General features: G+C 48.7%; 73 protein-coding genes and 1 riboswitch. Of the genes, 63 read left to right on the top strand and 10 right to left on the bottom strand.

Annotation, left to right across the window (positions count from 1 at the left end):
- The first annotated feature begins 448 nt into the window (after positions 1-448).
- Positions 449-551, top strand: a riboswitch (purine riboswitch).
- A 161-nt stretch (positions 552-712) separates the two neighbouring features.
- The 12 genes from purE to purD all read left to right on the top strand — a co-directional run bounded on the left by purE (position 713) and on the right by purD (position 14606).
- A complete protein-coding gene (gene purE / locus PCH01S_RS26320) occupies positions 713-1198 on the top strand; it encodes a 5-(carboxyamino)imidazole ribonucleotide mutase (RefSeq protein ID WP_042234851.1) in 486 nt (161 codons plus the stop codon).
- Positions 1199-1311: 113 nt separating this feature from the next.
- Positions 1312-2511, top strand: a complete 1200-nt coding sequence (gene purK, locus PCH01S_RS26315; protein WP_042234863.1) for a 5-(carboxyamino)imidazole ribonucleotide synthase — start codon at positions 1312-1314, stop codon at positions 2509-2511.
- A 162-nt stretch (positions 2512-2673) separates the two neighbouring features.
- A complete protein-coding gene (gene purB, locus PCH01S_RS26310) occupies positions 2674-3969 on the top strand; it encodes an adenylosuccinate lyase (RefSeq protein ID WP_042234849.1) in 1296 nt (431 codons plus the stop codon).
- A 30-nt stretch (positions 3970-3999) separates the two neighbouring features.
- On the top strand, positions 4000-4893 hold the full coding sequence (locus tag PCH01S_RS26305) for a phosphoribosylaminoimidazolesuccinocarboxamide synthase (RefSeq protein ID WP_009675271.1): 894 nt from the start codon (positions 4000-4002) through the stop codon (positions 4891-4893).
- Positions 4894-5239: 346 nt separating this feature from the next.
- Positions 5240-5479 carry a phosphoribosylformylglycinamidine synthase subunit PurS gene (purS, locus tag PCH01S_RS26300; protein WP_009675257.1) on the top strand — a complete coding sequence of 80 codons (240 nt, stop codon included), beginning with the start codon at positions 5240-5242 and terminating at the stop codon, positions 5477-5479.
- A gap of 20 nt (positions 5480-5499) precedes the next feature.
- A complete protein-coding gene (gene purQ / locus PCH01S_RS26295) occupies positions 5500-6195 on the top strand; it encodes a phosphoribosylformylglycinamidine synthase subunit PurQ (protein WP_042234845.1) in 696 nt (231 codons plus the stop codon).
- Positions 6173-8416, top strand: coding sequence for a phosphoribosylformylglycinamidine synthase subunit PurL (gene purL / locus PCH01S_RS26290; RefSeq protein WP_042234843.1), 2244 nt, complete (start codon positions 6173-6175; stop codon positions 8414-8416). The genes purQ and purL overlap by 23 nt, the downstream gene beginning before the upstream one ends.
- Positions 8401-9882, top strand: coding sequence for an amidophosphoribosyltransferase (gene purF / locus PCH01S_RS26285; RefSeq protein WP_042234861.1), 1482 nt, complete (start codon positions 8401-8403; stop codon positions 9880-9882). The genes purL and purF overlap by 16 nt, the downstream gene beginning before the upstream one ends.
- A gap of 123 nt (positions 9883-10005) precedes the next feature.
- On the top strand, positions 10006-11046 hold the full coding sequence (gene purM / locus PCH01S_RS26280) for a phosphoribosylformylglycinamidine cyclo-ligase (protein ID WP_042234840.1): 1041 nt from the start codon (positions 10006-10008) through the stop codon (positions 11044-11046).
- Position 11047: 1 nt separating this feature from the next.
- Positions 11048-11683, top strand: a complete 636-nt coding sequence (gene purN, locus PCH01S_RS26275) for a phosphoribosylglycinamide formyltransferase (RefSeq protein ID WP_042234838.1) — start codon at positions 11048-11050, stop codon at positions 11681-11683.
- A gap of 90 nt (positions 11684-11773) precedes the next feature.
- Entirely contained in the window at positions 11774-13318 is a 1545-nt protein-coding gene (gene purH, locus PCH01S_RS26270) for a bifunctional phosphoribosylaminoimidazolecarboxamide formyltransferase/IMP cyclohydrolase (protein WP_042234836.1), read from the top strand.
- Positions 13319-13337: 19 nt separating this feature from the next.
- Positions 13338-14606, top strand: a complete 1269-nt coding sequence (gene purD / locus PCH01S_RS26265; protein ID WP_042234834.1) for a phosphoribosylamine--glycine ligase — start codon at positions 13338-13340, stop codon at positions 14604-14606.
- A gap of 201 nt (positions 14607-14807) precedes the next feature.
- Here purD and PCH01S_RS30995 read toward each other — a convergent pair whose 3' ends face one another.
- Positions 14808-14960, bottom strand: a complete 153-nt coding sequence (locus PCH01S_RS30995) for a hypothetical protein (protein WP_164977159.1) — start codon at positions 14958-14960, stop codon at positions 14808-14810.
- Positions 14961-15269: 309 nt separating this feature from the next.
- Between PCH01S_RS30995 and PCH01S_RS26260 the strand changes: the two genes are divergently transcribed.
- A complete protein-coding gene (locus PCH01S_RS26260) occupies positions 15270-16496 on the top strand; it encodes a stalk domain-containing protein (RefSeq protein ID WP_042234832.1) in 1227 nt (408 codons plus the stop codon).
- 71 nt (positions 16497-16567) lie between these two features.
- Here PCH01S_RS26260 and PCH01S_RS26255 read toward each other — a convergent pair whose 3' ends face one another.
- On the bottom strand, positions 16568-16996 hold the full coding sequence (locus tag PCH01S_RS26255; RefSeq protein ID WP_042234829.1) for a thiol-disulfide oxidoreductase DCC family protein: 429 nt from the start codon (positions 16994-16996) through the stop codon (positions 16568-16570).
- 67 nt (positions 16997-17063) lie between these two features.
- Between PCH01S_RS26255 and PCH01S_RS26250 the strand changes: the two genes are divergently transcribed.
- Positions 17064-17246: a hypothetical protein gene (locus PCH01S_RS26250; RefSeq protein WP_042234827.1), complete on the top strand. Its 183-nt coding sequence runs from the start codon at positions 17064-17066 to the stop codon at positions 17244-17246.
- Positions 17247-17550: 304 nt separating this feature from the next.
- Here the strand turns inward: PCH01S_RS26250 and PCH01S_RS26245 are convergent, their stop codons facing one another.
- The gene (locus PCH01S_RS26245; RefSeq protein ID WP_042234824.1) at positions 17551-18177 is read right to left on the bottom strand and encodes a hypothetical protein; all 627 of its coding nucleotides are present in this window, start codon (positions 18175-18177) and stop codon (positions 17551-17553) included.
- Positions 18178-18463: 286 nt separating this feature from the next.
- Here PCH01S_RS26245 and PCH01S_RS26240 point away from each other — a divergent pair, with 286 nt between their 5' ends.
- The 11 genes from PCH01S_RS26240 (at position 18464) to PCH01S_RS30705 (ending at position 35929) form a co-directional block, all read left to right on the top strand.
- Complete coding sequence (locus PCH01S_RS26240; RefSeq protein WP_009675256.1) at positions 18464-18754, top strand: YerC/YecD family TrpR-related protein; 291 nt, start codon at positions 18464-18466, stop codon at positions 18752-18754.
- A 783-nt stretch (positions 18755-19537) separates the two neighbouring features.
- Positions 19538-20326, top strand: a complete 789-nt coding sequence (locus PCH01S_RS26235) for a sirohydrochlorin chelatase (RefSeq protein ID WP_042234858.1) — start codon at positions 19538-19540, stop codon at positions 20324-20326.
- A 9-nt stretch (positions 20327-20335) separates the two neighbouring features.
- On the top strand, positions 20336-21265 hold the full coding sequence (locus PCH01S_RS26230; protein ID WP_042234821.1) for a diacylglycerol kinase: 930 nt from the start codon (positions 20336-20338) through the stop codon (positions 21263-21265).
- 5 nt (positions 21266-21270) lie between these two features.
- Positions 21271-23661 carry a 23S rRNA (uracil(1939)-C(5))-methyltransferase RlmD gene (gene rlmD, locus PCH01S_RS26225; protein ID WP_241688747.1) on the top strand — a complete coding sequence of 797 codons (2391 nt, stop codon included), beginning with the start codon at positions 21271-21273 and terminating at the stop codon, positions 23659-23661.
- Positions 23662-24248: 587 nt separating this feature from the next.
- On the top strand, positions 24249-24797 hold the full coding sequence (locus tag PCH01S_RS31535) for a DUF5655 domain-containing protein (protein ID WP_241688746.1): 549 nt from the start codon (positions 24249-24251) through the stop codon (positions 24795-24797).
- 61 nt (positions 24798-24858) lie between these two features.
- Positions 24859-26451 (top strand): type I restriction-modification system subunit M, encoded by a 1593-nt coding sequence (locus PCH01S_RS26215; protein ID WP_042234819.1) that lies wholly within the window; start codon positions 24859-24861, stop codon positions 26449-26451.
- On the top strand, positions 26441-27664 hold the full coding sequence (locus PCH01S_RS31530; protein WP_042234816.1) for a restriction endonuclease subunit S: 1224 nt from the start codon (positions 26441-26443) through the stop codon (positions 27662-27664). Before PCH01S_RS26215 ends, PCH01S_RS31530 begins: the two co-directional genes overlap by 11 nt.
- Positions 27665-27687: 23 nt before the next feature.
- Positions 27688-30849, top strand: a complete 3162-nt coding sequence (locus PCH01S_RS26205; RefSeq protein ID WP_042234806.1) for a type I restriction endonuclease subunit R — start codon at positions 27688-27690, stop codon at positions 30847-30849.
- Between the two features lie 52 nt (positions 30850-30901).
- Entirely contained in the window at positions 30902-33652 is a 2751-nt protein-coding gene (locus tag PCH01S_RS26200; RefSeq protein WP_042234804.1) for an AbiH family protein, read from the top strand.
- Between the two features lie 774 nt (positions 33653-34426).
- Positions 34427-35533 carry a hypothetical protein gene (locus tag PCH01S_RS26195; protein WP_042234801.1) on the top strand — a complete coding sequence of 369 codons (1107 nt, stop codon included), beginning with the start codon at positions 34427-34429 and terminating at the stop codon, positions 35531-35533.
- 306 nt (positions 35534-35839) lie between these two features.
- Positions 35840-35929 (top strand): DUF4256 domain-containing protein, encoded by a 90-nt coding sequence (locus PCH01S_RS30705; protein ID WP_129112582.1) that lies wholly within the window; start codon positions 35840-35842, stop codon positions 35927-35929.
- A 73-nt stretch (positions 35930-36002) separates the two neighbouring features.
- Here the strand turns inward: PCH01S_RS30705 and PCH01S_RS31790 are convergent, their stop codons facing one another.
- Positions 36003-36083, bottom strand: coding sequence for a hypothetical protein (locus tag PCH01S_RS31790; protein WP_372011959.1), 81 nt, complete (start codon positions 36081-36083; stop codon positions 36003-36005).
- Positions 36084-36094: 11 nt separating this feature from the next.
- Complete coding sequence (locus PCH01S_RS31785) at positions 36095-36196, bottom strand: flagellin (protein WP_372011957.1); 102 nt, start codon at positions 36194-36196, stop codon at positions 36095-36097.
- 353 nt (positions 36197-36549) lie between these two features.
- On the opposite strand from PCH01S_RS31785, the gene PCH01S_RS26190 reads away from it, so the two are divergent.
- Positions 36550-37827, top strand: a complete 1278-nt coding sequence (locus PCH01S_RS26190) for a hypothetical protein (protein WP_042234799.1) — start codon at positions 36550-36552, stop codon at positions 37825-37827.
- A gap of 13 nt (positions 37828-37840) precedes the next feature.
- Here PCH01S_RS26190 and PCH01S_RS26185 read toward each other — a convergent pair whose 3' ends face one another.
- Positions 37841-38128 carry a hypothetical protein gene (locus PCH01S_RS26185; RefSeq protein WP_042234796.1) on the bottom strand — a complete coding sequence of 96 codons (288 nt, stop codon included), beginning with the start codon at positions 38126-38128 and terminating at the stop codon, positions 37841-37843.
- Between the two features lie 171 nt (positions 38129-38299).
- Between PCH01S_RS26185 and PCH01S_RS26180 the strand changes: the two genes are divergently transcribed.
- From PCH01S_RS26180 to PCH01S_RS26070, 23 genes are all read left to right on the top strand, one after another.
- Complete coding sequence (locus PCH01S_RS26180; RefSeq protein WP_042234794.1) at positions 38300-39016, top strand: MBL fold metallo-hydrolase; 717 nt, start codon at positions 38300-38302, stop codon at positions 39014-39016.
- 117 nt (positions 39017-39133) lie between these two features.
- Complete coding sequence (locus PCH01S_RS26175) at positions 39134-39847, top strand: DUF7832 domain-containing protein (protein WP_042234792.1); 714 nt, start codon at positions 39134-39136, stop codon at positions 39845-39847.
- Positions 39848-39965: 118 nt separating this feature from the next.
- Positions 39966-40529 carry a hypothetical protein gene (locus tag PCH01S_RS26170; RefSeq protein ID WP_042234790.1) on the top strand — a complete coding sequence of 188 codons (564 nt, stop codon included), beginning with the start codon at positions 39966-39968 and terminating at the stop codon, positions 40527-40529.
- A gap of 477 nt (positions 40530-41006) precedes the next feature.
- Positions 41007-41330, top strand: a complete 324-nt coding sequence (locus PCH01S_RS26165; protein WP_042234788.1) for a hypothetical protein — start codon at positions 41007-41009, stop codon at positions 41328-41330.
- A 3-nt stretch (positions 41331-41333) separates the two neighbouring features.
- Complete coding sequence (locus PCH01S_RS26160; RefSeq protein WP_042234786.1) at positions 41334-42839, top strand: TROVE domain-containing protein; 1506 nt, start codon at positions 41334-41336, stop codon at positions 42837-42839.
- 398 nt (positions 42840-43237) lie between these two features.
- Complete coding sequence (locus tag PCH01S_RS26155; protein WP_042234784.1) at positions 43238-44188, top strand: iron-hydroxamate ABC transporter substrate-binding protein; 951 nt, start codon at positions 43238-43240, stop codon at positions 44186-44188.
- A 339-nt stretch (positions 44189-44527) separates the two neighbouring features.
- Positions 44528-45907, top strand: coding sequence for an amino acid permease (locus tag PCH01S_RS26150; RefSeq protein ID WP_042234782.1), 1380 nt, complete (start codon positions 44528-44530; stop codon positions 45905-45907).
- Between the two features lie 208 nt (positions 45908-46115).
- On the top strand, positions 46116-46556 hold the full coding sequence (locus PCH01S_RS26145; protein ID WP_042234780.1) for a hypothetical protein: 441 nt from the start codon (positions 46116-46118) through the stop codon (positions 46554-46556).
- A 287-nt stretch (positions 46557-46843) separates the two neighbouring features.
- Positions 46844-47506, top strand: a complete 663-nt coding sequence (locus tag PCH01S_RS26140) for a TetR family transcriptional regulator (RefSeq protein WP_042234778.1) — start codon at positions 46844-46846, stop codon at positions 47504-47506.
- Positions 47496-48032 carry a GNAT family N-acetyltransferase gene (locus PCH01S_RS26135; RefSeq protein WP_042234776.1) on the top strand — a complete coding sequence of 179 codons (537 nt, stop codon included), beginning with the start codon at positions 47496-47498 and terminating at the stop codon, positions 48030-48032. Before PCH01S_RS26140 ends, PCH01S_RS26135 begins: the two co-directional genes overlap by 11 nt.
- Positions 48033-48150: 118 nt before the next feature.
- Entirely contained in the window at positions 48151-48483 is a 333-nt protein-coding gene (locus PCH01S_RS26130) for a YxiJ family protein (RefSeq protein WP_164977158.1), read from the top strand.
- 50 nt (positions 48484-48533) lie between these two features.
- Complete coding sequence (locus tag PCH01S_RS26125; protein WP_042234772.1) at positions 48534-49085, top strand: shikimate kinase; 552 nt, start codon at positions 48534-48536, stop codon at positions 49083-49085.
- A gap of 42 nt (positions 49086-49127) precedes the next feature.
- The gene (locus tag PCH01S_RS26120; RefSeq protein WP_042234770.1) at positions 49128-49493 is read left to right on the top strand and encodes a DUF4180 domain-containing protein; all 366 of its coding nucleotides are present in this window, start codon (positions 49128-49130) and stop codon (positions 49491-49493) included.
- Complete coding sequence (locus PCH01S_RS26115; protein WP_042234768.1) at positions 49490-50008, top strand: hypothetical protein; 519 nt, start codon at positions 49490-49492, stop codon at positions 50006-50008. The genes PCH01S_RS26120 and PCH01S_RS26115 overlap by 4 nt, the downstream gene beginning before the upstream one ends.
- Positions 50009-50625: 617 nt before the next feature.
- On the top strand, positions 50626-51336 hold the full coding sequence (locus PCH01S_RS26110) for a MarR family winged helix-turn-helix transcriptional regulator (protein ID WP_042234766.1): 711 nt from the start codon (positions 50626-50628) through the stop codon (positions 51334-51336).
- A 71-nt stretch (positions 51337-51407) separates the two neighbouring features.
- Positions 51408-52856 (top strand): aryl-sulfate sulfotransferase, encoded by a 1449-nt coding sequence (locus PCH01S_RS26105; RefSeq protein WP_042234763.1) that lies wholly within the window; start codon positions 51408-51410, stop codon positions 52854-52856.
- A complete protein-coding gene (locus tag PCH01S_RS26100) occupies positions 52857-53945 on the top strand; it encodes an ABC transporter substrate-binding protein (protein ID WP_042234762.1) in 1089 nt (362 codons plus the stop codon).
- A gap of 221 nt (positions 53946-54166) precedes the next feature.
- The gene (locus PCH01S_RS26095) at positions 54167-54949 is read left to right on the top strand and encodes an ABC transporter ATP-binding protein (protein ID WP_042234759.1); all 783 of its coding nucleotides are present in this window, start codon (positions 54167-54169) and stop codon (positions 54947-54949) included.
- 15 nt (positions 54950-54964) lie between these two features.
- Complete coding sequence (locus PCH01S_RS26090; protein ID WP_042234757.1) at positions 54965-55825, top strand: ABC transporter permease; 861 nt, start codon at positions 54965-54967, stop codon at positions 55823-55825.
- A 225-nt stretch (positions 55826-56050) separates the two neighbouring features.
- Positions 56051-56539 carry a hypothetical protein gene (locus tag PCH01S_RS26085; RefSeq protein ID WP_042234755.1) on the top strand — a complete coding sequence of 163 codons (489 nt, stop codon included), beginning with the start codon at positions 56051-56053 and terminating at the stop codon, positions 56537-56539.
- Between the two features lie 30 nt (positions 56540-56569).
- Positions 56570-57964, top strand: coding sequence for a hypothetical protein (locus tag PCH01S_RS26080; RefSeq protein WP_042234753.1), 1395 nt, complete (start codon positions 56570-56572; stop codon positions 57962-57964).
- On the top strand, positions 57948-59048 hold the full coding sequence (locus tag PCH01S_RS26075) for a hypothetical protein (RefSeq protein WP_042234751.1): 1101 nt from the start codon (positions 57948-57950) through the stop codon (positions 59046-59048). The genes PCH01S_RS26080 and PCH01S_RS26075 overlap by 17 nt, the downstream gene beginning before the upstream one ends.
- A gap of 90 nt (positions 59049-59138) precedes the next feature.
- On the top strand, positions 59139-61007 hold the full coding sequence (locus PCH01S_RS26070) for a DUF2075 domain-containing protein (protein ID WP_042234748.1): 1869 nt from the start codon (positions 59139-59141) through the stop codon (positions 61005-61007).
- Between the two features lie 44 nt (positions 61008-61051).
- On the opposite strand, the gene PCH01S_RS26065 is transcribed toward PCH01S_RS26070, so the two are convergent.
- On the bottom strand, positions 61052-61276 hold the full coding sequence (locus tag PCH01S_RS26065) for a helix-turn-helix domain-containing protein (protein ID WP_042234746.1): 225 nt from the start codon (positions 61274-61276) through the stop codon (positions 61052-61054).
- 107 nt (positions 61277-61383) lie between these two features.
- Here PCH01S_RS26065 and PCH01S_RS26060 point away from each other — a divergent pair, with 107 nt between their 5' ends.
- Positions 61384-61656: a hypothetical protein gene (locus PCH01S_RS26060; RefSeq protein WP_042234743.1), complete on the top strand. Its 273-nt coding sequence runs from the start codon at positions 61384-61386 to the stop codon at positions 61654-61656.
- Between the two features lie 9 nt (positions 61657-61665).
- Here PCH01S_RS26060 and PCH01S_RS26055 read toward each other — a convergent pair whose 3' ends face one another.
- Positions 61666-61893 (bottom strand): helix-turn-helix domain-containing protein, encoded by a 228-nt coding sequence (locus PCH01S_RS26055; RefSeq protein ID WP_042234741.1) that lies wholly within the window; start codon positions 61891-61893, stop codon positions 61666-61668.
- A 406-nt stretch (positions 61894-62299) separates the two neighbouring features.
- Here PCH01S_RS26055 and PCH01S_RS26050 point away from each other — a divergent pair, with 406 nt between their 5' ends.
- From PCH01S_RS26050 to PCH01S_RS26015, 8 genes are all read left to right on the top strand, one after another.
- Positions 62300-63286, top strand: a complete 987-nt coding sequence (locus PCH01S_RS26050) for a restriction endonuclease (RefSeq protein ID WP_042234739.1) — start codon at positions 62300-62302, stop codon at positions 63284-63286.
- A 45-nt stretch (positions 63287-63331) separates the two neighbouring features.
- On the top strand, positions 63332-64129 hold the full coding sequence (locus PCH01S_RS26045) for a hypothetical protein (RefSeq protein ID WP_042234737.1): 798 nt from the start codon (positions 63332-63334) through the stop codon (positions 64127-64129).
- Positions 64130-64156: 27 nt separating this feature from the next.
- Positions 64157-66376: an MrcB family domain-containing protein gene (locus PCH01S_RS26040; protein WP_042234735.1), complete on the top strand. Its 2220-nt coding sequence runs from the start codon at positions 64157-64159 to the stop codon at positions 66374-66376.
- Positions 66348-68765 carry a restriction endonuclease-like protein gene (locus PCH01S_RS26035; protein ID WP_042234733.1) on the top strand — a complete coding sequence of 806 codons (2418 nt, stop codon included), beginning with the start codon at positions 66348-66350 and terminating at the stop codon, positions 68763-68765. The genes PCH01S_RS26040 and PCH01S_RS26035 overlap by 29 nt, the downstream gene beginning before the upstream one ends.
- Positions 68766-68991: 226 nt before the next feature.
- Complete coding sequence (locus PCH01S_RS26030) at positions 68992-69417, top strand: hypothetical protein (protein WP_241688745.1); 426 nt, start codon at positions 68992-68994, stop codon at positions 69415-69417.
- 170 nt (positions 69418-69587) lie between these two features.
- A complete protein-coding gene (locus PCH01S_RS26025) occupies positions 69588-70418 on the top strand; it encodes a hypothetical protein (protein ID WP_241688744.1) in 831 nt (276 codons plus the stop codon).
- 2 nt (positions 70419-70420) lie between these two features.
- Positions 70421-71683 carry an ABC transporter ATP-binding protein gene (locus PCH01S_RS26020; protein ID WP_241688922.1) on the top strand — a complete coding sequence of 421 codons (1263 nt, stop codon included), beginning with the start codon at positions 70421-70423 and terminating at the stop codon, positions 71681-71683.
- A 6-nt stretch (positions 71684-71689) separates the two neighbouring features.
- Positions 71690-72361, top strand: a complete 672-nt coding sequence (locus tag PCH01S_RS26015) for an ABC transporter ATP-binding protein (RefSeq protein WP_042234726.1) — start codon at positions 71690-71692, stop codon at positions 72359-72361.
- Positions 72362-72645: 284 nt separating this feature from the next.
- Here PCH01S_RS26015 and PCH01S_RS26010 read toward each other — a convergent pair whose 3' ends face one another.
- Together PCH01S_RS26010 and PCH01S_RS26005 are read right to left on the bottom strand one after the other, a co-directional pair.
- Complete coding sequence (locus tag PCH01S_RS26010) at positions 72646-73143, bottom strand: DinB family protein (RefSeq protein WP_042234722.1); 498 nt, start codon at positions 73141-73143, stop codon at positions 72646-72648.
- A 158-nt stretch (positions 73144-73301) separates the two neighbouring features.
- The gene (locus tag PCH01S_RS26005) at positions 73302-74540 is read right to left on the bottom strand and encodes a YbfB/YjiJ family MFS transporter (protein ID WP_042234721.1); all 1239 of its coding nucleotides are present in this window, start codon (positions 74538-74540) and stop codon (positions 73302-73304) included.
- A gap of 110 nt (positions 74541-74650) precedes the next feature.
- Here PCH01S_RS26005 and PCH01S_RS26000 point away from each other — a divergent pair, with 110 nt between their 5' ends.
- The 5 genes from PCH01S_RS26000 to PCH01S_RS25980 all read left to right on the top strand — a co-directional run.
- A complete protein-coding gene (locus PCH01S_RS26000) occupies positions 74651-75559 on the top strand; it encodes a LysR family transcriptional regulator (protein WP_322786841.1) in 909 nt (302 codons plus the stop codon).
- Positions 75560-75581: 22 nt separating this feature from the next.
- Entirely contained in the window at positions 75582-75791 is a 210-nt protein-coding gene (locus tag PCH01S_RS25995) for a hypothetical protein (protein WP_129112542.1), read from the top strand.
- Positions 75792-75984: 193 nt separating this feature from the next.
- Positions 75985-76806 (top strand): helix-turn-helix domain-containing protein, encoded by an 822-nt coding sequence (locus PCH01S_RS25990; protein WP_042234713.1) that lies wholly within the window; start codon positions 75985-75987, stop codon positions 76804-76806.
- A 186-nt stretch (positions 76807-76992) separates the two neighbouring features.
- A complete protein-coding gene (locus tag PCH01S_RS25985; RefSeq protein ID WP_042234711.1) occupies positions 76993-77427 on the top strand; it encodes a VOC family protein in 435 nt (144 codons plus the stop codon).
- Positions 77428-78000: 573 nt separating this feature from the next.
- The coding region (locus PCH01S_RS25980) for a non-ribosomal peptide synthetase (RefSeq protein ID WP_042234709.1) at positions 78001-89400 on the top strand (11400 nt) is incomplete at its 3' end.

Raw genomic sequence — 89400 nt, 5'->3', positions numbered from 1 at the left:
GCAAATGAGAGTCCTTTTGAACGTAACCGTTCAAAAGGACTCTTTTTGTTGTACCCGACTTTTTACTAATTAAAGGTCCCTTTTCTTACTAAGATCTCTACCTAATGAATGCGTGATGAGCTTTAGTTAAAACGGACGTTCTTGTAAACAGAGAGTTTAAGCCATTTGTTGAATGAAGTCGAATGAAATAAGAAATTGTTTTCGCAAGATCAAGGTCTTATAAAAAAAGCGTATATTAAAGAGCAGTATCCTGTGAATTTAAGGATAAACAAGCATGCTTTTTCACTAAACTGTTTAAGGAAAACGGTTTTGAACAGCCTTTCGGAAGGCATTTAAGAACAGAAAGCGAACTTTACTTCTTTTTTACGAATTGAATGTTCGTATTTCGTTTGACAGTCAAAAAGGTAACTGGTACACTAGAGGAGCGACAATACCTGACAAAGCACGTGAATATAGATGTTTACAATCTCGTATAATCATCGGGGATATGGCCCGAAAGTTTCTACCCAAAAGCCGTAAAGTTTTGGACTACGAGAGCGAAGCGAGGGGATCCCAGAAGGGGGGTTCCTTATGTTTGTGTCTCTTGCAGTCCGGCAGATAGAAGGAAGTAATCTATCTCTGGGCTTTTTTTGCGTCGGGAGATGAAAAGCTGAGGCTTGGGACTTTCTATTTAAAGTGGTTACCAATATGATAGTAAAGGCGGGTTACGGAGATGTCAGCACGAGTTGGAGTCATTATGGGAAGTAAATCGGATTGGGAAACGATGAAGCATGCTTGCGATGTGCTGGACGAATTCGGCATCCCTTATGAGAAGAAAGTCGTGTCGGCACACCGTACACCGGACTTGATGTTCCAATATGCCGAGCAGGCTGCTGAACGCGGACTGCGGATCATTATCGCGGGAGCAGGAGGCGCCGCTCACCTGCCGGGCATGGTGGCAGCGAAGACGGAGCTGCCCGTTATCGGGGTTCCCGTTAAAAGCAGAGCGCTGAACGGGCTGGATTCCCTTCTCTCGATCGTACAGATGCCGGCGGGTATTCCCGTGGCTACCGTAGCGATCGGAGAGGCAGGAGCTGCGAATGCCGGACTGCTGGCGGCGCAAATTCTTGGAGCATTCGAGCCCGAGCTTCAAAATAAAGTGCGTGAGCGCCGCGAACGCATCAAAGCACAAGTGTTGGAAGCGAGTGAGCTTGAATGACGGCGAAGAACAGCGGAGAAGAAACAGCAAAGGATAAGCTGAATGTAGGATCAGGCTCTGCGCAAGCACGAGAGACTAAGCCTCAGCAGGAAAGCAATGCCGCGGTTATGGCAATGTCCATGGAGAAGGCCGCCGCGCATGCGACACCGGAGCAGCACAAAGTCATCCCGCCCGGAAGCACCATCGGTGTTCTGGGCGGAGGCCAGCTCGGCCGCATGCTGGCGCTTGCGGGCCGAAACATGGGCTACCGGTTCGTTACACTTGAACCGGGTGCAGATTCGCCGTGCGGACAAGTGGCCGACCGGCAGATCCAGGCTTCGTACGGAGACGTGGACGCGGCGCGCGAGCTTGCGAGAGTGTCCGACGTAATCACGTACGAATTTGAGAACGTCGACGCCGCCGTGACGAAGTTGCTGACGCAGGAAGCCCACGTCCCGCAGGGCAGCGCCCTCCTGTACACGACGCAGCACAGGCTTCGCGAGAAGCGTGCGATCGAGGCAGCCGGCGTGAGGGTGGCCCCATATGCCGAGATTACAAGCGAAGAGGATCTTCGCGCGGCTGTCGGCAAATTCGGAACCCCCTGCGTGCTGAAGACCGCAACCGGCGGATACGACGGCAAAGGCCAGTGGGTCATCCGCTCGGCGGATGAGATTCCCGACGCTTTTGCCGAACTTAGCCGGGCCGGAACGGATCTGGTGCTCGAACAGTTTATCCGGTTCGAGAAGGAGATCTCGGTAATCGCGGCGCGGAGTCCCCGCGGAGAGGTGAAAGCTTTTCCGGCAGCGGAAAATATTCATGTCGAGAATATTTTGCATATGTCGATCGTGCCGGCCCGGATCAGCGCCTCCGTTCAAGAAGAGGCCGAACGTCTGGCGATTCGCATCGCGGAGTCGATGAAAGCGGTCGGGTTGATCGCCGTAGAGATGTTTTTGACAAAGGACGGGGAGCTGTTCGTGAATGAGCTCGCACCAAGGCCGCATAACTCGGGGCATTATACTATGGAAGCCTGCCTGACTTCGCAGTTTGAGCAGCACGTACGGGCTGTCTGCAATCTGCCTCTCGGTCCTACGGAACTGCTGACACCGGTAGTGATGGTGAATGTGCTCGGAGAGCATATGGAACCTCTGCTGAAATGGTTCTGTTCCGAGGAAAGCGAGGCCTCCGATTCGGGGGTAACGCCCAAGCTTCATTTGTATGGAAAAGACGAAGCGAAGACGAAGCGCAAGATGGGGCACATTAACCTTCTAACGAGCGATACGGCGAAAGCCGCCGAATGGATGGAACGTACCGGTATCTGGGATTCTATAAGTTAGGTCAAAGAGTTTTGAGACCGGTAAGGCGACAAGATGCGGGCAATTCCAGCGGAGATGCAGTACAATCACGGATGAGCCGGTCCATTGAACATGAGCAACAACAGAAGTTCGAGGCACATAAAAGGGTTCCAACTCAATCGAAACACAGATGGAGGGTTAACGATGATCGAAAGATACAGCCGGCCAGAAATGGTCAACATTTGGACGGAAGAAAACAAATTCAAGGCATGGCTTGAAGTTGAAATTCTCTCCTGCGAGGCTTGGTCAGAGCTTGGCGTCATTCCTAAGGAAGACGTGAAAGAACTGCGCGCCAAAGCGGATTTTGATATGGACCGCATTTATGAAATCGAGCAGGAAACCCGTCATGACGTGATTGCCTTCACGCGCGCGGTATCCGAGAAGCTTGGTCCCGAGCGCAAATGGGTGCACTATGGCCTGACTTCCACGGACGTTGTGGATACGGCTCTGGGCTATCTTTTGAAGCAGGCGAACGAAATTCTTGAAAAAGATCTTCTCAACTTCATCGGAATTCTTAAAAACAAAGCGATCGAGCACAAACATACCGCTATGATGGGACGCACGCACGGCGTTCATGCCGAGCCGACTACCTTCGGTCTGAAAATGGCCCTGTGGTATGAAGAAATGAAACGGAACCTGGAGCGTTTCCGTTTTGCGGCGGACGGTGTGCAGTACGGTAAGATTTCCGGCGCTGTGGGCACTTACGCGAACATCGATCCTTTCGTGGAGCGCTACGTGTGTGAGCGTTTGGGTACGAACCCGGCTCCGATTTCGACACAGACCCTTCAGCGCGACCGTCATGCGGAATATATGGCCACTCTCGCCCTGATCGCCACGTCTTTGGACAAGTTCGCGACAGAGGTACGCGCTCTTCAGAAGAGTGAGTTCCGCGAAGTGGAAGAAGCTTTTGCCAAAGGACAAAAAGGTTCGTCGGCAATGCCTCACAAACGGAATCCGATCGGATCGGAGAATATTTCCGGTTTGTCCCGCGTCATCCGCGGTCACATGGTTTCCGCTTATGAGAACGTCACGCTGTGGCACGAGCGCGATATTTCGCACTCCTCCGTCGAGCGCATTATTTTGCCGGATGCGACGATCCTGCTCAACTATATGCTCAATCGTTTCGGCAACATCGTAAAGAACTTGACGGTGTTCCCTGAAAATATGAAGCGCAACATGCAGAGCACGTACGGCGTACCTTTCTCCGGCCGTGTTATGACGAAGCTGATCGACAAGGGTTTCAGCCGCGAGCAGGCCTACGATACGGTACAGCCTCGCGCCATGCAGGCCTGGGAAGAGCAGCGTTCGTTCCGCGAAATCGTGGAAAACACCGCTGCCATCACCGAGCTGTTGAGTGCGGAGGAAATCGAAGACTGCTTCAACCCAAGCTGGCACCTGAAGCATGTGGATACGATTTTTGACCGTCTGGGCTTAAAATAATTCAGAACTACTGCTTGGGAGGACGCAAACATGGGCGCATCCGTCGCATTGTCGACCGCCGAACATCTCATTAAAGCCCCTTTGGTATACAAAGGCAAAGTCCGTGAATTGTACGACTTGGGCGAGCATTTCCTGATCGTCGTCACGGACCGCATCTCCGCTTTCGACTATGTGCTGGACCCGGCTGTGCCGGATAAGGGCAACGTGCTCAACACGCTGAGCAAGTTCTGGTTTGAGCTGACGACGCCTTTTATGGAAAATCACGTGGTGCACTGCGACGTCGAGCTCCTGGGGGATCTTGTAACGGAGCCGGCGCTTTTGAAAGACCGTGTAATGGTCACCAAAAAAGCGACCCGCATTCCGGTTGAATGCGTCGTACGCGGCTATATTACGGGCGGAGGCTGGCGCCAGTACCAGGAAACCGGTATGATCAACGGCATCAGGCTTCCGGAGGGGCTGCGCAAGAACCAGGTGCTGGAGCACCCGATCTTCACTCCGGCCGCGAAGAACGATGTCGGTCACGACGAGGACATCACCTACGATCAAATGTGCGAGCTGGTCGGCGAGAAGGTAACGGAGCAGTTGATGACCAAGAGCGTCATGCTTTATACCCTCGCTCATACGTATTGCGAGCACCGCGGAATCATTTTGGCGGATACAAAGTTCGAATTCGGATTTATCGGCAACGAGCTGATTCTGATCGACGAAATTTTCACGCCGGATTCTTCGCGCTACTGGGCCAAGGATAAGTACGAGCTGGATACGGAAATCGATTCGATGGACAAAGAACCTGTCCGCACGTATCTGGCGAACTCCGGCTGGGATAAGAACAGCGCACCGGACCCGCTTCCGGATTCCGTGGTGGAGGAAACTTCCCGCAGATACCGCGAGATTCTACAGCGTTTAACGGAAGAAACCGAGTAAGAGAGAAGCTGCACCGGGTTTGGCCGCGTAAGGCAGAGCCCGGTCCAAGCTTTCGGAGCACGGTCCGTTATCCGGGAGAGATGTGCATGCGCCGCCTAGCCGACAGGGCGGGTTGGGTGTAAATGTATCGGTTCGTTAACTATCCTTGTCATGAAAGATAGACGGAACAGACGGTTAACCGCCTTTACAGCACAGCGATTATAAGAATAAAACGGTCTAATTTTTCAGGAGATTAACTTTTCCAAGGGTAAAGAGTCAGAAGATTGAAAAAACAAGATGCCAAGAACGGTCAGACAGCCGCATGGAAGCACACGGCGATCGTGATACCAAGGGAGGACAAACCGTAATGAAAGCAACCGTCTATGTGACGATTAAGCAAAGTGTATTGGATCCGCAGGGAAATGCCGTTCAAGGCGCACTGCACTCGATGGGATTTGAAGAAGTCGGCAAAGTACGCGTCGGCAAGTATTTGGAGCTGGAACTGGATACGACGGACCGCGCGGAAGCGGAAGAGCGTTTGAAAGCAATGTGCGAGAAACTGCTGGCGAATACGGTCATTGAAGACTACCGCTTCGAGCTGAACTAACGGATCAGGAGGACATTCCCATGAAATTTGCGGTACTGGTATATCCCGGTTCGAACTGTGACATCGATTGCTACAAGGCGGTCGAGGACACGGTAGGCGAACCCGTCGATTACGTGTGGCATACGGCCACGGACTTGTCCGAATACGACTGCATTCTCGTACCGGGCGGCTTTTCTTACGGCGACTATCTGCGCTGCGGCGCGATTGCCCGTTTTGCTTCGGTAACTCAGGCTCTGGTGAAAGCGGCGGAGCAGGGCAAATATATTCTTGGCATTTGCAACGGTTTTCAAGTCCTGACGGAAGCGGGCCTGCTGCCCGGCGCGCTGCTGCGCAACCGCTCGCTTAAATTCCGTTGTCATTCCACTTTGCTTAAAGTGGTGAATAACGCGACTCCGTTCACTTCCGATTATGCGGAAGGCGAAGTGATCAACATCCCGATCGCGCACGGGGAAGGCAATTACTACTGCGACGAAGAGACGCTGCGCGAGCTTCAGCAGAACAATCAGATTGTTTTCCGTTATGAAACGGACACGAACCCGAACGGTTCGGTTGACGATATCGCGGGAATTTGCAGCAAAGAAGGCAACATCGTGGGCATGATGCCCCATCCGGAACGGGCCGTGGACGAGCTTCTCGGTTCGGTTGATGGCAAACGGATGTTTACGTCGATTTTAAACGCTTGGAGGGAACAACATGGCACAGCAGTTAGCCGCTAAGGAACCGAACGCGGAGCAGATCGCCGAGCAGAAAATCTATAAGCAGATGGGCGTAACCGATGCGGAATACGATCAAATCTGCGGATTTCTCGGACGCAAGCCGAACTACGTGGAAATCGGCGTCTTCAGTGTAATGTGGTCGGAGCACTGCTCCTACAAAAATTCCAAGCCGCTTCTCCGCCGTTTTCCTACGACCGGCGAACGCGTATTGATGGGTCCCGGCGAGGGCGCGGGTATCGTGGATATCGGCGACAACCAGGCTGTCGTGTTCAAAATCGAAAGTCATAACCATCCGTCTGCGATAGAGCCGTACCAGGGCGCGGCAACGGGAGTCGGCGGCATTATCCGTGATATTTTCTCGATGGGTGCACGGCCGGTGGCGCTTCTGAACTCCTTGCGTTTCGGACGTCTCCAGAACGACCGCGTTAAATATTTGTTCGAGCACGTTGTTTCCGGTATTGCCGGCTACGGCAACTGTATCGGAATCCCGACGGTGGGCGGCGAAGTTACCTTTGACGAAAGCTATGAAGGCAACCCGCTCGTCAACGCCATGTGCGTCGGTCTGATCGACCATGACAAAATCCAGCGCGGCGTAGCCAAAGGCGTGGGCAACCCGGTTTATTACGTCGGCCCGGCAACAGGCCGCGACGGTATTCACGGCGCGACTTTCGCGTCCGAAGAGCTGACGAGCGAATCCGAAGCGAAACGTCCTGCCGTACAGGTGGGCGATCCGTTCATGGAGAAGCTCGTGATGGAGTCCTGTCTGGAACTGATCGACACGGGCATCGTGCTCGGCATTCAAGACATGGGCGCCGCAGGTCTTACTTGCTCCAGTGCGGAAATGGCGAGCAAGGCGGGCAACGGTCTGGAGCTGTATCTGGACGAAGTGCCGCAGCGCGAGGAAGGCATGACGCCTTACGAAATGATGCTGTCGGAATCCCAGGAGCGTATGCTGTTCGTTATCGATCCGAAGGATGAAGCGCAGGCTCTCGAAATTTTCGAGCGCTGGGGCGTCATTTGCGCCAAAGTCGGCAAAGTGACCGACGACGGCCGTCTGAAGCTTTTCCATCAAGGTCAAATCGTGGGCGATATGCCGGTAACGGCACTTGTCGACGAGTGCCCGGTTTACAACAAGCCGTCCGCTGTTCCCGCTTACTACAACGAGCAGGCTAACACGGATACAACCCGTTACAATGAAGTGACCGATCTGAACGGGGCGCTGAAAAGCATCCTGGGCTCTCCTACTGTGGCGAGCAAAGAGTGGGTCTATAACCAATACGATTACATGGTACGCACAAGCACGGCCGTACAGCCGGGCTCGGATGCGGCGGTTGTCACGATCCGCGGCACCCGCAAAGCGCTTGCCATGACAACGGACTGCAACAGCCGTTACGTGTATCTCGATCCGGAAGTAGGCGGACGTATCGCGGTCAGCGAAGCGGCTCGCAACATTGTCTGCTCGGGCGGAGAGCCTCTGGCCGTGACGGACAACCTGAACTTCGGAAGCCCGGAGAAGCCGGAAATTTTCTGGCAGCTTGAAAAAGCGGTCGACGGCATGGCGGAAGCCTGCCGCGAGCTGAGCACGCCGGTTATCGGCGGAAACGTGTCGCTGTATAACGAGAACGCGAAGGGCGCGATTTACCCGACGCCGGTTGTCGGTATGGTCGGTCTGATCCAGGACACGGATCATATTACGACCCAAGGCTTCAAGAACGAAGGCGACGTTATCGTTCTGCTGGGCGAAACGAAAGCCGAGCTCGGCGGAAGCGAGTTCCAGAAGGTCGTGCACGGCGTGGTCGAAGGCCGTCCGCCGCAGTTGGACCTGGAGACCGAGAAACGCCTGCACGCAGGCGTACTGACCGCGATCCGCGAAGGTCTGGTCGCTTCGGCGCATGACCTCTCCGAAGGCGGCCTGGCGGCTGCCGTAGCGGAAAGCAGCATCTCCGGCGGACTTGGCGCCGACGTGGACTTCCGCACGGAGCTGCGCGCGGATCATGCGCTCTTCAGCGAGAGCCAGTCCCGCATCCTGCTCAGCTGCCGTCCGGAGAAGCGCGAAGCGCTGATCGCCTTGCTCCAAGAGAAGAACGTACAGGCGGAAGTTATCGGAACGGTAACCGGAACGAACGTGAAGGTCGACATAAACGGAAAACCTGCCGTTCAAGCCTCTATATCGGAGCTGCGGCAGGTATGGAAGGACGCGATACCATGTCTGATGCAGTAACGTCGGGTAAGGGGCTGTGGACCGGTTCTTACTATAATGAAGGTCACGGCGGACATGACGGTCTGTTCGACAAGCTAAAAGAGGAATGCGGCGTGTTCGGTGTCTTCGGACATCCGGACGCGGCTTCCTTGTCCTATTACGGGCTGCACGCGCTGCAGCACCGGGGACAGGAGAGCGCCGGCATTTGTACGGCGGACGCCGATAATTTTCACTACTTCCGGGGCATGGGCCTTGTTAAGGAAGTGTTCGACCAGTCGAACCTGCCTACACTCGTCGGCACGTCGGCCATCGCCCACGTGCGTTACTCGACGGCAGGGGAGAGCAAACTGGCGAACGCTCAGCCTTTGGTGTTCAAATACCGCGAAGGCGATCTCGCCGTTGCGACGAACGGCAACCTGGTGAACGCCGGCGAAATCCGCCAGCAGCTCGAAAAGCAGGGCTCGATCTTCCAGACGACGAGCGACACCGAAGTGGTCGCGCACCTTATCGCGCGCTCCAAGCACGATGACATTGTCGACGCGGTCAAAGACGCCCTGCAGCAGGTGATCGGCGCCTACGCGTTCCTCATCCTGACGAAGGACAAGCTGATCGCGGCGCTCGACCCGAACGGGCTGCGGCCTTTTGCGATGGGCAAGCTCGGCGACGCGTATCTGTTCGCGTCGGAGTCCTGCGCCTTCGACATCGTCGGCGGCACATACATGCGTGATCTTCTGCCGGGCGAGCTGCTGGTCCTGGACCGCAACGGGCTCACGGAAGACCGTTTCACGGAAAGTCAGACACGCGCTACATGCGCGATGGAATATATCTATTTCGCCCGTCCCGACAGCGACATCGATGCGATTAACGTCCACTCCGCCCGCAAGCGGATGGGCAAACGCCTCGCGTCGGAAGCGTTCGTGGACGCGGATCTGGTGACCGGCGTGCCGGATTCCAGCACGTCGGCCGCCATCGGTTTTGCCGAGCAGACCGGGATTCCTTACGAGCTTGGACTGATCAAAAACCGCTACACGGGCCGGACTTTCATCCAGCCGAGCCAGGAGCTGCGGGAGCAGGGCGTGAAGATGAAACTGAGCGCCGTGCGCAAGGTTGTGGAAGGCAAGCGCGTCGTCATGATCGACGATTCGATTGTCCGGGGTACGACTTCGCTGCGCATCGTGAACCTGCTCCGGGAAGCGGGAGCGACGGAAGTGCACGTGCGCATCTCTTCGCCGCCGTTCCAGAACCCGTGCTTCTACGGAATCGATACGCCGAGCCGCAAAGACCTGATCGCGGCGCAGAAGACGATCGAAGAGATCCGCCAGGCGATCAATGCGGACTCGCTGTACTTCCTCACCCAAGAAGGGCTGATCGACTCCATCGGCCGCAAGGACGGCGTGGAGAACGGCGGCTTCTGCACGGGCTGTTTCGATAATCGTTATGTGACTTACGTGAACGATAGCGAAAATGCGGTGGGCTGCGGCTGTTAAACCGCGGTGCTGCCGATACGTTTAACGATAGATTCAACATGTACGAATCAAAAGACAATCAAGCATGGAAGGTATCACCGTGTTTTAGCGGTGTGCTTTTCAAACCATTAGGGAGTGAGACAAGTGTCGGAGGCATATAAAAAAGCGGGCGTCGACATCGCGGCCGGTAACGAAGCCGTTGAACGGATGAAGAAACATGTGCAGAGAACATTCCGTCCGGAAGTGCTGACGGGACTCGGCGGATTCGGCTCGTTGTTCAGCCTGAACAAGGACAAATACGAAGAGCCGGTACTCGTATCGGGCACCGACGGCGTCGGAACGAAGCTCAAAATCGCGTTTGCGATGGACAAGCACGATACGATCGGGATCGATGCGGTGGCGATGTGCGTCAACGATATCGTGGTGCAGGGTGCGGAGCCGCTCTTTTTCCTGGACTATCTGGCCTGCGACCGTGTCATTCCCGAGAAGATCGAAGCGATTGTAAAAGGAATTGCCGACGGCTGCGCGGAGTCCGGCTGTTCGCTGATCGGCGGAGAAACGGCGGAAATGCCGGGGATGTATACCGAAGGGGAGTATGACATTGCCGGTTTTACCGTAGGAATCGTGGATAAGAAAAAAATCATCGACGGCTCCACCGTCCGCCCCGGCGACGCCGTGATCGGTCTTGCTTCGAGCGGCGTGCACAGCAACGGCTTCTCGCTGGTGCGCAAACTGCTTCTGGAAGAGAAGGGACACAACCTGACGGACACGATCGACGAGCTTGGCGGAGTCCTCGGCGACGTGCTGCTGGAGCCGACGAAGCTGTATGTGAAGCCGGTTCTCGGCATTCTGGAGCAGGTGGGCATCAAAGGCGCTGCGCACATTACGGGCGGAGGCTTCCTGGAAAACATCCCGCGTACACTGCCGGAAGGCGTGAACGTGAACATTCAGTACGGTTCTTGGCCGATTCTGCCGATCTTCTCTCTCATGCAGCGCGAAGGAAACATCACGAACAATGATATGTTCCGTACGTTCAACATGGGAATCGGCATGGTTATTATCGTGGCTCAGGAAGATGCGGAGAAGGCGCTGGAGATTGCCGCATCGTACGGTCATGACGCATACCGGATCGGGGAAGTGACGGAAGGCGGCAAAATCGTGACGTTCGAAGGCGCGGAGGTCTAGAATGGGACAACTGCGGATCGCCGTGTTTGCCTCGGGAAGCGGGTCGAATTTTCAAGCGGTCGCGGACGCCGTGCGCGGCGGCAGACTTGAAGCAGAGCTCGCGCTGCTCGTCAGCGACCGGCCGCAGTCGAAAGTGGTGGAACGGGCAAAACAGGCGGAAGTGCCTGTTTTCGCTTTTTCTCCCAAAGCGTACGACAGCCGGGAAGCTTACGAGACCGAAATCCTGCAGCTTCTGCGGGAGAAGGAAATTGATCTGATCGTGCTCGCCGGTTACATGCGTATCTTGACGCCGGTGCTGGTGGAGCCGTTTTACGGCCGGATGATTAATGTGCATCCGTCTCTGCTTCCGGCTTTTCCGGGAATCAAAGGGATTGCCCAGGCGCTGGAATACGGCGTTAAAGTGACCGGCGTTACGGTGCATTATGTTGACGGCGGGCTCGATTCGGGACCGATTATCGCCCAGCGTGCTCTTGAAATCCGGGAGGACGATACGGTCGAGAGCTTGACGGAGCGCGTGCATGCGGCGGAGCATGAGCTGCTTCCTCTTGCGATCGGCTGGATCGCGGAAGACCGCGTGACGCTGGAAGGCCGGCTTGTGCGTATTTCGGAACCGCAGACCGCCAAGGCAGCGGAGTAATAGAACAAGCTTTTTGTACAGGGCGAGATTTAATCGCATTTAGTATACAAAGGTTCAAATTAGACTTTCCAACCCATAGGAGGAGAAATCGTGGCAATCAAAAGAGCGTTAATCAGCGTATCGGACAAAACGGGCATTGTGGAATTCGCGTCGGAGCTGGCAAAGCTGGGCGTCGAGCTTATTTCGACGGGGGGAACGAAGACCCTTCTGGAAAAAGAGGGAGTGCCGGTCATCGGAATTTCCGACGTGACGGGATTTCCGGAAATTCTCGACGGGCGCGTAAAAACACTGCATCCCGCCGTACACAGCGGTCTTCTGGCCATCCGTGACGATGCGGAGCACCGCAAAGTGATGGAAGAGCTGGGCCTCGGGTATATCGACCTTGTGATCGTCAACCTGTACCCGTTCGCGCAAACGATCGCAAAGCCGGATGTGGAGTATGCGGATGCGGTGGAAAACATCGACATCGGCGGACCTACGATGCTGCGCTCGGCAGCGAAGAACCATGCTTTCGTCTCGGTCGTGGTGGATGCGGCCGATTATGACACGGTACTTACCGAAGTCCGTGAAAATGCCGATACGACACTCGAAACGCGCAAACGCCTGGCGGCGAAAGTTTTCCGTCATACGGCGGCTTACGATTCCCTGATCTCCGAATATTTGTCCGGACAAGTGGGCGAAGAATTCCCGGAACGCTATACGGTTACGTATGAGAAGGTCCAGGACCTGCGCTACGGGGAAAATCCCCATCAGAAAGCGGCGTTCTACCGCAAACCGCTTGCCGGTGAAGGAAGCATCGCGACAGCGGAGCAGATCCACGGCAAAGAGCTTTCTTATAATAACATCAACGATGCGAACGCAGCCCTGCAAATCGTGAAAGAATTTACAGAGCCCGCTGTCGTCGCCGTGAAGCATATGAACCCTTGCGGCGTCGGAATCGGCACGTCGGTGAAGGAAGCGTACGAGAAAGCATACGCGGCCGACCCTACGTCCATTTTCGGCGGAATTATCGCGGCCAACCGTCCGATCGACGGGGAAACGGCGCAACTGCTGCACGAAATCTTCCTGGAAATCGTCATCGCGCCTGACTTTACGGCGGAAGCATTGGAAATTCTTCAGAAGAAGAAAAACATCCGTTTGCTGAAACTGGGCAACTTTACCGAAGGACAGCGCAAGGCGCTGCATCTGGTCACTTCCGTAGAAGGCGGCATGCTCGTACAAGAGAGCGATGTTCACGCGATTTCCGAGGGCGATCTTAAGACGGCTACCGACCGCGAGCCGACGGAAGCCGAACTGAAGCAATTGCTGCTGGCCTGGAAAGTCGTCAAGCATGTAAAATCCAACGCGATCGTACTGGTGACCGAGGACATGACGATCGGAATCGGCGCGGGCCAGATGAACCGTGTAGGCGCCGCCAAGATTGCCATCGAGCAGGCGGGCGAGAAAGCCAAGGGTGCGGTACTCGCCTCCGACGCGTTCTTCCCGATGGGCGATACGCTGGAAATTGCCGCTGCAGCGGGGATTACGGCGGTCATTCAGCCGGGCGGTTCGATTAAAGACGAAGAATCGATTAAAGTGGCAAACGACAAAGGCATCGCCATGGTGATGACCGGCGTTCGTCATTTCAAACACTAGAAGCGGGAGGCGGGACACTATGCGCATATTGGTTATCGGCCGGGGAGGCCGGGAGCATGCGATCGTCTGGTCGCTTCGCAAAAGCCCGAAGGTGACGGCTCTGTTCTGCGCACCGGGCAACGGAGGCATTGCCGAATTGGCGGAATGTGTGCCGATTACGGAGTTCCAGTTTGCCGAGATCGCGGAATTCGTCCGTCAGAACGCCATTGATCTGGTCGTCGTGGGACCGGACGATCCGCTCTACGAAGGCATCGTGGATTACCTGGAAGAACACGGCATCCGCGCATACGGGCCGAACCGGGCGGCGGCGGAGATTGAAGGAAGCAAAGTATTTATGAAGCATTTGCTGAAAAAATACGAGATTCCTACGGCCGCTTATGAAGCGTTCGAGGACTATGAGGCTGCGCTGGCTTACCTGCGCAAGCTCGGAGCGCCGATCGTCATCAAAGCGGACGGACTGGCCGCGGGCAAAGGCGTGATCGTGGCGTCGACGCTGGAGGAAGCGGAGAAGGCGTTGAAGGAAATTATGGTCGAGAAGCAGTTCGGCGCTTCCGGCAACCGCGTCGTCATCGAAGAATTCCTGCAAGGACAGGAAATGTCCCTGCTCGCGTTCGTTGACGGCAATGTCGTGAAGCCGATGGTGCCTTCCCAGGACCATAAGCCGGTTTTCGACGGGGACAAGGGACCCAACACCGGCGGCATGGGCACTTATTCGCCGGTGCCGCACATCCCGCAGGAGATCGTGCAGCAGGCGCTGGACACCATCGTGAAGCCGGCGGCAGAAGCGATGGTGAAGGAAGGGCGCCCGTTCCGCGGCGTACTCTACGCGGGACTGATGATCACCGCGGACGGACCGAAGACGATCGAGTTCAACGCTCGCTTCGGCGATCCGGAGACGCAGGTCATTCTGCCCCGGCTGAAAACCGACCTGCTGGAGATCATTCTGGCGACACTCGAAGGCCGCCTTGCGGACCTTGCCATCGAGTGGAGCGAAGAAGCGGCCGTATGCGTGATCCTCGCATCCGGCGGCTATCCCGGCTCGTACCCGAAAGGACTGCCCATCGAGGGCCTGGACGCCGTAGGCGGCGCCCTCGTGTTCCATGCGGGTACGGCGCTTGAAGACGGCCGGCTGGTCACCAGCGGCGGCCGTGTGCTTGGCGTCACGGCGCTGGGCCGTGACATTGCCGATGCGCGCGAGAAGGCGTACGCCGCCGCGGACCGCATCTCCTTCGAAGGGAAGCAGAACCGGACGGATATCGCGTTGAAGGCACTGAACGCGATGAAGTAAGGGCAGGCGGATGCGGGCATCCGCCGCGTCGGTGGGGTTGCTTCTACTATAAGGTAAGTTTGCTTTGAAGTTCAGGGTTAACCGAAAAAACGCACGTGGCTTCCTTACCAGGAAGTTCCGTGCGTTTTTTTGTGATTTTGGCCGACTACAAAGGCAGTGTGCTCCATGTCGTAAGCAGAGTCGCCGCAGAGAGCGCATCATTTACGATCTGCGCTTTCTCGCTTCCCTTTTGTTCAACCAGTAGAGCTGAAGCTCGTTTCTTTTGCTATATACCACGTAAATGGCGATCAGGCAGCCCAAAATCATCACGATCGAAATCCAGTGCCCGCATATAAATGTCCAGATAGTGCCCATATACGAAACCCTCCAATATGCCGTAATACTTTGAAAAATTGTTTCTTATTATTTAAATAAAAGAACACAACCGCCCGGTATTTTGATCACGGAAAATGCTAGAATACTGGTTTTCAAAGACGCAAGAGCAGAGCTATCCGGCTTAGTATGGCCTTAAACGGCAAGGATATTCACAAGGTGGATAGGCCAAGCAGGGGTGCTAATCTACTTTAGAAACATTTTGTATCAATAATTCAAATAACCTATTTACAAGTTACATTATGTATCGTAAAGTAGAACAGAAAAGATTTGTATCTGGGAGGGTGAGAAATGAGAAAGTTAGTTTACGGATTGACTATGATGCTGGCTTTGTTCCTGCTTCCGCTTGCGGCTTCCGCAGCCTCTGGAACGCAGTTACAAGTCAACGACAAGGCAATCGGACTGTCGGCAGAACCGCAAATTTCCGGTGATACGGCTTATGTAGATTTGGCACCGGTTCTTGGCAGTCTCGGCTACACTGTGCAGCAAAGCGTGTACGGTACAGGCTGGACCGTGTCCAAAGACGGTTCCAAAATCGAGCTGGTGTCCGGCTCAAGCTCTTTTGTAGTGAATGGGGAAAGTGTAAAAGCAGGGGCCGCCGTTATTCAAGGCGGGAACAAGCTTAACCTGCAAGCCTTCGCAGACCTGACAGGACGCAAGCTGAAGGTGGACGGGGAAAAAGGACTTATTTCATTAAACGATACACTTCAAACGAGTGTGCTGGAGACCCTTTACACAGGTAAGCTGACGAGTTCCGCACAAGCTCCAAAAGCGCTGACTCAAGGTAACCAAGGTTATACCGGTTACATCAAGATCTTTTATCCGAACGGCAAAGTGTTCTACGACGGGTATATGGTGAACAGCAAGTTTGAGGGCAAAGGAAAGTATTACGACTCGAACGGTGTGCTCCGCTATGACGGAAACTGGAAAGATAACAAATTCCACGGACAAGGCAAATCGTATTACGCCGATAAGCACCTGGAGTACGACGGTATGTGGAAAGCGGGCCTGAAGCAGGGATACGGCACCTACTACTGGGCGTGGGAACCTTGCGGCGAACCGCCGGGCAGCATAACGGGTTATAACAAGTATGTCGGTTTCTTCGATAAAGACGAGTTCGATGGCGTCGGCAAAATCGACTGGGCTGACGGAAGCAAGTTCGAAGGCTTTTTCTCCAAAGGTCAAATTAAATGTGCCGGAGTTTTCTACTGGACGGACGGCTGGAAATATGTCGGCATGTACAAAGACGGCAAGCGTGACGGCTTCGGAACGGAATACAACGAGAAGGGAACCGTCATCTATGAGGGCGGATTCCGCCAAAACTGTGCTGAAGGCTACGGACGTCTGTACGATGCCAACGGAAACCTTTTGTTCGAAGGTGAATTCGTAAACGGACATCCGAAGAGCGAAGCTACAGCGCGTACGCTGACGGGCTTCCAAGCCCAGTCCAATCAAAAATCTTCGGAAGCTCAGCTTCAAACGCATGAACAAAACCAAATGGAAGCTACGTTCCAATAAGGCTGTAAAAGAAAATAACCGGCGTCTCGCGATGAGATGCCGGTTATTTGTTTTTGCGGGGAGCGGGGCGGTTAGTCCAGAAACCGCCGGCGCAGCTCCGGCGTGGGGACCATGCACACGTCCCGCTGCCCGAACCAGCGGTAGCGGTTGCGCGCGATCCAGCGGTACACCGCATCGCGGATCGGCTTCGGCACCGCCACGAAGCCGTACAGCAGCGGCCACGGGTACCGCAGCCGGCGCAGCACACGCAGTCCGGCGGACGACTGCGTGTAGACGCGGCCTCCTTCGATGAGCACGAAGGAATCGAAGGAGGCCGCAGGCAGGCCGTGCCGGGCAAGCAGCCGCTGCCCGGCTTCCGACTGCAGCGCCGCGAACCGGACTTGTCCGGCCGGGTCGCGGCGCACGGTGAACCGGACGGCGGCATTGCACAGGTTGCAGACGCCGTCGAACAAGACCACAGGCCCGGAGATGGCTTCCGGGCCGCCGGTTGGAGCCTTCATAGGGATCACCCGCCCGTCCTAGTGAGTATACGTCAAGTATATCACAGGGGAGGGGCGGGAGGCGGGGATGAAGGCGGCTGTGGCTGAGGGCCTTGGCCCGCTGAAACGCTTAAAAGAGGCGCTGTGGCTTGCCTCACAGTCAACAGCTCCGTACCATGCGAAAGTAGTGAGCGGTGCCCGATGTTTTTTAGACGGGAAATCTAAAGCGGATCGGATGTTGTTCAAATATTTTTCTGTTTATTTTATGTAAATGGAGGAGAATTCTATATATTTTTTGTACCGAAACCGATATAGTTCATGATTGTGGAAGAAACGCTGGGTTGTGGCTCATGCTGTGCGGCGGCTCAAAAGGAAACGTTGTTTGCAGAACATGTGTCAGTGCGAAGGCAGGCCGGTTGTCTGACAACGGGAAACTGTCGGCCGCGAACTGCGGACTGGGGACTGCCAACTCAACTGACTGCCAAATGCGGATTGTTCCAATCAGCGCGTTTCGCCGTTATGTTAATGGCCCGGCATAAAAAACCGGGTCCTGCTGGGGACCCGGTCTTACTCAGCTACTTGCGCGAGGACTGTTTACGGCTCTTGGTTGTTTTGACTTTGCGCTTGGTCTGCGTGGATTTTCTTTTCTTTTTGCGTTTGGCGGAAGGTTTGGTATTAGCGCGCTTGGTGGCGGCCTTGGCTCCGAAGCCGCTGAACATCAACTTGAGCATGGGAGCAAACTGCTGGACGGAGCCGACGATTTTCTGCACTTTGCCCATGGTCCCGATGACGCCTTCAATTCCGCCCATGCGGTCAATGAAGCCTTTGATCTGATTGATGTTCATGCCGCCTAAAAGGCCGCCGGCTCCTCCCCCTCCTGAACTCCCGGCTGCAGCGGCCGGTGCGGCGGATGGTGCGGCGGAATTAACGGGTACGGGCAGATTCTGGCCGAATCCGGAAAATCCCGGGCCGCCCTGAGGGAAGCCTCCACCTCCGGGGAACCCGCCTCCCGAAAAGCCTCCCCCCGGGAACCCGCCGCCTGAAAAGCCTCCTCCGGGGAACCCGCCGTCAGAAAAACCCCCGCCGGGAACTCCGCCGCCCTGGAAAGGAACTCCGCCCTGACCTCCTGCCGGACCCGGCGAGAATAAGCTTCTGGTTTGCACCTCCGGCTGTCGGCCGTGTTTTGGATAACGATAGCTCACTTGAATTCACGATCCTTTGCAAAGGATTTACTGCTCCATCCTATGTGATAGGCAATCGTTTGGACTGGACGGATATCACGGGCATGTGGAAAATGTCACGGGAACCGGAACGGCTCAAATGTACACTACCAGGAGAAGGTTGCGATTTAGAGCGGTAACGCTTAAAAATTTTACTGTTTTGCAATTGTAAAGGAAGGAGATTATAATAAACCTGTCGAAATAGAAATTATTGTTCTACCGATTGTCCAGAAATACAAGATGAAATGGAATGCTAGGGGTTGAAGATATGCAGTTGAAAAAACTAAATGATAAAGCGATTGACCAGCTTTTCGAGGCGATTCTTACATTGAACAGCTTAGAGGAATGCTATACATTTTTTGACGATCTTTGTACAGTGAACGAGATCCAGTCGCTATCCCAGCGTCTGGAAGTGGCGCGCATGCTGCGCAAAGGCTGCACGTACAATCAGATCGAAGCCGAGACGGGCGCGAGCACGGCGACGATTTCGCGCGTAAAACGCTGCCTGAACTACGGAAACGACGGCTACGTGCTGACTCTGGATCGTCTGAACCGCTAGATCGTCAGGGACGGCGTCACCGGATATTGCTTTCTGATCGGGAAGCGGAACGGGCAAACGCGAAGCCGTTATATACGGCAAGAGGCAGATAGGCGGGGAACTTGGAAAAGGATCGTTGCGAGTTCGTAAAGGGTGTTCTTGGCCGCTTTCTTGTCGCTTCGATACAGATTCCGAAGGGCTGAATCAGACGCCTGGAGAGATCCGTTGATAGGGCAGCTTGCCGGTATGGCTGTGATGTCCACTGACAGCGTAATCCAAGGTTGTCCACTGGCAGTGTACATTTGATCTTTCATACGGAACACAGATGCTACTCGGTTGACTCCTTTTCTGTCATAAAGAACCAGTTAGCAGAAGTTGATTCGGCCGTTACTGTGCCGCGTCAAGGCGCCGATCATTTCTGGCCGATACCCCGCAGGCATGAGGGCTGACCGTCAGGGATGCAGCTTTTCCTTTTCGGGTCTGGCCAGTAGAAGGCGCCCACGGCAAGCTTCGGAAAGGAAGATGGCTAGATCGTCTGTCCGGACTGTGGGGCCCTGAGTTTCTTTGCGCAGCAGGTTCGGTAAGATGGATCGGGCTATCAGGCTATTAAAATGCTGCGGAGCCTCTTTTATAATGGTAGGATTATTCGCAGGCTTACAAACGATCGTTCCTCACAACAGCAGACCGCGTAAGGCTTAAAATCCCCCTCTTTACACCCGTAAATGGGGATTTTTCCTGTTTATTGACATAAGGGGCTAGTTTAGATAGCATGAAAGCAGGATGAACGGAAGCGGAGTGAAAGCCATGCGTACGTATGGGATTTTGGTGATCAGCCACGGCTCGCGGAGCCGGGAATGGGTGCAGCTGGTGGATGAGGCCGTTGAGGGGATGCGTGTCCCGGACGGCGTTCCGGTGTTCGGTTCGTTCCTGGAGCTTGTGGACGGACGGCTGATTCAAGACGGGATTACCTGGTTAGAAAACCGTGGTGTGACTGATCTGATCGTCATCCCGCTTTTTGTTTCCAAAGGAAGCACGCATCTCGACGAGATCGCGTACGCGCTGGGCCTGAAGCCCGAACCGCTTTTGCCGACGGATCTGGAACCGTTCGAAATCAAAGCGAGCGTGCATATGACACCGCCTATGGATGAAGATGCCGAGCTGCTGGCCGAAATGGTCTACGAGAAAATCCGCAATCTTTCGAAGGACCCGGAGCGGGAGATCGTGCTGCTTGTGGGACACGGCAGCGTCGAGCAGTTGTTCCATCTGGCGTGGCGAGGCAGTCTGGAGCGGATTGCCCAGGCTTTGAAAAAGACCGGCGGATTCGGAACGACGGACGTGGCGATGCTGTTGCCGGATCAGACGAAGCGGAAGCTGGAGTGGTGGCAGGAGCGGAAGCCCGGACATGCAGTTATCATTGCGCCGCTTTTTTTAAGCGAGGGCTATTTTACAAGAGAAGTGATCCCTTCCAGGCTGGAAGGGTTTGACTACCGATATAACGGGCAATCTATACTGCCGAGTCCGAAGGTCAGCGAGTGGCTGGAGCGGCAGGTTGCCTCTTTTTTTAACCGGGACCATTATGAGCAAAAAAGGTGATAAAGAGAAATGGCCAAACGTGCTAGATTGATCTATAACCCGACTTCGGGGCGGGAAGAAATGCGCAAGCGCCTGCCGGAAGTTCTGCAGCGTCTGGAGAGGGGCGGTTATGAAACGTCCACCCATGCGACAATCGGCGAGGGAGACGCGATGTTGGCGGCCTCTCAGGCCGTTGACCGCGGGTTCGACCTTATCATTGCGGCGGGCGGAGACGGAACGCTGTACGAAGTCGTAAACGGGATGGGCGAGAAGCCGAACCGGCCTCCGGTGGGCATTTTGCCGCTCGGAACGACCAACGATTTTGCCCGTGCCCTGAACATTCCGCGCGACTGGGAAGACGCCGTGGATCTTATCGTCCGCGGGTATACGAGACCGATCGATGTCGGTAAAGTGAACCAGAAATATTTTATCAACATTGCGGGCGGGGGCTCCATGACGGAGCTGACGTACGAAGTGCCCAGCAAGCTCAAAACCATGATCGGGCAGCTTGCCTACTATGTAAAAGGACTCGAAATGCTGCCGCGCCTGCGGCCGATTCACATGCATTTAAAGTCCGATGAAATGGAAATGAACGAGGAAGTTATGCTGTTCCTCATTACGAATAGTAATTCCGTCGGAGGCTTTGAAAAGCTGGCCGTCGACGCGAGCCTGAATGATGGGCTTTTTGACGTCATCGTGCTCAAGAAGTGCAACCTGCCGGAGTTTATCAAAATCGCCACCATGGCGCTCAAAGGCGAGCACACGAACGATCCGAACGTCGTCTATTTCCAGACGAGAAAGCTTGAAATTTCGTCCCCGGACTACGTGCAGATCAACCTGGACGGCGAACTCGGCGGCACATTGCCGGCGGTTTTCACCAACCTGCAGTCTCACATCGAGATCATTGTGGACGAATCCGGTCTATCCACATATAAACATCAACGCAGATTAGGGAGTTAAATGATATGAGTAAAAATAAACGGCGGGGCGGCGCGTCCGCGGGGAAGCCGCAGGGCGGGGCTCTGTCGGGGCAAAAGCGTGGCGGAATGTCGGCGGGGAGGCGGCAGGGTGAGGCTTCGCGGGGGCAAAACCTTGGTGAATCCGAACGACAAGGTGCAGCATCGCTGGGACAGAACCGGGACGGTACATCCATGGGGAAAACGCAGGGCGGGCCGGGTGACCGCCGTGGCACGCTCCGAGATGAGAACGCCACTAAAGCAGGCTTTACGGCTGACGGACGGAGCGAAGTGAATAGAACGCACACTGGGCAGGGCCGTGGAGGCGCTGCTCAGCGGGCGTTTGGCGGGCGCGGCGAAGCTGGCCGTGTGAAGCCTTACGGCGAGGCTGAGGCGGCGCGTGGCGAGAGAGCTGGCAGCCGTGAAAGCGGCGGCAGAGCTCGGGCCGAGAGGACATCCGCGCCTCAAGCCGGGAGCAAACGCTCCGCTGCACTGGCTGCTTTGCCCGTGGAGAAGAACGGCGAGTATACCGCCGAGATCATCGGAATCGGACATGACGGAGAAGGTGTGGGTCGCGTCGAAGGCTTCACCCTTTTTGTTCCCGGTGCCCTGCCGGGTGAGCGGGTACGCCTTAAGGTGCTCAAACTCAAAAAGCAGTACGGCTACGCCAAACTGCTTGAGGTGCTGGAATCAAGCCCGGACCGTGTTGGCGCGCCATGTCCGATCTATGATAAGTGCGGCGGCTGCCAGCTCCAGCATTTGGACTATGCGGCCCAACTGAAGGTAAAGCGCCAGCTCGTCGTGGACAACCTGGAGCGGATCGGGAAGCTTAGGGTGGCTAAAGAAGCGGATGCCGAAGCAGGAAATGCTGTCGGAGATGCCTCTGTATTAAGAGCCGATACGGTTGGTGGCAATACGACTCGACCGAGTGAGGGTTTTAAGCCGGCAGATGAAGAAATCACTGTTCCCGAAGATAAAGTGATCAACGACGAAGCGTTGGAATCAAAAGAAGACGCAGACGATACTATAAGCGGAAGCGGGCTCCAGCCTTTGATGGATACGGAGTTTGTGGACGCTTCTGATTTGTTGGAAGATGAGAGTGATGGAAATTTAGCAGGTGACTCGTCTGCACAGGCGCAAACTAATGATAGCGAGAACATCACGTGGGACAACACGACTGGAGATAACACCATTGGGGGGAACGCTGCTCTTGGAATAGGTGCCGCTACAGGAACAAGCCCCATCTATGATGTCAGTGAAGATATCGGTGAAAGTACTCTTGCAGCCGGTGTAAAGAGCACAAACCTGCGCCGCGGCGAATCGACGGAGCCGCTGAAGCAAGAGAGAGTGTGTGCTTCCGAGGCGGACGGCATCGTCGTGTATCCGACCATTGGCATGAGCGATCCGTGGAGATATCGGAACAAAGCTCAGGTTCCTTTTGGAGAGGAGCAGGGCGGGCTCGTCGGTGGTTTTTACGCGCAGGGCAGTCACCGGATTATCGACATGGAAACCTGTCTGATCCAGCATGCGAATAACGATGAAGTCATCGCTAAGGTCAAAGAAATCGGCCGCGGACTGGGCATTCGCGCTTACCAGGAAGAAACACACGAAGGGCTGCTTCGGCATGTCGTCGTAAAAGTTGGCTTCCGCACGGGCGAGATCATGGTTGTACTCGTTACAAATGGCAAAGAAGTCCCGCATGTCGCGGAATGGATAGAACAGATCCGCGCCGCGATACCGGGCGTGGCAAGCATTTGCCAGAACGTCAACACCGGACGGACCAACGTCATCTTCGGAGCGACGACGCGCGTTCTCTGGGGCCGGGAAGTCATCTACGATTACATCGGCGACGTTAAGTTTGCCATCTCGGCCCGCTCGTTCTTCCAGGTCAATCCGGTTCAAACCGAGGCGCTTTACGGTAAAGCGCTCGAATACGCCGGGCTGACGGGCAGCGAAACCGTGGTCGATGCGTACTGCGGCATCGGCACCATTTCGCTCTTTTTGGCGAAGCACGCCAAGAAGGTTTATGGCGTCGAGATCGTGCCGGAGGCGATCGAAGACGCGAAGCGCAACGCGGAGCTGAACGGCATCCGCAACGCGGAATTCGCCGTGGGAGGAGCGGAGGACGTCCTCCCCGAGTGGCAGCGCGCGGGCATCCGTCCCGACGTGATCGTCGTCGATCCGCCCCGCAAGGGTTGCGACGAACGGCTGCTCGACACGATCCTCCAGCTCCGTCCGGAGCGGGTTGTCTACGTGTCGTGCAACGCCTCGACCCTCGCGCGCGATTTGCGCGTGCTCGAGAATGGCGGGTACCGCACCGTCTGCGTTCAGCCGGTGGATATGTTCCCGCATACGGTACATGTGGAGAGTGTAGCTTTGATGTCCAGGGTTGAGAAATAAAAACTACTTAAAACTAGGATGATGTATATATAGGATTTTCGATTGGGTTTTCCTCGGAAATCCTTATTTTTATTGTCCAAGGTATACATCCACTCCTCCTTACAGATAAAATGAAAATGAACCACAGGTGAAAGGTGAGAGCATACATAAGGAATGATCCCCTATGTCTGCATGTGGTTTGCTTTAATAGTTTTAGTGTCACATCTATGGTTATCAAGTTTTGGAAAGGGAGCTATAAAAGTCCGATATTAAGCTGTTCTATATAACGGGAGAAGTTAAAGAATTACCAGCCAGTTCTGTTATACTCGAGAGAGAATTGCAATTATTAATTGAAAAGAATATGCCTATTTTTTTGGAATAACTTTTCTGAAAAGCGAATATATCACATCAAACGGTGGTAGAATAGACAGCTTAGGATTGGATGAAAACAACTGTCCTGTTATATTTGAATATAAAAGAACCAGTAACGAGAACGTCATCAACCAAGGGTTATTTTATCTCGACTGGCTACTTGATCATACACAGAATTTGAGTTGTTAGTGATGAAGACTCTAGGGAAAGAATGTTCGGAAAAGTTAGATTGGAGCATGCCCAGACTTATTTGTGTAGCAGGAGATTTTACAAAATATGATGAATATGCAGTTAAACAGATCAATAGAAACATTGATCTTATACGTTATAAAAAGTTTGGGGCAGATTTACTTATGCTGGAACTTGTGAATTCAAGTACGGTGAAATCCTTCAATATCCAAGAACAGGGGGATAAATGGATTAAGCCATCCTCAGACAAGACTTTTCAAGAACGGCTCCAGTCAACAACGCCCATGCTTAGAGAACTGTATTATTCATTTAGAGACTATATTCTTGCATACGGTGATGACGTTACAGAAAATCAGCTCAAGTTGTACACAGCGTTCAAAAAAAATAAAACCATAATTTGCGTAGAAGTTTACCAGAAACAAATACTATGGCATATAAGACTATATCCTGATGATATTGAACTTGAGGAAGGATTTACTAGAGATATGCGTAATGTAGGGCATTTTGGAACGGGTGATTTGCAAATTATAATTAAATCCCCTGAAGATATTGAAAAGGCAAAACCTTTAATCGATAAAGCCTATAATTCAAACTAGATCATAAGATGAATAGCCTAGCGCTTGAGCCCAACAATAGAAAAAGTGAGGAACGTGTATAATGGCAGATTTAAACACTAGATTATTTAGTGCGGCAGACAACTTGCGAAGTAAAATGGATGCATCCGAATATAAAAACTACTTATTAGGCTTGATCTTCTACAAGTACTTATCCGATAAGTTGTTAGAAAAGGTAGTTGAAATAGCTGATGAGTCTTTAGAGGAATATTCTACACAAGAGAATCAAACTCAATTGTATAGAAACTTATTAGCCGACGAAGAGATCAAGAGTGACTTAATCGAGACTTTAGTAGATACACTCGGTTATGATATTGAACCAGATTATTTATTCAGTGTATTAGCCAATCAAGCGAAACAAAACACATTTCAGTTAAATGATCTAAGTGCAGCCTTTACTAATTTGTCTTCAAAATATGATCAATTTAATGGCTTGTTTGATGATGTCGATTTGAGATCAAAGAAGTTGGGATCAGACGATCAACAGCGCAACATTACGATTACAGAAGTTCTGAAAAAACTAAATGATATAGATGTGATTAGACATGATGGCGATGTCATTGGCGATGCATATGAGTTCTTGATTAGCCAATTTGCTTCAGAAGCGGGTAAGAAAGCCGGAGAGTTTTATACGCCTCATCAAGTATCCGTTATGATGGCTCGTATTGTCGCAATGGGGCAAGAAGATAAAAAACTGTTCAGTGTATATGATCCAACGATGGGTTCTGGTTCCTTGATGCTAAATGTTCGAAACTATATTAACCATCCAGACAGTGTAAAGTATCATGGACAAGAACTAAACACAACGACCTTTAACTTAGCTAAAATGAATTTGATCCTGCACGGTGTTGATAAAGAAGATATGCGTTTACGTAACGGGGATACATTGAACAAAGACTGGCCGACAGATGAGCCTTATACCTTTGATTCAGTTCTAATGAATCCACCTTACTCTGCAAAATGGTCTTCAGATGATACATTTTTAGATGATTCTCGGTTTAATCGTTATGGGAAATTAGCGCCGAAATCTAAAGCGGATTTTGCCTTTCTTTTACACGGGTTTTATCACTTGAAAGAGACGGGAACCATGGCCATCGTCTTACCGCATGGGGTGCTGTTCCGTGGAGCAGCGGAAGGTGTGATTCGTAAGAAGCTACTGGAAGATGGCAGTATTTATGCCGTGATTGGCATGCCAGCTAACTTATTCTTTGGGACGTCAATTCCGACAACGGTCATAATCCTGAAGAAAAATCGCAATATGCGTGATGTGTTGTTCATTGATGCCAGTAAAGAGTTTGTTAAAGGGAAAAACCAAAACAAACTATCAGATGAAAACATTGATAAGATTGTCGAAACGTATATGAAGCGTGAAAATGTAGGGCAATATGCTTATTTGGCTTCATTCGATGACATTAAAGAAAATGATTTTAATTTGAACATCCCTCGTTACGTAGATACTTTTGAGGAAGAAGAGTCTGTGGATATGGCTATAATTGGCTCAACGATTAAAAATATTAGAAAACAAAAAGCAGAACTAGAATCCAGTCTTTATGACATTATTTCTTCGCTGCAATATGATGAAGAAAATGCAGAATGGATCCAGGGTGCGTTAGAGGTGTTTAATCGTGGGAAATAAAAGTAAACCGGAGATTCAGTTTCCAGGATTTATAGAAGAATGGGAAAAGCGTGAGTTGAGAGGGTTCGTGCAAGATTATATTGAGAGAACCGTAGTTCAAAATCAATACCCTGTATTAACTTCTTCTCAAAAGCGAGGGATAATATACCAGGAAGAGTATTTCGCAGACAGACAAATAACAACTCAAGAAAATATAGGGTATTTTGTTTTGCCAAGAGGATACTTTACTTTTAGGTCAAGAAGTGATAATGGTGTATTTAAGTTTAACCGAAATGATCTTGTTGATAAAGGGATTATTAGTTACTTTTATCCTGTATTTAAAATAATTAATGGTAACAGTGATTTCTTTTTGAATATGCTCAATTCGACTATAAAAAAACAAGTTGCCTTAGAAGCCGAAGGAACAGGGCAAAAAGTTCTATCATTGAATAAATTCAAGAATATTAATGTGGTTATCCCAGAAATTCAAGAACAAACCCAAATTGGAAACTTTTTTAAACAGTTAGATGACACTATCACTTTTTATGAGCAAGAACTCACCACCCTCCAACAAACAAAACAAGGATTCTTGCAAAAAATGTTTCCAAAAGAAGGGGAGTCCGTGCCGGAAGTTCGATTCCCAGGATTTGCTGGAGATTGGGAACAACGTAGTCTTAAAGAAGTGACAAAAAAAATAGGCAGTGGTAAAACTCCTAAGGGCGGAAGTTCAAATTATAAATTACAGGGAATTCCACTGTTGCGATCCCAAAATATTTTTAACGATAAAGTCAATTTATTAGATGTTGTTTATATATCTGAAGAAGTTGATGAAGATATGGCTAATAGTCGAGTACAACAAAATGATGTGTTATTAAATATTACTGGTGCATCTATTGGAAGAAGTGCTGTGTATGAATTTGAAACATCTGCAAATGTTAATCAACATGTTTCTATAATTAGACCATATGAAAATGTAAATCCATATTTCATTCAATTAAATCTTACATCGGGGAATGGTCAGAACCAAATTGAACTTAACCAAGCAGGAGGAGGCAGAGAAGGATTGAATTTTCAACAAATTTCAAAGATGAAATTTTATTTTCCGAATTTAAAGGAGCAAGTGAGAATTGCGGGGTTTTTCAAAAAACTTGACCAGGTCATTTCCATTCATCAACGTGAACTAGAACTCTTAAAACAAACCCAAAAAGCATTCCTACAAAAGATGTTTGTCTAAACATACAGAAGAGAGGAAGACACATGACGAAGGTAAAACATAACACTGAAGCGGAAGTGGAACGTCGCTTAATTGAAGTATTAGGCCAAGGACATAACCAGTGGCAATATCGTCCGGATTTAAAATCAGAAGACGATCTATGGAAGAACTTACGTCAGAAAATAACACAAAACAACTTATCCGAAATTGGGGATCACCCCATTTCTGATAAAGAGTTTGATACGATTAAAACAGAGCTACTGTTGAAAACACAGACTCCTTTTGATGCAGCAAAATGGCTCAAAGGAGAGAATGGAATTGCTCGCATTACAATTGATCGAGAAGATGTATTTTTAGGTTCAATGTCCCTGGTGTTATATTCAAATCAAAGCATTGGTGGCGGAATTTCTACATATGAAGTAGTTCATCAGATTGCGAAACAAAAGGCAAACCTGAACGATCGGGATCGTCGCTTCGACGTGACCCTTTTAATCAACGGATTGCCCATCGTTCAGATTGAATTAAAGCAAGTAAGTGCCAAAGATGGTGTATTCCAAGCCTTTAATCAAATTAAAAAATACGCAGAAGAAGGCATGTTTAGAAATAATATCTTCTCAACTCTTCAGCTATTTGTCATTTCCAACGAACAAACCACTCGTTATTTTGCCAATGCGATGCCTAAAGACATGCATAAAAAGTTGATCTTTAGTTGGCGCACCACGGAAAATCGTAAAGTAGAAAATCTCTATGAATTCGTAAAACAAGTCTTAAATATTCCAGACGTTCATCGCCTGATTGCCAACTATACTATTGTAAGCGAGGATCAAGACAATAAAGCTTTAATTGTATTAAAACCGTATCAAGTTCATGCCATTCAGGCCTTGTTTAAATCTGCAATGAAACATGAATCTGGATATGTGTGGCATGCGACCGGTTCAGGAAAAACGTTGACTAGCTTTGTTGCGACAAAATTATTAGCTCGCAAAACAGGCGTTGATCGTACCATCATGCTTATTGACCGTAAAGACTTAGATAATCAAACGACGGCCGAATTCACTAAATTTGCTTCTGAATTTAATACAGGTATTTCATCTGGTAACGCGAAGTCAAATAGTTTGATTGTCGGAACAGGGAGTGCAAAAGAGCTAAGTCAAACTCTACTCTCTGATGCTAATTCGAATACAGTAATCATTACAACTCGTCAAAAGTTAGAAGCTGCTTTACGCTATACCAAAAAACAAGAGGACCCCAAAGCCAAGCAGCGTTTTGATAAACTTCTGGGACAACACATTGTATTTGTGGTGGATGAATGTCACCGCGCACTTAGTTCTGAAGGAATGAAAGAGATCAAGAACTTCTTTCCAAATTCTACGTGGTTCGGATTTACAGGTACCCCGATATTTGAAGAGAATAAGAAGCAAGCCAAGGGCGAATTAGCTCGTACGACTCGAGATCAATATGGGGAGCGCTTGCATACGTATACGATAAAAAATGCGTTAGATGACGGGGCTGTTTTAGGATTTCAAGTTGAGCATGAAAATACAATCGAATCAATATCGTTAAATAACACTATTTTCAAACAACTTCGTGCTAGTGAAAAATACACCGCCCTTAGTAATGACGAAATTAATGCTATGATTGATGAGATGGATGAGATCGAAAAGGAAGATTATCTTGAGCTATCTACTTTCGAACAGGATGATCATATTCAAAAGGTTATTCATAAGATATTCAAGCCGGATAATGCTTATATCAAATTTGATTTTCAAAATGGTCGCCCGCAAAAATCGGCTATATTAACAACAAGTTCTATTGGTATGGCGAAGCGGTATTACAACGCAATTAAGGAAATGACTAATGATCCTGAATGGCTAAAAAATGAATTTGCTGGTCATCCCATTCGAGCGGGAAGAACGATAGATGATCCAGATTTTCCTCGGATTGCAATCACTTATTCCATACAAGAGAACGAAGAAAATTCTAAACAAGTTCATGAAGAAATGAAAGACGTTATCAAGGAGTATAACGAATACTATCACACAGCTTGGTCAATTGAAGATATCGAGCGTTATAACGGAGATATTAACAATCGTTTAGCTCGTAAGAAAGCAGAATTTAAACAATACGGGAATCATATTGACCTTGTTATTGTTGTAGATCGCTTATTGACTGGTTTCGATGCACCAACCATTCAAACGTTATTTGTCGATCGAAATTTAAGTTATGCCAATTTGATTCAGGCCTTTTCTCGGACGAACCGTACGTATTCTGGGAAGAAAAAAGGATTAATTGTAACGTTCCGTAAACCTGCGACAATGGAACGAAATGTACAAGTTGCGACGAAGTTATATTCCCATGAACAGGAAGAAACAAATCTAGTTTATCCAACCTATAAAGAGACGAAGAAACGTTTTACAAAAGCCCATAATAAATTGACAACATTAGTGCCAGATCCAATCGAAATTAACGAGCACTCTCCGCTTGAGACTAGAATCGAATTTGTAAAAGCTTTTCAAGAGCTGAATAATGCTTACGAAGCGTTAGCTACGTATGATGATTACAACGATGAAATGGGAAAATCTAAAAATCTGCAAGAACAGGTTAAAGCTTTAGAAGAATACATTGGCGTGTATAACACCATTAAAGGATCACTAATAGAACCAAAGGATCCAGATAATGAGCCAGAACCTGACTTCTCAGACATTGAGTTTTATGGAGAAAATGCAGTAAAGATCTATGATATTGATTCAACATATATTGATAGACTATTAGAAACGTACTCAGCCAATAACCAGAATACCCGTGAAGAGATAGAAAAAGCCCTTCAAAAACTGAAGAAATCAGAAAATGTCAAAGACGTATACCGGGCAATGCTAAACGCAATTGATACCGGAGAGGTCGACTCATGGGAAGATATTCTAGTAGTCAAACGACGTTTCTTTACAGAAACTGTGAATGAAGCCGTTCAAAAGTTTGCAGATACTTGGTTTGTAGACGAGAGTGAGCTGCATTCATCTGCTATTCAGTATGTGATTGGAGCAGACCCAATTCCGAACATTGGGAATATTATCAATAGCAAAGATTTTGATAAGTATAAAGCCGCGAATCCAGGTGCAAAACCATTGAAATACGGACCCGAAATGAAACGCCAGTGGAGAAAGACACTAGATGAAGTCATTGTGCCTTTGAATGATGAATTACGTTAGAGGTTATAGATGAAATCAATGGATCATCAAGTTAGTATTGGGGGAATGATTTATGATCAAAGAGGAGGGTCAAGAAAAGGTTAATAGAAAGAATATAGTTATTGTTGGAAACGGATTCGATATTAGCCTTGGTCTCAAGAGTTCATATCAGAATTTTGTTGAATATATTCAGAGTAGAAAAAAAATCACTAAAGATTATGAATTATACAACTACAATAGGCTTTTTTTAAGAAAGTATGCAAATTTCCATTTGAATTGGTCTGATTTTGAAAGCTTATATGAAGAAACGGTAAGAAAAATAAATAATCGATCTCTAAAAAATGAAGAACCACAAGACATTTTTGACATAGTGTCCGTAAACGATTCTATTAAAAGATTAGAAGAAGATTTTCATGAATATCTTTCTGATGAATATCCGAAGTGGATTGAACAAAAGACGATTTTGAATGCTGCTGGTTTTAAAGGATTCACAGAAAAAGTAAACCCTTTTTTTGGAAAATTGGTCAAAGATGAAAACACATACTTTATTAATTTTAATTACACAAATTCCATCGAGGACTTATGTGAAAGTGTACTTTATGATGCTAATAATATATCCAAATCTAGTTTAGAAGTGAAGAAAGCGAAAGAAAGAGTTTTCCATATACATGGAAGTTTAGAAGAAGGAAACATTTTATTCGGAGGCGGATTTACTGATAGTGAAGATATTAAAAAGATTCATTATTCTCAATCACTAATTAACGATAAAATTTTTAGAATTAAAGAAAACGAGTCATTGAATGCAACAAGAATAAAAATGATGTCCGATATTGATTTGGATAATAACAATACGAATATTGATTTGTTTATTATAGGGCACTCCCTTCAAGGAAGTGACTTTCTATTCTTATCAAAATTTATTCAAAAAGCAAACAAGATTTATATATTTTATTATGAAGATGATTATATTCTGAAAATGGAAGAAGTATTGAGAAAACTTGGATCTTCGGTTGCCGAGAAAATTGTCCTGGTTCCTTTTTTAGAAATATTATTACAGGATAAATTGTTCATATCTAGTTATGAGGAATACCAGACTATAGATCCTTTTTTGAAAAATAAATTTCCAAGAGAGGATATATTATCTGAATTATCATTAACTATAAATCATTTTACTTTTCGTAATATTAATGAATTGAGAATAACCACGAGTAATCTAGAGAAAGTGCTTCAATTGTCGAGGAATTTTGTAGTCAATAAAAATGCTTCTAGAATCTCTCGTGTTTATTTTGATGAAAAGATGGATGCAGTTGAATTTACTAAGCTTAGTAATTCTAGAGATTTTCTGATGGTGCTTAAATTGGTTGAAAAAGTTATCTTTTCTGATACAGAAATAGAAAGTGTATTTTTTAATCAACTTTTGAAATATGGTAATAGTCTGATATATGTTAAAATGGAAAAATGTACATTTATGGTGAAGGAAGGAAATGACTCACATGCAAATATATCTGCATGTGAGTCATTGAGAAGGTTTGAGCTGATTGATTGTTCTTGCAATTATTATAAATCTAATTCATCGGAAATAAGAGAAGGCATTTTCTGTTTTAAGTCTGATACACAAAATAATATAGAAAAATTAAAAGTATTAAAAAACACAAATCTTGTAATTGAGAATAATGTTTTTGAAAAATCAACAAATTTAATAGATCTTGATATTTCAATAACCGAAGATGTTTATCAAGAAGAGATTCACTTGAAAAATTTAGAGTCATTACAAATCGAAAATTTTGTTGGTTTTGTTCCTAACATAACAGTAGGAAACAAAATTAAGGAGATTATTTTAATAGGGTATTCAGTAGAATTTATTAAGCTCTCATCGATTATGAGAAGTAATGAAGAGTCGATAGGTTTCCCTAATTTTAGACTTTTTCATATGAAATCCCCAGATCAAATGACTTCATGTCAAAATCTCATTGTTGATGTTATTTTAGATTTTTTTTCAAATAATACTAAATTTATTGTAGATGAAGATATTAAATCGATTAAAGAATATTATTTGGAATGTAGAGAGTCCTATCTTGAGTTTTTTAATCCTTTCGAGGGATTAGCAGATAAAAGTATCTTATTAAAAATTAAAAACTTGTTTGAAAAATCAAAAGTAACAGATCAATCAATTATTGAAGAAGTTTTAGAAGAAGTGAGTAGTAAACTAGAGTTTAAAATTCAAACTATCAAGCAGATGGGACAGGATGTAGAACAAAAGGATGCAAATGGTTCAAATGGTTCAAATCAAAACAATGAAAATGATTTAGAGAGAAAATTTAATAATAATGATTATATATATACAACAATTGATGGTTTGTTGAATGATTACGCAACAAGAAATATAACATTGCAAGAACTTTCAGATGCCTTACAGCAAGAAAGTAAAGCCGAAATCCTTAAGGAAATCTATAGTGGAATATTGAATGATATTAAGCATTTAAAATTTGATTCAAAAAAAGATGTGCTAAATCTGAAACATAAATTTTTTACACAAGCTCGAGATAAAGTCATTCGCGATTTTTCTGAAAAATGGTTTGTTTCGAAGGATGAGCTTTATCTATCGGCTATACAGTATTATGTAGGTATTGATAGAATTCCGAATATTAGTGGGATTATTGATAGCAAAGATTATGAGAGCTACAAAGTTAAACATTCGGAAACCAACCCACTTAAGTATGCCCAAGCAATGAAAAAGGATTGGAAAAGAGAGTTGGATGAAAAAGTAATGTGGTTGAATAATGAGTTGCATAATAGTGAGGTTTTAGCTAATAATAAAATTTAAAGTTAGTTGGACAGAAAAATAAGGGCTAGTGGAATGAAACAATAGTAATTGAAGCGGGTCACTACTATGTCAAGTAAACAGACGTGTATTACAGCAGAATTCAAGAAATAGATGATTCAGACATATGAAAATGGAAATCCAAAAAAGTCCATTGTGAAAGGGTATGAACTTAGCGCGTTCGCAGACGACAAGATCATCCTGTTATTAGGCGAAGAGCGCAGTAGCGGCAATTGAGAAGATTGGCATTACAGAAGGTGTAGGAGCAAATCTATTCAAACCCGATGCAAAAACGAACAGAGCGGGAGCAGTAACCGTTCTATTGAGGATGTTGGAGCAACAGACTAAGTAGGTTAACAAATAGAGGGTAGCCCTGAAGCTGGTTAAACAAACGGCTGTAGGGTTACCCTTTCTCCTTTTCAATGAGTGTACGGCAACTAGGGTTAGGCATCCCCAAAGTTGTATTATGATTTATGTTGACTCTACTTACCCGACACAAAGACGTATCAGATCTTATTTCAAGAAAAATAAAAGCGCCTAAAGGCGCTCAGCATACTTGATACAATATTGGTAAATGTGGCTCAAATAAGCTATTTCCTGATAATCAGCGCGCAGCACTCCACATGCCAGGAGAAATCGGATCGACAGGGCTATTTAGCCATTGTGTGTATAGACAGTAACAGTAGGGAGACTCAAGTAGACGTGCGCTACAATTGACGTTGACAGCCGTAAATATAAAATGTACCCTGTAATTAAACAATTAAAAGGAAGGTTATGGTGATATTTATGGAGGGGAACCCGTTTAAAAGATTTTTGGCGAGGAATGTGTTATTAACCCATGAAGTTGCTGAAAAATTAAATGTATCACGTCAGCGAATTTCCATTTTACATAAAGAGGGTGAGTTGGTACCCATTAAAAGCACGGCGAATGGTTCAGTATATCTTTTGCAGGATGTTTTACGATTCATGGAGAAGAAGGGGATGCTCCCTCGCTATGAAAATCCGACTCCTCCAAAGTATGCTTGTGAGACTTCGGGTACCCATGAAAACATAGCATATGCTAATAAACATATTGGTCAATTAAACTCAATTGAACGGGTATCAATTTTTTTCGAGCAAATTGATGCTGCTGTTGAAAATTACTTTCTCCCACTTGAGAAATATAGATACGGTGACCTGATCAGCTTATCAATTCCACACATGGTTATTCGTGATTCCGATGGTAACGAGATGTGGCTACCAGGGTGTAATTGTGGTTATGGCGGAACCGGACCTCATGGAAGTGAAAAGGTACTTCAACTTATAGGTGTACCGAAAGCTTTAAGGGAAAACGTATTTTACCACCCTGTAGTAAAGTACGTGAAAAATGAAAATGGTAATTGGGAAGTTAATGTTAGGAAGAGCGAATTTGATTTTCGCTCAATATCCAGTATTGATGATTTAGAGGCTGCTCAAGCCAATATGTATTGGCACCAAGGGAGATTAACTTTGTTGCAAGATAAGCGATATAGTAGAAGCAAGCCCCAACATGTACTAGAGAAATATTGGGCGTTCATTCCCCACCCAATTGAATACATTTTGTTTTCTGAAGATGAGCAAGCAATTGATAATGGCTTTTTTGATCCATCCAATCAGTATGGCCATAAGCATGGCGCATATAGGCTGATCATTCGGGACTACTCTGGAAGGCAGCTATGGTTAGACCCTTATATTGCGAAGAACAAGTCACTGGTAAAACAACCTGAGTTGAAAGACATTCTTGAGGTGTGTGGTTTTGATATTGGGAAGGAAAAATCAGATCAAAAACTCTCTCGCTGGTTAGAACTTCTTTTGAAGAAGGTAGAGCCAAGTGAGCCAATTGTGGGTCGAAGACATCCTTTTTAAAACAATATAAGGTATTTGTACTCTAACCTAAAATCTTTAGCATCAGGTGGGGATGGATCTCAAAAATACAAACTTAGTTAGTTTTCCTTTTTCGAGGAGGCAGGCCATGTCTATGTTTAATTTTTTCAAAAAGAAGCGTGTAGTTGAAAGCAAACCAACTGCTTAATCTGTACAGGATGTTCCCTTAAAATATTTCAAAACGAAGGTTGTATTGTGTCAAATGAGATCATTCATTGGAAGCAGGTTACATCGTACTAGAAACAGCAAGGGCAAAAACAGCGATTTCGAGTATACAAAGGCGGAACCATACTTTGTGATCGACATGACGACACTGTTTTTGTGCAACACAATGGAGCGGGTTCATACTATGCCTCAAGGGGATTCACGGCTCTCTAAATAGAGGAGTGGAAAACTCCTCTTTTTCGTATACAACAAGAGAACCTACCTGACAGGTAGGTTCTCTTAACTATCATGGCTTAAGTAATTGTAACACGGCTTGTGGATTCTGATTTGCTTGGGCCAATATCGTTTGGGCCGCTTGCGTTAGCATATTGGATGTTATCAAATTCGAAATTCCTTGGCCATGTCTGCATCACGAATACGTGATTCGCCTGTCATTTTATTTTTAGCTGGATTATTCACGTTGTTTAATGTGTGTTCCATACGGTTTTGCAATGCACCATACATCGCTCGATAGTGCATAACTTTTCAATGGTTCCATCTGCTTTGGCTAATGCTTGCTCAGGTATGGAGGGTGGGAGCAGCCCTAAATCCTTAATGCCCAATCCCTGTATGCCCACATTGAACAGGGGGATAACAATGGTCTCGCCTTTGTTAGCTCCTGCTTGAATGGTAAGATGATATTGAATTGTTTTGCAAATAGTCACAGGTTTAGATCTTCATCTCCCATTATAACTAAACATTCTCTAACGTTTGATTCATTATACTAGCTATAATTGTTATAACCGCAGCCCGTAGGTGACCAGTATAAAAATAAGTGTGGCGGGAGGAGATAAATGCACATTCAAAAGTTTCGCTACGAATTAACCCGCGGGTTAGGAAGCATTATTCTCTATCTGAAGGAGAACCCCGCGCTTACTTATCGGCATCTTGACGCTATAGCGGATGCTTGTATTCGGAATACTGCGTATGATCCTCAATGTGATGGAAGCAGAGAGGCCTATCTATGGGAGGTCATTCAGCTCTCCAAGGCTTCCCCTATTTTGCAGGAACTAATTCTCAATGCTTTGGGAGGCACAGTGAACGGGTGGGACCTTCTGCAAGTGTACCGATTAGCGAAAATCTTTGCTTCTCACGGCAATCCGACAGCGGTAGATGCTATGAAAAGGGGATTCCGTTACGATGAAGAATGGAATTGTTTCATAGGCGGGGAAGAGATTATTGAGGCCGCGGGAGCAAACGGTTTTTTGTTTGTGGCAAAGGAGATCGGCAAGCGGATAATGTCTTCCGGCTATGAAGGGGATACTTTCGTATGGGAATCTGCCAAGGAGTTTCTAGGCGAGGAAAAGGTAGCGGCTCTCTTGGAAGAGTCCGTGAAGGACGAAAAGATTCAGGCTTTTTATCAATCAGTGCTCGGGAACGAGGATGATTACTCTTTGTTAAACGGCCGAAAGGCTCTTTCCTATGAGGAATTTAAATCTTCCATTGAAACGGGTGAAAAAGCCCGGTACCCTTACATTGTTTGGGGCATGCGCGCGTCTAAGGAAGACTTGTTTAAAGCTGCCGATGACTTATTGAAAGAAGAGAATCCCAAGAAGCTGGAAGCTTATTTGTCTATATTCGTTAAACCGTCTTTTCCACTTGATCCGCAAAAAATTATAGAGCTGGCACAATCCCAAAATAAACGTCTTCGTTCAGCGGCCATTCGTGCGCTTCGCAATTTGAAGGACGAGCGTGTCCATCGGCTAGCAGTCCAACTGATCTGTCAACGGGAGACAGAGGTAGAGGCACTGGAACTATTCACTTTTAATTATGAGGAAAATGATCTGCCTTTATTGGAACGTGTCGCTTTTAAGAAGCATAACAAGCACTCGTTTCATAACATGGAGTTGGATATGGTCAACATTTTTGAAAAACATCCTACAGCATCGTGCCAAAAGATTATGATCGAACTGTACCACAAAGGGCTTTGCTCCCCTTGCAGACGGCGGGCTGTAGAAATTATGTTGGCCAATGATATTCTGCCTGCCTCTTTGCGGGATGAAATCCGGTATGACTGCAATCCGGATATCCGTGAACTTTGGATGAAAAGCGCAAGCGCCGGGCTTCCCTAGCCGACGCCTGCGCTTATTTTCTTCTATAGAACTTTTCCCAATCGTTTATAACTTCCGCGTGAGTCAATAATTGTTCTCTCAGCCACTGGAATGTTTTCCATTCATGTACCGCCTGCTGTTTTGTTTTGTAAAAGCGATAGTCGCAAATATTCCAGGGGCAGTATAATTTCCGGTACCATTTCCCGTTTTGAACGTCGCCTTTGAAGCGGCGTACCGCTTTGCCGGCCTGCCGTTTGGTCCAGCCGGTGCTTAGGTGCTGTTGGTCTTTAAATACCGGCGACTTTTTTACACTTCTGCTCATTTGGTTCTCTAGTCCCTCCTTTTGGGAAGCTAGAGACCGTCTAATATTTTCATAGTTCACCCCGTCGTTTGAGTTATTCAATCCGTAGATATAAACGGAATCCATACAGAAAAAGTTACTTTTAAAGGAAAAGTAATAATAAATACGTATATAATTAGGAGGATTTATAATATGGAGTTAAGACGACTAACGGATCGTGTTTTTTATACGATGTTCAGCAAAGAGTCCGATAGGCCGGTTCTCGGTTATATAAATGGGCAAACGCGTTCTTTAATGGTGGACTCGGGCAATTCCAAATTTCATGCAGCATTGTTTAATGAAGCTTTACGTAAGGAAGGATTAAGAAAACCGGAAATCGTTGCGATTACGCATTGGCACTGGGATCATACTTTTGGGATGCATGCGGTGGAGGGGATTACCATTGCCCATGAAAAAACGAATGATAAACTAGCGGAACAAGCTAAGTGGGAATGGACAGATATTGAAATGAAAAAGAGATTAGCGGCAGGAGTTGAGATTGAATTTGCGGATACCTGCATTCGGAATGAGTACCCTTCGCTATCGGAGATACAAGTGGTGACTTCTGATATCTCTTTCAGCGGAACTATGGAAATCGATCTGGGAGGTATTACGGTAGAATTACATCATGTAACCTCTCCGCATAGTGACGATTCCGTCTGCATATTTGTGCCTCAAGAAAGAGTATTATTTATTGGCGATGCTGTTGGAGTGGATTATTACAATGATTGCCACTTAGATAAAGATAAATTGCGTTCTTTACTTACAGCGATTGAAGGATTTGATTTTGATATGTGTGTAGTAGGACATGCTGAACCGGTAAGTAAACTAAAAACTGTTGCTGTCATGAATTCTCTTCTGGAACGTTAAAAAGTTTAAGGGGAGCGGCAAACTTATTGGAATGTAGGCACTTTTGCCGGATTTCTCCATGCTAACCTAAACACATCCCGGTACTTTTCAATAAACCTTATAAACCGAGGTGACAAATTGGACAAAATCGAAACCGTACTCACTAAACAGGGAAAAACCTTTAAAACCTATTACCATTTGATGCTTACGGAAACAACACAGGTTTGTATCGTTAATATCGTTAAGGGCCGGTTATATGCCGACAAGAAAACGGCGAATCCTAAATATGAGCCATATCCCACTAAGGGGGAAGCAATCAAGCGGATGGAGGAGCTGGCCGGTGAACTGAAAAGCAAAGGGTTCGTCGAGGAGCCGAGGGACGTTTTATTTCAAATTCCGGAAAAAGAAATCGTCGTGTTCGATAAAGCGAAGTGGCATTATGAGGGCGATTTTCCGTCCGAGCTGGATGTCATTCAGGCCTACGTGCCGACGGGGATGTTCATTGCCTGGCTGATTAAAAACGATCTCACCAACAAAAGAAGCCGCAAAGAAGATGCGCCGGAGATCGAGCTAGTCAAACGGGATGAGATGACGGGCGCCGAGTTTTATCGTACCAACTGGGACGGTGTGCTCAGCTCGAAAGAATTGTCGGAGGAAGCGGAGGCGTTTGCCCGCGAATACCTCGATATCCAAAACGATGTTTATACGGCCGTGGATTTCACAAACGTTCTGGCCGCAGGCTTGCCGACGATTTACCATGTGGAGGACTCGCTTGAGAACTACCGGATCATCGAGCCGATTATTTCGGAGCGTTACCGGGACTGGAAGTCCCGTCAGGGAAACCTTGCTTGAAGCGGGACGATTGTGTGATTTACTTTTACCGTGTTACTTTTTCTCAGCCAAATCCTTCAAAACCTGTGCCGCAAAACCGATATAAAAGGAGCACTTGTAAAAAAAGGAGAGTACTGGGATGTCTAAACGCAGCAAAATTGGTTTTTTGATCGGAATGGCCGTTGTCCTGCTGTTTGTAATGTCGGGGTGTGGAAGCAAGGAAAAGACCGCAGATGTAAAGCCGACGGAGACGGCTAAGAGTTCGCCTGCAAGCACTGCCAATCCGGCGAATGCTTCAGCTAAGCCGAAAGAGCCGGCCCCTGAGTCTAAACTAAGTGAGATCAGCAACTTTATGATTTCGTCTTTTTGGAACGAAGGATTTGTGGACATCACTTGGTACGTCAGCAATGGAACGGGCAACACAGGGAAGAAGCTGGACATTGATTTCACAATGGAGCGCCTGGGCAAAGCCATGGAGAAAAAGGCGGAATACGATATGTACATTCAGGGTCTGGATGCGAAGTATGATAATGTGAAGCAAGTATGGACCAAGCTTTCGAAAGAAACCGACAATCTGTATAAGCAGCTTAAGGAAAATACACCGAAGGCCAACGACAAGAGTTATAAGTTCGATACGGGATTATTCGAGCAGTACAGCGATGCTTTTAGAGATGATGTACGGGCTTTGAATAAGAAGCAATAAGCGTGTGAAGTCACCAACTACGAAACCTGACCGCTGAAAAGGCGTGGAGTACGGCTCCAGGCCTTTTTTTGTTGCTGGCTATCCAATCCGTTAAATAAGTTTTCTCATTGCCCTGATACTCTCCGCCAGTTCACCATCTATCAAATTTCCGTCAACCGCTCCTAATAAATCCCGTAGTTCTCCTACTTTACCCCTCATGATACGTCAACGAACGTATTTCCCACAATAAATCCCGGACACCTCCGCGTAAGCGGAAATCAGAATCTTTTTCGCACAAAAAAAGGTAAACTTTTCTCCGGTCGTAATACTTTCGCCATGTTCGCGGAACCGAAAATGAGCGAAGATAGGTACAGAAGGCAGGCACGTTAAACGGTCGGCCCAATAAAATCACCGAGGCGCCTGGACGGGTTACTTCGACTTTTAATCGGCTGGTCGTTGGTTCGAGTCCAACTTCCTCCATGGGGAGGAATAGCTCAGATGGTAGAGCAGCATGTACCTGTCCGACCTATTTCCTCGGTGGTTTCTACAAATGAAAATGCGGAGCGAGGCGCCAGAAAGGGTTTCTTCGACTTATTAGGGTTAAGTATGACGGTGTCCGACGGATGCCGTGAACCTTTTCAACCACTTTCCTCGCTCCGCTTCTATCCCAAAAAAATGAATATCCGGCGAGGCGCAGGAACGGGTTCCTTCGAGCTTATCGACCAATGGCAATACCCCGGGCAGTACGGCAGGTTCGACTCCTGCAGCAGACCTGTTCCGCTTTTTCTTCGCCGGAGTTTTTTTGAAAAAAGGAGTGTGTGAATCATGAGTATGGCGAAAAAGTTGTTCGGCGCTCTCAGACCGGACGCCTACAATAAAGACAATTATCCCGCGTACACGCGGTCTGCGGAGGAGCGGTATGTGCAGACGCTGATGACGAATACGATGGGGAACACGTACTACGCGGATCAGCAGGAGCTGGTCGGCGATGCGGCACAGCTTCATCACGAGATGGCCGAAGCCAATCCGCATTTCATGGCACGGGCGATTGTGTTTGCCCGAAACGCGGGTTTTATGCGGCTTCAGCCCTTGTTCGGGCTCGCGATCCTTTCCATGTACCGTCCGGATCTGTTTGCGAAGGTTTTCCGGCAGGTGGTGCGGATTCCTTCGGATTTGTCCGATTTTCTGACCATTCTGAACGGGCTCGGACGCGGAGAGGGCGGCCGTGCCGTGAAACGGCAGGTGAACCGATTCTTGTCCGAGGTGTCCGAATACTGGGCGATGAAGTACAACGGTCGCGGTCGCGGATACAGCCTGGGCGACGCCATAGCGACGGCGCATCCGAAGCCGAAGGATCTACAGCAGCAAGCGTTGTTCCGCTACTTGCGGGGAATGGAGGCCAATCTGGCGCTGCTGCCGCAGGTCGAGGCGTTGGAGAACTTGAAGCTGGCCGCAACCGAGGAAGAGCAGATTCGCTGGATCGAACGCGGCAAGCTGCCTTACGAAACGGTAACGGGAGCGATCAAGCCGTCGAAGGCGGTCTGGGAGGCACTGCTGTACCAGATGCCGACGTTTGCGCTGCTCCGTCATTTGAACGCGATGCAGCGGGCGGGTGTGCTCGAAGATGCGCGGCACGTGGAGTACATCGTACAGCGGTTGACCGATCCCCAGGCGCTGAGCAAAGCCAAGATCCTTCCGTTCCGGCTGGCGACGGCTTTCCGGCAGGTGGAGCATCCGGAGCTTAGAGACGCTTTGCGAGAAGCGGCGGAGCTTACGTTCGACAACCTGCCGGAGCTGGGCGATCAAACGGCGATTTTCCTCGATATCTCGGGCTCGATGAACGGGCAGTACCTGGAGATCGGCTCCGTTTTTGCCCTCGCGCTGTATAAAAAGACCCGCGGCAGCTCCCTGTTCTGGCTGTTCGACACGGAGGTTGCGGATGCGAAGCCTTCCCGTAAAGACAGCATTTTGACCCAGGCGGCGCAGATTCATGCTCGTGGAGGCACGGATACGGGGGCGCCCGTCCGCAAGCTTATCCGGGAGCGGAAGAAGGTGGACCAGATCGTGATAATCACGGATGAGCAGCAGAACAGCGGCAGTCCGTTCTACGAGGAGCTGAAACGGTACCGTTCCAAGGTGAACCGCGACGTAAAGGCGTTCATCATCGACATTGCGCCTTACCGCCATGCGATGGTTCCCGTCCAGGACCCTCATACCTACTACATTTACGGCTGGAGCGACACGGTGCTGTCCTACATTGCCCAGACCGTGCAAGGGTATTCTGGCTTGACCGAACAGGTAGCCACGCTGGATTTGGATCATTTGCAATAAGACGGCGGTAAACGAAAAACGTGCGGAGGCAGCCGGTTGACGAACCGTATTACTTGCGCTACAGCGTGTGGATTCTTCTCTTGCCTAATGGCGGGAAGAGGCCCGGACGCTGTATTTTTTTATGCACGCGTGGACTTTGCGGGTCGGCGCGTTGCGTTCCCGGTAGAGATAACCCTGGCTGATGACGATGTTTTTTCGAATTGTTGTAGCTTCAAAGCAGAAGAATGCTGAAAGCAGCTCCATCCTATTTAGGTATTGACAGCAACCCGGCCTGCCTATAGAATGGTTAACATATTGATAATGATTATCATTATCGTTAAAATGAATGTCCTCTCAACTCACTCGCGATTGGATTATTCATAGATACATAGCAAATTGATGAGGGAGAGAATCGTTTTATGAAAAAGTTTATTCCGTTATCCCTGTTCCTTATCCTTCTTCTGAGCGCCTGCGGCGGTAACCAAACAGGCACCAAGAGCGGGAACAGTGCCTCCACTGAGCCTGCCGGGACGGCATCGGCAGCCACGAAATCAGGGACGTTTACCTACCAATCCGAGACCGGGCCGGTCGAGGTTCCTTCGAATCCGCAGCGCGTCGTTGTGCTTACGCGAACTTTAACGGGGAATGTGATGGCACTCGGGGTGCCTCTGGTCGGTGTGGACGAGATGTCCAAGGAAAACCCGAATTTCGAAGAGAAGCTGAAAAACGTAGAGTCGGTTTCGGACGAGAGCTTGGAGAAGATCATCGAGCTGAAGCCGGATCTTATTATCGGGCCTTCCGAAATCAAGAACATCGATAAGTTCAAGAAAATCGCTCCGACGGTCACTTATACGTACGGGAAAGTCGATTACTTAAAGCAGCAGCTGGAAGTCGGCAAATTGCTGAACAAAGAAAAGGAAGCGCAAGCTTGGGTTGACGATTTCACAGCCCGCACCAAAAAAGCCGGAGATGAAATTAAGGCGAAGATCGGTGCAGACGCAACGGTCTCCGTTATCGAGACGTTCAACAAGCAGCTCTATGTCTATGGCGATAACTTCGGACGCGGCACCGAAATTCTCTACCAGGCGTTCGGACTGCGCATGCCGGATAAAGTCAAAGAAGCGACAAAGAAAGAAGGTTACTTGGCCCTGTCCACGGAAGTGTTAAAGGATTACATGGGCGACTATGTCATTTTCAGTAAGAACGCGGAGGAAGACAACTCTTTCCAGAAAACCGAAACCTACAAGAGTATCCCCGCTGTCCAAAATAATCGAGTCTTCGAGGCTAACGCGAAGGCGTTCTATTTTAACGATCCGCTGAGCATGGAATATCAATTGAAATTTTTCACGGAACACTTTCTCGGCAAATAAGCGCATTTAGCGGGAGATATCGTATCGCTGTAAGGGAACTGTCAATCGGGTGCGCGTGAGAATAAAAACGGCCAGGGGCTTAGGTCCATGGCTGTTTTTTTGATTGAAAGAAATGGAGTGAACCCTTCCAACAAATGCCTGCATTTCCGCAGTTGTATTTGCCAATATTCTGTCATACAATTTTTTGTAACGTTGAGGAAGCAGTTGCAGAATTACAAGGCTGTGCTGCCGTTTTAACCAGATTGCATCACACTAAGTTGGGGGGAACGGTGTTACGAACTGAAGATGGGCAGTAAAGTATGAAAAGCAGATCACGTATATACGAAGGGGAGCGTTCTTTTGGAAGCCAAATCATTATCCAGAGGACTGAAGCCCCGGCATATTGAGCTGATTGCGCTCGGGGGGACGATTGGCGTCGGGCTGTTTATGGGATCGGCCAGTACGATCAAATGGGCCGGCCCTTCCGTGCTGCTGGCTTATCTTTTGGCCGGGGTTATTATGTTTTTTGTCATGCGGATTATGGGAGAAATGCTGCTGCTCGAGCCGGTTACGGGTTCCTTCGCCACGTTTGCCCACCGATACATCGGCCCGCTCGCCGGTTATGTGACCGCCTGGAGCTATTGGTTCCTATGGGTGACGGTCGGCATGGCGGAGGTTACCGCAATCGGGATTTACGTGGGCTACTGGTTCCCGGACATTCCCCAGTGGATTCCGGCCTTGATCGGCGTGGGAATCATTGCGGCGGCCAACCTGGCGGCGGTGAAATTTTACGGGGAGTTCGAGTTCTGGTTTGCCATGATTAAGGTTGTCGCTATCGTGTTTATGCTGGTGATCGGCACGGCCATGATTTTCTTCGGGCTCGGCAACGGCGGGGAGCCTATCGGGCTCTCTCATCTGTACAGCCACGGCGGCTTTTTTGCGGGAGGGTTAAAAGGATTCCTGTTTGCGCTCTGCATTGTAACGGCTGCTTATCAGGGGATCGAAATGGTCGGAATTACGGCGGGGGAAGCGGAGAATCCGAAGCATACGCTGCGCAAAGCGATTAAAAACATCATCTGGCGCATTCTGATTTTTTATGTAGGCGCTATATTCGTGATCGTTACGCTTTATCCGTGGAACCAGGTCGGCGAAATCGGCAGTCCCTTCGTGATGACCTTTGCCAAAGTGGGCATTGTCGCCGCAGCGGGCATTATCAATTTCGTCGTGCTTACAGCGGCGATGTCGGGCTGCAATAGTGGGATTTACAGTGCGGGCAGAATGCTGTACACGCTGGCGCAGAACGGGCAGGCCCCCAAATTTTTCGGGAAGGTGTCCAAAAGCGGTGTCCCGAGAAACAGCATCATCACCACGATTTCTTTGCTGCTGATCGGCGTGCTTTTCAATTACTTGGCGCCGGATTCGAAGCTGTTCCTGTACATTTACAGCGCCAGCGTTCTTCCGGGGATGATTCCCTGGTTTGCGCTCGCTTTCAGCCAGTTTAAATTCCGGAGAAAGTGGAAGCACGAGATGGCGGATCATCCGTTCAAGTCCCGGTTTTTCCCGGTCAGCAACTATATTACCATCGTGTTCTTGTTCCTCGTCATTATCGGAATGTGGTTCAACCCGGATACACGCGTCTCATTGATCGTTGGAGCCGTGTTCATTGCGGTCGTTATCGTGGGGTACTTCGTTTTTGGTATCGGGAAGCGGCAGAAGACCGGGGAGAACGAGGAAGGGTAACATTCGGCTAAAAGCCGGGCGAATTCAGGCGGGAGCCTGGATTTGGCCCGGTTTTTGGTTTTTAAAAGTTCATTCAGATCACACGTGTTTATTATTCTCTGAATGGTCTCTACAAAATGAATATAGTGGATTTTGTGTTACAAATATGGTATATTATAGTAGTTTATTTATAAATAAACCAAATAAATTAAATGGAGGATGATCAACTGTGTTCAAATTGAAGAAAATTGTCCCGGCCTTAGTTGTAACCGCATCTCTATTATTGTCGTCCCAGTCTGCGTTTGCCGTTTCCGGGTTAGCGGATACAAGAAGCGAGGCCCTAAATGTTTACCCAAATACAGACTATACATGGACGCTGGATACGGCGGCGGATGAAGATTGGTTTTATTGGACCAATTCCACCAGCAGCACTCAATATTTATCCGGCTCCTTGCTCTCTCCTGCCGGCAAAAATTATAATTTGCAGCTCGTGCTTGTTACAGCAGGAGGCTGGGAGTACGTCTTGAACACAAACGATAACGGTCCGGGACAACACGACGGCTTTAATTCGACTCTTCAACCTGGAGATAAGATCTATTTCAAAATTAGACCGAGCGGATTCGATTACGACAAGTCTAACCCGTATAAATTTAATTTTAAAGTAAGCTGATCTTGTAAATATTTTTTCGGTGTTAATAGTTTAGAGGGGCTTAGGGCCCCTCTTTTTCTTTTTGAAAAACACGCGACGGATGCGGGTTTGCCAACAACTGCTGAGCGGTACATCGTTCGTGAAACCGTCTAAAAAATTTACACTACAACTGAACATAACGAATAGCGCACGCGCCCGATCTTTGGATGCATGCTGTTTAATTTTGGAATACATATTGAAAAACGACATGAATGTCGTTTATAATTCAACTAGCACCCTATACATTGTTTTTGATCGGAGTAAAAAAGATGTCTCCCAAAGTGAACGAGGAATACAAAAAGCAAAAGAAAATCGATTTGCTGCAGAAGGCCAAACAGGTGTTTATCCGCAAAGGGTATAACGGAGCGACCATGCAGGACATCATGGAGGCGGCCGGGGTGTCGAGGGGAGCTTTGTACGCCTATTTCGATAACATTGAGCATGTCTATCTGGAGCTGTTGCGGCACGAGGACCGGAAGCATGAGATTTATTTTCGCAGTGACGACACGAAGAACAGTTGGCAGCAGATAAAGAATTGGCTTAATAAGCAGCAGGCCGAAATCGGTAGCATGGAGGAGACTTTAGTGCTGGCGAACTCGCAGTTTTTCTCATCGGCCCAATACCGGAACAACAAGGAGATCTATCCTTACATCGCGACACGTTATGAAGGGACCATGGAAGTGCTGACCGGATTTTTTGAAAAAGGGGCAGCCCAGGGCGAGTTTGCACTCCGGCTTCCGGCCGAAACCATTGCCCGATATCTGATTTCGTTCATGGATGGACTAATCATGGATACGGCCCATATGGGTCCTGAGAAAACGAAGGTGAATGAGCAGCTGGATGCTCTGCTTTTTACCTTGGAAGCTATGCTCGGTCCGGTTGGAAACAAGACGGAGACAACGGAAAAGGAGAACAAAGAGGATGTTATTTGAATCTTCGAGAGTATCATTTCGAAAAACGACGGAAGAGGATGCAGCCGTTTACCACACATGGAGAAACGATATGGAAGTGATGAGAACGACCAATCCTTCCTTGGATTTGTTTACTTATGCGGAAACCCGGCAATTTGTGGAGCAGGTGATTTTGGGTTCGGGCACGTCCAAAAGCTATATGATCCTGGATAAGCTGTCTGAGCGGCCTATTGGAATCACCTCATTGATTCAACTCGATTTTAAAAACCGCAGCGCAGAGTGTATCCTCGACATCGGCGAGAAAGAATTTTGGGGCAAAGGCTACGGAAACGAATCCTTAAGACTGCTGCTTAATTACGCTTTTCATGAATTGAATCTGCACCGGGTATCCTTGCGGGTGTTCGCTTTTAACGATAAAGCCGTTGCTTTGTACGAAAAAATCGGGTTCAAACGGGAGGGAATCTCCCGGCAGGCGCTATTCAGGGAAGGGCAGTGGCACGACCTCCTACATATGGGGATTCTTCAAGAGGAATATAAGGCTGGCTGACGGGATAGGGGGGCCGGAGGGTTGCTAGCTCTGCTGAAGTATCGGGTCCGATATGAATAAAAGGTGATGCATCATAAAAAGAGAAAAAATCATTGAACGCTTAATGCTTTTGTATACGATGGATTTGTCCAGACCTTTTCCCTATAAAGATCTTGAGCGGATAAAGCAAGACTTTGAGCTTGAACTTTCCTTACTTTCAGAGGAAGCTTGTTTAAATGCCGACTTCAATGATTATTGTGTGACTGTCGCAGGAACGATTAGTTATGTCTTGAGCGGCAGTGAAGAAAATATCCCATCACGACAAATGCAGTTAATGAAGATGAACTTTTTTGAAAGATTCCCCTCTTATAAGTTTTTTGAAAATAAGGTCTCTCACTACCCGGCCTTTCAGAAGGAACTCAACAGTTTTGAAGAAGCAAGAGTGCTGGTGCTGCGGTATTTTATAAGGTGAGTGGTGTAGGATGGGAGCAAGATCAATAAATTTGCCAAGCGGTGGTCTAAATGAAGAGAATTCATATTATCGGATCGGTCGGGAGCGGCAAAACGACTTTGGCCAGAAGGCTGTCATCGGAGCTGGGGCTTCCTTTCTATGAGCTGGATAACGTGGTCTGGAAAAGAACCCCGGCGGGAGACGTAAGACGAACGGAAGAGGAACGAGATGCCTGTCTGGCTGGAATCATTGGGGCCGACGACTGGATTACGGAAGGAGCTCATCAAGCCGGCTGGATCGGACCTTGTCTGGAACATGCGGAACGGATCGTTTTTCTGGATACGCCGTATTTCACACGACTTAGGCGCATCATCAGCCGGTTTATCCGGCAGAAGACCGGACAGGAGCAGGCGAACTATAAGCCGACGTGGACCATCCTGTGGAAGATGTTTTGCTGGAATCACCAGTTCCAGAGGGAAGGCAGGCTTAAAGCGATGGAGCTGCTAAAGACGTACGGGGATAAAGTGCTGGTTTTGAAAGACAACCGTCTGCCGCATGCGTCGATTTTAGCCGATGCCAGGGAGGGCAAGCAGATCGGCGCTCAGACAGACGTTCTTCCATGACGCACCCTCTATAAAAATCAATCAAACAAAGGAGAAATGAACATGAATATCACCGTCGACCAGCGGCCGCATTCGAAAGTCGCCGTCATCTCAAGCGAGGACGTGGTCATTAGCAGCGTAAACGATGCGCTCGACTTGATGGCCGACATTCGTTATAACCACGAATGCGATAAAGTGCTTCTCAGAAAGGAACAGCTTACGGAGGATTTTTTTGAGCTGAAAACGAAACTGGCCGGGGACATTTTGCAGAAATATATCAACTACCAGTTAAAGATTGCTATCGTCGGGGATTTCAGCGGGTACAACAGCAAGAGCCTGAACGATTTTATTTACGAGTGCAACCATGGGAGCAACGTGTTTTTCAAAGGGACCGAGGCGGAGGCGCTGGATGCGCTGCATGGGGCATGATCGATTTTCTGAAAATAAAAAACAGTAAGGCATACGCCGAGATTATGGAGATAGCGGAGCGGCCGGGTGTGCTCTTCTCAAATGATCCGCTCCAGATGGAAGCGGAAGCCCATTACAACATGCGCACCATCGAGCGGCTGAACAAAATCATCAAGCATGATAGATTGTCTCTTCATGAACTGGATAACCTATTCGCTTTTCTGGAAGACGCGTGGGCTTCTTATTTGCAAAAATTTTACGCTGGAAAAACATTTATTTTCTACCTGTGGGGAGATTATCAGATCCCGGCGATTCGTTTTTCCGTCATTTCTTATGAGGAGGGGCTGGGTCTGCCCTTCGCGTGCAAGGTGAACCAGGTCAGCGATCGTAAAGAAGTTTTGCTGGCCTACCGGGAGAAGGCTTGTTTCGACGGCATACAAATTTTGCGGCATAAAGAAGATTCGGGCACGACCAACGAAGAGGAAGAAGAAGCTGCGTATACAGCCACGGTGTACTCCAGAATTATCGAGTGTTAAGGTGATTTCATGAAAAAAAGAATTCGAAAAAAACTGCATAAGCGGTATTTAGTAGAGCTTGTTTATCAAATTAGCACATCCGTGCACTGGAGGCAGAAGCTCATGGGAGATTCAGAGACGAGAATGCTCGTAAACAGTAGCACGTTGAAAACTCCCTGTGAGTTGAGCAGCTTAATTAGACGGTATAATTTAAACTATTATGTTTCAACCGTTCCGCACTCCAAGACAATCGGATGGGAAGATTGGGGACGAGATTTCATTTATTTTAAATTCGCGGCATCCGAATTTCCTTCTGTTCAGTCCTACTCGGTTAATAACCGGGGAACATAACGGGTCTTTGAAAAGAATCCGCCCACGCGGGTTCTTTTTTTGCAAGCTAAAAAAGAAAACTTAAAACCTACTTGACAGGTATGATTAATTGGTTTAATCTTACTTCAAGATTACTAAATGAATTCTAATCAAATGAATATTCATTAAGCGAGCATTCATTATTTTACAACTAAATCAATGAGGACAGCCGATTGGACCGCCAAAGGCTCCTGTTATCTCTTACCGACATACGGAGGAGATTTCGGGAGCTTTTTTGTTTCTACGGGCCTCATGACGAAAGGACTGGCATGCACGAAAAAGACGGGGCGTTATACGAAGAGGCCGACTGGCTCTTCCGCAGACTGGTACGCAAATTTGTAAAGGAACGCGACAAAATTTCCGTCGAAGGCATCGCCTTGCCGGGCATGCTCATCCTGAATTCAATTCATAGCCAAGGAGAGCAGCGGCTGGGCGAGCTGGCGGAGCAGTTGGATTTTACATCCGGTGCCGTAACTGCACTGTGCGACAAGCTGGAGGCGGGTGGTTACGCGGTCCGCAAACGAAGCGAGTCCGACCGCAGGTCCGTGGCGCTGGACATTACGGACAAGGGCCGGGAGCTGCTTCGGCGCAACGGCGGGCTCAGCGCGCATATGATCGGCATCTTGTTCGGCGGGTTCACGCCCGAGGAGCTGGAGCGCCAGATCGTATTTTCCCGGAGGCTGCTGGAAAAGCTGGACGGCTTCGCGGAAGCGGTGCTGGCTTATCCGGGAGAAGACGGGGAAGCAGCGGCAAACTCGTCGATCAAGACGACGAAGAGAACCGCGGACGACCGGGCATCGACACCCGTATCCTTTCCCGCGTCGGAGGAGGAAAGCCCGGCTGCCGTTTTTAAAAACGATACCGCATCTCATCCGTCATCGGAATTAAGGCCGGAAACGTCCTCACAACCGCTGGCGGATCAGCCACCTACTCCAAAATCAAGCAAGACCACGCGCAAGAAAAATTTCATTTCTTATTAGAGGCGATACCGCATAGGGGCGCCGGCGTTTTTTCGCAAACCAAATCCAACAAAAGAGAGGACGTTACACATATGGGACATCCGACGATTTATCCGACGGGAACGACGGTTTACAAACCGGGCAAAAGCTGGAGCGGCTACACGCTGTATCAGGCGGCGGAAACGGGGGCGCTGCTGATCGACATGAACGGGCGGGAGGTTCATTTGTGGAAAGGCCTGCGGGGGTTCCCGAACAAGCTGCTCCCGGGCGGGTACGTATTCGGCAGTACGGCGGAGCGCGATCCGAAGTATGGGTTTCAGGATGAGGTAAATCTGGTGCAGGTCGACTGGGACGGCAATATCGTGTGGAAGTTTGACCGCTACCAGCACATCGAGGACCCCGGGCATGAGCCCCAGTGGATGGCTCGCCAGCATCACGACTACCAGCGCGAAGGAAATCCGGTCGGGTACTACGTGCCGGGGCAGGAGCCGAAAGTCCACTCGGGGAACACAATCATACTCGCACACAAAAACGTGAAGCGTCCTGAAATATCCGACAAAGAGCTGCTGGACGATACCATCTTAGAAGTGGATTGGGAAGGAAATGTCGTCTGGGAATGGACAACGAGCGACCATTTCGAGGAGCTGGGCTTCGACGAAGATGCCCGGGAGGCGCTGTACAACGATCCGAACACCCGGTTTTTCGGTGCCAATGCCGGCGACTGGATGCACATCAACTCCGCTTCGGTCCTCGGGCCGAATAAGCATTACGATGCGGGGGATGAAAGATTCCACCCGGACAACATCATCTGGGACGCGCGGGAGACAAACATCATTGCCATCACGGACAAAAAGACCGGCAAAATCGTCTGGAAGCTCGGCCCCAACTATAATACCGAAGAGACGAAGCATATCGGCTGGATCATCGGCCAGCACCACGCGCACCTTATTCCGAGAGGTTTGCCGGGAGAGGGTAACATTCTGATTTTCGACAACGGCGGCTGGGGCGGCTACGGCGCACCGAATCCGGAGTCCCCGGATGGGCTCAAAAACGCCCGCCGCGATCACTCCCGCATCCTGGAGATCAACCCGGTCACGCTCGAAATCGAGTGGCAGTACACGCCGACGGAAGCGGGCTTTCAGGCTCCGCTCGATTCGTACCGGTTTTACAGCCCGTATATCAGCTCCGCCCAGCGCCTGCCGAACGGCAACACGCTGATTACCGAAGGCGCGGACGGCCGGATTTTTGAAGTGACGCGTGAGCATGAGCTGGTGTGGGAGTACATATCCCCTTACAAAAACAAACGCAACTCCAACATGGTCTACCGCGCCTACCGCGTGCCTTACGAGTGGGTGCCGCAGTTGGAGCTGCCGGAGGAAGTCGAGATCGCGCCGATCGACGTGGCGGACTTCCGTCTGCCAGGGGCGGCTGCCCGCGGAGCGGTCACGACAGTGGAAGTGGAAGGTACCGTCTCCTACGGCGAGGGCGCGCTGTGCGTGGCACGGACGGACGAAGCACAGCCGGAACCGGGGAAGGGGTAGGTGAGGATAATGAGAGAAGCTGAGGAAAAAGGTAAAAAGGCCGCAGGCCACGTTGGCCTCCGCCAAACATCCCGTCCCCACCGCTACACCCGCACGTTGCTCGCGCTGGTGCTCACCGCCGCGATGCTGGCCGTACTGGCCGGCTGCGGCAAAGCGGCCGCCGACCCTAAACAAGGTGGCGCGGCCAAGCTGAAGCTGAAAATCGCGGATATTTCTACCAACTCGATTTTCCGCGTCGCCAAAAGCAAAGGCATCTTCGACAAACACGGCATCGACGCAGAGCTCGTCTCGTTCGCCACACCGGCCGAAGGCGTCAACTCCTTGTTTATCAAACAGGTGGACGTCGCGTTCGGCGCGGATTTTCCTCTGCTGAACGCCGTGAGCAAAGGCGATTACTCCATTTTCGCCTCGTCGGGTACGGCAACGGATCTGAGCGCCAGCGAGTGGAAGCTGTTCGTCCGCAAGGACATCAAAAGCGCGGCCGACCTCAAGGGCAAGAAGCTGAGCTTTTCCCGCGGCACTTTTGTCCCTTACCTGTGGGATGTGTATCTGGGTCAGAACGGCGTCAAATTGTCCGAGGTGAAGCTGATCGGCCAAGGCGGCTTCGATGAAGCGTATGTCGCCCTCAAAAAAGGCGAGATCGACGGCGCGTGGGTATACGGCGCGGTGCTCAATGAAAAATTCGGCGCTCTGGCCGAAGCCCACGAGCTGACCGACATGTCCAAAACGCCGGTGCGCCTCGGCAACGGCCTCATCGCTCCCACCGAGCTGCTCAAAGCCAACAAAGCCGGTTTCGTCAACTTCCTGAAGGCGATCGACGAGGCTTCGGCCTACGCACAGGCGCACCAAGAGGAAACCGCGGACATCATGTACAAAGAAGTCAAGCAGCCGAAAGAGGCGACCCTCAAGGACCTGCCCAAAAACCCGTGGAAAATCGGGTTCACCGATAAAGCGTACAACGGCTACAAAGAGCAGAAAAAATACATGGTCGACAACGCCATCATTGAGAAGGATTTCGACCTGAAAAGCAAGCTGTACCTGGACATTTTGCGGGAAGCTTTCCCGGACCGGGTCATTGAAGTGAAGTAGTACGAATATCGGAAAAACGGCAGCATGGGCCGGGCCGACCACCACGCAACATTGCAGCACGCGCCCGGCAGCGGTCGACCGGACCGCCGTCTTGCACCGGAATACCGATCGCTGTTATGCAGCGGAACACCGATAGCTACTTATGCAGCAATGCACCAACTGCTGTCATGCAGCGAAATATGGCAAGAAAAACGCAACTAAGCTGAACAGGGGGATGAAGTATGGTTACTGAGGCAGCGCCGAAACGCAACGAAATCCACATCGAACGCCTGGACAAAAGCTACACGCAGCCTTCCGCGGGCGAGCTGCACTACATCATTCAGGACGTGAATCTGGCGGTCCGGGGCGGCGAGTTCTTCGTCCTGCTGGGACCGAGCGGCTGCGGCAAATCGACGCTGCTCAGTCTCATCGCGGGCTTCGTCTCCAAGACGTCCGGCCAGGTGCGCGTCGGTGACCGCGAGGTCGACCGGCCCGGCCAGGACCGCGCCGTCGTCTTCCAGCAGGCCGATTCGTCCCTGTTCCCCTGGCTTACGGTCAGGGAAAACGTGGAGTTCGGCCTGCGCATGAAGCGTGTCCCGGCGGCCGAGCGCCGCAGCATTTCCGACCAGTATATCGAACTGGTTGGTCTCAAGGGACACGAGAGCAAGTTCCCGCGCGAGCTGTCCGGGGGCATGAAGCAGCGCGTGCAGTTGGCCCGCGTGCTGTCGAATGATCCGGCCATCCTGCTCATGGATGAGCCGTTCGGCGCGCTCGACGCGATGACGCGCCGCACCATGCAGAAGGAGCTTCAGCGGATTTGGCAGGAAACCGACAAAACCGTCATTTTTGTCACCCACGACATCCAGGAAGCGCTGCTGCTCGGTGGCCGCATCGGCATTATGTCCGCCGGGCCGTCGTCCAACATCTCGCATATCTACGACGTGCCCCTCGCGTATCCACGGGACCTGGGGTCGCCGGAGTTTTACGAGCTGTACAACCGCATCCAGGCGCATTTCGACGAATAGGGAGGGGAAGCCGACATGAACACGAACGCCATTACGGCAAAAAAACCAATCACGACCAAGCCGCCCATTACGGCTGCTTCCGTCCGGAAACCGCTTATCCGCAAGCCTTGGTTCAAAAAAACGCTGCTCACCCTCGTCTTCTGGATCGCGGGACTGCTTCTGTGGCACGGGCTGTCGCTCGTCTACGGTCCGGAAATCCTGCCCGGCCCGATCCTGACCGCCGAGGGCGGATACGAGCTGCTCGCCGAAGGCACCCTGCTGCAGTACATCGGCATCAGCTCATACCGCGTCCTGCTCGGCTGGACCCTCGGCAGCCTGATCGCCATCCCGGTCGGCCTCGTCATCGGCAAAGTCGGCGCCATCCGCGCTTTTGCGGAGCCGTTCCTGAACTTCATCCGCTTCATTCCGCCGATCGCGTTTATTACACTTTTCCTCGTCTGGTTTGGCATCGGGGAGACATCGAAAGTCGTGCTCATCCTGTACGCCACTTTCTTCATCGTCGTGCTCAACACCTTGACCGGCGTGCTTGCCGTGGAGGAGGACAAAATCCGCTCCGCCCGCAGCATGGGCGCCTCCGAATGGCAGATCGTCCTGCACGTCATCATCCCGGCAACCGTGCCGTACATGTTCACAGGCATCCGCCTCGCCATGGGCACCTCCTTTATGGCCATCATTGGCGCCGAAATGATCGCCTCCAACGAGGGCGTCGGCTATCTCATCTGGAACTCGCGACTGTTCTTCCGTACGGACTGGATTTTCGTGGGGCTGATCTGCCTGGGACTGATGGGTTTCATAACGGATCGCGCCGTGGCGCTGCTGGGGCGTAAGCTTTTGGCTCGGTATGGGGTTGTGGGGGCGGTGGGGGGACGGCGGTAGGGGAAGAGACAGTACACAAATGAGAGTATAAAAGATTAAACTTTATTTAATAGGTCCATCGTTATTGATGGATCTATTTGTATGTCATGAAAATTAAAGGTTCTTAAATACAGGCCAACATTACATAATATGAACAATATTCCTGTTAAACTCTTCAAAATTATGTTAAAATTTAAATGTAAATAGTTCTTATTAACCATTTTAAAAAGATGGGAAGGATAATATATGAGTGATAATAAATTGAATGAGGATTTTAAAGAAGAAGATAATGAGTTACTCAAGGAAAGCGCAACGTTGGATGAAGAAGAAGATATTCAGGATACAATTGCTAGTCTATTATATGGTAACAGATTAAGAGATTTAGTTAGAAGTGTTGCTAAGCATGAGGGTCAAAATGTTATGATTGGTAAAAAGGGTATTAATGGAATGCAAAATGCTATGAAGTTTTTAACTGTTATGCTTAGTTACGAAATTTTAGAAGTTCTTAAAAATAAAAATAAAACAGTAATATCGCCTGTAATAACCAGCGAGGCATTGAATAATATGGTAGGAAAATCAGATTCTTTAAACAGAGTTTTGTTGGAGTTAGAAGAGCTGAAAGGTCGGTTACACTTATTAAGTGGGAGCACTTCAATTTCTAAGGCAACTGATTACGTGAATTTATTTGAAAGAGAGATAATTAATGAACATGAAGTAACAGATTCTACTGATTAATTAGGCAAAAATTAAAAGGAGACAAACTTCATGAGTATGAAAGAACGTAAACTTTTCTTCACTAGAAATGGTGAATATACAGTATGGGAAATGTTGAATGCTCTAACCGACACATATCTTGAAGAGTTATACGAATTTGCTCTGACAAAAAGATGGACAGAGTTATATCCAAAATCTAATGATGAATTTCCATCCTTTCTTTTTAATATCTTTGAGGAATTAGATGAATTGAATAATAATAACTTCCTTACTCAAATTCAAGATAGGTTTTATATGGTTCCTCCTCCTAGAAGTGATTTCAATGCTATTGTGTTTCACTATTACGGTACTTCTTTAGATCTCGGTTCAGTAGAAGTAAAACTTGATGAACTAAAAAGAAATTTGGTTACATTTGGTATTGATGGATTGCAACTTGAATTCTTCATCTATAGTGAGATTAATGGTCATAAAAACGTCGTTGACTTACGATTTACTAGTGAAAAAAGTTCTTATTATAAAAAGAACGAAAATATTCAGTTTTTAAATACCGAAATTCGAATTTATCTTAATTCTAAGATCGCTCTACTCACTAACTTTTCTCAATACACTCATTCAGATAAGGATAAATACAATTTTATAAACAACATTATTAGGAATGTTTCTAGTTATTCTGGAACAGATCTTAAACCTATTCATTTAAGTGATCAATCGTTAAGAGAACTATTATTGCTGGAAGATACACAAATTCCATCTAGACTAAAATTTGAGGTAGAGGGACGTCTTAAAGTAAATATTGATATAAATCAAAAAGCTGCTCTACAAGATTTAATTTATCAAGATGAAATTAAGTACTTTTATGATAAATTTCCCTTGTCAACCATTAAGGTAAATATATCTGATACTGAAATAAAACCTATGACTGTTGATGGACTTGAAGGGAAAATAATGACTAGGGTAAGTAACGTTGAAGTTCTTGATATTGATAATTTTATTAAGAAGCTTAGTATACTGCTAGAGTATGATTATTTAAACCAGAACTACCAAAAAAATATACAAGATTTTGCTGATAATAGACTGACGACTACAAAATCACAAAAAGATATTATTGTCCAAACTTGTTATGCTGAAGTTGAAAGAGTTATAAAAAAACATTATGAGGATGTAACAGGGGTATTTGTAAAGGTTATACAAAATGCTTTCTTCTTTTGTTTGAAATCAAAAATTAAATTAGTGCCAACAAGTGTTATTAAAATAGAAATGGATGATAAAGCAGTTAAATATCTTGCTATCATAACTGATTTTAATCCACCAGAAGTGATTAATGTACTAGGTGCGTTACTAGAGTTATACAGTCTCCATAATACTGATATTAAAAGTTTAATGATAGAAATTGATAAATCGCTAAATCTTAATCAGAGGATGATTCCAAATGCTTCTGGGCTCTGAATATGAATGGTTATCTAGAATTGCAGGGGTATACAATAGACATATCACTACTGGACAATTTCAATTCACTGAAAATGACTACAAACTGAAGTTTTCTTACGATTCTTCATTATTAGAATTAGAAAAATTAATTTATAAAGGCTATGTTATTAGACGGGATAATCTAATAATATTGGATTCGATACAGTGGATTAATACATTTCTTGATGGAATTAACAAAAGCCTTATTAAATATAATAACAAATTGAAGTGTGAATATGATCTTCAAGAAAATAAAGTTTTTATCTATGAAAATAATGAAAAAATAAAGGGTTATTCACTTAATTTTTCGAAAATGGCAACACCTGAGGATGAAGTAATTAATTTTGTACGCTTGGCTAGTTTCGATTTTTATATTTATTGGCTTGATTTATTAAACGATAATGAATTATTTGAAATGTTCTATTATCATTTAACAAACAAGCTAAGTAAATTCAAATATGATAAAAGAATTATCTTTGATTTTTTAGATGATCTAGAGACTTCAGAATTTAATGAAATTTATGAAACAACTCTTAAGGAATACTTTAAAAACAAAGAAATGGATATTAGGGAATTGACCAATGATCAAGGACAAGTTTTAAAAAAGTTTTTGTTGAGTGATATTTTTAATGCGTATTCAGTAAGCATTCATAGCTGTATTATTTTTGTTGTAAAAAAGGATAAGAAAATTGAATTTATTAGTTACGAGACTAGCGAAATTTACGATGAATCTGTAATCGGTGAGATTGAGGTATTACGCAATAAATTATTAAAAAAAGTTACACTATATAGAAGTTTGAATAGGTTCAATAAAAATAAAGTTGGCGAAAATACTCAAAAAACTATACAAATAGCCTCTCTTTTAATTACACCAATCAATATTTTGCTTCTATTTGGAATTTCAAAAAATATTTCATGGATAAAGGATTTAGTTAATAATTATTATTTGTATATTGTAATAGTTGGTGTATTAATTATCTCCCTAATAGGAGCTTTTTTATGGGTTATTATACCATCAATAAGATTGTCAATATTTAAATGGAAATTGCCTATGAAAGATTAAATTACGTGTAGACCTTAAGCAATAAATGCTTTTGGTTTTTTTTTGAAGATATCGATAATTTTAATGAATAGTGCAAGGGTGGTAGGAACAATGATTATCTACAGTAGTAATGCTTTAAAATTTCGAGAATCTGTAGACAATAACCAAATTACAAAGCAGATTGAGAGCGCATTTGTTAAACGAATGGGCAAGAAACCTAGCCAAGGTGAAAAGAGGGCATGGAACAACTCTATGCAATTTATGGAGAGGATTATTCGAAACTCCCATATCGCAGATGATTGTGGAATTTTGATTGAGTACAATATTCCTTCTACGAGTAAACGAATTGATTTTATTGTAGCGGGTAAGGATGATAACGATAATGATAATTTTATTATTGTTGAATTGAAACAATGGGACTCCGCACAAGCTACTGATCGTGAAGATGTAGTTAAAGCTTTTATTGGTGGTAACACCAGGGAGACACCGCATCCATCTTATCAAGCATGGTCTTACCGACAATTTCTTAATGACATGAATGAAGCTATCTTTACAAACGAAATTAACGGTTATTCTTGCGCGTATTTACATAACTATCCGACTATAAATCCGGATCCTCTTCAATCCAGTCAGTATGAGGACATTATTCGTGAAGCTCCATTATTTTTGGCAAACGACTCAATAAAGCTGCAAGAATTTTTGCGTAAACATGTAGGAAAGGGAAATGGACTAAATCTACTCTATCTTATTGAGAATGGAAGAATCCGACCTTCAAAAAAATTAATCGATCATGTAGATGGCTTATTTGCAGGGAATTCAGAGTTTGTTTTGTTAGATGAACAGAAAGTCGCCTACGAAACGATTATGAGTCTTGCAAAAGAGACAGAGACTAAAAAGACAATTATTATTCAGGGGGGGCCTGGGACTGGAAAATCGGTTATTTCGATGAACGCTCTTGGAGGTTTGTTGAAGCATAAGCTTAATGCTAAATTTGTTGCTCCGAATGCTTCTTTCAGAACTGTAATGGTAGAGACTTTAACAAAACAGAAGGCGAGGAACAAAACACGCACAAAAATGTTGTTTGCAGGATCAGGGCAATTCTATGACACTCCTGAAAATTTTTATGACGTCCTAATCGTAGATGAAGCTCATCGTTTGAAGGGAAAAGGGGCTTTTCAATATAGGGGAGACAACCAAATCGAGGATATCATAAAATCGTCTAAAGTAAATGTATTTTTTATTGATGATTTTCAGCGTATCCGTCCTGATGATATTGGTTCAATTGCTGAAATTAGAAGAATAGCTGAAGAGAATCATTCTGAAGTTCATAAATATTCACTTTCTGCACAATTCCGCTGCTCAGGGGCAGAAGGATTTATTAACTGGGTGGATGATGTTTTTCAAATTCGGCCAACCGCAAATTATGATGGATGGGACCACCGCTCATTTGAATTTGATATTGTGGACTCACCAAATAAGCTGTACGAGATAATTAAGAGCAAGAACGAGGCGGGTTTTAAAGCACGATTGCTTGCAGGCTTTGCTTGGAATTGGACCGCAGAAGCAGATGGTAACGGAAACGGGGAAGTAACAGATGTTATAATCGAAGAACATAATTTTCAAATGCCATGGAATGCACGTTCTATATCGAATACATGGGCAATTCACGAAAATGGAATAAACCAAATTGGATGTGTTCATACATCTCAAGGGTTAGAATTTGACTATGTGGGAGTTATTATAGGAAATGATTTGAAGTTTGACCTAGAACAATTGAAATTATATGCAGATTATGATGAATACAAAGATAGGGTAGGTAAGAGAGGCCTTAAGTATGATAATGAGAAGTTAAGCATCCTAGTGAAAAACATATATAAGGTTTTGATATCTAGGGGAATAAAAGGTTGTTTTCTATACTGTCGTAATAAAGAATTACAGGAATATCTGTGTCAAAGACTTAATATTGTAGGACAACGATAATTTTTAAGAATCCTTTCATCCATAATGTTATTTTTTAAAACAATTTATTTATCGTCTATATAATCCAAATCAATAATCTCCCGTATATCGCTGATGCCAAGTGCGTCGGCGATTCTTTCTATGTGGCTAAAATTAATGTTGGTGCGCTTGCCGTTGGAAAGTTCGCTCAGTGCGGCATGTCTTATATCAGATAAACGGGACAGTTCTCGTAAAGAGATGCCTCTTTTTTTGATGAGTTCAGGAATCTTTATCACAATTTTCTTAGACATAAAAATCTCTCCTTAAAGCCTTGCTATACGCAAAAACGTAACATATAATAAAAATTGAACTGGTACGCTATTGCGTATAAATTGAGCTGCTGGAGGTAATTTTATTCATGTCCTCACTTCACTGGCGTAACAACTCTCTAATTCACCGTTTCGATAAGCTTGCGGATGAGGCCGATACCTCAATGGTTTTTCAACCTATGACGGAGCAGCTTAGTATCTTAGAAATAGAATTGATGCAATCTCTTGAACCCGATCAGCAAATTCTTTTCCGGGAGTGGCAGGACAAGGAACTGGCCCTAGAGTACATGAAAAAAGAATGGATTTACGTTAGAGGCGTGCAGGACGGCATCAAGATTTTATCCCAGCTTTACAGCGAGTGAATTTTCGATTCAATCTTTGTCAGTAGTCTCAACCAAATCAATAATTTCCCGTATATCGCTGATGCCAAGTGCGTCGGCGATTCTTTCTATGTGACTGAAGTTAATGTTGGTACGTTTGCCGTTGGAAAGTTCACTTAGCGCGGCATGTCTTACATCGGACAAACGAGACAGTTCTCGTAAAGAGATGCCCCTCTTCTTGGTGAGTGAGCCAATTTTGATTACAACTTTCTTAGACATAAAAAATCCTCCTTAAAGCCTTTCTATACGCAAAAACGTAACATATAATAAATCTTTATCTGGCACGCTATTGCGTATAGTTTGAGGTGCAGAAGGTAATTTATTCATGATCTGCTTACGAAACAGCTCCAAATTGAACAATAAGCTTGCAGACGAGGCCGACGACTCAAGGGCTATAGTCAAGCCTTGTCTCCTTACCATATAGGTATCGAGACCTAGGCTTTTTTTGTTTTGTGCTCTCCATTAAAGGGAATGGATGGAATTTCGGCGAAAGTAATCCTGTATAGGTTTAAAAAGAGGAGATAGGTATGCTTACTGACTTCGGGAACTAATTTCCGTTCTTAAGCAAAGAACCTTAGCGTTCGTTACACGAGAGGCTGCATTTTACAAACGGGGGGATATAAAGATGACCAAATGGTGGATGGTACGCGCAGGAGATAACAACGAGTTAATTCCGGAGTGGCAGGCGAATAAAATTGCTTCGATCGGCTGGCCGCAGTTAGGAGATCCCAGGAAGTTTGCATCCAGAGAGAAGTTTGTTGAACACGCTCATTCGGTTTATGTCGATCAGAAGCCAGGGACGCGGCTCTCATGGGCGGGACAGGTTTGGAGATATTACAATGAGGTTGCCCTGAATGATCGGGTGATTACCTATTCCAGAGAAACCCGGGAGTATTTGCTCGGAACGGTGACCAAGGCGCCGGAATACAGGACGGATATCAATGCTTTGTATCCCAATGTGATTTCCGTGGCTTGGGAATCCAAACGAATTCCCCGCGATTTGTTTTCGCAAAGAGCCAAGTACTCTTTAGGCAGCACATTGACGGTTTTCCGGATAGACGATTGGCAGGAGGAGATTCTGGCTTTATTTCACCAAACGCCAGCTGCACCTGTGAATGTCACCGTTCAAGATGAAGAAGCGGCAGAGTTTAACACGGAAGAGTTTGAGGGACGGGCCAAGTCGCTGATCGAAGATCGGGTTGACAAGCTCGATCCGTGGGAGATGCAGGAGCTGGTCGCAGGACTGCTTCAAGCGATGGGCTACCAGACGAAGGTAAGCCCGAAAGGTCCCGACGGGGGAGTGGATGTGCTGGCTCACCGGGATGCGTTCGGGTTCGAGAAGCCGATTATCAAGGTGCAGGTCAAGCATAGACGGGCCACCAGTGGAGGGCCTGAGGTGCAGCAGCTCGTAGGAGCAAGTCCTCATGGAGCGAGCTGTTTGTTCGTGTCCACAGGAGGTTTTACGGCGGCAGCCAGGACCGCGGCGCAGCATAATGGCGTCAAGCTGCTGGATTTGGCAGGCATCGTCGAGCTGATAAACGAGTGGTATGACAAGATGCCGGCGGAGAAGCAGGCGTTGATTCCGTTGAAAAGAATTTATGTGCCTATGTAGGTTGAGGAAGAGAAGTAGGCACACAAAGACAGGAAGGAAGTATACATGTGGAAAGATATAGCTGCTTTGTTTGGCAGCAATCCGTTAGTGACCCTATTAATTGTGGTGGTGGGCACTTCTACTTTGTGGATGTACAAAGAATTTAAAGAAATATTGAATCGAAATAACATAGCCAAACTAAATCTCATAAATGAACGTTTAAAAACTTTCGGGAAGTTGGAAGCCGCTATTGCTTTAGCATTGAAGAAACCTGAAGATGAGAACATTTTAGTAAAACTATACGATATTCTTGGAGAAAGTAGCGCTCTATTCACGAAGGAAATGAGGGAAGTGACTCGTACCTTTTACACGCAAGGACATCCTCATATCTTGTCGGCCTTGCAAATTTTTATTGATAATCAAATTAATACTTCTAGGGAGGAAAAAGCAGAGCTTTCTAAATACGAGAATTCTACAGACGTTATAGATAAGATTGGGAGAATGATAAAGCCTTTTGTTCCTATTGTATTTATATGGGCTTTTGTTTTACTGCTTGTCTCCTATGTTTCGGTTTTAATTCACCAGCAGGATATGTCCGCTAAAATTCATTGGACCATGTATTTTTTCTCTGTATTAATTTCCTTTATGTTTGTTTGTGTCTTACTATCGGTTGACTTTGATAATAAGTTAGGTAAACAAGGGCACTATCGCTGGTTGCTTCTCTCTACTATTATGATCACTCCGTTTGTTTTTTTGCTATATACAGGATTGTGGTGGGTCAGCATCAGTATTCAGGTGATTGCTTTCATACTGCTTATTAAAAAACAGAAAAAAGCCAAAAACTCTTTGATCTTGCTTAAGTAAACTAGTCTTATATTTGGAGGAACCAACATGACTTTACTAAGTGAGTTATCCTCAATTTTTCGTCATAAACAAAAGTCCTATAAAATGGTCCTCATTCTCTCTATGTTAGAGGAGTACCGAAATTCTCAACAACAACTCCTATCGTTTGGCCAGGTGGCTGAACGGTTTTTGAGCTATTACCGAATGAACGAAGACACTGGGAATAAGGTAGATATTCCGCCTGGCGGTTCTGCCGCAAGATGGAGTACATTTTCGCTGACCCAGACGAAGTCTCTGTTGAATACACCTTTGAATGCTCTATCTGCCATCCTAGATTTTAATAACGATCAACAGACGATCACGTTCAAGGAATCGATCTGGAATCAGCTAAACGAGCAAGAGCTGGCGGAGCTTAAGCAATATGCGGAACAAGAACTTGAACAGTATAACCTTCAGCTGCGGACAGTTTTTTCGCTAAGACAAGCTTTGGAGGATACGTTTAACACCTACACATCAGCTAAAAACGAACCTTTCGCAAATCATGCTCTAGGGACTTTGTTTAGGCAAGCAATTCCGGAGTATTTTAGAAGTCAGCCGTTTATCAACGAGAACTATAAGGTACAAGGTTCGATCGGTCAGGGGAATTGGGCGACGATTCCATGGATTGCTGTTTTAGATAGACGAATTACGGAAACGACACAACATGGGGAGTATGTGGTCTACTTATTTTCAGAGGATATGAGTTCAGTATATCTGACTTTGAACCAGGGAGTTACCGTGCCGTTAAGAGAGCGTGGTAGAAGAGACGGGCATCACTATTTAATGCAAAAAGTACAAGAGATGAGGGAGCTGCTGCCTCTAAACGGTATGCAAAAGGACGATAATATCTTGCTGACGACGAGCGGGTTGGGACGGGATTACCAGGTTTCAACCGTGGCCTATATTCGCTACGACAAAGACCATTTACCCGAAGAGGATCAACTGTTAGCCGATCTAGAAAATGTTATGAACAACTATAAGCTATACGTCGATCAAGTCGTCGGGCAGACGGCCGAGGGGGATGAAGAATTAGTGGAAGAGATTGAACGGCCGATCCCTACGGATACGCTTACAGTTCTTGAGAGAATCCAGCAGATCAAAGCTTACATTGAGCAGGAAGGCTTCCACTACCCAGGAGCGCTCATAGAGAATTTGTATTTGTCTTTTAAAACAAAACCGTTCGTTATCCTGGCAGGGGTATCGGGGACAGGGAAGACGAAGCTCGTTAAGTTATTCGCAGAGGCGATCGGGGCTACAAGCGAGAACGACCAGTTCACGTTGATCCCGGTACGACCGGATTGGAGCGATCCTTCAGACCTGCTGGGGTATAAAGATTTGTCTGGAGTTTTCCGGCCGGGGCGTCTGGCGGAGGTGCTGGTAGAGGCTTCGACGGCGGAGAATCGACACAAACCGTACTTCGTCTGCCTGGATGAGATGAATCTGGCTCGGGTGGAGCATTATTTCAGCGACCTGCTCAGTATCATCGAGACGCAGAAGTGGCAGGAGGAGCGGATTGTCACTTCGCCTCTGATCCACGCGAAGGCGTTGAACCCGGAGGATCGGTCTATATACGGCGGCTTGGCTCTGCCGGATAATGTGTATCTGGTCGGGACGGTGAATATGGATGAGACGACGCATCCTTTTAGCAAAAAGGTGCTAGACCGCGCCAACACGATCGAATTTAACTACATTAATTTGATGCAGTATCCAGGTTACGAGGAGCCGAGTGAAGGGACGGCAGTTGTGCCAGCTTCGAATGGTTTTCTACGGGCGGATTATTTGCAGTTGGTAGATGCCTATCCGAATTATCTGGAACTGATCCAGAGGACTACGGAGAAACTGGTAACCATAAATGAAATTCTGGAAGACATTCATTCGCATGTTGGATTCAGGATCCGAGATGCCGTGTGTTTTTATATGGTCTATAATCAACGGTTTGAATTGCTTTCTGAGAATGAAGCGTTCGATTGGCAGCTTTTACAAAAGATTCTGCCTCGGGTGCAGGGAAGTAGCTCATCAGTGAAACGAGCGCTACTGGGCCTCATGCAGGTGGCGGTAGGTAAGCCGCTGAACATGGGGGCGCTGATGGACGACGCGTCGGAGTTGACCCGCAAGTGGGGCTCGAGGCAGTCGACGGAAGTGGCACCCTATCCGCAAAGCGCGCGGAAGATCGCTTTTATGATCAGGAGGTTAGAGGAAGATGGCTTTACCTCCTTCTGGCTCTCTTAATCAAGGCACGGTGCTGCTGCGTGTGGAGACGAATTGGTTTAATTTCTATATCCGAGGGAAGCCGTTTCATCCAACGGTGGAATCGCTCCAATTGCACCGAGAAGGGCAGGGGGTGAACGCGCACCTCCTGGTGTCCGCATTGGGTTCATCTGTGACGGTTGAAAAGGCGTCTGTGTTTGACCCCGAGACGGGAGAGCTAGCGGAATGGCAGCCGGGAGAGTGGAGAAATCCCTTATTCTATGAAACTCAGGCTTACCAAGTCGTGGTGGAAAAGAAAGAGGATCTTGCCCTGACATTTCATCATGAGAATGTGCATTTGCGTCAGGCAGTGGAGCCACTGGGACAAATGATTTTGGCGGGAGAACTGAACTTTCAGAATGAAGTCGGTTTGACGGAACTTCAGCTTAGGTTACACGGTGAACCGATTTTCCAGATACAGCTGGAAATCTTTCCAGCCAAAATGGATTACCAGAACGACTACCGACAAATTCTTCATGATGTGAATCAGCAAATTTATAATCTGTCTTTTGATTTTCTGCGGAAGACGTATCACATGACGGGGCTCAGGGAGACGGGGAGCCAGAGCTTGACGGAGTTTTTTACGATTCTGCAAGTGGTATTTGGGCAGCTTGTGCAGGCTGTCGAGCGGATTCAGGCGTCGCCCCATGCCAGCATGAGGGTGGAGAATCGCGTCGTGGAGGCAGCTCGGGTACGGAAAGCAGGCAGAGAGACGGCCGCGTACTTGACCAAGCGCCCACATCTGCTAGTGGAGGATAAGAAGCAGGGTTTTATCTCGATGAACGGGAGGATGTACACACCGCGCCATGCGCTGGAGGCGAGACGGCAGGTGGATTACAACACCCAGGAGAATCGTTTTGTCCGGTGGGTGCTGGTACGTGTATCGAAAAAGCTAAGCGAGCTGAAAACCCGTCTGACGCAGGGCGGCCGAATGCAGGATCCGCTTCTTGCGAAGCGGATTCAAGGAATGCAGGGGCAGTTGCAGCGGCTGCTGGGACTTGATTTTTTGCAGGTGGGGGAGATGAGGCAACTCACAGTGACATTGGTGCTCCAAATGGCACCGGGTTACCGGGAGGTGCACCGCCATTATTTGATGCTGATGAAGGGCCTGTCGGTTCAGAGCGATCTGTTCAAGCTGTCGATGAAGGACGTGGCGCAGCTGTACGAGTACTGGTGTTTCCTAAAAATTCACGAGCTGCTTCGTCGCAAATACGAATTGGTGTCGCAGGACCTGGTACGGGTGAACCGGACCGGGCTGTTCGTGACACTGGATCGGACACAGAAAGCGAAAATGAGTTACCGGAATCCGGTCAGCGGCGAAGTGTTTTCGCTCTACTACAACGCGCTGCCGCCCCGTGATCACAGCAAGACGCTCGGGCAGAAGCCGGATAACGTACTGACACTCAAGAAGAACGACTCGCCCGTGGAGTACAAATATATTTTTGACGCCAAATATCGGATGAACCCGGCTGTAGAAGGCACGCCTTACTACAATATCTACAAGTCTCCGGGGCCGGTCGAGGACGATATTAACACGATGCACCGCTATCGAGACGCCATAGTGTATGCAGAGGGATCGGGGCATGAACTGGAGCGAGAGTACGAGCGGAGCATGTTCGGCGCTTATGTGCTTTTCCCATACGGAGACGAGGAGAAGTTTCGCGAGCACAAGTTCTACCGGAGTATCGGGCTAGTCAACGTTGGGGCGTTTCCTTTCTTGCCTAATGCGACTTCGCTGATGGAAGCGTTCTTGGACGAGATCATTCTGGATAGTCCAGAAAAAGCCTACGAGCGTTCTATCCGCCCTCGTGGTACAAAGGATTATTACCGCAACAAGCTGGAGGGCAAGAATGTAGTTGTCGGGTCCATGAGAAGCGGACCTGTCCAATTGGAAGCCGCGTTAAAGCACGGTTTTTACCACTTGCCTCTTAAGAATTTGACGGAGCAAAAAATATTGACGCAGCTGGAGTATGTCGCACTTTACCAATCGATCAAAGGGTTTGGCAAGAATGGGGAAGTAGGTGTGCATTGGTACGGCCGTATTTCGGACTGGAAGGTGGTGCGACGTCGTGAAATTACAGAAATTCCTTATAGACCGGGTACAGCGGATGACCTCTACGTTAAGCTTGCCGTCGAAGAGTGGAAGCGGATGGAGCGGCCTGTTATGCCTGGCGGTCGGGGAATTCACACCTTATTGCTCACATCAAAATACATGTTGGATCGTGCAGTAGAGATTGCCGAGCTTAAATTAGAGTCGGAAGCAGATCTTGCGCAATGGAGAGAGAAACGGCGGCAGGGCTCTGTGAAGGTAGTACTGGATCACCAGGAAGTGGATTTGGCAAGACAGGTGTTGGGGGTCGAGGTTCGGTGAGTATGTTAATAAATATAATGCAGCTTAAAAAAGCACTCCTGAAGGAGTGCTTTTTTAAGTTTTTAGACATCTGCAAGACTTAATTTGCATCTAAAAATCAAGTAAATATAAGAAAAGTTTACAGTATATGTCATAATATGATAGGCTTTTAGTTGTACTTATCTTTTCCGATTTGATAAGCTGGCCAGCTTTCAAATACAACCATTTGTTGAAGGGATAGATGACGATGAATACTAAGAAAATGGTACCTCTAGCATTATCCGTTGGAATTATTCTTGGCAGTGTAGCTCCAAGTGCCCTCCATGCACAATCTACAGATGCAAATGGCGCTATTGGCGGATGGAGTGAGAAAGACGGATATTTTAGTATTACGGCCGTTTCATCCTTTATCGGTATAGCATCCACAGCAAAACATACAGGATATGTAGAAGACATAGACCGTGGCAATGTCTTATTTTCGCGGGCGGTTGGCAATACTTCATGGCCAGGTGTATACCACTATACACGAGCCAGATTTGAAGGACACATTACGGGCAATATATTAGGAGATAGCGGGAGAGTGTGGGGAACGAACGCCACCGAGGCGAAAAGTGACTGGGTGGACAGATACGCAAGCGATTGGGTTGGAAAAACATACTACGGTAACGAGTAATAAGGAGTCCATGAGAGAGATAAGGTTATCCTGTCTCTCTCTATAAATAAATCATGAAACCTACATATATCCGCTCTGCCTCAGACTATTTGTATTACTTGATCATGTTTCTGGCTACTTTTATATGCGTGGCCGCTTTTTGGTTTATATCCTATTTGGATTATGTGAATATGCTAAACAATGGGTACAAAGATCAGAAAGCTATCTTTTTTAAAATGGAAGCGTTAGATGTTCCTGTTCACTTGAATGCGGGTAAATTCATTTTATTTCAATACGATGATGATAGTCCTGCCCTTAAACATGTTTGGGTAAATGGAGAACTGAAACTTCCTCCTATTAAAAGAACCGATGAAGGTGCAGAAACAGATAAAATAGCCGTCGTGGGAACTAATGCAGAAGTGAAAAATATTCCGAACGACTATAAACTAATCGGCTATTTCAATACTCCCTATTCGTATAAATTAAATTCGGAAATTTGGCTGCTGTCTAAAAATCCGCAAATAGAGCTAATGGATGGAAAGCAGTTTGTATTTATTTCGCCGAGCCGCGATGTAAAATCAGTTTTTGATCAATTTATTAACGGAAATAACGTGGAAATCATCAACGCGGAAACCAATGGATCTTATATTCTTAAATCAAATCAAGTAGTAGGAATGATCTCTTATATAACCATTCTTTTTATGACCACAATATTTTGCGTATCAACTATGATTTGGATAAAACGAAAAAATCACTTGCTGTCCGTATTATATATATTCGGATACTCCTATCGTGCGATCTATAGAATCATTCTGAGATATTACGCCTTGCCCTACATTCTTTTTTCTTCCATCCTATTTGTGATTTTCATGTTGATTTCATATTATGCCGTTCCTTTATGGGATGTATCATGGATGCTGTATTCCGTAAATTTGATTTTGTTACATCTTGCCATAGTAATTATCTTCGTTTTCTACTTAACATTTATTTACACGGTGAAAAAAGGCGGTAAAAGATTTTGAGAATGATTCTTCTATTTATAAAACAGAACAAGTTATTAAATATGACGATTTTTCTGATCTCGCTGATTTTTTGTAGTTTGCTTCTGGTACTTACGTTAAACATCAACCAAACCCGTATTGAAATAGAGGCAACTCGGAACTTTAAAGACAAAAATATCTATCAAATTTCCGATAATTTATACAAGGAAAAAGAAAAGCAATTTTTTTCAAAACCCGACAGTTTTGAAATCCTCAATAACTTTAGTAATCAGGTACATGCAAATGAGTCTTACAAGTATTATAACGCCGTCTGGCAGCCAATTGAGATATCAGACTTTAAAGGCGATATTATTTATGATGCCTACTACGAAACGGGAAACAATCAACCGTCTTATATGATACAAAATAAATCCTATCGAGCGATAAAATCCGTACAGATGAACCAGGCTGTATTTGATTTTAATCATCTTCAGTTAGAAACTGGAGTGGGTTTCAAGGCTGATGATTATGTTTTTAAACAAGAAGATGATCGTTTACCTATCATTCTTGGCTCCGAGTATAGCTCTGTTTATAAAACAGGCGATACGTTAGATATTTTATACTATCAAAGAAAATTTACTGCTGTGGTTGTGGGGATACTGGAGCCTTCCCAAAAAATCATGACAGTTAGGGAGCCGGAGCTTTTATTAAATCGATATATCATTTTGCCGCTGCTTGATTTTGAACAATCTCCTCCGAAAATGGAAGGTATTTTTCTGAAAGCATTATTGTTGAGTAAAATAAACGGGAACATCATTACCGACTTAGAACCTTTGCAAATACGTACTATGCTGAATGAAATATCCGCAAAGACGGGTTTTAAAGAGTTTAGTGTTATAGGAGCAAACAGTCTGGCAGTCAACTCTATTGTTAATATGACGGAGATCAATAGAAATACCTTGTTTGTTATTTCAGTGGCTTTATTCATCACGTTAATTGCCCTTTTTATTATCATTATGAGGATAATCATTAAGAAAAATATTGATTTCTATAAAGTGCTGCTAATCAGCGGAGTAAGCATGAACCAGATTTATAGGAGCATAAACTATCAATTACCTTTGTTAAATCTAATTGGATGTATGTTGCCCTTGGTATTTATTATGGTTACCCTTAACAATCCGCTATCCTTATTAGTGAATTATTTGATAGTAGTTGGAATTTCAAGCCTGATAATTGCGATTGCGGTTAACCGGTACACAAGGAAATACTTTGAGAAGGTGGATATTGTTCAGCAACTGAAAGGATGAGAGCTTTTGGCACAAGTCTTATTGACCGATATAGCGAAACGGTTTAAGGATAAAACAATATTTGAACATATAGATTTAACGGTAGCGAAGGGAAGAACAATAGCTGTAAAAGGAAGAAGCGGGAGTGGAAAAAGCACCTTACTCAATATCATAGCAGGCTTGGAAAAGCCTACCTCAGGGGAATATTTTTTGGATGGGGAAGATATGAGTCAGCTAAACTTGAACCGTCTAAGCGAGATTCGTAAACATAAAATAGGCTATATCTCGCAGCATAGTCCTGTGATTCCCAAACTGACTGCATTAGAAAATATTATGGTTCCCTTTTGGTTTGAAAAAAAGCGAGAGAACAGCAAGATCATACAAAAGCAAGTAGAAAGATTGGGCCGGCTATTTGAAATTCACCATTTGTTAAATGATAGGGTTGAGAAATTATCCGGGGGCGAAATACAACGAGTAGGCATCATTCGCGCCCTAATTAAAGATCCCGAATTAATTGTTGCAGATGAACCGACAGGAGCATTGGATGACGAGACGGCGTTAAAGATTTTAGCTTGTTTAGATGAGTTAAAAGTCAACGGTGTTTCTGTCATAATCGCCACTCATAGTGGAATGGTTGCGGAGAAGTGCGATGAACGATATCAATTAACGAATCAGGGATTGATTAAAGAAGTTCAGTAATCATTACAAGCGCAGGCCTATGCTTGTGCTTTTTGATTTACTATCGAACGAAGATGCAGGGTATGAGGTAGATATTCTCTCCATAATTTGGAGGGATCGAGAGGAACAAGAAAGTTTCGGCAAGCCAGTCCCGTTCGTTGGAGCGGCTTTTAAGCGGGGAGACGAACTGAAGCGGCGACGCCAAAGACGTCGCTTTCTTCTACGACAAATTGCGGGCAGCGCCGTATCAGGACGGGAAATAAGCCCCAGTTCAGCCGCTGCCCGCGATCCTTCAATATACACACTCAAAGCGGTGGCGTTACTCCTAACTGCACCCAGCCTTCCTTGGAAGGACCGTAAACCGCAGGGATAGGCAGCTCCGCTTGACGCATGAGGACCGTAACCTGACCCCGATGATGAACGATGTGTTTGATTAATCCCATGAAGATCGTCGCGTTGGATTCCATTCTTCCGAACGCATTTTGGACGTGCTTCAACGAATCGTCCGTCCACTGCTCTTGTAAAGCTTGGACTACACGAGAGCTGATCTTATTAAAGGTCTCCGCGATCTCCTTTGCGGACGGCACTTCGTTCGGATTCGGCACTTTCTCTACCAAGACTCCGAATTCGGTTAAATAATCCGGGATATTCGTGACAAAATGCCACACAATCCTTCCCAAGGTACGCCCCCCGGGATATACCTGTTGCCCGAGCGCATGATCGGTCAACCCGTCCAATACCTTTTGGGTTAATACCGCCTCATTTTTCCATTCTACGATTAAATCCTGTACGGTAGCGTACATCTTCTCATTCCTTTCCTGGGTGAAAATAGTTCCTCATGACCGAACCGTTCTCGCGGGATTCATCATCCCGTTTTCTCTCCCGTTTATATAAAAGTTTGTCTAGCTCGAATCCATCATAAACGTTAATAGTGACAGCTATTGTCATTAATTATTTTTTTTCAACCGCTGTCAGGCAAATCACGGATCTCAAGCTTTCGCTGCTGCTGTCCATACAAACCGGCGAACGCCGCTGCAATTGCCATAAAGATTGCGCTGGATGCCACGCCGAATTGCAAGCCGTACCGTTCGACCGCCACGCCTCCAACGATGGGACCGATAATCTGTCCTGCGGCAAAAAAGGCAGTGGCTATGCTAAGACAGGCCGCATACGCGTGGTGAGGGACATGACGACGAAGAAGCGCAGTTGTCATCAGCGGCGGAGTAATAAAGGAAACCAGCCCGATCATGGCGGCTCCGAGCACAGTAAATAACATACTATTAGTGATTACCCCGCACACACCGATCGTCCCCAAGGTTAACCCCGACGCAAGCGTATACCCGCTCGGCCATCGGTCAATGGCTTTGCCTCCGATCCATCCGTTAAACAAACCCGCGAATCCGATTCCGGACCATATCAACCCGGCATAGAGGGATGGAATGCCTTTGCTCACCAGATAGGGAATCAAATACGTGAAATAGATGATATATCCCCATCCGAAGAAGAAATAAGAAGCGATTAAGAACAAGAGCTTCTTCGGGTTCAACAGAAGACGGTACACATTTTCGTTTTCTTTGTCCCGTGACTTCGATTCGGTCTGCGAGGGCATTTTTTCGGCTTCTCTTTTTCTGGTGACGAACTCGAAACCGAACGCGGCAATGACTCCGAATATGCCCATGATCACCCAAGCATACCGCCACCCCTGCAAGTGTGAAGGGTCTATGGTAAAGGGGGCGAACAAGCCCGTCACTAGTATGCCGGCAGATCCGCCCAGCCATATAAGACCCGATGCCGCTCCTCGTTCTGCCGGTCGAACGGCATCCATGGCAATGGACAGGACTAACACTGTAGCGAAAGCCGATAACAATCCAATCGCGAACCGCCAAAGCCCAAGCCCGGTGAAATGATCGCTGAATGCCGAGCCGATCAAAGTCAATCCGAGCAATAAGCACGTTATCCGATTAATGACATGTTTGCGGTCCGGAAAGCGCGAGATCAAAGGAGGAAGACACAAGGTCCCGACCAAATAACCGATAAAGTTGACTGTGCCGAGTATACCCAACTGTCCGTAGCTCCCCCCGATCACCCTTTGTATTCCAGGCAGGAACATGCCGTAGGAGAGCCGGGAAAAACCGAGTATGACGACAAACAAAAACGATGCCCACAGAGTAATCCGATTAAATGCGGATTTTGTGCCCATATAACTCATCTTCCCCCAAAATAACAAGTTGACCCTATTGTAAAATTCCGGGAATGTTTTGTAAAATTGAATTATATGAATAAATGATTCAAATAACTTAAACAAAGGTGATGACTATGGATCTTCGAGCTTTAAAGACTTTCGAGGCTTGCGTGCGTCTAGGACATTTTCTGAAAGCCGCCGAGGAACTCCAATACGCTCCCTCTACGGTAACCCTTCAGATTCAGCGTCTCGAAGCGGACCTGGGCGTTTCTTTATTCGTGCGCGACGGAAAACGCGTGATCGTGACCGAAGCCGGCCGGTGGCTCCATAATGAGGCCTCGGCTTTACTGAAGTCGATCGGAACGATGAGGCAGACCGTTTCGGATATTGCTGCGGGAGATACCGGCTCGGTGCGTTTTGCCGCTATCGAGCCCGTCGCGAGCCAGCAGTTAGCGACCGTTATAGCTGACTTTTGCAAGACTCGACCGAAAGTGGAGTTAACCATGGAAGTAAGCGGCAGCAGAACGATCGCGGAGAGGGTTCGAGCCGGCGAACTGGAATTCGGCGTTTGCTCGGCTCCATCTTCGAAGCTCATGCTGGAGTTTGAGCCGCTGATCGAGGAAAGATTAGGGATCATGTTAAATAGGAATCACCCGTTAGCCGATCAAGATAGCATCACGGCTAGCGATCTCGCGGGGCTAACCGTTCTGGTCAAAGAACCGACTTGTATCTACCGAGAGCTTTGGGAAACGGCGATTGATGGGGCTGGGCGCAACCCCTTCTCTTGTATGGAGGTTGGAAGTTTCTTTGTCATTCAACAAATGGTTAAGGCAGAGTTCGGCATCGGGATTGTTCCGATTTACAGCGGTCTGGAACAGGAAGGCTCCTTGGTCATAAGACCCATAGCCGATTTGAATCCTGTCGTCACGATAGGCATCGCTTATAAAGACAAAAACTACCTGGGCAAGGCAGCGCTCTTGTTAATGGAAGCAATAAGGGGCATCCGTGAACCCAACCCTACGCGACCAAGTGCATGATTGAGGATGCTCGCCATGATTATTGACCTTATGGATGATTTGTTTTCAGAAAAAGACCATTCAACCCAAAACCGTCGTGGAAAATATCGACATAGACATTGCTGGCCGCAAGGATTCTTTCCGTTCGTTTGAGTGGGATACTTCTTATGAAGAAGTCAAAGCTGAAAGCTGTCAACTGAAAGAATCAGACGACACATGTGGGGTGCTCAATATGGATAGTTCTAAGAAATAACTGAGATGTGACGGTATTGCTCAAATACATTGATTTTTAGGTAGGGGAAAAGCTAAATTGAAAGTGAAGAAGAAGTTATCTGTATTTACCGTAAAGGTGTATTTGATTGTTTATAAAGTAATCCCCAAGAAAGGATGGAGCGACTCCACGGCTTTAACAAAGGAGGACTTCAAGCCCCTGTCGCGCATATGCCATGCTGTTACGTACTTATATTCCACAAGCTCCATTATCCGTTTTTGTCGATTTTTTCTGGTACTTCGAATGTTATAGTCCGCCTCATTCGAGGGAGCTCACGCTACCTGATGGTTCGATTGAACTTGTGTTCAACCTGAGTGAAGATAGGACTAAATGGATTGACCAAGATTATAATGGCTTGTTTCAGAAGTATGGCAGTTCTGTCATTAGCGGGCCGCATTCACGATCTTTCATCATTGATACTCCCGTAGAGAGTGCGATTTTGGGAGTACACTTCAAACCAGGCGGTATCTATCCATTTCTTAAAATGCCAGTGTATGAACTACATAATATTCATGTATCCTTAGATACACTGTGGGGAGCAAGAGCCCATGATCTGCATGAGGTTCTGCTTCTATCCAAAACGGTAGATGACAAGTTTCGAAAACTTGAAGAAAGTCTTATAAAGCTGGCCTCCCGACCTCTGATACGACATCCGGTAGTAAGCTTCGCACTAAATGAATTTCTGGGTTTGCCGCATAAAAGCCCCCTTTCGGATGTGATCGGACAAATCGGTTTAAGCCAAAGGAGATTTATCCAGATTTTTAAAGAAGAAGTGGGATTGACTCCCAAGCTCTTCTGTCGTCTTCGCCGCTTTCAGGAGGTATTGAGTAGAATTGAACACGCTAAGAGTGTCAATTGGTTGGATGTCGCTATCGCTTGCGGTTATTATGATCAGATGCATTTTATTAAAGATTTTCAGGCTTTCTCCAGTCTTAATCCTACTGATTATTTCTCGAGGCAAGGCAGGCATCACAATCATGTTGCGATCCATAATTAAAGCCTTATTCAAATACGGAAAAGGTAATTATTGAATGATCCATTTTAAATAAAGGGTCATTTTTTTACTATACGCTCGTTAGAGGGGCGATTAGAATATTTATATGAGGCAGGAACAGTCAGCTTAATCGCAACTAGCGATACGGCATGTGACTCATTCTATTTCGGAAGAGAGAGGTGGATTTAAATGGATAAAGCAACCCCGTTTCTATGGATCAAGAATACTGCTGAGGGGATAGAGTTCTATAAGAAGGCTTTCGATGCGGTGGAGAAATACCGCTTGACGGAGCCTGGAGGCAAAGTGGCTCATGCTGAAATTACAATCGGGGGAGCCAAGATATCAATCGCAGGTGAATATCCCGAATATGGCATTCTGGGACCAGAAACCATTGGAAATACAACGGTTGGTATCCAACTGCAGGTCGACGATGCGGATAAGTTGTTCCAGCAGGCGATTGCGGCTGGAGCGACAATGGTTAATCCGATGGAGGATCAATTCTACGGAGATCGAGCGGGAAGTGTGAAGGATCCGTTCGGACATTATTGGATGATCTCAACCACTATTAAAACCGTGGATCCGGAGGAAATGCAAAAGAGATTCCTCGCCTTGTATGGGAGTTAACCTGTTCTGTGTTGATTACGTTGCCATCGATAGGAACGAAGTTGTTTACACACTAAGGCAACCGTAGCCACTAGGTGATTTCGCAGTTGAGCTTTTCTATGAAATTGATTGAGATTAATCAATATTAAGCACTCCACACATGTGGAGTGCTGTGTATCGACGCATTTACCTTTCATTAAAACGGATAGAGCCTAGGCTGAGTCAGCGCCTGGGCTTTTCTTATGCGATAATTTAGAAAAATTAATACCAAAATATGAAGATTTTAGTATATAAGTAAAATTTATTCGTTTACAATGAAGGCACGGCATGTCAACTTGCATAGAAAAAGACGATTCCCGGCGAAGCGTACGGATGATGATTTAAGCTTCGTCGAATTCGCGGTGTTCCGTCAAGCTAACGGGAATCGATTCCAAGACCGCCGTACGGCCGACTAAACACATCTAGCCGGCTTTTACGCCAAGCTTCAGTCATAATCGAATTCCGGCAACAAGTGGGCTGCTGCAAGCACAACGGGTGCGGAAGCCCAGTGACGACGGGTCCGGCTTTGACGGACCACGCTGCGGAGGGACGATGATGGAACAGTATCTAACGTTAATCGACATTTTTCAAGACAGAAGGGGGCAGGCGGAGAAAGGCATCACTTATATTTCGGGGGACCGGGACGAGCTTTACGAATCGTATGGCGAGTTATTCGAACATGCGCTTCAGGCGCTGCATTATTTGCAGTCGCGCGGAATGGAGCCCGGGGATGAACTGCTGATGCAAATTGACGAGAACCGTACGTTTTTGCATGTCTTCTGGGGATGTCTGCTGGGCGGCATCGTGCCGGTTCCGGTAACGGTCGGCAGCAACGACGAACATAAGATGAAGCTGTTCAAAATTTGGGACACGCTGCGCCGCCCTTATTTGATCAGCGATGCCAAAGTGCTGGGAAGCTTGGAAAAGTACGCGCGGCAGCAGGGGCTTGAGCAAGCCTTTGGTGTATTGGCGCAGAAGGCATTGCCAACGGAAAGCCTGGATTATGGCTCGGAGGCCAAAGGAATTATTTATCCGGTTGAGCCGGATCGCCTGGCTTTCATCCAGTTTTCTTCCGGATCGACGGGAGACCCGAAAGGTGTCATGCTGACTCATGAAAACTTGGTGCACAACATACGCGACGCTGCTGCCGAATCGGAATTGGACGACAACGACGCTTACCTCGGCTGGATGCCCCTTACCCACGACTTGGGATTGATTGCCTTTCATCTTACGTGCGTGATCGGCAATGTCAATCAATTTATTATGCCTACCGCGCTTTTTATCCGGCGCCCTTCGCTTTGGCTCAAAAAAGCGTCGGAGCATCGGGTGACGTTAATTTGCTCTCCCAACTTTGGATATAAGTTTTTTTTGGATCAATACAAACCGGAAGCCGCCAAGGACTGGGATTTATCCCGGATCCGTATCATTTATAACGGGGCCGAGCCGATTTCGACCGAGGTGTGCGACCGGTTTTTGAGCGCAATGGCGGTCCATGGACTGCGCCGATCCGCGATGTTCTGCGTGTATGGAATGGCTGAGGCCTGCGTAGGCGTTGCCCATCCCCCGTTAAATGAGGGCATCAAGGCGGTTCATCTGAACCGGGAACACCTGACCATCGGCGAAGCGGTTGTGCCCGTTGCACCCGAGGAACGCTGCTGCGTGACCTTTGTCGATGTCGGCTATCCGATGGCAAGCTGCGATTTCCGGATTTGTGACGATAACCATCTTCCTTTGCCTGACGATGTCATTGGGCATATTCAGATTTGCGGCAAAAATGTGACGTCCGGCTACTACAACAACCCGCAGGCGACGGCCAAAGCGATGACGAAGGACGGTTGGCTTGTAACCGGCGATTTGGGTTTTATGCGCAGCGGCCGGCTCATTATTACCGGACGTGCGAAAGATATTATTTTCGTGAACGGGCAAAATGTATACCCGCATGATATGGAGCGTGTCGCGGAGGAAGTGGACGGGGTCGAGCTTGGTAAGGTGGCCGTCTGCGGCGTGCGCGACCCGGGGACAGGACAAGACCGGATTGTTTTATTTGTCATCTACACGAAAAAGCCGGAAAACTTTGTGCCGCTAATTGTTAAGCTGCGTCATCATTTGAACGAACGGGGCGGCTGGGAGGTTAGGGATGTAGTGCCGGTGCGCCGTCTGCCCAAAACGACGAGCGGCAAGGTGCAGCGCTACAAGCTGGCGCAGCAATACATGGCCGGGGAATTTGACGAAGTGTCCGGCCGACTGGCCGGTCTGCTGCTGGCGGCGCGCGCAGCGAAGCCGAAAGCTCTGGCCCGCAGCGAAGCGGAGCAGAAGCTGCTCGCTTTATGCAAACGGGTGCTGCAAACGGAGGAAATCGGCACGGACGAAAGTTACTTTGAACTCGGTGCCAATTCGCTGCAGCTGACGCAGTTGGCCGAAGCGCTCGAAGGCGAGTTCGGAAAGCCTATTCCGGTGACGGATTTCTTCTCCTACCCGACCATTGCCAAGCTGGCCGCCCATCTTGCGGCGGACCCGGCGCAGAAAGCGCCGGTTAAGCTTGAGGCGGGACCGATGGATGATCCGGGCGACCGGGATATCGCGATTATCGGCATGGCCGGCAAATTTCCGCAGGCGGACACGTTGGAGCAGTTTTGGGAGCATGCCGCGCAGGGGTACGACGCCATCGGTCCGTATGGCGATGCCAGGAAGCGGGACGCGGATGTGTTTATGGCAAAGCTGCAGCGTGAACCGGGGCAGTGGGAGGCGGTGGAAGGCGGCTATTTGGATGAGATCGATACGTTCGACTATGCTTTTTTCAAGCTGACGCCAAGAGAAGCATCGCTGATGGACCCGAATCAGCGCTTGTTTTTGCAAACGGCGTGGAGCGCGCTGGAGGATGCCGGTTATGGCGGCGCCAAGATGGCCGGAGCCCGGACGGGCGTTTACGTCGGTTTTTCCAAAACCAGCTTCGATTACGAGCGTCTGCTCACGGAAGCGGAACCCGAGGCGCTGCCCCGGTTTATTATCGGCAATTTACCCTCGGTCATTTCGAGCCGAATCGCGTATTTGCTGGATTTAAAGGGTCCGGCGGTTACGGTCGATACGGCCTGCTCGTCTTCGCTGTCGGCGGTGCATTTGGCCTGCCGGGCTTTAATGAACGGGGATTGCGACATGGCCGTGGCGGGCGGCGTCAAAACCATTTTACTGCCGATTCGGGCGGGCATCGGCATGGAATCGGCCGACGGCCGTGCGCGGGCTTTTGACCGGGAGTCGGACGGCACCGGCGCGGGCGAAGGCGTCGGCGCCGTGATTCTGAAGCCGCTGCGCCGGGCGGTGCAGGACGGCGACCGTATCGTCGCCGTCATCAAGGGCAGCGCCATGAACCAGGATGGCAGCACGATAGGCATCTCCGCGCCCAATGCGCTGGCGCAGGCGGATGTCATCGCGCAGGCATGGCGGAACGCGCGCGTAGACCCCGAGACGATTACATATATCGAAGCGCACGGAACAGGAACGCAGCTCGGCGATCCCGTGGAGATTGAGGGCATTTCGCAAGCGTTTGGCCGGTATACGGAGCGCAAACAGTTTTGTGCGGTAAGTACGGTCAAAACGAATATCGGTCATTTGTACGAAGCGGCCGGTATCGCCGGTTTGATCAAAGCAGTGCTCTCGCTCCGGCATCGGCAAATCGCGCCGCTCGTTCACTTCCGCGCGCCTAACCGTCAAATTCGTTTTGAGGATTCGCCGGTTTATCCCAATGTATCGCTGACCGATTGGGAACCGCAGGGATTCCCGAGACGCTGCGGAGTCAGCTCGTTTGGATTCAGCGGTACGAACTGCCATGTGGTGCTTGAAGAATACAAACCGCGGGAGGAAGCGGCGGAGGCCGGCGCGGGCGGCACTGCGCCGGACGGTGCGCTGCTGCTCGTTTTGTCCGCGCGCACCGACAGCGCCTTGAAAGCGTTAATCGGACGTTATGCCGAACGTTTTGAACGTTCACCGGATCTCGACATGCACAGCGTTTGCTTCACGGCGAGCACCGGGCGCAGTACGTTTGTGCACCGTCTCGCCATAGCGGCTGCTAACCCGGGAGCGCTGCGCGACAGCCTTCTCCGCCTGCACCGCGAGGGCATTGCGGACGAAGGCGTGTTTTCCGGACAGATCGGGACGGTGTCCGGATATGGTGAACCGGCCAGGGAGGTGCCGGGCGGTCCGGAGGCTGCCGGGCCATTTTCCGCAGGGGAAGGCGGAGCAGCACCGACGCTGGAAACGGCTGAAGAGGCGGCTCGACTGGCCGAAGCCTTTGTGCGAGGGGAACCTATCGATTGGGAGCAATTGTACGCACAGGGGCAACGTCAGCGGGTATCGCTCCCGTCATACCCTTTTGAAGGCAAGCGCTGCTGGATTCAAATCGCCGAGACGCCGCAGCGGCGGAGGGAAGAAACAGGCAGTTTGACGATGGAGGAAGGTCAGGTGAACGGAGTGAGCACTTTGCATGAACAGTTGTCGCATGCCGGGGCAGCGGCGGATTCCGCTCGTCATTCGGAGGTTGCGCAAACGCTGGCTCAAATGATAAGCGACGTTTCGCATCTTGAAATGAATGAGCTTCATCCGCGTACCCATTTTTTGGAGTTGGGGCTCGATTCGATCAACTTGACCCAAGTGAGGCAAGGCATCAAGGATGTGTTTGGTCTCGATATTCCGATGAGCCGTTTTTTTGAAAACCTGACCAGTTTGGAGCAGGTGGCCGAGTACATTGTGCATCATTTGCCGGATAACGCTTCGTCCGGTACGCAGAACGGGATCGACCGTTCCGGACGGCCAACCGGGGATGCCGTGCCGCATAGGGCCGACGTGCTTTCCGCCGCCGCTGGGCAAAGCGGGACAACCGAAGGACTGCCCGCTTTCCTGCCGATTTCTGCAGCGCCCCGTCAAGACGGGCAAGCTGCGCACGATATTCATGCCGGCTTGGCGGCAGTTTCAAGCCTGGGACAAGCCGCTGCCGCTGCGAACACCCGAAGCGGACGGACGCCTGCGGACGCAGAGCGCAGCGGCGGCGCAGAGGCGCAGCCAGGTTGGAACGGGCCGCCAAGCGCAGAGGCGCTCCGGCAGACTGCGCCCGAGCCGACGGGCGGCTGGCATCACCCGCCAAGCGTCGCATTCGTTCATGCGCTTCGGCCGATTATGGAACAGCAGCTGCACATTATCGCCCGGCAGTTGGATGTGCTGCAGCCGCCTTCCTTTGTCGCGCCGGAATCCCCCGAGTACGCGGCAGGGACGGAGCCTCCAGCCTTCCCGGCGGCCGTTCCTCACGCGCATTCTGTCGATGCGCGCAGCGAAGCAGCCGCTGCCGGCGGCTCGCCGTACGTTGCGGCGCCGTCCACGGTATCCGGCGGCGATCACGGCACAGACGGCGATTCATCGGAGCCGGCGCGCGCAGCGACGGCGGATAGCGAAGGCGGGCAGCCGTTTCGGCCTTATCGTCCGATCGATGTGAAAGCCCGTGAAACGCTTCCGCTCCGTCAAGAGCAGCATTTGCGCGACTTGATCGACCGCTATACGGCACGCACCGGGCAGACCAAAGCATATACGCAGAAATACCGCGCTGTATATGCCAATAATCGCAATGTGGCGGGTTTTCGGCTTGTGCTTAAAGAGATGGTGTACCAGCTCGTAGCGGAAAGGGCCGAGGGTTCCAAGATATGGGATTTGGATGGCAACGAATACATTGATTTGACGATGGGTTTCGGCGTGAATTTGTTCGGCCACGACCCGGCGTTTATTCGTGAACATATTGACAAGGCGCTGCGCAGCGGGATGTGCCTCGGACCGATGTCGAACCTGGCCGGCCAAGTGGCTGAAGGAATTTGCCGCATGACGGGCGTAGAGCGAATAGCCCTCTTCAACTCCGGCACGGAAGCGGTTATGGTGGCTTTACGGTTGGCCCGGGCCGCTACAGGGCGGAGCAAGGTGGTTCTATTTGCCGGTTCGTACCACGGCACGTTTGACGGCGTGCTTGCGCTTGCCCGCCCTGGCGGGGACCGGGAGCGGTCGATGCCTTTGGCACCGGGAGTACCTGCCGGGATGGTAGATGACATCGTTGTGCTTCCTTACGGTACCGAGACGGCGCTTGCCTATATTCGCGAACACGCCCATGAATTGGCGGCGGTGCTGGTGGAGCCGGTGCAAAGCCGCAGACCGGATTTGCAGCCGAGGCCGTTTTTGGCGGCGGTTCGGGAGGCGACCGAACAAGCGGGCGCCGCTCTTATTTTCGATGAGGTGATTACCGGTTTCCGGCTTCATCCCGGCGGGGCGCAGGCGTGGTTCGGCATTGAGGCGGATTTGGTCACCTACGGCAAAGTGATCGGAGGCGGGCTGCCGATCGGCATCGTGGGAGGCCGTGCGGCTTTTATGGACGGCATCGATGGAGGCATGTGGGATTTCGGCGACGGCTCGTATCCGCAGAATGAGGAACGGCGCACATTTGTTGCGGGTACCTTTTGCCACCATCCGCTCGCCATGGCGGCATCGCTTGCCGTGTTGGAACGGCTGGAGCGCGACGGGGAAAAGCTGCAGGTGGAGCTGAATGCGCGAACCGCCGATTTGGCGGAGACCTTAAACCGCTTCTTTACCGAGGAAAAGGTGCCGATCCGGATCGATTATTTCGGTTCTTTGTTCCGGTTTGTGCTTAAGGGCGATCTGGAGCTGTTTTACTACCACATGCTGGATCAAGGCATCTATATTTGGGAAGGGCGCAATTGCTTTTTGTCGACGGCGCACACGGAGACCGATATAGCCTGCATTGTGCAGGCGGTCAAGAACAGCGTAGCGGCGCTGCGACACGGCGGATTTTTGCCCGATTCGCCTCCGGACGGCCCGGACCCCGGCAAACTTCCGCTGCCCGAGCGGCCCGTGCACGATCAGGATATTGTCATTCCCTTGACGCCCGAGCAAAAACAGCTTTGGTTTGCGTCGGCTTCCAGCCGTGAGAATCCGCACGTTTTACATGAATCGGCGCTGATTCGGCTTCGCGGGCCGCTGCACTTGCAAGCGTGGAGCGAATCGGTTCATACGCTGATGCACCGTCACGAAGCGCTGCGTACGTACATGGGCGTGGACGGAGAAACGCAGGTGATCGCTTCGTCGCTGAAGGCGCAGATCAAGCTGCTGGATGTCAGCGGGGACGATGATTTATCGCGCGAACGGCAAAAGAGCGCCTGGCTGAAACAGGGCATTGAGACCCCGTTCCGGTTATCGGAAAGCGAACCTTTATTCCGCATCCGTTTCTTAAAGCTGGAGGAAGAGGAGCACTTGGCTCTTTTCACTTTTCACCACCTGATCGCGGACGGATGGTCCATTGTCGTATTCATGCGGGAGCTGGCGTCAATTTACAGCGCGCTTGTCCGGAAGGAACGGTACCGGCTCCCGGAGGCTGCGGTTTTCCAAGATTACGCGGCATGGCAGCGACTGCGCATGGCCGAATCGCGCAGCGCGGAAGCGTCGGCATTTTGGACCGGCGAGCTCTCCGGCCCGCTTTCCGTATTGGAGCTGCCGTCTCCGCTGCGGGGAGTAACTGTGCCGGGCCTCGAAGGGGGGCGGTATACGGCCGTGCTGGAAGGCGGGCTCGTTCAATCGCTCAAAACGCTCAGCATCCGGCTGGGCAGCAGTTTATTTGTTACGCTGCTCTCTGGCTTTAAAATCTTGCTGCACCGATTGACAGGCGACTCCAGGCTGACTGTCGGCGTGCCGACGGCCGGTCAAGCACAGATGGACGCTTTTTCGCTGATGGGACATTGCGTCAATGTGCTTCCGGTGGTTAGCCGGATTCAACACGAGACGACATTTGAGGACTTTGCCGGCGCGGTCAAGGAAAGCATGCGCCGGCTCGAAGCTTACCAGGCTTACAGTTTTGCGGCGTTGGCCGAGCAAGGGCTTCGGCATTTGCCTGTCATAAACGTCGTATTCAATATGGACCGGCCCTTGCCCAAGCTGCGGTTTCACGAGCTGGACACGGAGCTGCTCCCCAGCCCGGTCACGGCCAGCAAGTACGAGCTGTTTGTCAATGTGACTGAAGCGAATAAAGAGCTACGGGTGGATTTTGATTACAACGCGGGATTGTTCGAACCGGATGTCATTGCCCACTGGTTCCGTTACTGGGTGAAGATTTTGAATGAAATTACAAAAAGGTCCAGCCAACCTCTTGCGGAAATATCGCTGTTGGACATGGACGAAACCCGTCAAATCTACAAACACTGGTCGTCGCTTGCCGATCGGGACGGCGGCTGTCCTTGCGTGCTTGACGCTTTTGGACGGACGGCTCCCGCCGGGACGGCGGGGGAGCTGCATATCGCGGCGCAGGGTTTGCTTAACCCGCAGAGCATGCGCGAGGCTGCACGTACGGGCGAGTGGGTATATCACGCGCCGGGCGGAGAACTGAAACGCATCGGGCCGATCTCGGCTTTTGCCCGTATTCGGGGGCGCCTAATCAACTTACGGCAGCTTGAGACGCATTTGCTGCGCGTCTGCAATTTGGAAGCCTGCGTCATCCGCGTGTGGGAGGATAGCGCTGCAGGCGGCGCCGCGACGCTTACGGCGTATGTAGTCCCGGACCCGTCCGCGCCTTGGGAGGAGGAGGCGCTTAAACGGCGGTGGAGCGAGGCGCTTCCGGATTATGCGCAGCCCGGCCAAGTGATGCTCATGAAGGCGCTGCCGCTGCTTGCGGACGGCGAGCCGGATTGGGAGCGGCTGCCGGCTCCGTCAATGCCAGGCGCAGACCTTATGCCAGAGATGGGCGAAGGGCCGGATGACGGCGTAGAAGCCGAATTGATTCGGATGTGGCAAGAGGTGCTGGGTGTTTCGACAGTCCGTGCGCACGATCCGTTTTTTCAGCTCGGCGGCGATTCTTTGACGGCCACGGTTCTTTTATCCCGGATTCGCAAAACGTTTGGCGTGCAGATCCCGCTCGGCGAGCTGTTTCATCGGCAGACGGTGGACGCGCTGGCCCAGTACATTCGGGGCGGCGAGAAGCAAGCTTTTAGCCCTATCGAGCCTGTCGAGGCACATCCGCATTATCCCGCCTCGCCCGGCCAGCGGCGAATGTACTTGCTCCAGCAGCAGGAGGGCGGCACGACATATAACGTTTCGGGCTGTCTGCATCTCGAAGGAGATTTGCGCGTGCCGAGCTTCATTGAAGCGCTCCACGAGGCCGCCGGGCGGCATGAGTCGCTGCGTACATGCTTGAAGCTGGAAGGCGGCGAGGTCGTACAGGTGATCCAGCCTGAGCTTGTGCTTCATGTTCCGGTGACGCAAGCCGAGGCGAGTGAGCTGGAGGCGATTTCCCGCCGGTTTATCCGCCCGTTCCGATTGGAGGAAGCGCCCTTAATACGCGCAGAGCTGCTTGATTTCGGGAATCGGCGTTATGCGCTTTTGGTTGATGTACACCATGCGGCTGCGGATGGTTTTTCGATGGCAGCGCTGCTGGACGAAGTGCTGCAAGCCTATCAGGGACGCCAATTGAAACCCGTGCGTGTGCAGTACAAAGATTTTGCGGCATGGCAGCGGCGGCAGCTTGCCCAAGGAACGTACCGAGAGCAGGAGGCGTACTGGCTGCAAACGCTGGGCGGCGAGCTGCCGGTGCTTGATATGCCTGCGGACTTCTCGAGGACTCAGACGCAAAGCTTTGAAGGCGGCGCAGTGTCTTTGACGCTGACGCCCCAGCTCACAGACGCGCTGCGGCAACTGGCGGCAAACAGCGGCACAACGCTTTATATGGTGCTGCTTGCCGCTTATTTTGCGCTGTTGTCCCAGTATACCGGACAGGACGAGATTATCGTCGGCACGCCGGTATCCGGACGCAGACATGCGGATACCGAAACGGCGGTCGGGATGTTCGTCAACACGCTGGCCTTGCGCGGACGGCTGCAGGCATCCCAGTCGTTTGGGGAGCTGCTGCAGCACGTAAAGGCACTTGCTCTTGCGGCATTCGAGCGCCAAGATTATCCGTTCGACGAGCTGCTGGATAAGCTGAATCCGGTACGCGATTTAAGCCGGAACCCTGTTTTCGATACGATGTTTATGTTCCAAAATGAAGCGGTGCAGCCATCTCGCGCCGGCGCCTTGACCTATAAGGTTGAAGAAATCAATCCGGGCATTTCCAAGTTCGATTTCTCCCTGCAAGTGACAAAGGACCCTACTGACGGGGAAACGCTGCAATGTACTTGGGAGTACGCCGTTCGGCTGTTTGTGCCGGAGACAATCCGTCTGCTGGCGAAGCGTTACATCCGCATCTTGGAAGTCGTTTCCGCCGATCCTGCGGTACGTTTAACGGGGATCGACCTGCTAACGGATGCGGAGAAAGAGCGGCTGCTGGATGCAGGGAACGGAGCGGATTGTCCGGCAGTGCCCGAGTTTACCGTGCAGGGTTTATTTGAAAAACAAGCCTTCGCAACGCCGGACAGGGCGGCGGTTGTGTTCGATGGACAAACGGTGTCCTACGGCGAACTGAACCGCCAAGCCAATCGGCTGGCCCACAAGCTGCAGGCGCTGGGCGCCGGTCCGAACACGTTGATTGGCATATGCTTGGACCGCAGTCCGTCTTTGCCGGCGGCACTGCTTGCCGTGTTGAAATCCGGCGGCGCCTATGTCCCGCTCGACCCGTCGCTGCCGGATGAACGGCTCCGCTATATGACGGAGCGGGCGGAACTTCGCGTGCTGGTCACTGTGCAGGCTTACGCTGAGCGATTCGGCGGGCTGCGCGACTTGTCGGTCGTGTGTCTGGATACGGAGGCGGGGGCCTTGCTGTCGCAGTCTGACGCCAATCCGCGCAGCGAGGCGGACGGCGAGCATCTCATGTATGTGATTTATACGTCAGGATCGACGGGCATGCCGAAGGGGGCGAGCGTTTACCGCTCGGGCTTTGCGTCATTGATGCGCTGGTACACCGGGGAATTCGGGATGTCGGCAGCGGATAAGCTGCTCGTGATCACCTCGCCAAGCTTCGACCTGACGCAAAAAAATATATTTGCGCCGCTTCTGACCGGCGGGCAGCTAATTTTGCCTCCGGCAGGTCCTTATGACGCGCGGCAGATTGTGTCGCTTATCGAGCGGCATGGCATTACGCTGCTGAACGGGACGCCCAGCGCGTTTTATCCTTTGCTGGATGTGTCGGCTCCCGCGCAATTCGCGCCATTGGCAACGCTGCGGCACCTGTTTTTGGGCGGCGAACCGATTGCCGCCGACAGGCTTGCGCCTTGGTTGAAATCGGACGCGTGCCTTGCGGAAGTCGTTAACACCTACGGGCCGACGGAATGCACAGACGTGACTGTGTTCGCACGCTTGCCGGCAATTACCGCTTTGGCAGGCAAGCGAGTGCCGATCGGCCGACCCGTGCCGGGCACGCGCGTCTATATTTTAAACGCGGAGCTGGGGCTGGTGCCTGCCGGTACCCCGGGCGAGCTTTGCATCGCCGGTGCGCAGGTAGGCGGCGGCTATGTGGGCGACCCGCAGCAAACGGCTGCCAAATTCGTGCCCAACCCGTACGGCGGAGAGCAATGTCCGGTCATTTACCGGACGGGCGATCTGGCCCGGTTTTTGCCGGACGGAACGATCGATTATCTCGGGCGGATCGATCATCAAGTGAAGGTTCGGGGCTACCGGATCGAACCCGGTGAAATTGAAGCCGTCTTGCGGCACGACATCGGCGCGGCGGATGCCGTCGTCTTGGCTCGGGAAGTCCGGCCCGGCGATCGTCAGCTGATCGCTTACGCGGTGCCGAGGGTTTCTTCCAAAGAAGCGGCCATGCCGCCCAAGGCGCTTGCCGCTTTGTGGAGAAGCGAATTGCGCCGCCGCTTGCCGGAGTATATGGTTCCTTGGCCGCTCGTCATAATGGACGCGTTTCCGCTGACGCCGAACGGGAAAATCGACCGGAGCGCGCTGCCCGCGCCTGACGTTGATCTCGCGGAGCGGTCGGGCGAA

Origin of the sequence: Paenibacillus chitinolyticus NBRC 15660, assembly GCF_000739915.1 — a bacterium.
GTDB lineage: Bacteria > Bacillota > Bacilli > Paenibacillales > NBRC-103111 > Paenibacillus_F > Paenibacillus_F chitinolyticus.
The sequence above is the reverse complement of the archived record's forward strand: the minus strand, read 5'-3'. Positions and strand labels throughout refer to the sequence as shown.

What these genes read in the sequence shown, in the direction of transcription:
- purE (WP_042234851.1), top strand. Translation starts at nt 713, where the DNA reads ATGTCAGCACGAGTTGGAGTCATTATGGGAAGTAAATCGGATTGGGAA.
- purK (WP_042234863.1), top strand. Translation starts at nt 1,312, where the DNA reads ATGTCCATGGAGAAGGCCGCCGCGCATGCGACACCGGAGCAGCACAAA.
- purB (WP_042234849.1), top strand. Translation starts at nt 2,674, where the DNA reads ATGATCGAAAGATACAGCCGGCCAGAAATGGTCAACATTTGGACGGAA.
- PCH01S_RS26305 (WP_009675271.1), top strand. Translation starts at nt 4,000, where the DNA reads ATGGGCGCATCCGTCGCATTGTCGACCGCCGAACATCTCATTAAAGCC.
- purS (WP_009675257.1), top strand. Translation starts at nt 5,240, where the DNA reads ATGAAAGCAACCGTCTATGTGACGATTAAGCAAAGTGTATTGGATCCG.
- purQ (WP_042234845.1), top strand. Translation starts at nt 5,500, where the DNA reads ATGAAATTTGCGGTACTGGTATATCCCGGTTCGAACTGTGACATCGAT.
- purL (WP_042234843.1), top strand. Translation starts at nt 6,173, where the DNA reads ATGGCACAGCAGTTAGCCGCTAAGGAACCGAACGCGGAGCAGATCGCC.
- purF (WP_042234861.1), top strand. Translation starts at nt 8,401, where the DNA reads ATGTCTGATGCAGTAACGTCGGGTAAGGGGCTGTGGACCGGTTCTTAC.
- purN (WP_042234838.1), top strand. Translation starts at nt 11,048, where the DNA reads ATGGGACAACTGCGGATCGCCGTGTTTGCCTCGGGAAGCGGGTCGAAT.
- purD (WP_042234834.1), top strand. Translation starts at nt 13,338, where the DNA reads ATGCGCATATTGGTTATCGGCCGGGGAGGCCGGGAGCATGCGATCGTC.
- PCH01S_RS30995 (WP_164977159.1), bottom strand. Translation starts at nt 14,960, where the DNA reads ATGGGCACTATCTGGACATTTATATGCGGGCACTGGATTTCGATCGTG.
- PCH01S_RS26260 (WP_042234832.1), top strand. Translation starts at nt 15,270, where the DNA reads ATGAGAAAGTTAGTTTACGGATTGACTATGATGCTGGCTTTGTTCCTG.
- PCH01S_RS26255 (WP_042234829.1), bottom strand. Translation starts at nt 16,996, where the DNA reads ATGAAGGCTCCAACCGGCGGCCCGGAAGCCATCTCCGGGCCTGTGGTC.
- PCH01S_RS26250 (WP_042234827.1), top strand. Translation starts at nt 17,064, where the DNA reads ATGAAGGCGGCTGTGGCTGAGGGCCTTGGCCCGCTGAAACGCTTAAAA.
- PCH01S_RS26240 (WP_009675256.1), top strand. Translation starts at nt 18,464, where the DNA reads ATGCAGTTGAAAAAACTAAATGATAAAGCGATTGACCAGCTTTTCGAG.
- PCH01S_RS26235 (WP_042234858.1), top strand. Translation starts at nt 19,538, where the DNA reads ATGCGTACGTATGGGATTTTGGTGATCAGCCACGGCTCGCGGAGCCGG.
- PCH01S_RS26230 (WP_042234821.1), top strand. Translation starts at nt 20,336, where the DNA reads ATGGCCAAACGTGCTAGATTGATCTATAACCCGACTTCGGGGCGGGAA.
- rlmD (WP_241688747.1), top strand. Translation starts at nt 21,271, where the DNA reads ATGAGTAAAAATAAACGGCGGGGCGGCGCGTCCGCGGGGAAGCCGCAG.
- PCH01S_RS31535 (WP_241688746.1), top strand. Translation starts at nt 24,249, where the DNA reads ATGCCCAGACTTATTTGTGTAGCAGGAGATTTTACAAAATATGATGAA.
- PCH01S_RS26215 (WP_042234819.1), top strand. Translation starts at nt 24,859, where the DNA reads ATGGCAGATTTAAACACTAGATTATTTAGTGCGGCAGACAACTTGCGA.
- PCH01S_RS26205 (WP_042234806.1), top strand. Translation starts at nt 27,688, where the DNA reads ATGACGAAGGTAAAACATAACACTGAAGCGGAAGTGGAACGTCGCTTA.
- PCH01S_RS26200 (WP_042234804.1), top strand. Translation starts at nt 30,902, where the DNA reads ATGATCAAAGAGGAGGGTCAAGAAAAGGTTAATAGAAAGAATATAGTT.
- PCH01S_RS31790 (WP_372011959.1), bottom strand. Translation starts at nt 36,083, where the DNA reads ATGCTAACGCAAGCGGCCCAAACGATATTGGCCCAAGCAAATCAGAAT.
- PCH01S_RS31785 (WP_372011957.1), bottom strand. Translation starts at nt 36,196, where the DNA reads ATGGAACACACATTAAACAACGTGAATAATCCAGCTAAAAATAAAATG.
- PCH01S_RS26190 (WP_042234799.1), top strand. Translation starts at nt 36,550, where the DNA reads ATGCACATTCAAAAGTTTCGCTACGAATTAACCCGCGGGTTAGGAAGC.
- PCH01S_RS26185 (WP_042234796.1), bottom strand. Translation starts at nt 38,128, where the DNA reads ATGAGCAGAAGTGTAAAAAAGTCGCCGGTATTTAAAGACCAACAGCAC.
- PCH01S_RS26180 (WP_042234794.1), top strand. Translation starts at nt 38,300, where the DNA reads ATGGAGTTAAGACGACTAACGGATCGTGTTTTTTATACGATGTTCAGC.
- PCH01S_RS26170 (WP_042234790.1), top strand. Translation starts at nt 39,966, where the DNA reads ATGTCTAAACGCAGCAAAATTGGTTTTTTGATCGGAATGGCCGTTGTC.
- PCH01S_RS26165 (WP_042234788.1), top strand. Translation starts at nt 41,007, where the DNA reads ATGGTAGAGCAGCATGTACCTGTCCGACCTATTTCCTCGGTGGTTTCT.
- PCH01S_RS26160 (WP_042234786.1), top strand. Translation starts at nt 41,334, where the DNA reads ATGAGTATGGCGAAAAAGTTGTTCGGCGCTCTCAGACCGGACGCCTAC.
- PCH01S_RS26155 (WP_042234784.1), top strand. Translation starts at nt 43,238, where the DNA reads ATGAAAAAGTTTATTCCGTTATCCCTGTTCCTTATCCTTCTTCTGAGC.
- PCH01S_RS26140 (WP_042234778.1), top strand. Translation starts at nt 46,844, where the DNA reads ATGTCTCCCAAAGTGAACGAGGAATACAAAAAGCAAAAGAAAATCGAT.
- PCH01S_RS26135 (WP_042234776.1), top strand. Translation starts at nt 47,496, where the DNA reads ATGTTATTTGAATCTTCGAGAGTATCATTTCGAAAAACGACGGAAGAG.
- PCH01S_RS26130 (WP_164977158.1), top strand. Translation starts at nt 48,151, where the DNA reads ATGGATTTGTCCAGACCTTTTCCCTATAAAGATCTTGAGCGGATAAAG.
- PCH01S_RS26125 (WP_042234772.1), top strand. Translation starts at nt 48,534, where the DNA reads ATGAAGAGAATTCATATTATCGGATCGGTCGGGAGCGGCAAAACGACT.
- PCH01S_RS26120 (WP_042234770.1), top strand. Translation starts at nt 49,128, where the DNA reads ATGAATATCACCGTCGACCAGCGGCCGCATTCGAAAGTCGCCGTCATC.
- PCH01S_RS26115 (WP_042234768.1), top strand. Translation starts at nt 49,490, where the DNA reads ATGATCGATTTTCTGAAAATAAAAAACAGTAAGGCATACGCCGAGATT.
- PCH01S_RS26110 (WP_042234766.1), top strand. Translation starts at nt 50,626, where the DNA reads ATGCACGAAAAAGACGGGGCGTTATACGAAGAGGCCGACTGGCTCTTC.
- PCH01S_RS26105 (WP_042234763.1), top strand. Translation starts at nt 51,408, where the DNA reads ATGGGACATCCGACGATTTATCCGACGGGAACGACGGTTTACAAACCG.
- PCH01S_RS26095 (WP_042234759.1), top strand. Translation starts at nt 54,167, where the DNA reads ATGGTTACTGAGGCAGCGCCGAAACGCAACGAAATCCACATCGAACGC.
- PCH01S_RS26090 (WP_042234757.1), top strand. Translation starts at nt 54,965, where the DNA reads ATGAACACGAACGCCATTACGGCAAAAAAACCAATCACGACCAAGCCG.
- PCH01S_RS26085 (WP_042234755.1), top strand. Translation starts at nt 56,051, where the DNA reads ATGAGTGATAATAAATTGAATGAGGATTTTAAAGAAGAAGATAATGAG.
- PCH01S_RS26080 (WP_042234753.1), top strand. Translation starts at nt 56,570, where the DNA reads ATGAGTATGAAAGAACGTAAACTTTTCTTCACTAGAAATGGTGAATAT.
- PCH01S_RS26075 (WP_042234751.1), top strand. Translation starts at nt 57,948, where the DNA reads ATGCTTCTGGGCTCTGAATATGAATGGTTATCTAGAATTGCAGGGGTA.
- PCH01S_RS26070 (WP_042234748.1), top strand. Translation starts at nt 59,139, where the DNA reads ATGATTATCTACAGTAGTAATGCTTTAAAATTTCGAGAATCTGTAGAC.
- PCH01S_RS26065 (WP_042234746.1), bottom strand. Translation starts at nt 61,276, where the DNA reads ATGTCTAAGAAAATTGTGATAAAGATTCCTGAACTCATCAAAAAAAGA.
- PCH01S_RS26060 (WP_042234743.1), top strand. Translation starts at nt 61,384, where the DNA reads ATGTCCTCACTTCACTGGCGTAACAACTCTCTAATTCACCGTTTCGAT.
- PCH01S_RS26055 (WP_042234741.1), bottom strand. Translation starts at nt 61,893, where the DNA reads ATGTCTAAGAAAGTTGTAATCAAAATTGGCTCACTCACCAAGAAGAGG.
- PCH01S_RS26050 (WP_042234739.1), top strand. Translation starts at nt 62,300, where the DNA reads ATGACCAAATGGTGGATGGTACGCGCAGGAGATAACAACGAGTTAATT.
- PCH01S_RS26045 (WP_042234737.1), top strand. Translation starts at nt 63,332, where the DNA reads ATGTGGAAAGATATAGCTGCTTTGTTTGGCAGCAATCCGTTAGTGACC.
- PCH01S_RS26040 (WP_042234735.1), top strand. Translation starts at nt 64,157, where the DNA reads ATGACTTTACTAAGTGAGTTATCCTCAATTTTTCGTCATAAACAAAAG.
- PCH01S_RS26035 (WP_042234733.1), top strand. Translation starts at nt 66,348, where the DNA reads ATGGCTTTACCTCCTTCTGGCTCTCTTAATCAAGGCACGGTGCTGCTG.
- PCH01S_RS26030 (WP_241688745.1), top strand. Translation starts at nt 68,992, where the DNA reads ATGAATACTAAGAAAATGGTACCTCTAGCATTATCCGTTGGAATTATT.
- PCH01S_RS26025 (WP_241688744.1), top strand. Translation starts at nt 69,588, where the DNA reads ATGCTAAACAATGGGTACAAAGATCAGAAAGCTATCTTTTTTAAAATG.
- PCH01S_RS26020 (WP_241688922.1), top strand. Translation starts at nt 70,421, where the DNA reads ATGATTCTTCTATTTATAAAACAGAACAAGTTATTAAATATGACGATT.
- PCH01S_RS26010 (WP_042234722.1), bottom strand. Translation starts at nt 73,143, where the DNA reads ATGTACGCTACCGTACAGGATTTAATCGTAGAATGGAAAAATGAGGCG.
- PCH01S_RS26005 (WP_042234721.1), bottom strand. Translation starts at nt 74,540, where the DNA reads ATGGGCACAAAATCCGCATTTAATCGGATTACTCTGTGGGCATCGTTT.
- PCH01S_RS26000 (WP_322786841.1), top strand. Translation starts at nt 74,651, where the DNA reads ATGACTATGGATCTTCGAGCTTTAAAGACTTTCGAGGCTTGCGTGCGT.
- PCH01S_RS25990 (WP_042234713.1), top strand. Translation starts at nt 75,985, where the DNA reads ATGCTGTTACGTACTTATATTCCACAAGCTCCATTATCCGTTTTTGTC.
- PCH01S_RS25985 (WP_042234711.1), top strand. Translation starts at nt 76,993, where the DNA reads ATGGATAAAGCAACCCCGTTTCTATGGATCAAGAATACTGCTGAGGGG.